Genomic DNA, 115,033 nt, shown 5'->3' on the forward strand with positions numbered 1-115,033 from the left:
GGTTGCTACCAAGCTGACGAAACAATTCCATCAGCCGAGGATCATCCACTTTGGATTCCGGCCGAACCAGTTTGTACTCGACGCGAGCGCTAGGAACCGCCTTGCCGAATTCGAGACCCACGGTCGTTGCCGTCAGTCTGCGAGTTTTCTTCGGAGCCAATCTGAGCAAAGCGGAATTACCATCGGCAGCCGATTTGAAATTGCGACCGTTCATCAGAAACGCACCACCGACCGCTTGGGTCTCCACCTTCAAGGACTCGCTGAGCCCTCGCTTTCCGTGCGTCGATTCGCCGTTGGCAATGACTGCCGGGACAGCGACGACCGCGTCGGGGAGACGAATGTCAAGCGGCTCATCGGTAAGATTGGTAATGATGACGTTCGACTTTCCGCCATTGACAGCGATGAAACGGACCAGCACTTTTTCGGCCTCCATCGCATCGTATAGACAAACGCCATCACCTTCTTCGGCAGATAATTGCCGTACCGGCATGGCTCCCATGGCAAGAACACCGACCAGAAAAGAAAAAGCAGTCCATCGAATCGACAGAAACATGGCAGCAGCTCCAAGTGTGGGAACAGCAAGTGACTTGCACATTACAAGCTAAAAGCGTTCCGTTGTCAACCACCGTCAAATTGCGGAGGCCTGAACTGGTGTGGAGTCTGTCGAATCACCTCGCTTTCCCGGCCCGCCCCTTTGTTCGCGTCAATTTTCGATTACGGTTCATTTCGTCTGATTCGCCAGACGCAACGCCAAAATGATCAAAGCTGCCCAAGCAAAACGCCACACATGGGCAATTTTGAGGCGGCCGAACCGATCGCTTTCGTTCGTTCCATTGGTCAAAGGCCGCGAGGCAGAGCTTCAGTCAACGAGTAAGGTTCACACGCTGCCAGCCAAGTCAGCCGGCACAAATAGCCTATCCTCGCGTTGCTTTGACGATCGTTCCCTTTGCCTGTTAACCGCCCGCCGACTTGCGAGAACCAACAGCTTCGGTTGACGCAAACCCGCAGTTGGGCTTTCGGAATCAGTCCCGTCTGTGGCTGTTCGAAAGAGACGGGAATCGCATCGCAGAATCGATTAAAAGTAGAAAAATGTCCTCAGGATTCTGGCGTTCTCTCCGGATTGGTTCTGTTCGGGGAGCTGAATTAAAAAAAGCGAAAACTCTCGCGAACCAGTTAACGCCCGTCGGTCCAGCATGACCCGCGGGCGTTTCTCATTTTCGCCCCCTTTTTCGCGGTCTTTCGCCACCACGGCGCCCAATCCCAATGTTCTCACTTTCGCGCCGAGAGTCCGGGCTGCCGAACTCAACCACCCTGGTTCTCCCCCGCACCCCAGAGACAACCCCGAGAACTCTCTGATTCTCTGTTTGACTCGGCAAAGCGGGTTAACACGAAAGAGAGCGCCGGCGCGAGACGTTGCGTTCCGTGCCTGGAGGTGCCTCGATGACCTGGCAAGACCATATCTCTGTCGACCCGCTCGTCTGCCACGGTCAGGCTTGCCTGATCGGCACCCGAGTGACGGTCTCTGTCGTGCTCGACAATTTGGCGGCGGGAGTCTCCAGAGAGGAAATCCTCAAGAGCTACCCCAGCCTGAAGCCCGAAGACATCGACGCCTGCGTCGCATACGCTGCCGATCTAGCCCGCGAACGCATCCCTCCGCTGACTCCGAAGGAAGGGTGAACGTCGTGCGAGATGTTGGCCAGCTGCAATTGGAGGCCTACCGCCGAATGACTGGCGAAGAACGACTCATGATTGGCCTTGGCTTGTACGAAGCGTCGCTCGCGATCGCTCGTGAGCGAATTCGAAATCGTTATCCTGGTGCAAGCGAAGCGGAGATCGCAGAAAAGCTGAAAGCACGTATCCGTGCTGGCTACGAAATTGACATTGTCTCAAGCAAGGCGTCGTGACGGAAACCGAACTACTCGTTGATTGCCTGTGTCGACTCGAAACGGCCGGCATCGACTACATGCTGGTCGGTTCGATGGCTGGCAACTACTGGGGCGTTCCACGCTCTACCCACAATATCGACTTCGTAATCGAGTATGACGAGACCCAAGTCGATGCAATTGTCGAGGCCTTCCAAGATGATTTCTTTATTCAACAAATCAGCGTCGCGCCTGGTCTGCGACCGCCCCGCCAATTCAACGCTCTCGACAATCGATCTGCTTTAAAAGTGGACTTCTTTCGAATTGCCGGTGATGAATACGAGTTCGAAAGATTCGGTCGTCGCAAACGAATCACCTTGTTCGACCAGCCCGCTTGGATTGCGACGGCGGAAGACGTGTTGCTGCAAAAGTTGCGATGGCACACGATTAGCCCAACCGATCGCCAGTAACGGACGCCCGAGGCATCCTGCTCGTATCGGGCGACGGCCTAGATCGAGATTATCTCAGGCATTGGGCAGAGCGAATTGGCGTCGCCGATTTGCTCCAGTTGGTGCTCAACGGATAAGCATCCACGGACGGATTCGCATCCGCTAATCAGAAGACACTGACGGGTCGGCAGTCAGACCTCGGACTTCAGCTTCGTCACACTCAATCTCAACGGTCCCCAAGTCCGGATTGAAAATAACCCTGGTCAACAGCTCTGGCAGCAGGCGGCGTTGCTGATCTTGATTGAGTTGTGTCCAAACCTCGCGCAACTCATCCATGAAATCTGGATCATCGCTTTGCGGTTCTCCCAAGGTATCAATGACAAACTGCTCAATGTCATAGCGTTTAACGCTCACGTTCGAGCATGGCGGTCGACCTCCTGCTTGCGACCGGCATCGGTAGTACAAATACCGAATGTTTCGGTGATGCGAATAGCTCGTTGTCATCGGGCGCTCGCACCATCCGCAAACCAAGATCCCGCGCAGAAGAAACTCTTGCGGGTTCTCTCGCCGGCCCGGTTTCCGAGTTCGACGCTCGACTATGTGCTGCTGAGCGCGGTCGAATACATCGGGTTTAACAATCGGCGCGTACTCCCCTGGCAGTGTTGATTCACCGTTCGGGATTTCACCGAGATACGTGCGATTGGAAATTAATTTCAGGACTCGCGTCGTCGTCCAGCGTCCCGTGTTGCCATAGCGGTCGGTCCAACGTTTCGCTCGATTCAACCTCATCTGCAAAGTGATCGTGCACCGGAAGTCCCAGCGACGTGGCCGTGTCTGCGCGGATTGCATACTGAGCGTCGCAAGAACTGAACGAACCGCCGCCATAGCGTGACTGCCGCGAATAGACCACGTTCAGCCGAAACGGTATCTCTTGCTCGTCATTCACTTCCGAGTATCGACCTCATCAAGGAAATGGCCTTGGCTGACACAAGTAGTCAGCCCACGACCACCATCTTAGCTTCGCGAAAGCAAATCGCATATTTCTCAAATCGCAGCAGACTTGAGGGAACAGGAACTACAGGGAACGGCTGTTTTGTTGTAAATTAACGGTTCCGCCGACTGTCGTATCAGCAGACTCACAAGGCACAACGGAGTGACCATCCATGAGCGAATACCAATACATCTACTTCGCAGCAGTCGATAAGCCGCTGAATGATAAGCAGCTCGAATACATGCGTCACCAGTCGACACGTGCGGAGGTGACGCGGTGGCAATTTACGAACGAGTACCACTACGGTGATTTTCACGGCAACTCGCTCGAGATGATGCGACGCGGATATGACGTGCATCTGCATTACGCGAATTATGGTGTTCGCAAGCTGCTGTTTCGGTTGCCATTGGGACTGCCCATCGATGCGAAACAGTTCAAGGCTTACGCGATGGAGTACAGCATCGAATGGAAGAAAGACAAACGCGGCAAAGGGGGCGTGCTGTCGATCCAACCCGAATGCGATGCAGGATTTTACAGCGAGGACTACTTCGACTTTGATCGAATGGTAACGCACCTTCCGAAAATCCGAGAAGGATTGATGGCTGGTGACACTCGGGTGCTCTATCTCGGCTGGCTGGCATGCAATTGGGGCGAAGAGTCGATCGAGCCGCCTGTACCGGCGGGGCTAGGAAAGCTTCCGCCCGAACTTGACGAACTGGTTGACTTCTATGAGCTGGATCGCGACTTGCTTGCCGCCGCCTACGAACAATCACCTAAACTGCACGGGCAATCTACCCGTGAGCCTGATGTTGACGACTGGTTGGCAAACCAGTCTTCCGAGACCCTGCGTGTGCTCATGCGTCGTGTTCTTCAAGATGACGCGGCGGCGGTGCGTGCTGAGTCGCTGGCTGCGATGCGAGACCAATCCGGCAAAGACACGTGGCCGGCGAACAATAGCTCTCGCACGCTCGAAGAGCTTCGAGTGTTGGCAAATGCAAAAGCAAATCAAAGAAAGAAACGAGAACAGGCCACCGAGGAACGCAAACTCGAGAAACGACTCGCCAGAATTCGCAAAGACCCCTCGGCAGCGATTGCAGATGCGGAGAAATTGATCCAATCGCGGTCGACCGACAACTACTTTAAAGCCGCGAGGCTACTTGCCGAACTCCGCGATGCGGTTGGCGGTGAAGAAGGATCACGAATCGCTGACCAAGCTGCAAAAAAGATTGCGAAGAAATACCCAACGCTCAGCTACGTCAAGCGAGCGTTCAAAGAAGAAGGATTAAACTACCGATGAAACGCGGTGCAAAGTCAACAAAGAAGGTCCCAAAGGCCAAAGTATCGCCGAGTGAGTTGATCCGTTCCGCACTAGGAAAATGCAAGAAGCCAGATTTAATTGATTTTCTCGTGGAGTTCTCGAACCAGCACGTCGAGGTCCAGCGTGAACTTGAATCTCACCTGAATGTCGAAAAACCATTTTCCCTGGTAGTCATTGACATCGAGTCCGCGATCGCTCTGGCAACCGATTTCGACGAACGACGAATGAATTACAACTTCAATTACGACCACGAATCCTACGAAGCGGTCGAAAAACGGCTCAAGAAGCTAATCGATCACGAAGAGCTGGAGGATGCTAAGCGGCTTTCCCTCGAATTGATGAAGCGGGGCAGCTACCAAGTCGCGTGCAGTGACGAAGGGTTGATGAGCTACGAGATTGAAGACTGCTTGAAACCCGTCATCAAAGCTGTCAAACGTGCCGGTGGTGAACCGGCAAAGCAGTGGGCGGCCGAAATGATCAGAGCCGATAAAGTTGGCTTTATTTGCGATAACGAACTACGAAAACTTGCGGAGTCAAAGTCATGAAAATTGTCTACCCGACATGGCTGACCAAGTGCGATGACGCTGATATCGAAGAGGCCTACGAGGAAGCGACCGTCGACTGCTACGGAGACGAGCAGGGAGCGGGATTGGTCGACATGGCCATTGAAGAGCTCGCCTTCCCCTTCGCTGCCGTTGTACTGGGGCAACCAGTTTCAGTTGTGGACGCTAGTCCTTCCAGGAACGTTGGTTTCGGCGTCGATTTGATCGTCGAATACGGCAAGAAGCAATTTGCGATCTCCGCCTCGTCAGTTGAGCTCTGTGATCCGTTTCCCGAAGGCCACCTCTATCTCGCCGCACTGCTGGTTTGGCATTCCAGAATGTGACCGTTGGCAAGCCGGAAAGGCAACCCAATCATGGTCTCAGATCAACTGTATCGAACGCCTCAGTTCGCTGACGGTCTGCGTCAGTCCCTGCTCGCTGAGGCAGCCAACCGTGAAGTGGCTCAATGCTCAATAACCCATGTCGAGCTCTTGGGCCTGGGCAGCCAGTTCGTCGAGTGCTTCGTGGCGTTTGCGGTCCATCGACTCTTTGTACTCCATCAGGTCTTTCAGCAGCACACGGCGGTGGGTACCGACTTTGCGAAACGGCAGTGCACCCTTCTCGAGCTGCTGGACCAAGAATGGCCGCGACACACCCAGCAAATCCGAAGCCTGCTGCGTCGTGAGTTCTGCGTGCACCGGGAACATGGGGACCGCGTTGCCTTTGGCGAATTCGGTCAGCAAGGCGCCGAGTAGCTGCACCGCTGACGGTGGAATCTCGATCTCGGTTTCCTTCCTTCCAAGCTTGGCGACCAATCGGATGAACAAGCATTTGTTCGAGGTCGTTCACTTTGACACTCACAGCAGGACACTGAGGCCGAGATGTCCAGTTCACCCGCGATAACTTCGGCGTTGACAAATCGCAGACCGCAGTCCGACAGATACGTGTGGAAGAACGTCGACTTTCCGGCGCCGTTCGAGCCAGCAACGGCGATGACGACCGGACGCTGGTCAAGAAACGAAAACGGCAGGCTCAAGTTTCGCTCTCGACTTCAACGAAGTCTCGTCCGACAAAACGGCCAACGACTTCAGTACCGTCAGCCTCGATTCGGCGGAGTAGGTCGGGTTGGCCTTCCACAGCTTTAAAACGAGGATAGGGGCCTTGCTCAAGGTAAGCTTCCAACTTTTTCTTTCCCTCGGCGGTACCAACCTCGGCAATCGCTTCGGAAAGTGGTCGCGTCGAACCAGATTTCTGTAGCAGGATCGATCGGTCTCCGCGTAGAAGCGGTTCGATCGACTTTCCAAGTCCGGCCCAGAACTCAATCTGTCCGGCGATGCTCCGCTGCGAGAACAGCACGACTGCTCGCGCGTCGTCGACAAGTTCGTCTGATAGTTTGACTGGCTGTCCCATAATTCACCTCTATCCAATGGTCGCATTTTGCTACCTGCCAGTCCAGTCAATTTTCGGAGTCCATTCTGACCGACCGGATCGCTGGTTGACGTCCCAAACGATCCGAATCGGAAAACTAGCTCGCGGTCTTAATGGACCTGGGGCTACCTTTTTTGACACCTCTCGCTGATCGCCACCACTGGTTCCCAGGCTCCTGCCCACAATCCTCTCCACAACTCAGCCAAGAGAGTCGCGAGAGACCCCGCGAGATTTCACTCGCACCGCTTTGAAGTGGGGGCCTCTCTGAGATAAACCATGGCAAGTGAGAGATCTTTGAGAGAGACGATTATGGCCTGCATCACGATTCCGCTCGGTCGAACCACCTGGTACGTCACGGTGTCTTGGCCGGCATGAGGATTACATCGATTCAACCTGAACTGATTCGGGAGATTCCCTTCCTGAATGCTGGCCGAGGGCCGGGCGGTTTCTACCGAGACTCGCTGCCGGTGCACCGGGGATTTGTGGATGCGCTACCGGACGGAATGTCAGCGATCATCGCCACTGCTGATCTGCAAGGACGCGAGACTTTCGAATCGGCTGGCGGCAAACCACTTCGTCTGCTGGGGGAAGTCCTCCCAGCGATCCTTGCCGATGAGATAATTCCAAATCTCGGTGTAGGCAATGGGCGGATTGGCGTGCTTCTGGCAGGCGACTTCTACACCGTTCCCGCACTCGACAAGCGCGGCGGATCCGGTGATGTAACCTCAGTTTGGCAAGCGTTTGCCGACGAGTTCGATTGGATCGTCGGCGTCGCCGGCAACCACGACCTGCTCGGCGACGCAGCAACTCGTCCGAGATTTACCGACCCAGTTCACTTCCTCGACAACGACACCGTCACTGTCGATGAACTGCCGATCGCAGGCCTGAGCGGCATCCCTGGCGACCCAAGACGCCCATGGCGCCGGACAGAAGATGACTTCGTTGAAGCACTCGAACTGCTGCTAAGCGAATCTCCGGCACTCGTAGTCATGCACGATGGACCGGATGTACCTGAATTCGGTTTCCGCGGTTCGCCTAGAATGCGAGAAGCGATTGAAAGTTCAGAGCCAACATTGATCGTTCGCGGGCACGCGCATTGGAAGGAACCTCTCGCAACGCTTTCGAACGGCACACAATCGCTCAACGTCGACGCAAGAGTCGTGATTCTAACGAGCCAAACGTCATGAGTGTCCACCTCTATAGCCGCACACACGAGAAACAAGCGGACAGCGTCTGATGGCCAGTCGAATCAACGTTTTGTTCGTTTGCAGCAAGAATCAGTGGCGAAGTCCGACGGCCGAAGCGGTCTATCGTGACGATCCGCGAGTGTCGGTTCGATCTCGAGGTACAGCGACGTCCGCAAAGCAGACGATTCACGCTGCCGATCTTGCTTGGGCGGATTTAGTTTTGGTGATGGAGGACAAACATCGCCATCGTTTGCTCGCAGACTTCCCGGGCGAAGCCAAGTATCTGCCCATCCAAGTCCTGCATATTCCTGACGACTACCAGTTTATGGACCCGGAGTTGATTGAACTGATCTGTTCCTCTGCCGAGCCATTCATTGGAGCGGCAGCTACGAAGGCTTGAACACAATCAGCGTGTGGTCTTCTCCCTCAAGCTCATCATTGATGATCGAACTGATTGTATCCCAATCACCACCAGCCAAACCCGCACCGAGCATCGGGTATCCGATTCGTTTACCCTTGAAGTCGGATCTGATCTTGCAAAACACCTCTCGAATCGCGTCGTAGTCAGCTTTTACTCCTGCGCCCCGGTAGTTGAACTGAGTGTACGCGTTTACGACGGTGAGTTGATGATCGTCGACCGATACATCGGCTGATGAATAGGAGCCCAACTTCTCGCGGCTTCCTTTCTCGGTTGCCAAATCTGCTTCATATGCGGCTGGGAATTGGTCGCGGATTGCCTTTGCGATGCCTGCCCCCATCGTGCAAAAACAATTGCATCCGTGAATGATCACGTCGAAACGGCCCTGGCCAGCAAGTTTCAGTAGGTCACCTTCGATCTTGTTCACGATTTCACACTCCGTATGGCATGATCAGACACAGCTTTCACGATGGCTTGAGGGTCGCAATCGTACAAGTCGGCACCTCCAAACGGATTCAGCTCGAGTAGAAGGCACTGATCGTCCACCTCGCAAATGTCCAGGACGTAGACCGGCGATGGCGGTTCCATGGAGCATACGATCTCCGCGGCCAATTCGCGAGCCCTTGAGTTCTCGCTTGCTGCCGATGCACTTCGTGTTTCCGCGTTGTAGCCGCTGCCAGCAATCACTTGTCTATCAACGACAACAAAACGCCACTCGCGTCCAACGTTGGCGACCGGTGCGACAATGACGGGAAGCGTTTCGTCTTCAAAGTAGAACCCATGGTCGAGTGCCTTGAGGGAAATCGAATCTACATCGAGCACGCGACCGCTAAATGGTTTCAGTGGGCTGTCTGGTCGAACGAAAACACGATCATGGCAGCCAATCGAGCTTGCGACGTCGGCAGCATTGGCGACTAAGTCATTCGCCGGCACACACCGCCAGTCGCGATGCAGCAACCACTTGCGTGCTCTCGGATACCAAGCTGTGCAGTAAAAGTCGTTCATTGGACAAAATGAGCCGGGAGACCAATTCGCCTTCATCTCAATGACAGCCGCATTGCCGAGTGACCCATGGAAAACAACCGGTGTCTGCGCATCGAACTTGGATGGTTCGTCCAGCCACCAATCATCCCGTGACTCAACGATGCGATGCCCAGCATCATTGATCGCACGCCGCAGCCTTGTGTGGGAAATTGGAAACACATCAGATTCAAGAATCCAGACCATCGATGTCACAGCTTGTCTCGCCACGGAACGAACACTTTAGAAGAATCTAATACGCTCGCGGCGGAACTCTCCGCCGCGAGCGTTGTACAATGCTACCTGATTGTCGCCGATCTAGCCGACCACGCGTGTCACCACGCCCGATCCGACGGTCCTGCCGCCTTCTCGGATGGCAAAGCGGTCACCGTCAGCGACCGCAATCGGTTGCTTCAGCGTGACTTTCAACTGCACGCCGTCGCCGGGCATCGCCATGTCGATTCCGCCCAGCACGTTTGCGCTGCCGGTCACATTTGTGGTTCGGAAGAAGAACTGAGGAGCATAGCCGTCGAAAAACGGCGTGTGCCGGCCTCCTTCCTCTTTCGTCAACACGTACACTTCGGCCTCGAACTCGCGATGCGGGGTCAAGGTTCCCGCCTTCGCCAACACTTGGCCTTTGGTGATCTCGTTGTGAGCGGTCTTGCGAAGCAGCACACCGACGTTATCGCCAGCCTTACCGACCTCCAAGACCTCACCGAACGATTCCACTTGCGTGATCACGTCCGTTGCGGTCGCGGATTTCAGTCCGAGAATCTCGACACTGTCTCCAGCGCGGACCATCCCTTGTTCAATCTTCCCAGTCACGACGGTGCCGCGGCCGGCGATCGAGTAGACGTTCTCAATCGGCATCAAGAACGGCTTGTCGATCAAGCGAACAGGATCAGGAATCCATCGGTCCAGAGCATCCAGCAACTGCTCGATGCACTCGATTGCGATCGGATTCGTGGGGTCGTCATGCGCCTGCTTGGCCGAACCACGAATGACCGGAGTCTTTTCGCCGTCGTAACCGTACTCGCTGAGCAACTCGCGCAAATCCAGTTCGACGAGCTCGAGCAATTCGGCGTCGTCAACCAAGTCGCACTTATTCATGAACACGATTAAGTGCGGCACGCCAACCTGTCGGGCGAGCAACAAGTGTTCGCGAGTCTGCGGCATCGGCCCGTCAGCCGCAGACACCAACAACACCGCGCCATCCATTTGAGCCGCACCGGTGATCATGTTCTTGATGTAGTCGGCGTGACCGGGACAGTCGATGTGGGCATAGCTGCGACCTGCGGTCTCGTACTTCACATGCGAAGCGATCACGGTCACGGTCTTGTTCTTGTCACGAACAATACCGCCTTTGGCGATCGATTCGTACGACTTGTACTTGGCCAGTCCCTTTTCGGATTGCACGCGCAACAGGGCGGAAGTCAGTGTCGTTTTGCCGTGGTCGATGTGACCGATCGTGCCGACGTTGACCGACACCTTGCCATTTCGCGTCATTTCGTTTTGAACCATAGCTCGCAAACTCCTTGGTAAAGGAAACGTTTCGCACCGATCGCCAGCGGCCGAGGTGAGCAGCCTCGGCAACCTTTTTGCCCTGCGTGAGCTCCAGATGAACGGAAACGAAGAAACAGGAAAACGCCGTCATTCAAGAACCGACGATTCAAAAAAAGCCCGCCAAGTGAATCACCAGGCGGGCTTTGCGAATCGTTTAGAACTTAAACTTCAACCACGACGCAACATCCCCGCCTCGCCGTCGAATGACGAGTCGGACGTTGATGATGTTGTGGTGAAAGTATTCATTGGGTTTCCAGAATTGACGGACTGAAGCAGAGACACTGGATTGAATACAAGGTTCGCCAAGGTTCCGTAGTGGATCTTGTTAAAGATCCTTTTTCGGTGTCTAAAGATTAGGCGAGGGATCTTTAACAAGATCCACTACGCCTAAGCCGCAATCGTACGAGAAGATCGTTCAATTCGCCACGAGCCGACGGCATCTCTGGAAGCTTGCTGACTTCGTAGGCCGCCTCAAGTTCGGCGGTCAGCCGCTCGTATTCTCGGGTGTGGAACTCCAGGTCGGCAGCTTCAAACGGTTCTTTCTCGGGTCCGCAGCGCTTGCGGTCCACGAGCTCGTCGATGTACGAGAGCTTGGCGGCCTCGTTCAGCGTGATCAGGTTGGCTTCGACTTCGCCGGTGCGCATCAGGTTGATCCCCGTTAGCAGAACGCGATACACGTACAGCAGCGGCTTGACGCGTGGAGGTGACTCCTTTGCAAAGAGTCTCCACTGGGTCGCGGCAAATCCAAGATAATGATGCGCGTGGTGGCGCGTGATGCAATTCTTGGCGATCGACTTGAGTTCCTCGTGCTCGGGAGTGCTGTACACCACCAGCGGCGAGAAGATTTGCTCAAGCACGTACCCGTTCCGCTTCAGCAACAACCGAAAGAACTTCTCTGCGTCGTGGGTGACGAGATCGATCTCAAGGCCGTCGTAGATACCCTCTTTCTCAACGGTTTGATCGCCTTCGTCGAGTCCGACGACGGTCTCCAGTGGCAACATGTGAACGCCACGGAGATCGAAGTCGGAATCGGGTGAAGGGAATCCGTAGAGGTGTGCACCGCTGACGGTGGCAAACAGCAGCGGGTACGGATGCGACTCGACGTGTTGCATCATTTTCGCGTGGTCGATCATTCCTTATGTAGTGGATCTTGTTAAAGATCCCCTCCTATTATTTCCCAACAACACGACTCAAACCGTTCTTCCTCAGATAGCAAATCACGCGATCAAGCTCGTCCCAAAACCCATCTTCAAACGGCCGAAGTTGCGGGTAGCCTGGGACAAGACAACCAGTGAATTTGTAGGTTTTGTAGCCATCCGGTTTGACCAACCCGGCCCGTTCCGGATTTCTAGCCACGTACTCACATACCTCGCGAAAAGCCAAGTCGCGTTTTTCATCAGCACGTAGCACATGGTCGTACGCTTGGTCCTGCAGTTCAAAACCGATGCGGCGTAACGACTCATTCATTGACTTGCGGAAGTGCTTCATCGCGAGTAACTGATCCGATTGCACGAACAAGCCCATCCACACCATGTGGACATGATCCGGCATGAGACAAAACATGGGGCATGCGATCGCATACCGGAATGCAGTATGTGTGAGCAACTCGCGGAATCGATAGTAGGCGACACCACTTAGCCAACCCATTTCGCGGCCCATCGTGGTCATCGACCAGTGCACGATCGTTTCGCCCCGGTAGTATTCTCGTGGCAGTCGCTTGAGGTGGTCGCGATGGGGCATGGCAATTCGCTCTTCGGATTCGTGTAGAGGAACTTGCTGAAGTTCCACTCGAGTCGCGTGTAGTGGAACTTGTTCCTTTCGAGTACGCTAGCTTGTTGTATGCGGGATCTTTAACAAGATCCACTACCTTATCATGGCAATGACTTCTCCATCGCTCGCCGGCGCGCGTCGACGAGGAATGCGTTGGCACGCTCGTAGTCGGGACGGTCCGGGAGCTTGGTTGTTTGGAACGCAGACTCAAAATCGCTTTGAAGTTCCTTCCGCCAAGAGTCTGCTTCGGCAAATGGCATCTCACCTCGTTTGATCGTCAACAATTGGTCGCGATGCTGGCCGACGTCCACCATCATCTCATCTGAACGCAACACATGGGTTCCCGATAGCAGCAACCGAATCAAATGCATCACGTGCTTCCCCTTCACTCGTCCCTGATTTCGGATGTCGGTTTGCATCTTTTTGAACTGTGATGCAACGTATCCGGAGAACGTCTGGAAGATGAGCTTCGAGAGAAACGCTGATCGCATCTCGAGCAGTTCTTCGCCCAGCGGAGTCGCCGATTCAACGATTGGGGAATAGAGGCACTCGAGCACATTCGGGTTCGCCTTCAAAGCGAGCACGATGAACTTCTGCAGCTCCCAGTAAACCTCTTGAGTCTCATCGTTCTCCAATTGCTCCGGAACCCCGAAGAGCGACCAGTGCAGATCGGCCGCTGGCAGGTAGATTCCACGGCGATCGGTGTCCGACGCCTCGTCTTCCAGGCCGTAAGCCCGCGATCCAATCACGCATCGATAGATCACGCGATCGTACAATCCCGAGCTCATCAACGGCGCAGCATTATCGCGAATGCTGTTGGATTTGAACTCCGCCAGCCGAATAAGTTGGTCGTGGTGGATCGGGGCCTCGAACCCGTCGCTGAACTTCACGCGATACGCGTGGGTGCGATCCACTGGCGATCGGACGATCACACCGACAGCGCCGGCCGGGTGCGCAATGCGGCCGCCCGTCGCCATGACTTCTTTTTGAGCGACTACCTGCGTTCCGACACTGTAGATTAGCGAATGTTCCGTCACCGAAGTGTTTCCGTTGAAATCGATTTCGATAAAGTCTCTGCCAACAAACATTCCCAAGCGTTCAGTACCGTCTGCCTCCGCCAGACTCCTCGGCTTGGAGGATTCGGTCACCGAAAGGTTCCTTTTAGAACGTGACACCCCGGAATTGATTGGACGACACTATGGAGACAGATTTTAGCTGGATTGGTTCTGTCGGAGCGAACCGAAACACAAAAGCACGTGTCCTGTCATGATTTAAAGGAGAATCCCGTAGGGAGGAATTCAACATGACACTGAAAGAACTCGCACAAGAAACACTCGACCTGGTCGAGGCGGGCGAATACCAGGCGGACGGTCTGACCGTGAATTTTGCCGAGCAGCAAGAGTCGGCCGTCCGTGGCACACGTCTGTACCGCCCCGATGAAATCGTTGCGTTATCCGCGTCGCCAGCCGATGAAAACCCGACGATTCACGTGGTGGACGGGACGACTCAAGTCGTCGCCCAGGCCATGTCCAAACATGGCGAAGTTGCGCTGTTGAACTTCGCATCGGCCCGAAACCCCGGCGGCGGATTTCTGAATGGTGCAAAGGCGCAGGAAGAGGATCTGTGTCGCTGCAGCGGCTTGTATCCGTGTTTGATCCAGTGCATGGAATACTACGAGACCAATCGTGCTCAATCATCGCTGCTGTACACCGACCACATGATCTTCAGTCCGTCGGTTCCCTTCTTCAAGACACGTGGCACCGGCGTCTTGCTTGCCGAGCCGTTCTTTGCCTCGGTGATCACCGCCCCTGCGCCGAACAGTGGACCGTTCCTGCGAGGAAACCCCGGCGCAACGGAAGAGCTCGAGCAAACGTTCGAGCGACGCTGGCGGAATGTGCTACGCATCTCACGAGACCAAAGTGTAAAGCGTTTGCTCTTGGGGGCATGGGGATGCGGCGCGTTCGGAGGTGATCCGGTGATGGCTTCACGGACGGCGAAATCGGCGATCGAGAAGGACGGAGGCGGAATCGACGAAATCGTCTTCGCGATCCCCGGTAAAGGGCGGCAAAGCAAAGCTAACCTGGATGCGTTCCGCCAATTCGTTCCCGCCAACCCGTAGTGGATCTTGTCAAAGATCCCACGCACGCTGGAAGTTTAACAACTTCCACTACGACCGAAACAAAGCGAAATGGCAAGAAAGCTAGATCAGATGTTGGTGGTCGACGTTGAGTCGACGTGTTGGGATGGCCCGCCGCCCGAAGGCGAAGAGAGCGAGATCATTGAGATCGGCTTGTGCGTGGTCGATGTTGGCAAACTCGAGCGACTGAGCAAGTACAGCCTCCTCGTCTGTCCCGAGCGATCGACGATCAGTTCATTCTGCACGGAGCTCACAACACTGTCGCCGGACATGTTCGAAGCAGCGGGATCACTCCGCGACGCGGTCAAACGATTGAAGCAGGAGTTCGATTCAAAAGACCGATTGTGGGCCAGTTGGGGAGACTACGATCGTCGTCAGTTCGAGCGAGTTTGTTCGACCGCAGGCGTTGGCTATCCCTTTGGAATCACCCATCTCAACGTCAAATCGCTTTTCGCGGTTTCGCTCGGCTTAAAACACGAGGTCGGACTCGACGGCGCTTACGAGATGCTGAACCTTCCGATGGAAGGCACCCACCACCGGGGAGACGACGACGCTTGGAACATCGCTGGAATCTTGTGCCGGTTGCTTGAAGCCGCGAGAGTTACGAAGCCATAGTGACAAGTTCGACGAATCCCGTTCATCGGCCCGGGCGTGAACCGGGTAGGTAAGTCTCGTTGGCTGTTAACTTCTTCTCCGTTGGCTTTGGCTGGGCGAGCCTCGCAGGACCAACTGCCGAAACTATTCGAATACTTTATCTTAGGTCGATCCCAACTCTGCGCGAGCCGCTTGTTGTTTTTCTCCGAGATGCTCTCGGGGCGTGGCTTGAGGCCGCCTTAGTACTCGTTTGATTCACCGTGATCGCGTGCTTTGACATTTTGCGGATCTGAGAGTCAGCGGTATACTGCCAGCCAAAGTAGGAGAAAAAACAACACTTCTCACTCATCGCCACCAATAGGAGACTCCTCCGAGCTTGTCTCGGTGGTGAATTGACTGACCAGCTAGTCGACTCGATTCGTACGTATCGCGACTTGCTGGAAACCTTGCAGTCGGCCAGCGACAAACAACTCGACATGCCGGTTCAGTGTGCTGACGGTCACCCGGTTGACGAGCAGGTTCATGCACTCAAGAAAGCGATCTGTCTTGGGATGGTTGACGAATTGAATCTTCGCTACGCGCGGTCGGTGGTCGACAATCGTCGCGGGCGGGGAAGAATTGGTTATTCTGTGATGGAAACCCTTTTGGGAAGACGGCGCGATCGCGTACACGATGAAAGCTCAGTCGGATGCGGCCGAAGGGGATGCGCAGACAAACTTTCGCGGGCGGATGGAACCTATCTACCCCGACGACCATGACGAAAGCCGTGATTGGACCGGACCGGCTCAAAAGATCGCGGACCGAGTTACTCGAAAGAGCGGACGTGGAACGCTGGTGGAAATTTTGTCCAGCCGAACCGAAAAGCTAACCTCTCAATGACATTAAAACGATGAACCAGCAGTACATCGATGATTTTGGACGACCACCTATTGTCGTCGCTGTGTTGGATCACGATGAGTGTCGCGTGGGGAGATCGGTGCAGTACGACGATGCGTTGACGTTGTGGGCCGTGATGTCCGAAGACCCGGCCAATTGGGATGAGGTCGCTGCCTACTGGGCGAGGTATCGCTGTCCGGTCGTTTGCGAATTTGTGGATGCGCTGCCGATCCGAGTTAGCGATCGGACCGAGGCGCTTGCTGCCATCAATGGACACGGCAATTGGATCGCGATCGACTTGGTTCAAAAACGGATTTTCTGTGGCAAAGATGTTCAACCGTTGGGACGGGTTGCGACTCTGGCGATGGTCACCGACGAAAAGGGCAATCAGCATTGTCCGCTTCCGTTTCGGTTGCCTCCGTGGTGGGAACTGAACGAGTCTGCCGCGACGGAAACTGTCGCGATGCCGCGAGAACGCGAGATTCAAATCCCGCAGACGGATCGGTTATTTTTGTTCGGCTTACCGATGATCGAAGATTTAGCGGAGCGGATTTTGCAGGTCGCTCGCGAGGGAAGGTTGCCTGATGAGATCAGGGGCGAGCACGGAGGCCCATCAAGCGAGCTGCACGAGTTGACGGTCGAGGTACATCGCGATTCGTTGATGACACCGCACGTTACACTCGCAGGCCGTTGTCCGCGTGACCTGCTGCATGGTGCTCATGAGTGGAGTGACGCGATCATCTGGGGGCAACGGATGCGCTTCGAAGATGGAGCGCCGATGACGGCTGCTCCCGACGACGTGATCGGTTTCGATAACGCACCGATGGGCCGCGAAGAAATGATCGTCTACTTCGACTTGTGTCGTGAAGTCATTCAAGCGGGCTGGCTTTGGTGTGCGAAGGGCATCGGGCACACAAAGCAAGAACTCGTTGCTTTTCTTTCCGATGTGCGTGATGCGTGGATGGAAGAGCCCTTTGAAGGCGGCTCGCCACCGAGCTTCATCATCGAGTGCAGTCGTCGTCGCATTCCGCGTGGCAGCCAGGTTCCGATCGTCGGAATGGACGGTGTAGAAAGCGAACAACACATGAACGATTGCGATTGCCCGATTTGCGACATGATGGCGTCGGGAATGTTTGGCGTCGGGTTCACATCGCTGGACGGTCACCATTTGGAACTCGATGGTGAGTTCGCGTTTTCAACCCACCAGTTCGTCGAAGACTGGCAACGCGAACAGGATGAGTACCGAGCTTTTGGCGAGGAGATGGATCGAATGCAGGCCGAGCGAGAAGCGCGAATTGCAGCCGGCGAAGGCGAGGAGGACGTTTACGCTTCCGCGTGGAGCAATACAATGACCGAAGGCAAGTTGCCCGGCGATCCGCTAGGTCACATGAAGCTGTCGTTCCGCCTTGCCGAAATCATCAGCGATTTGGAAACCGCCGACGCACCCAACGATATCATCAGAGCCTTGAATATCTCCTTTCGCGAGTACCGTGAAAGCGATGATGAAGAACGCGAAGCATCGAAGGCTGCGTTGAAAAACAATCTTGAAGAAGCCGCCAAGTTGTTTCCTGACCTGGTATCCAAAGTGGCGGATTTTCAATCCCAAGTCGATGAATTGGGACGTCTGCCATCCGCTACACCTGGTCCGCACGACGAGGACAACGACCTCCCGTTTTGAAAGTACTCACGTGGGCTTGACGATTCACTATCGAGGAACGATGGACGATGTCGGAGACGTCGAGGAGATGGAAGACCCGAACATCATCGCCAAGCGAATTGAGCGTGTTGCAATGTTGGTTCAGGAAAAGATGTCCGGCAACTTGATCGGCGATTCCCAACGATCGTCCACCGATTCCGACGATGAAGCATTGAGCGAGCTATCACTTGAAGAAGAAGTCAACTGGATGGACGCGCAACGACTCCCAGTAATCGCTCGCATCACTGCTTTCGCTATTGCCAGCAATCTCGCTTGCCGGCCGCATATCGTTTCCCGCTTCCAGGATGGAGTGACAGATGACGCCGCAAACGTTTGGTGCCAAATCCGCATTCGTCGATTTGAAAAGCACCTTGAGTTGGCCCAACTCACCGAGCAATTTTGGATTTCGCCGCAGTACCCGGCCTCGTTGGAACACGGCGAGTTCGAGGAAGGCGATGACGCCCTGATTGAGAAACTGGACGACATTCTCGATTCACCGCCGCGGGACCGCCTGGCCTTCGAAGGGTTCCGACAACTTTTCCCCAGGCGATCAACGTCGGCGGAGTCCGTGTTCGCTCTCGCATTCCGAATTCCACTGGAGAATTCGCCGGTTTTCTTTTGACGGATTAGGTACTTCCCGGCGATCGGTTCTCTGGTCAGGGCTCCGGGAACAGCCTCGCTATTAGGCATAGTTTGTTTTGTTTGTCTGAATGAAAAATCCAAGTTGGTAAAGCTTCATTCACGCCGTAAAATGCTGCCAAAAGGAACCCAATCAGTTTGAGTGAGCCCGCCAATCCAATCGTTTACGTCATCGCCGGCCCCAATGGTGCCGGCAAGACAACGTTCGCCAGTCGGTACCTACCGCAGTTTGCTGGTTGCCAGGAATTCGTGAACGCTGATTTGATTGCTGCCGGCCTGTCACCATTCAACCCAGAATCCCAATCGGCTGCTGCGGGACGCTTAATGCTCGATCGGATCGATGAGTTGACTTCGGCCCAAGCAACATTCGGGTTTGAGACGACACTGGCTGGCCGCGCTCATGCGAAAAGGTTGCGGGCGATGAAAAGCATTGGATACCGAGTGTCTATGTTTTTCATTTGGCTTCCGTCCGTCGACCAAGCCATTGCGCGTGTTGCGACTCGCGTCAGAGAGAGTGGTCACAATATCCCCGAACCAACGATCCGGCGTCGCTACGATCTGGGAATCAAAAACTTTGCGTCGTTGTATATGCCAGTCCTCGACGAGTGGTTTGTCTACAATGGGTCCAGCCGACCAGCTAGAATTATCGTAGGCCAGCAAGATGGCAACCGACGGGTGTATGACGATGTCGGTTTTGCTGAACTCAAACAATTTTCCCCGGAATTATTGCCATGATCCGTGACGATACGCCTGAAACCGTGAAGCAAGCGAACGCCGCCATGGAACAAGCCGCTAACGACGTGTTATTGCGTGCCCGGCGTCACAACACGCCAATCGTAGTTTGGCGCGACGGCAAGGTTGTCGAACTCGATCCATTCTCGCCTGAGTTCGATGAACCCAAGCAGCAACCACCAACTGCCGATGACGAGTAGACCAGCAGCGTCGCGAAGCACACCCAACTAGCTCCCCAGCTATTTGAACCTCTAACCCCCCATCGACCGAACCCTTCCGTTTCTCTCCTCGCCTTGGAAGGGCTCTTACACATGCTGGTCACTGTGTTGATGCGAGCGCCTCCGTCGCGGGGTGGTCGCTTGATCGGCCGCGTGCGAAGCACTTGCCAGAGGCCAAGCGCCTTACGAAAAGAATCCTCGAATCAACGACGACGCGGTAGCTCCGGTCGTCCAGTCCATCAACGAGTTTGGCTTCCGGCAGCCGATCGTTGTCGATCCCGACGGCGTCATCATCGTCGGTCATACACGCTGGAAGGCTGCCAAGCAGTAGAACCTCGGCGAGGGTCCAGTTCACGTTGCAACGGAACTTGAGCCGGAGGCCTAGTTCGGTAATATCAACTAACGGCTGACGATTTACGCGACCTCAGGAATTGAATGAACTCTTTTTCTGTCATCACTGGAAAAGGAGGGGCTGTGAGGTGGCGGGAAAGCAGGTCGGAGTCTAGAACGAGAAGCGGCTCAATCTTCCAACGGCTACCTTCTGCTGGATCAACTCCAAACTCGGCGAGTACATCGGCAATATTACTTTGCATCCAAGCAACGCGTTCGAGGTGGTGGCTCACCGCGCACATCTCGTCCTCGGTGTCAGTAAACAGCGCGTCGAATTCGTTCTTAACCTCGCTTGGCGTTTTGGCCAAAGCAAAGGCTTTGGCCTCGACCGGGAGGATCGTACGGGTGTTGGCGTCAAGAACAAACACGTCAACATCGCCAATCGGATCTCCGTCGGCACGCTTCATGAGGTTTCCGTTGAACTCGGTCATTGATGGCCGAGCGATATAGCCGCTGAGAGATGACACTCTCCCTACCAGTTTTCGGTCGTACTGCTTTCCGCGTCGATTCGCGAGTGTCCCAATGAGTATTCGCATTGCCTCACTCTTCGGCGATTTGATGCGGCCCGACGTGACGAGATCGCACAAGTAACGAACTGATTGAATCAATGACCGTCGTCCCCACGTCAATGTGTTCTCCCGCCGTATCAAAGGTTTTCGCAGATACGACAGGCCACGATTGAATCTCCAGGGCCATAGTTCGCCTCTCGTGTATGGTTTCGGCGGCTCCAGAAATATTCTTCGCGGAGACGCAGCGAATTGTTCGACAACTTGCGAAATCAAATCTCGAGTGATGCCGGACGCACCTTCGAGGTAGTCGATGAGTTCGACTTCTCTGGCCGACCCAATACCGTTTGCCTCGGTGAACTGTGAACGGCCGATTCCACCGATTAGTGCTCCAATCTCTTCAAGAAGCATGCCAAACTCCGCGACGGACGCATCGTTGATCAGCTTGTCAATTTTTTGTTCATCTTCGGGCAGTCGATGCGTTTCACTTTCGTTGTTCTTTGTTTCTCGGTTTAGAGACGCATCCGCATTTGATTCGTAGAAGTCATTGCGGATTCTCTCTGCAGCGTCAGCGTACGCGCAATTGCCGAACTTCAGTCGTTGCGATGCGGTCATGTTGACTTCGATCTCAGACAGGTTGTTATTCAATCCATCGCTTAAAAAGCCGCACTCAATAATTTCGGATGCAATTGCGAGCACGCGGTCATACGCTGACGTCGAGAACACAGCGGAACCCGATGGCGGGACTGCTGAAACGTACTCGAGCAAAAATCGACTCGCCATGCTTGCCCTATTAAGTTCTTCCAAGTCGCTTTGCAATAACTGTCGATTTTCTGGGGTGTCACCCATCGTAGAAAGATGGGTACCGACAATGCTCTCAGTTCGTCGGAGTTCCGCTATAAGCGATTCGTGTCGCGAGATCAAATTGGGAAGCAAGTCCGAATCATCAAATCTCGCGATTTCGGCTTCTAGCTTGTTGAACATCTCGCCCACGATGTCGTTGTGAATCTTGTGCGAATCACTCGTGCTAAGTTGTTGGTCGACAACTGCCCGCTTCGTTGCTACCTCACCTGACTCATCGCGAATTCGCTCCATCTCGAAGGATTGAATGCGACGAACCGGAGGAAGCCCACTATTGTCAAGGATCAACGCATCAGATTCACTGAGCGTTTTCATTCGACGTTTCAATCCAAGTGGAGCTTGCGTCGCTAAGGCCGCGTCAATTTCTTCTGGTTCCACCGGATAAGCGAGGCATGACGAAACGTCAACTAAGAGCTTTCTCGCCAACTCTCGTTCCACGCGATTGTTCAATTCGGAAGCACCAAGGGCGAACGCTGAATCGAATCGAATCGATATACGATTCTCGTCGACGGTGGACTCAAAACCAGTTCTACCAACGGCTGATTCGATGTCAAAGAATTCCTCTGGACTCTCAATATGAACACCAATCACAATTTCATAAGGCAGGGCGTCGGTTGCTTCACACCACTGATTGATCGTTGGCGTAAGCTGCCAAATCCAGAATGCAATCACGTCCGCCAAGTGGAAGCACAAGCTCGAGTTCTCTTTTGTGACGTCGGCCCCATCACCCGGCGATATCACCCAGACGGGAATCGGAAGCTCCTCAATCAGCAAACGAACTGGACCAGCTTGAAGAGGATCGGTCATGTAAATCGGGTAGTCTGCAATGTTTTGTGCTCGATAGACTCGGCCATATGCATTCCGATCCGGTATCCGAACCAAGTGCGGGTCGAGAGTTTTTTGAGCTTCAAGACGCACATTTACACCTGGTCCAGAAAAAATGACCATGTCTGGGATGCCATCGTCACCAAAGTAGAAGGAATCGCGTTGTCGGTACTGTGCATACTGATCGAGGAATCCGGCTCCTAGCATCCTAGCCATGCCGTGTTTTGACCGTTTGCTCATCCCAAACTGCCACAGCGCCAGCGGGTCGCCAGAATTCAGTTGCGAAACGATTCGCAACTCATCCAGAGTCAAACATACGGTTGGGCAACCGGAAGGCGCCAATTCTGGCGGTGAGTAGCTGTGAAACCGCCCCGTGCCCTGTATCACAACAACGTGCATGACCTCGTTGATGCTATCCGCTCGCGCATGCAAGTCCTCGTCTACGGCTGCTGCGGACGCCTGGACTCGATCAAGTTGACTTGATAGGTCCCAGTGGCTTTCATCAGTCCCACGACTTCGTCCGGTGAGATCGTCGACAACGAGATGCACGACGGCAAGTTTATCGTCATCGAACTGAAAAATTCCAACGTCAAGTCCGTTGTTTGCCTGTGCGTTGAGTCGTCCAACCATCGCCCAACTTTGAATTTCAAAAAAACGCATGGCTCGCACCCAAGCTTGCGCCTCGACGGATTTTGATAATTCGGCAAGTACGCTTTTCTCCTTGGCCAACTTTAGAACCGCATCTCGAATGGCGGGTAGAAAGTTCGTGGGTGCGACAACGATCAGCTCCTCATCCGTCACCGCGATCGGTCGGGTGAGGGTCGGGTTTGCAAGTGGATTGGGATACGTCGCTGAAATAGAACCGAGTTCAAAGGTCAAACGATCGAGTCCACTCGAACCGATATTCCGTCGTTCCATCTCGGCGATAATTTCTGCCTTATTGAACGTGACTGCCTCTTGCAGTTGCATCGCCATCTCCGCAGCCGGCCATCGAATGTCGTCGTTTTCCGATTCTCCTGGAGTCGAGGTTCGCGTGAGTCCCGCCCGTATCATGCACTGATGGCTCAGATAAAGACCGAATTGAACGATTTCGACAGCCTCTTTCCGAAAAGTCGTGTCGCGAATTAGCGATGAGTCAACAGACGCTTGCGCCAATACTTCCAACACGAACGGGTCTTCTGGATTTGCACTTGGAATCGTGTAGTACCCTCCACCGTAGAAAGGCACTTCACTAACAAACAGTCCCTCGTGTGGATCACCTGGCATCTCGGGACCACCAAACATTGCCTCACCAGAATTGATCCATGATCGCCATGTGTTCCCATCCATTTTGTATAAAGACGAGTCGTGGGCCAAAGAGCCAACGACTGCGGCGGCACGCGTTAGCTCAATGTAGTAGTCGGCATTTTCAGGTAGTAACTGCGATCCACCAACCTTTTGGGCAAGATCGCGAACGTCAAATTCAGTCAAATCAGTTGCGATCTTGGTAACCCTCATGCGTTGTGTCGTTTCTTGAGATGGCGTAGCGATCCGCCAGCGACGAAAAAGTCGCGATTTCGTTCTGCTTCATTCGGCCTTTCCAGGCGAAGAGCATCGGCACTGGATTCTCAAAGACCAGGAGTGGCTCAATCACGATGTCGGATTTCGATCGCACGAATTTTGCGATCTTGTCGGTGTTTTTGCGCAGCAGCTCAATTCGGTTCAGGTGTTTCAGCAGATCGTCCGGCTTGTCTTTGCTGTTCAATTCTCCACGGTAGTCGCTAAGTTGCTCTGCAACCTCACCATGAGTCTTGTGAAAATGAAGTGCCTTGCATTCGATGCAGAGGACGCGTCCTGAGTTTGGGTCAAACGCAACTACGTCAACGTCCCCAAACGCCTTCCCTGATTTGTCAGCAAGGATTTCCGTCATTTGAACCTCGATCCAGGGCCTTTTCCCCATCGCAGTTACCCATCCCAATTCGGTTAGCTTTTTGGCAACACGTTCTGCGAATTTGGTTCCACGCCGATTGTTGGTCCTAGATTTCCAATCACGCATCTCCTTGCTTTCAAGGTCTCGTTCCCGATACGTCCCTTCGTAAAATGCGCCAAGCACATAAAACACAGACGTTCTCACCATATCTGGTGACACCAGCAGGTTGTCAGGAGTCACTTCAATGATCGGTCGACGCAATACTGACAACGTTCGGCGGAGTCTCCAAAGTTGAATATTGCGAACATCCTGATCTCCGCCGATGTTCCGGTATCCGTCGCGCATTGGAAACGTAAACGCTTCGACCAATCTCTTTGCGATTTCCGGGGATCGTCCCTCTGCTAGCTTCTCTTGGAAATCAGATCTAGAGATCTCAAACATCAGTTCGTTGCGATGGAACCCTAGTTCATATACTTTGTCAGTCAGAAAGACCGCATCTTCAATCTCCAACTGAAGCTCAGCCTGGATTGCCGATCGGAACAGTGGGTCAAATTCAGGTGCATCTGGTGTGACGTTGGGACGTGAAGATGCGTAGATCTTCTCTCGTGTTTCAATCGCATTATCTACTCGGTCCTCCGTTGCGATGCTATGAAAAGGTGAAAGCACCTCTCGCTCAAATTTCGTGTCTGCCAAAATATCTCCCAGGGGCGTTATTTCTAATTCGGGAGGCATAGCATTCCTGTGGATTGCATCCGACCAACCACCAAGGGTGCAAATAGCGTTCACGATGGTGAGTAGGCGTGACAGGTCGCTCGTTCCCAAACGCATCCCACCGGATTTGGGGCACTCACACACCGCAACCTCCACAAGCAACCGCGAAGGTTGAATTACACCATCGAGCTGGCCAACTTGCTGGACAATCGTGTTCAGTGCCGCCGGCTTGTCATCGTGGATCGCAACGTTTGCGTGCGCCGTTCGTTCCCATCGCTCACGCTGAAAGAGAGCGGCTTCGTAATTTGTGAGTGTCTTTCGGATTACTTCTAACCGATCGAACCGACGCAATTGCCGACACAGCTCATCCTCGAGATAGGTGACCGCGTTGTTCAGCAGCTCTGTACACGTGCGTTTCGCTCTCAGCTTTGCGCGGCCTTTCCCTTTGCTCTCAACATTGAACGCGAGTCCCAGCCGAAGATTGCAATTGTCAATCGTCGTGGGCGTGGTGACCTTCCCGCGAATCGAGAATCCAAATCGATCCCGGTAGGTTCGCTCTAACAAACCATGCAGATGGCGACCGTCTGGCCCCCCAGTGATCGTGTCCGCCAATTCGGTGACCTGATCCTCCGAAAACGGCATTCCAGGAAGTCTTGAGACGCCCCTGAGGATCTGACGAACCAATGCAAGCTCCGAAACATTGGTGGGTGCTGCGGTACCAACCTCGAATTTCTCACCAACCTCCAACGTAACAACACGAGACGCAATGTCACACGAAACAGAGATCTCACTTTCGATCTCTTCAGTCGTCGGCAGAGCTTCAGGCGGGAGAAATCCGTTTTGCTCCATACGGTCGTGAAAACGAAATCGAACTTCTGTCGCTCGAATTCCTGTAATGGTCGCCAGTCTCGCGATTGCTTGGCCCATTCTGCCTAACCACGTTCGTAGCATTTCGATACGCTCGTAGGTCATTGCAGTCGGCTGGGCAGACTCCAATGTGAACCACCAACTGTGTGAGCCGGAGATATAGATGACGCTCGGATTTGATCGGTCGAAATCAACAGGTGCGTAGGTTTCTCGAAATCCATCTTCTTCAAAATGGTGTTTGGCAAAGACACGCACCAGCTGCGTAGACCCGTCAACGCGGTAAGCTCCACGAATGTCGCATGAACGCGCAGATTCCGCACGCAACTCCTGGACAAAACTAGGGGCGATGAACACAGAGAACTCTTTGTTCCTAAACTCTTTCGGCAAATCCTGTGAGCGAACGACATGGCCGTCGTTTGCTCGTACCCATGCGACCAGGTTTGCAATCCCCTGAGGATTGTGAAAACGAACGCCGAGTTCTTCTGCTTTGCGTTTGCCCTGGAGTATCTTGATAAGATCGACCGAATCAAATTCACTGATCCGGTCCAAATGGATCAGGTCTTCTATCGAGCAATACTCGACAGCCCATTCAGAATGGTCGAAGTCGATATCTGGAAATTCGATCGTGCGACCAACACCGCAGTCGACGATTAGCGTCAGTCCAAAATCAAATCTCTCTGAGTCGCTAAACTGTGACGAGCAGTTCTGAATACGGCTAGCAATTTCTTGCGAGGCTGTTGCGCCGAGCGGACGACGGCCAACTGATGATGTCATTTCGATGTCAGCGAGATCATCCGCCAAGAATAGAAATTGGATTACTTCTCCCGAATCTAACACCGACGCACACTCCGACATTGGCCCCGCGCCAGTGCTAACGAATGGAAACGGGTGATCCGGTGGAATTCCGAAGACACGCTCCTTGCTAACTAGCTCCACAGTGCTGCGAGCGAGCCGACCAGCCAACTCATCAACAAAACCATTGCCAACTGCCGTGTCGATCAGGAATTCTCGGATCGCAATGGGAGCTGAGGCAGGCATGGCGAGCACGAATCGATCTTGGTCTTGAATTATGGGGTAGCGGTGCAAGACGCTTTTCGAGGTCAGCGTGTTCGCCTGAGCCGGAACCCACTCCTTCCGAACAATAAACGGGCGAAGAAACGCTGGATCGACCCCCAATGCGTCGAGATCATCTCGCGTGAACGCGGCGTCCTGGCGATGCCGTAGCTCGTCTGGCTCAATGAAGTCGACCGGCGTCGTCTTACCAATCGCATATCGCTCAATGCCGCTGCGTCGGCAGGACTCGTCAACGAGAGTAAGAAGTGAGCGGATACAGTGCTTTAAGGTTTCAAATCCGTCATCATCCTGCATTGTTTCAACAACGGTGAGAAAGCGCTGAAGTGTTGAAATGTTGCTTTCCCAAATCCCGTTGAGCAGCAGGAATGACCGATCCTGAAAAATCACGGGAGCAGTCATCACATTTTCAGCGGGATCCTCTAGCTGACTCAGCCGAGTGTTCTGAAGCATATTGAACATCTCACCGACGATGTCACCTGGTCCGCTTTCGCCTTCAGCCACAGCCAAAGCAGTATGAGCCATTGCCTCGATGCGGAGCGTGTTCGATTGCAGGTGTGGCAGAAAGAAAAGTTCGGCGACCCTCGTGACTAGTTCAGTTCGGTTGCAAGAACGAATGCGATGACCGATTTCGTCAGAATCAGACAACAACTCTATTGGTGTTGGTTCCGCAAGATTGACTAATTCGGTGATGTCCAAGATTCCGTCCATTTTCGGTCATACCCTCAAACGTTTGTTCTCGCATTCAAACCTGTCTGAAAAATAGCGACACAGCTTTTGGATTGATGTTCACGGGCGCAGATCGATGATTAAGGGTGCTGCAGCGAAACTGGGTGAAACGCCGGGCGCTTGCTGTATCTACTTCGATAATTCCAGCAACCGGTCCAGTTTGCTGTCGATCTGTCGTAACATCGCAGCTTGGCATTCCTGATGAGAAAGCAATTGCCTTTCGCCATATGACAGGAATGACTTGATTGCCTCGCCGGGATGATGCGAATTGCCTTTTCGCTGGAACCAAGACGCTTCGGCTAGTTCGATGGGTGGCAGTGTTAGCAACTGAAAGTAGTCAGCCGTGATCGGCAGACCGTGCTTGATACGGATATTGCATACTTGTGACAATCGTTGGGCGGCCTCTTGCCGTGACTGTTTCGTAAGCTCTTTGATCTTGCTCTCCTCGCAACCAATCGAAATCAGCAATTCCGGTTCTACATTGTCAATTGCGATTCCAGACGCGCTCCAACGTAACTCTTCAATGACATCGAACAGCTCATATTCCGCGCCGTCCATCAGATCATCGAACTCAAGGGAAGAGTCTATCCAGTCGTAAAGCTGCCCCCATGTTTCGTAGACGGAAAACAAGCAATTAGCCAGAGGCGTCATCTTGCAAGATTCTTCATCCTCCCATTTGGAAGCGGGCGCCTTTACCGAGATTTTTGCGTCTAACCCAAGCAAGGCTTCGATGAGATGCCCATAAAAGATATCCGGCATGTTACGGCTGAGGTCGCGCAGAGAGCCACCCCATTCCAAGTCCTCGAGTAGTTCCTCAAAGAAATCACACCAAGCTTTCGAGTTATCCTCTGTTTCGGCGAACATCGCCCACCGGTCGCTGACAGTGTCAAACAGCCCAGCGATTTTCAAAAGGCGGTCTCGGCGCTCGCTCGGAATGTGTTCGCCCGACTTCCATTTGCTAATCTGGGCCCGACTCACCCCTAATTCACGGGCCAAATCAGCTTGGTTATATGCCCCTTTATGTGTGATGTATTCGACCAAATTCGCGTGCTGTCGTCCGCTCATTGCTTAAAGCCTAAACTGTGTAACCCTAGATCGAGCAAATGTTAAGTTAACAGCCCTCGTGCCGAAGTCAACTCAGAACCTGAAGAGATTTGGGTCGTTTTCGGATGGCAATGATCGTGAGTCCCCCTTGAACTTGGGCAACAGGATCGAAAGCCAAAAGACCATAAGCCGATCAATATTCGGCCAGAATACTTGGTGGTCCCGGTCGAATTGGAGACCGAAGCGGAGCTATTGATGGGGTCGGCACAGTTGATGATCGACGCTCAAGGATCGCCCACCAAGATCCCCGTCGCCAACCCGCACCGCGATAAGTATCGCGTCATCTCCACGCCACAATTGTCGGATTCGTATTACCAAGGAGCGTCCGGCACAGCTTGGTATCTGTTCGCCAACCCGCGAGTCCTGCCCGCGTTTGAGATCATGTTCCTTGGGCGGCGTCGAACGCCGGTCATCGAACGCGTGGAAATGCCGCCGTACACGCTCGGCATGGGCTTTCGGTCTTACATCGACTTCGGTGTGAACTCTCAAGACCACCGCGCCGCCGTGAAGGTCGTCGGCGCGTAATCCTCGCTGCGATCCCGCTTGATTTTCGATCTCCTAGTTTTCATTTGGACTCCCATGCAAGCTCAATTCGTTCACGAAGGCAAGCACGTTGACTTCACGCCCGATGTCGACGTCCCGGTTGGATCAATCATCATTCAAGGCGACTTGGTCGGCATTACCAAACGCGATCTCAAAGCAAAAGTGCACGGCTCGATTGTGGTGGAGGGGGGCTTCGATTTTCCGAAAGTCGGGGTCAGCTCGGACGAGTACTTGGCCAGTAAGAATCGGCGAGCAACTCAGGGAAGCTGATCTTGGAGATAGTCGACCGCGTGTTTTTCGGCTTCGTCGTGATTTGTAACCATTCCGTCGCGGTCGATCAGTAGCCGCTGGATGAAGATTTCAGTGGTTCGGGCAACCACATAGGGGTCCCTGAGGAAAACAGCACTTCTTCCATCTCGACTGTCGTCTGGCCCGAAGTCACCCGCAATCAACGAGTGTAGAAAAAAACTGACGGCTTGGGAGACCTCATAACGAATGGATTCGACTTCGGATGGAAGTGATTCGATCCACTTCTGATGAAGTGCGCTAGCCAGTCGCATTGCGTCGGCATCATGGCATGCTAGCGACAGAATGGAGTCCAGTTCTCCCGCCGAGCCGTCACCGCCCAGACTTTCAAGATACTGCTTCTGCTCACTCCTCTTCTGTGTCTTCGATTTGTAGAGAAGCTCCGCTTTCTGCTGCGTGGACAGTTCAAGTTTTGGCATCGTGTGTCGCACTTAAGTCCAAGAAAGGTGCTACTGCAATGTGCTGAGCAGTTTCAAATCGCTGTGGTATTGTTTGACAGCAGCGTCATGTGACGCCAACGTTTTTGTCAAACCCAGCGAATACGGGCTACCGCTTCGGATCGTCTTCGTCTGAACATCGAGCCTTTGAGAATTGATCACATGTTCCATGTGACTCCGGTTGTGTTCCGACGCGGGAATCTGGGTTTGATGCATTGTCGGGTCAGCCAGGAATTGACTCAGTTGCAAACAGTATTTGCATTCACATCCAACTTTCGAGTCGCGTCGGAAATCACTCGGTGGTTGAGGCTCACCGGATGTCGCATCGACCAGCCGTACTTTCAGTCGCTCTATCCAATCCGCTAAAGCACCCGGCATCTCATCGTGCTGTTTTAACGCAAATTGACGAAGCTTGACGGCGGCGGGAACTTGGAAAGAACGAAACTCAAAGACGCTTGGGCAACTATCCTGCAGCCCGATCATGTCATCGAAGCAATCGGCCTGGGCAGCGATGATTGCTTGGGTTAGTACACGCCAACAATCCGTAGGCGGATCACCACGCCTGTGTCGTGCCTCGACCAGCTTTTTTGAGTGAGCTGACAACTTTGCGGCGGCGCTGGAAAGGAGTCCGTGAAGCTGGTCGCGCGAAAGTCCGCCGTGTTTTTTGTCCTTGGCGACTTTCAGTAACCATTTTGCGTCGCGTCTTGCCAAGCCTTCCAGGAAACGGATTCCATATTGGTTTGGAGGCGGCTCGCATTCAACCAGTCGATGAAGCAGGGGCAGTATGGAATCAGCGCCAAAGCAACGCAGCGAATTCATGACAAATTGATCCAAGTCGACTCGCCAGTCCCGCATTGAAATGACTTCGAGAAAGCGGTCGATCAAAGACAGTTCTTCCAATCTTGGCAACTCCGCCGCAAACTGCTTTAGCCAAGTTTGTGAATCGGGGCCGGGCGCGTTCTGCTCGTACTTGCGATCGGGCCAACGTTCGATAGTGCATTCGGCCAGTTTCTGGCAGTTGTCACAGGCCTGCTCAAGTTCATCATCGTCACACTGGTGCAGGCTAGCACGTCGCTCAAGCAATTCCGCCACCGCGAAATTCAACCCCATCTGCGTCACGATTTCAAAGTGTTCAGACTCCGGCCAGATCACGATCACGGACTTGTGATACCAGCGGTCAAGGGTGTTGCCAGCGTTTCCGGTGTAGCCCTCGTAATACTGTCTGGTCGGGACCCAATCTTCCGCGGGTATCAGGCTAATCAATTGAGAGCTGTCGCAGCCCAGTGGGGCCAAGGCGGCGAGTTCTCCGTCGGCATCTCGCCATCCATCGATCACAATTTCATCTTCGTAGGATTCCCCGATCGTTAGGTCGTCATAGTCTCCTGACCAACGCCGATTGCCGCGCCGACTATACCCAAAACTTCCATCATCGGCGAACTGGCAAAGGTGACGTTCGACCTGCCCGAAATACAACCGGCTGCCGAGCGATTCTGCGACGGTCGCGACGCTTCGATGCAGTTCTTTGTCCGCCCCCTTGAGATACCCCGGCTTCAGACCCGCTTCGGTGTATTGATGTTCTAACGCGAAAACCAGCGGATCCGACGCGCGATGTTGAAACCAATTTCTGACTTGACTGAGCAGCGCCGCATCAACTGCCGGGTCAGAACCACGCTTCGATCCTTTGCGTTTGGGTTTTAGGATCAGGTTAAAGGCCAAGCAGACGCGAACGCCCGATGTGACCTTTGCCACCTCATGTTCGCAGTCCGCGAAGAATGCCACGTATTGCGACTGTTTCTGAGCACGTGCTTTTGGGAACGAGAATGCTTCTTGGCGACCGCCGTGGCGAATCAGCAAGTCGCCACCACCGAACTTGGAGGGCAGGACTACGATCATGGTTGCCACCATGCCTATGCGTTTTTCGCTGTCTCGGTGAGGCAGAAAGAAACCACCCTTGGGATAGATCAAGAGCTTGTACAGATCAAACTGTAGCCGGTCCGCGTCCAACTGCAATTCATCGGCGATGTTTCGACCCGCAATATGAATTGCTTCCAAAAACTCCGGTGAAAGCTCAACCTGTCCTCCATCAATCTCCAGCGTATCACGAACGCCGGTATCAACAATCGTCTGCGTTCCTTTGCCGTAAGGGGCCTGAGCGGCTACCTCAGCCAGCTTGCGAACGTCTGCAGGGCGCATCGGTAGTCTAATCGGGCAAGCGTCGCTGATCGCGAGTCCTGATTCGCCTTCCTCAATCACGCCTTCACACCATGGATGGCCAGGTTTCCCGGCCGCCCCGATCGCATTGGCGATCTCCTTCGCAATCTGGGTTTTCTTCCTTTTCGCCATAGCGATATCCCGAAAGGAGTCATGTAGAGGCAATCAGAACCGCGAACGCCATCTGAGGTAGGCTGCAAGATAGACGTGGCCATCTGGCAGTGGCTTCTGTAACTCGACACAGTGCGCCGCGATCGCGTAGCGGTTTTTCTGATGCAAGACGACAAGATCGAGCCCAAAGTATTCGGAATTGATCGAGTCAACTACGTCGACCTTCTCGCCCATCACTCTTGCGGTAAACGGAAACGCCAACGAGTCTGCTGCCATCGTCGTCAGTTCATTCGGTCGCGAACGTCCACAAATTCGACACGTCCGTCCCATCATTTCTCCAGGCAAAGTCGGTCTGCCGAGAAGTCTATTGCGCTCGCGTCAATCGCTCCAGCCGTCAAAAAGTAGATCGAATCAGTAAGGTTGTGTTTGTCACGTCACTTCCGAGCAAGCGCGTTGCCAATCCTGGAAAACGCCGGAATACAAGCGACTTTCCCATAAACGAGGGTTGCAGCCGTCAATGGCGGCATGGGCGTTGCTAGCCGTGTGCCTACAGTAGGACAGTCGAAAAAGTTCAACACGATGGAGTTGGGACGGATGAAACGTACAGAAATCTATCGAACGGGGATCTATATCACGGGATTTCTCGGAGTCGCTTTGGTTGGCACAGTCGCCCTGGCGATGGCCACTCGAGCGGGCTACGAGTCGGCCGAATACAAAGTGATCGAGTCCGACGGCAGTTTCGAAGTTCGCGAATACCCGGACCTGATGCTGGTCGCGACCGATTCCAAGATGGACTCACAAGGCCGCGACGGCAGCTTCATGCGACTGTTCCAGTACATCAGCGGCGCGAACGAGGCTGATCAGAAGATTGCGATGACGACGCCGGTTTTCATGGAAGGCGAAATCGGCAAGTCGGATGTCTCGATGGGGTTTGTGATGCCCAAGGACGTCGCGGCAAAGGGCGCACCTGATCCGAAGGGTGAGGGCGTGAAGCTGCGTGAGCGAAAGGGCGGTCGGTTCGCCGTGGTTCGGTTTCCAGGCAAGCTCGATTCTAAGCTGGCCAAGGAGAAGGAAACCGAACTGCGAGAATGGATGAAGAACCAAGGCCTGAAAGGTGAGGAGTCGGCTGAGGCAGCTGGCTACGATCCGCCGTTCACGCCAGCAGCACTTCGCCGCAACGAAATCTTGATCCGATTGAAATCGCCGGCTGCGGAAACAGAGACCGGCGAGTCGGAAACTGACAGCGAAACGGCGAAGGACTCATGAACGGCGAGGTGAGCAACGACTGGCAGGTGGAAGTTTTCTACGACGGCAAGTGCCCGCTTTGCCTGCGCGAGATCAAATTGCTCCGTCGATTTGATCGGAAGGAGCGAATTCGTTTCACGGACATCGCCGATCCTTTGTTTAGCCCCGCAAACTACGCGATGACCATGAAGGACTTTATGGACGAGATCCAAGGTCGGTTGCCCGGTGGTGAGTGGATCACAGGCGTCGAGGTCTTTCGTCGACTTTATGCCGCCATCGGTCTAAAGCCGATTGTCTCGCTCACTCGCTTGCCCGGCATCTCTCACGGACTTGAGTTCGGCTATCGCGTCTTCGCCAAGAACCGTTTGCGATTGACGGGACGTTGCGACGATGGAACTTGCAAGGTCGACTAGCTTTGGCCTGTGTTCCTTGACGCATTCATTCAACCGGTTCCCATTCTGCGTGGACGTCAAATCGGTTTCCGTGCAGCTTTTCTAGCCGAACCGGTTTCGGCCAATCAATTTCGACAATCCACGGCCGAAGTTTTTCGATCAGAACTTCGACATCGGGACAAGTAACATAGAGTAGCAGTTCGCTCTTACGCTCGCTCGTCTCATCAACCGATCCAATAAATCCGTGATCCATGCTTTTTATGTGGTCAGCCAAGACGCTTTCAAGCGAGTGGAGAACTCGTCTTGCAGCGACCTTCTCAGCCTCTGTCGCTTTGCGTTTAGCGGTTGGCAACACAATCGTCAGGCATTGGCCTCTCAGTGGTTCGACCGACTTCCTTCTCGCTCGCCATCGAGCCGTTTCCCTGTCCTCCCAATTCTGCCCTGCAGGTATCGGGGACACCAGAACGAAGTTCAATCCGTTTAATTGCGCTTGGTCCGCCTTGCGTTTGAATTCTTCAGTGACCAATACGACCTGGGGATACTCGCGAATTCGAAAGATTGCATGTTCCGCTAGTCTGGTCTCGTCAAACTCAAAGCGATCAACCATAAAGGCGGTTTCTTTGCTGCTGTTCGGAGGCCCGAAGGTGATCTCCGACTTGTCTACATCCAACGCCAACGATTTCGTTAGAACGTTATAGACGAAGTACTCACCCACCTTCGATTGAATCGGCAAGATCTCGCCGTTCGCCTCAAGCTCGACTCGCAACGCTTCGACTGCGCGACGACTGAATGCAGGTAACATGCCAACGCGCGGGTAGTCGTTGTACGGCTGAACTCCACCAACCACTGGCTGCGGAACCCAAACCTTCGCTAGCGAAACGGGCTTCCAATCGAGTTTGCCATGGAGTTCAGGATCGAAGTCGCGCGTAATCGATTCGCGACTGATCAATGACGGAGCGTCCTCGGGGAATTCAAAGCCACTGAATCGCGGATCGTCCGCAAAATAAGACAATTCGTATACGTTCATAGTAAACCCGTGGCGAAATAGTCTCGCTTTAGTGATGCAGTACCGCCCATCACTCGACCCAGTATTTCTGATGGTCCAATGATTGGCAGCACCTTATTGTGCCTTCGACAGACTTGACCGCTTCAGCTTCCAGTTCAAGAACCATCCAAGCATCGGCGTTCTTCTCGGGAATGGGATAGGGAGCCTGGAACCCGCGCACACCGGCGGGTACAAAACCAAAGCGGGAATAGTACTTCGGATAACCAAGCACGAAGACGAGTTGAACGCCGGATGCGGCAAGTTGTTTCAGCGTCTCTTTGACGAGATGGGTGCCGATACCTTGGCCATGCAGCTTGCTGGGCACAGCCAAGGGCGCCAGGAGTTGGGCAGTCGGCCCCTCATTTGATTCGCTGGCCGACTCGATCGTGACAGACGAGAAAAGCACGTGACCGACAATCTCGTCATTTGACTCGGCAACGAATGAATGGATCGGCTCTGCCGACGGATCGTCGAGCATCTCTTCTAGCAAGCTCACAATCACAGGACCTTCGTCGTCGCCAAATGCATCGAGGTGCACTGCGAGGATGCGGTCACGATCATCGCTGTGAGCCGGTCGGACTTGAATCGCGTTGGTATTCATCGCTGGTGTCAATCTTCGGGCGAGTTGCCCATACTGTGCTTCGAAAGATTCAAATTCTACCGAGTTGCCGAAGACATATGAGTGACCTCCGTCAATTGCAGTTCAACAATCTCGAAGCGGCCGTTGATGACGCTCGGCAATTGCTGGCCAGCGGCTATGTCCGGCACGGAAATTGGTCGCTTGGGCAGATCTGTCGGCACCTGGTTTTGGTTCAAGACCCCAGTGTCGATGGCTATCCCGTTTGGATGTCGCTATTTGCGCCAATGCGGCCTCTGGTGCGACGACTATTGTTGCCCAAGGTGCTCAGCGGAGATTCGCCTCGTGGGATAAGAACGGCTCCGATGTTCGTTCCGCCGGGTAACTTGGAAGATGCAACCGAAGTGAAAGCATTCGCGGCAAGTGTTGGACGACTGCTGAATCACTCCGGCAGCTTCGCTCCCCATCCGGGATTCGGCCGATTGCCACGCGAGAAGATTCTGGAAATCCACACAGCGCATGCTGCTCACCATCTCCGACATCTTCGAGCCCAAGATGTGTCTGTTTGATTGGCGACAGATAAAATCTCGCAAACTGCGAGTACAAAAGCATGGGCGAATCGTTTGACTTTCGTGCGAGAGATGGCAAAGTTTTTCTTGCGAGCAGGAAATAACTTCGCCGCGCAGCGCATCTAGTTTTGTGAAAGCGAGTTTTTTCGCGAACCATTCAGATCCGATAGCGTCTATTACCCCAGACCCGGCCAAGCCGGAACACAAAAGTCACCCCCAGAGAAGCGAGTAGAGCTTTCTGATGTTTACCAAACAGCAATCAAATCAACTCGAACGGATATATGAAGGGAATGCCTTCGGCGGTAGCGATTTGGCCAGTGTGAATGAACAGAGTGCCAATACGTTCCAGCCCGGCAATTCCCCGTATCGATTGCTCACGTGACACTCGCTTCAAGCGAACTGCTTTCTCCATGAAGGCTCGGTGTCACACAGGCATCGAGCCTTTTTTCGTGTCCATACCGGACGAACCCAACAAGCCAATATGGGCTGGTAGCTGAGACGGTCTAGCGGCGGTCTGAAGAACCGCAGACGAGGATTCGAGCGCCTCCCAGCCCACTGACAAGGAAGATATGCGCCGACGGAATCGGCAACACACATCGGATACAGGTGCAGATGGAAGCACGCCTGCTTTGGGAGCAGGAGACGGCGTTCATCGGTGGGTCGCTCCACGACGGCGGTTCGACTCCGAGGTGTCCGACTTGAATGGGAACAAAACGGTAGTCGAGGGCTGGTTGCCCAGACACGGCTGATAACCGAGTTGCGCTGAGTTCAATTCCCAGGGCTACCACTTACGTCAACAACACGAAGGAGAACCAAACATGCTTCAGCGATTGAAACGCATACCCCAGATCATTCTTGGGGTTGTGGTGTAACTGGCAGCATGACGGACTTTTAATCCTTTCGGTGAGAGTTCGATCCTCTCCGGCCCCACTTACGGCGCGTGGCTCAGTGGTAAGAGCGGCGTCCTTATAAGACGAGGGTTGAAGGTTCGATTCCTTCCGCGCCGACTGGCAACAATACAACAAAACCATTTGGGATTGTGGCAGACAAGGTAATGCATCGGTCTCTTAAACCGAACGATGTGAGTTCGATTCTCACCGGTCCCATTGAAATACAACAAGCACTGATCGTCTAGCGGGAAGCGACCACCACTGCGTGGCGGTGCCCGTCCGTCGTAACGAGGAGACGTCGGTTCGATTCCGACTCGGTGCTCTTTGGATGCCTCGTGCATCCGTGATCTTTGACAATTTGGTTGTGATGCAATTTTGCGCCCATGATGTAGCGGTAGCCTGCTGCCTTGCCATGGCGGAAGTGTGGGTTCGACTCCCACTGGGCGCTTTTTGTTATCAGGGTGTGGGAAAGTCTGGCAATCCGCGCGCTTCGGGTGCATGAGACCGCTGGTTCAAATCCAGCCATCCTGACTGTTGAGTTAAGAATCCGGTGTGGCCCAATCGGTAGGGCGGCTCCCTGTTAAGGAGACGATTGATGGTTCGAGCCCATCCACCGGAGCTTGTTCTTTCAATCTTAATTCTCTCCGGCGCGTAGACGCGACGTGGGCCTTTGAAGCCCGCTGATCGGGTGCAATTCCCGGACGGAGTGCTGAAGTTCGTTTTACACCGAGGCGGCAACTGTTGGTCGTTGCACCTGGCTCTGAACCAGGCAAACACAGGTTCGATTCCTGTCCTCGGCGCTGTGGCCAGATCTGGTGCCGGTTTCCAGAGACTCACTGTGAATGAGTTTGTCACCGGTTCAATTCCGGTTGGTCACCCCTTTTTAAATGCCGCATTCGACTACTGGCTAGGTCGGTTGCTTCTCAGGCAACAGGAAGGAGATCGATACTCCTATGCGGTACTCGCTTCGAATGAAGCAATTAAACGGCGTGGTAGATTCTGTTGGCAGAATCGTCTGGTTTTCATCCAGGAGTTCGCGGGTTCGATTCCCGCTCACGTCGCTTGTTGGAGTGTAGCCTTTAGGCGATTCGGTATGGCAACGAAAAGCGGCCGAAGCTTGGACTCCAACACTCGGAAGTCACCCGGCCGGATGAGGACACTGTCTTGAAAACAGCTGCGGGTCAAACCGTTGTGGGTTCGAGTCCCACGGCTTCCGCTTTCACTTGGGAGCGTTTCCACACGGGAGGTTGTAACCCTTCTGCCTTTAATTGTGTGGTAGTCGGCGAGAGGTGCGATTCCTTGCGTTCCCATTTCATCCACGTCCTTGGTGTAACGGTAGCACTGCTGATTCCAAACCAGTAAGTCAGGGTTCAAATCCTTGGGGACGTGCTCTTTGGATCGACAGACACAGTCATGTGGTCCAACGGCTACGACGCCTGTTTTACATACAGGAAACGATGGTTCGATTCCATCCGGGACTACTTGCATGCCCAGGTACGCCAATCGGCAGAGCGACTCGGCTTAAACCCGAGTGTTTGCAGGTTCGATCCCTGCTCTGGGTACTCGAACCCGACAACCGTTACTTCCGCTATTCGTAAGGATGTGGATAGCCGAGGCAAATGTTGCCGCCCACCCAAGCGTGGCCATCGGACCAGACCGAGATTTGAGAGGACTTAAGTGGATGACCCAGCCAGGCTACGAGCCGGTCAAGCACCGCTCGTAGCCGTTGTGGACGCGGGAAAGGGAGTCCGCCAATCGTGGTGATCTTGTAGGATCTCGATGTCAAATGCACGATCATATCAACGCTTGAATGAAATTCATCATCTGCGGCCAGCTTGCGACCTAAAAGCTTTTCGGATCTGCGAATCGATTCCTTCATGTCTTCGGCAAGCACCTTGTGCAACTCTTGGCGAATCGCTTCCGATTCGTCGTCGGCGGGCAACTCTTCCGACTGATTGGAGTCGAGCCACGCGTTCAACTCTTTCCGTTTTTGCGCCAGTGGTGCGACACGTTTGGGAAGACGCTTGAACCCAGACGATTCATCCACTTCGCGTTCATCGAGATCTGGAATGGACGATTTTCGGCGCGTCCACCTTAGTAGGAAATCAGCAAAGTTAACCCCAGCGATGGAGGTTCCTCCTTCGCTTTCGCAGTGAATGATGGCAGGCGAATTGCGAGTTTGAAACCAGAAGGCGACAAAGCCCCCGTCACCCAGTCTCAAAAAAGGGACGACGCGGTCCGCTGGGTCAAATCCCAGCAAGTCCTTCGGGGCAGTGTACTTCACTGCGAACCAACCTAGCTCTCCCAGCTGTGATTGGCGACAAACGTCAACAAACACCTTGAATGAGGATGGAAGGCGATACTTTGCGGCAACTTTCAGCTCGATTCCCCGAACGTTGATTTCATATTTCATGACGTTCCATCGCTTTGTCGATGCTAAGGAGTTTTGACTTGGAATTGTCTGTCGAAGAAACCGACAGCGATGAACAATCAGCAGAGTGACTCGTCGCTTCGAGAGTGAAATGTAAGAGTTTGGATCATTCAACGCGAACCAATTCTTCGATCATTCATCCTTATTTTACGTCATTCATGGGGCGCTCGTCCAACGGGAAGACGTCTGTTTTGCAAGCAGAAAATCGGGGTTCGATTCCCCGGTGCTCCACTTGGTTGATTCAAACGGCTCGGTAGGCAACCGGAAGACCACTTTGGCTTAGAACCAGAGATGCTGTGGGTTCGAATCCCACTCGAGCTACTGCAAACATCATACGGGTGTAGTGTCCAACGGCCAGCACGATTGGTTTCCAACCAATTAGTCTCGGTTCGAATCCGAGTGCCCGTACTTTCAATAAATCGTCCTCGTGGAGCAGCGGAGTGCTCGCTTGCCTGTCACGCAAGAGGTCGTCGGTTCAAATCCGATCGGGGACGCTTTTTCAATCCAAACGGCGCGGTACGCAAACCGGTAAAGCGGCGGAGCTCAAACCTCCGTGAAATGTCTGTGGGTTCGATTCCCTCCCGCGCTACTTTCAGAACAGCCAAGTGGTGGAACTGGTAAATACGCGATTCTCAGACGATCGTGCACCGCATCCCAGAAGACGGTGCGGCGTGCGAGTTCGACTCTCGCCTTGGCTACTTTTCAAAACATCATTGCAGGTGCGACAGGTGTCCAACTGACCGTCATAAGGTCGGTGTGCTCGGCTCGATACCGAGACCTGCAACTTCAGTGCAAACAACACCGCGGATGGGCCAGTGCTCAGCCAGGCCTCATAAGCCAGGACCGCCGGGTGCGACCCCCGGATCCGCTACTTAAATAATGGCTAACGCCAGCAGACGCGACCATCAAAGATTGAAAGCTGAGTGCAGTCGAATGAACAGAGTGTGTCTTCTAGTGCTTCAAATCGAATACCAGGTGCAACGATTTCATCCATGATCTTTTCCGCTTCGCTCATCAACTTATCGAAACGATCGGGTTCTTTGTCTTCGTTCACCTCTCCAGCCTGTGCACTTGCTTCATACTCGCGATTGAACAGGGTTTCCGTCTCAGCGAAGGCTTCAGCCGGCTCAAAGGGTTCACACGGGGCTTGGTCGTCAAATCCAACATATCCTAGAAGTTTACTACCACGGTAGATCTCGTAACGTCGTTTCAACTTGATCTCCAATTAGTCACGCGATGGTCTTAGTGTAACGAAATTCAAAAGGTCGAGTACGCAAATCGGAAAAGCGACTTGGTCGAGAGCCAAGTGATTTTGCAGGTTCGACTCCTGTCTCGACTACTTGGCAAAACGATCGCGTGGTCCAGCGGCGAAGACGTCTGCGTGACATGCAGAAGATCGATGGTTCGATTCCATCCGCGATCACTGTTTCACAAGGTCTGTAAGTGTTGCGGCAGCACGCGTCTGTGGTATGGACGAAGACCGGGTTCAATTCCCGGACGGACCTCTGATATGGGCTGGCATGTTCGCCGAGAAAAAACTCTGCGGGCGACTGGTCCTTGCAAGATCGGTGGGAGGGTTCGATTCTCTTCCGGTCCACTCATTGACGGAAGGGCAATCCGATCGGCGACGGTATCCGGTTGCTAGCCGGGCGAGCATCTTGATGGTGCCTTGAGGGTTCGACTCCCTCTCCTTCCGCTTGTTTGTAACGGCTCGATGGTGAAACGGACATCATCTCTGGCTTCTAACCAGAAGTTCCGGGTTCGATTCCTGGTCGGGCTACTGCCGAATTTCGCGGTCACGTTGGCTGCCGGCATCATTCCGCTTGTTTGACACTTTTGAAAGGCATTGTCATGAGCATGCAGAGTATCGAGCGTCAATTCACGCGGATTGGTGCTCGAGCAAAAGTCCACCCTCCGATCGTCAGACGCTGGGGAACGCCTCCTGAAGTCTCGATCGACATCGGCAACGACGCCGAGGGCGAGTTCTTCGATCTTTCGATTCAGCCCAAGCTGGTCGCTGAAACGCAAGTCATCGACGTTCAGCCTTCAATGCGGCACTTGCTGTTGATGTCGCGTCAAAACGACGGAAAGCACAAGTTCCTGTGCGGACACGATGAGCGTCACTGGTTCGTCGCGGCCGTTCCTGAGCGAGTTTCGGTTTCATCGGTGAAGACAGCGTTCGACGCGCTCAAGCCAACTGCGGTGCGAGCACTCGAAAACCGTCTCAGCGTGAAGCCGCGAAAGCGAAATCGTCGACGAAACGCAGCGTTCATTCGTCAAGGTGAATGGTTCTTCGTTCCTGTCGAGAACCCGAGCTTTGTCGATGAACGACTGGTGCTGCGAAACGAGCCGATTGCACGTGGCGGTGGAAAGCCGCATATGTGCGAAGAGGTCGTTCGGCAGGGAGGACAACTGGTTTACGTCAGCAACCAATACCCAAACGGTGTGACCGAGATGCAGCGTCGACAAATGATAAGTCGTCGACCTGAACTTCGTCATCTCCACTGGGTGGCTCAACGACGAAACCCAAGTGTGTTCGTTCGCGGACGAGTGCGTCATCCGGATCACAAGACGATCATCTTAAACGGATGGCACCAAGTCATGATGAACACAGAAAACGAATCGCTTGCAATGCGACACGTCGCATTCATCGATTAAGGAAAGGCTTTGGGCTTTAGACTTTGGACATTAGGGGTGAATCCTCCAAGAGGATCGACCTATAGCCCAATGACAAAAGCCTATAGCCTCATTTCACGTCCTTGGAGTGTGCCGGATTCGCACGCGACTTTGCGGAGGTCGTAGACCAGGTTCGATTCCTGGCGAGGACGCTTAGTTACATGACTCGCGGGTGTGCTGGATAGCATGACAGTCTTCGAAACTGTCGGACCAGGTTCGATTCCTGGGCGGGTTACTTGCCTCGGCGGCGTTAGGAGCGAGCGAACAAATGGATCCTGCGTTCACCATTCGAAATGATCGCTCAGATTGTCCAGATCTGACAGCTCGTACTTCACATCAACTCCGCTCCGAGGCTCCATTCACTTAACCATTTCAAATCATCAATCACGCAAACCGACAGGAGGTGCATCATGATGATTAGCGGTGCTCGACGAGAGTTCATCATTAAGGACACCCACCGCGGTTTGTACTACGAAGACGGTAAGCTGACGAAGATCCTCGAGGCGGGACACTACAAGATCCCGCCACGCAAGCGATTCTTCAAGAAGCTACCGACCGTCGAGTGCATGCTGGTCGATGTTCGTGAGCGAGAGCTGACGATCAAGGGCCAGGAAATCTTGACGGCTGACAAGGTGGCTATCCGAGTCAGCATTCTGGTGCAGTTTCGCGTGACCGATCCGAAGGCTGCGCTCCACACGGTCGATAGCTTTGAGGACCGACTTTACAGCGACGTTCAGCTTGCGGCGCGACGTTCTCTTGCGTCGATGACGCTGGAGGAAATTCTCACCAACCGAAACCGGCTGAGTGAGGATATCCTGTCTGACGTCACCGAATCGGCCGGCAGCTACGGCGTGACGATAAGGCGCGCTGACGTGAAGGACTTGATCTTCCCGGGAAACTTGCAGGAGATCATGAACCGCGTTCTGGCAGCCGAGCGGCACAGCGAGGCTCAACTGGTCGAAGCGCGCACGCGTGCGGAAGTCGAGCAGATTGAGGCGGAGTCTCGAGCGGAAATTACGCGCCGTGATGCCCAGGCGGATGCAGAAGCACGACGACTGCGTGAACAGGCCGAAGCGGAAGCGACGCGTTCGAAGGCGGAAGCCGAAACGCAAGCGTACGCTCTGCGCGTCAAGGCAGCCGAGGCACTGGAAGGCCACCCGGTACTGCTGCGACTGGCCGAACTCGAAACGCTGCGTGAACTGGCCAAGAACGGCAACGCTCGACTGTACTTCGGTATTGACCGAGTCAGCCTGAACGGAACGGATTCAGGAAAGCACGATTCGTAAAGGAAGCGGATCGTGAGTCCAAACTAAGCAGGACCGGTGACCCGTTCATCGGTTCTGCGATTTTCGTCCTTGGAGTGTGCCGGACAGCACGCGACGTCGATGCTGAGGTTCGCTCCGCGATGGCGCGAAGGTCGTAGATCAGGTTCGATTCCTGGCGAGGGCGCTTAGCAGGTACAATTGCCACTAATAAACTATGGAGACCGATACGCACACAGAAACGATTGCTTGCCTCGACGTGGGGTACACGGAAGCTGCGGCGAGAGCTGCATGCGTTGTCATTGACGACTGGCGCGCTTCGATCCCAGTCGCCGAGCATGTGGCGATGATCCATGAGGTGAAGGAATACCAGCCCGGCGAGTTCTACCGTCGAGAGCTGCCGTGCATCCAAGCGGTGCTCGCGAAACTCGATCAACCACCGACTTGCATCGTGGTCGACGGCTACGTTTGGCTGGATGGAAATGGCCGTCCCGGACTTGGAGCTCATCTCTATGAGACGCTCGATCGCAAGATTCCCGTCATCGGTGTGGCGAAGAACCCGTTCAAAGATACGGACCACGCCACTGAGCTTCGCAGAGGCACGAGCGATCGCCCGCTATTCATCACGGCGGTCGGACTCCCGATCGCCCAAGCAGTCTTGAATATAGACGCCATGCATGGCCCATATCGACTGCCAACGATTTTGAAACGAGTCGATCAATTAAGCCGTGGTGAAAATTAGCGAACCCAATCGCTCGCCATGAGTCTTAATCGTCAACTTGTTTCCATCCGGAGCCAACCGCAGATTTAGGAGAGGACCAATGCGATACGAACACGAGCACAACGAAGACCACAGCTTTCGAGCCGATGAGTAAACGACGTCGCGGTTTCCCTTCGGAAACTCACGTCAAAAGTGGAGTGCGAGTCATCCAAGGCGATAAGCAGCTCGAAGAAAAGCTTGGACGCAATGATCCCTGCCCATGCGGCAGCGGACAACGTTTCAAACGGTGTTGTCTCAAATCGGGCAACTTTTGATGGCTCCAATCGAGACGACTACTTTTAGGGACAAAAATTGAAACAAGTTCGCTGTCGCGGCGGACAACAAAACGCTGGAGCCAGATGGCCAGGCAACCGGCTGCAACCCGGTCGAAGTGGGTTCGACTCCCACCAGCGTTTCTGACGAATCGACTGCAGGCTTGGATTACATATTGCTAATGTGAACCATCTGAGCTGTTACCTCGTCGATCCGTCGCAAACCAAAAATGCTTGAACTGCCGTTTGGGTCTACATATGAGGAGCCTAAGGTAGCGATGTCGGGCGACCGGCTAGTGAACGTCACCGGAGTCTCTCGCAGACAAAGGTGCCAGTCAACGATCGGCGAAAGCCGAAAACGGACGCTCCTAAACGACTCAACAACCACTTCGTTCAAGCACAACACACGGCGACTGCCAGTTTGGAATACATGGATTAAGACACGTGCCTGCACGAGAAACGGGTTCGAGTCCCGTCCAGCATCGCTGGTCGTCTATCTGATGCTTCTGAACGACGACCTCGTCGCCAACCATACACGATTGACTGCCAGGTTGGACTACATCACGCGACGGTCGCGGGTTCGAATCCCGTCAAAGCGAACCTTTGGCTCGCTTTGTAGCTCAGTGGGTAGAGCATCGAACTGTCTGATCGATAACTTCGTTGATCGTTTTTACAAATCCATGAGCGAAGGCCCAACGTGGCCCGCTCAAACAAGACACGACTGACTGCCGAGTTGGAGTACATCGACTGTTAATCGAAGGATGCGGGTTCGAGTCCCGTCGGTTTGGCCAAGCCGAGCCGTAGCTCAATTGGGAGAGCTTATCTCTGACACATCACTTCGTCAGCCGTTTTCATTTTCATTCGCTCGTGAGAGTGCCCATGTGTGTGCAATTTAAATTCTTCGCCATTACGAAATCCGGCGCCGAGTAATCGGACGTTGAGCGAAGACTGTCTGCACATTCAAAACTACTTTCATCAAGCGATATGAATCATGGAAACCACAACCGAAACCAACTTCGCGACGAACGTGGCTACACGCATCGCCGGAGAAGACATCAAACGAGGAGACTACGTCACAGCGTTGACGGAGATCTACGAACTGCCATCGTTCCTGTGGTGCTGCACCAGCAGCACGCTTTCGGCGGACGAACCGGTTCGATCGGTCTACAAAGCCGGTGAAGCTGGCCGGCCCAGCAAAATCATCGCCGTCTGCTTGCCGTTCGTTTACACCAAGCAAGCGAAAGGCGGTACCGCGATCTTCGACATCCGCAAACACCAGCTTGTCCGGCTCGACCGAGACACTGGCCGCAAGGTGTGGAAGCGATTGCGGAAGAACTTGAAGAAGAAACGGAAATAACAAACGCACACGATCGACTGCCGATTCGGAGTACATGCTTCAGGAGCCGGGTGTCGTGGGTTCGAGTCCCACCGGCCCAACTGTTTATCAAAGCAGGGCCGTAGCTCAGTGGTAGAGCACCGTAAACCCTCTGATCACAACTTCGTCGATCGCGTTTTGTTTTTCCAAAGCTGCATCACAACCAAGAACCGGACACATTCGACTGCCGGAGTGGAGTACATGGCTACCCAGGTTCGACTCCCGGTCGGCCCGCTGACTTGATTTCAATCGGGCCGGATCTCTGCCCACACCTTCATCGAATGTTTTTACTTCGCCGTAGTGGATCTTGTTAAAGGTTCCCGGCTGCTAGGATGTTTAACAACATCCACTACATGTTTAGGAGGCTGTAATGGCAAATAAGTCTTTGTTCTCAAGCATCACGAGCGTTCTACCACGAGCAACCACCGTCAACGAAGCCGGAGGTCCAGCGTACAAGTTCCCGGCGAAGCATGCGCTCGCGCAGCTTGCGGCTACCGGCACGTTCGGAAACGTGTACTACGCAACGGCCTCGGATCAGCTTGACCAACTGCGAAAGCTGATCGACGAAGTCGACGACAACGAGTACCTGGCGAAGCTGGCGGTTTACTCACGTGAGCGTGCTTACATGAAGGACATGCCGGCAGCATTGTTGGTCACCCTGTCGACTCGCGACACGGCGCTAATGCACAAGGTCTTTGACCGAGTCGCCGACAACGGCCGCGTTCTGCGCACGGTGTTCCAGATGGTTCGCTCGGGCCAGTTTGGTCGCAAGGGCCTGTCGTCTTCGCTTCAGCGTGCGTTCCAGCGTTGGCTGAACGAGGCTTCGGTGGGCAAGCTGCTGTCGGCTTCGATCGGTAACGATCCAAGCCTGCGTGACGTGTTGCGAATGGCTCGACCGACGCCGAAGGACAACGTGCGACGCGCGCTGTTCGGTTGGTTGACTGACAAGGAAGTCGACAAGTGGGCTCCGGCGACGGAAGCAGACTTGCCGACCGAGGTTCAGTCGCTCTGCGCGTTCCGTGCTGCGGAGACCGAAGAGGCTCAAGCGTTGATCGCTGGCGAGTTGGTCGTTCGTTGGGACTTGCTGGCCGACGCGGCCAAGGGTCCGGTCGTGTGGAAGGCAATCGCCCGCCAGATGGGACCGCAGGCACTGCGCATGAACCTGAACACGCTGTTGCGTCACGACGTTTTCCAGAATGGCAACAAGCCTGACAACGAGATGATCGACTACGTTGCCGGCCGCATCGCGGATCCGGAGGCGATCCGACGTTCACGTCAGTTCCCGTACCAGTTCTTGGCGGCGTACCTGAACGCTGCGGATGAAGTTCCACACAAGATCAAGTCGGCGTTGCATGACGCGGCGGAGATCGCATGTGGAAACATCCCGCAGCTACCGGCGCCGGTCATCATCGGTCTGGACACGTCTGGATCGATGGGATGCTCGGTAACTGGTTTGCACGGCCGAGGCCGCGCGTCGAAGATGCGTTGTGTCGACGTCGCCGCGTTGTTCGCCGCAGCGATCCTGCGTCGCAACCCGAACAGCGTCGTCATTCCGTTCGATACGCAAGCCTACGACCTGTATGGAAAGGGCGCGAAGATCGATTCAAGCGATTCGATCCTGAGCCTGTCGGCACGACTGTCGAAGTACGGTGGCGGTGGAACGGATGTGTCGTTGCCGTTGCGTGTTGCAAATGGCGAATGCGAGGCCAACAAGCGTTACGCAAAGCGTACGTTTGCTGGAATCGTCCTGGTCAGCGACAACGAAAGTTGGATCAACTCGGGACGTGTCTACGGATACGGCCGAGGCGGTTCAACTGGCGTCATGACCGAATGGGAGAAGTTCAAGAAGATTCAGCGCGGACACGGCATCGCCGATCCCAAGTTGGTCTGCATCGACATCGCCCCGTACGGTAACACGCAAGCACCAGAGCCTGATGGTAAGGGTGGGCGCCAGGACATCCTGAACATCGGAGGCTTCAGTGACGCGGTCTTCAACGTCGTTAGCAACTTCCTTGAGTCCGACACCGACCGCTTCGTCCGCGAGGTCGAAGCCGTTGAGCTGTAGGACGAAAGGTTAAATACTGAAACGCCCGTAACAGAAATCTCTGTCGCGGGCGTTTTTTCGTAGTGGATCTTGTTAAAGATCTCTGGATACTGAAACGCCCGTGACGGAAATCTCTGTCGCGGGCGTTTTTTTGTAGTGGATCTTGTTAAAGATCCCTGGATACCAGGATGTTTAACAACATCCACTACGTCGGCATGCGTGAACTTTCTAGAATATTGAGCATGGCTAGCAACAACAAACTCGTCTCCACCAGCAAGTTCCTCAGCTTGGTCCTTCGGCATCGGCCTGAAGTGATTGGCGCAAAGCTGGACGCTGAAGGTTGGCTCTGCATCGACGAGTTGATTAGCCAGGCAAACGCTCATGGACAAACACTCACGCTGGAGTTGCTCCACGAACTGATCGCCACGAACGACAAGAAGCGTTTCGCCTTGAGTGAGGATGGCTTGCGAATCCGTGCCAGCCAGGGGCACTCGGTCTCCGGTGTCGAACTCAACCTCGAACAGAAGACGCCTCCCGAGATTCTCTATCACGGAACGGTCGCTGCCTTCCTCGACAGCATTCGAGCCACCGGCCTGCAAAAGCGATCACGCCACCATGTCCATCTTTCACCCGATGAAGAAACCGCGACAAAAGTCGGCTCGCGAAGAGGCATGCCCATCATCCTGCGAGTCGCAGCCGAAACCATGCATCGTGACGGCCACCAATTCTGTCTTTCCGCCAACGGAGTCTGGCTCGTCGACGCCGTGCCACCGTCCTACCTGACTTTTCCGGAATGATTGGCTGATGGCAAACTTTGAGGTTTCCTGGGTGATAAAGATGAACGTTCTGCTATCTGCTTTGCTCGGAAACGATCGTGTCTACGTCTTTACCTGCATGCTAGTCGGTGGTCCATCATGATGGCCTGGATTGAACTTGCTGCGACGGCGTTCGGATTCCTTTGTGTCGTCTTCACGATCGCTCGGAGCGTCTGGTGTTGGCCAACAGGCTTGGTTCAGGTCTTCCTTTTCATCTTTGTTTTCTACGACGCAAAGCTCTACTCTGATTTGCTTCTTCACGTGGTGTACGTGTTCCTGCAGTTCTACGGTTGGTACTACTGGACGCGTCCCAAGGCAAATCCTGAATCATTGATCATCCAAACCTTGACGCTCCGCGAGTTCGTCTCTTGGTGCATCATCGCGGGGGTAGGTACGATCGGATTGGGGTGGTCGATGGCACAGTGGACCGACGCCTCTTTGCCATATCCCGACGCCTTCACGACAGTGACAAGTCTGGTTGCACAGTTCCTGCTTGCTCGACGCCAACTGCAGAACTGGATCTTATGGATCTGCGTCGATATCGTAGCGATCTGGGTATACTTCACGAAAGAATTGAACGCCACGGCGATGCTTTATGTCGCGTTTCTCGTTCTTGCCTGCATCGGTTTGGTGGTTTGGAACCGAAGGCTGTCGCAACAGCGAACCGGAAGGATAGCGACGTGATCAATACGGGATTAACGCTGGGCAAGTTTGCTCCACTACACCGCGGTCATCAATTCGTTATCGAACGTGCGATCGCCGAAAACGACAACGTGGTTGTTATCATCTACAACGCGCCGGAAGTCACCCGCATCGATCTTGAAACGCGAGCTGGTTGGATTCGTTCGCTATATCCAGATGTTGAAGTACTGCTCGCGCGTGACGGCCCGACCGTTGTTGGTAAAGCGCCTGAAATCACGCAGCTCCACGACAGCTATTTACAGCGACTTTTGACGGGGCGGCGGATCACTCGTTTTTACAGTAGCGAGTTCTACGGCGAACACGTCAGCCGAGCATTGGGCGCGATTGATTGCCGGGTCGACGAAGTCCGGAAGCGAGTTCCGATTTCTGGAACTGCAATTCGGTCAGATCCTTTCCGATATAGGGACTACATGAATCCACTTGTCTACCGAGATCTTGTCACCAAGGTCGTCTTTCTGGGCGCTCCATCAACCGGCAAGACAACGCTGGCCCGTCACATGGCCGACCAGCTATCGACCGCCTGGGTGCCTGAGTATGGGCGTGAATTCTGGGAGAAGAATCATATCGATCGCCGTCTTTCGCTAACTCAGCTAGCTGAAATCGCCATGGGTCACTGCGAAAAGGAAGATCAGCTTGTGCAGGACGCTAATAGATTCTTGTTTGTTGATACGGACGCTACCACGACTTACCAGTTCTCGTTGCATTACCACGGCCGGGTCCACCCAATCGTGGCTGAGATGGCCGCACAGTGCCATGAGCGGTACCAGGTCTGTTTTCTTTGCGAAACAGACATTCCCTACGAAGACAGTTGGGATCGCAGCGGCGAAGTTCATCGAGCGTTCTTCCAACAGCAGATTGAAGCGGATCTGGTTGCTCGCGGAATCGAGTTCACGAGGCTGAGTGGCGATTTAAAGACCCGGACCGAGCTTGTTGTGAAGACGCTCAAAGCGATTGAACATGAGCCCTTCTATGCTGACTGAACCAATCGTTGGATGCATTCTGGGGACTGCGGTCGGAGACGCGTTAGGGCTGCCCTATGAAGGCGTTTCGCCAAAACGGGCTGCCAAGCTGCTTGGTCCGCCGGATCGGTACCGATTCTTCTTTCGTCGCGGAATGATCTCCGACGACACCGAACACACTTGCATGGTCGCTCAATCGTTGATTGACGCGGGTGGCGACGTTCCAAAATTCACACGTAGTTTTGCGAGACGACTGCGTTGGTGGATACTGGCGTTACCGGCGGGGGTTGGCAAAGCGACGGCGAGATCCGGAATCAAATTGTGGCTCGGGGCAAGTCCCGAGAAGGCTGGCGTGTTCTCAGCCGGGAACGGTCCCGCCATGCGTGCAGCGATCTTCGGCGCTGCGCTGGATGATGTTCCGTCAATACTGAGCTTCGTTCGGGCCTCCTCGCGGCTGACCCACAGTGACCCGAAAGCCGAGTGCGGTGCAATCGCCGTGGCATTGGCAGCCAAACACTCACGCGACAATGAAACCGTCGATGCGAACCTTTGGCTCGACGAGGTTGTCGATGCGGTGGGTGAAGCTGAATCGGAATTGATTGATTTGCTCCGCAAAGCTATTCAAAGCGTAAACGTCGGCGAAATAACCAAGACGTTCGCAAAATCGCTTGGCCTGGATCGGGGCGTGACCGGATACACGTACCACACCGTCCCGGTCGCAATCCACGCATGGCTGTCCAATCCGAAAGACTTTCGCAAGGCGGTCTTGAGCATTATCGTGTGCGGAGGCGACGCGGACACGACGGCCGCGATCGTCGGTGGCATCGTGGGCGCGGGGGTCGGGCAAGCAGGCATCCCGGGCGAATGGCTCGACGGCATCTGGGAATGGCCGCGTAGCGTCGCTTGGATGCAGCGCCTCGGTGAAGCTCTGGCCGATTCGCTCGATGGTGATAAATCGGTGAAGTCGCCCACCGCCAATCCAATCGCCGTACTTCTCCGCAATCTTCTGTTCCTGTTCATCGTTCTCTTCCACGGCTTCCGCCGACTTGCTCCACCTTACTGATGCCAATCGACCCCGACACGATCGAAGAGAACTTGCGACTGCACGTCGATCGGCTTGCGGGATTGATCGGTCCGCGCACCTTGAGCAAGCCAAAAACGATTCTGGCCACGATCGGCTATATTGAAGGTCAGTGGTCCGAGATGGGATACAGTCATTCGCGGGAATGCTACGACGCCATGGGCGATGAGGCGACCAATCTGATCGTCGAGTGTCCTGGCACGAAACGAGCCGATGAGATCGTTTTGCTTGGCGCCCACTACGACACGGTCTTCAGCACACCCGGAGCCGATGACAATGCTTCCGCCGTTGCCGTGTTGGTCGAAGTCAGCCGCTTGCTGCGCGAGCACACCGGAAAACGAACCGCCCGATTCGTCGCATTCGCTTGCGAGGAGCCGCCGTATTTCAACATGGACTCGATGGGCAGCCAGCACCACGCCCGCCTTTCACGACAGCGCGGCGACAACATTGTTGGAATGCTGTGCCTGGAGATGGTCGGTTACTACAGTTTGACGAAAGGCTCACAGACGGTTCCGCCGGGCATTCCGAAATGGATGCACCGATTCTTTCCGCAGCGTGGCAACTTTCTGGCAGCCGTCGGCAACATGCCATCCTGGAAGTTGTGCTGGAAATTCCGGCGAGGATTTAAACGCGGCACGCGCCGCTTGCCCCTGTTCTCGATCTGCCTCCCCGAAAAGATCCACGAGATCCGTCTCAGTGACAACAGCTCATTCTGGGATCAAGGCTATCCCGCCCTGATGCTCACCGACACCAGCTTCTTGCGCAATCCGAACTACCACCAAGCCACCGACACACCAGATACGCTCGACTATCCAAGAATGACCGAAGTCACCCTCGGCGTCGCATCCGCGATGCGCAAACTGCTCGGCTAGGCTTATTCGTGTGCCGAGGGGCATTCCTTTGCCTTCGTCGCGTTTAATTCTATGAACCGATGCCACTGCTCGGGAACGTCGTCTTCATAGAAAATCGCTTCGGTTGGGCATTCGGGAACGCAGGCACCACAATCGATGCATTCATCGGGGTCGATGTAGACCATTGGCTCGTCTTCGTTCGTGTAAAAACATTCGACCGGGCAAACCACCAAGCAAGCTTTGTCTTTGCAACCGATGCAGGGTTGAGTAACCACCATTGTCATGGAATCGTCCTTTGTCTTTAGGCTATAGTCCGTAGGCCGTAGGCCGTAGTGGATCTTGTTAAAGATCCGGTGCGAAAGGGATCTTTGACAAGATCCACTACCCAGGAAGTGAGAAACCACGTTTGGAACCGGACACCGACGGCAAAAAAGAACTCAAAGAATCCGAATCGATCACGGATCGGCCGGACGGTTGGCTGCTGCGCCAGTGGAAAAGCGGAAACGAGCAGGCGGCCGAAGTTCTTTTCGATCGGTACGCATTCCGGCTCGTGGCCCTTGTCGCTAGCCGCCTGAACCGCCGGTATCGATCCCAAATTGATCCCGACGCGGTCATGCAGTCGGCAATGGGAAGCTTTTTCAACGCCGCCCGTCACAGTCGCATCCAGGTCAGCAATAGTGTTTCGCTTTGGCGATTGCTGGCAACGTTTGCCCGTCGAAAGCTAGCGAGATCGATCGAGCGTCACTCAGCGTCAAAGCGTGGTGGCAATCAGACTCGAGTCCCTCTCGATCAGGTAGTGAGCCAATCTGAGATCATTCCAGCGGACGACTCCGACGCGGACGAGTTATTGGAACAACTCAAAGCAGAACTTCCGGCCGATCATTTCTCCGTCGTCGAAGCCTTGCTCGCCGGCCTGACGCAACAAGAAATTGCCAAATCGCTGGGGATAGACGAACGAACCGTTCGAAGACGAATCGCACGGGTCCGCAAGTTGCTTTCACCCGCACTCGATGTAGTGGATCTTGTTAAAGATCCCCACGATCAATGTCTGCAGGAAGGATCTTTAACAAGATCCACTACGTTGCCGCGGGTCAACTACAACCAATTCGTGCTTGGAAAACTGATCGGGAGTGGTGGCTTCGGCAAAGTTTATCGTGCGAGCATGCAATCTGATGGTAGCACTGTCGCTGTAAAATTCCTCCGCAAAGCATTCTGGCAAAACGAGGAGGCTCGCGAGTCGTTCATTCGGGAAATCAACGCGGCGTCCCGCATCGATCACCCCGGTGTCATCCGATATCTCGGATACGGCGAGTCACCACATGGAGGCCCATACGTTCTGAGCGAATGGATTGATGGCCGCCCAATGCACGCGATCGACCGTCCCAGCGAGCAACGCTTCATACAGTGGCTACGACAAATCTGCGAAACCATGAAGGCGGTCCACGATGTCGAACTGATTCACGGCGACCTAACCCCAGCAAACATCCTGATTGACGATAGCGACCGAGTGACGATCACCGACTTCGGTTTCTCCCAAGCATCCGCCGGCGCGACATCTCCGATTCTCGCCGGAACATGGATACTCGGCGGTACTTTGGGCTTCGCCGCCCCCGAGCAGATCGATCCCGCCTTCGGCAACATCAGTCCCAAAACCGACATCTACGCCATCGGCGGCCTCATCCACTGGTATTTCACTGGGGCACCACCCAACGCTGGCGACGGCGTTGCCGAAATCCTGATGGAAACAGTGAAAAGCCAGCGATCCAACGACAACACCAGCTCTCAAACCAATGCGATCCTCCAAACGATCATGCGTCGATCGTTGGCGTCCTCACCGGTGAACAGAGCAATCTCGTTAAGCGAAACAATTAGTCTCATAGTAGCGCACTTTCCATCGAGATCTTGAGTGAGTACGAATGAGAAGAGAAGCTCTTCAATAATTCTTGGGAGCAAGAGCTATTGATCCCCTAACTACATCAGGTAAGTCTTGGACGATCATTTTCAAATGTGAGTCGTTTTGCGTCAGGATAACCAGGGCAGTCAGGGTGAATTTCAATTCTGGGTAGAGTAGTGTCTTGGACGACCACGCTTACAATTATGGCCGTCGCTCTCCGCGTCACGTCCAACCACCTCTTCACGGCATTTTCAGGGGACCTTGAGTAATCCAAATCGCGTCCCGAAAGCAGGCGATTTACAAAATGATGTCCAAAAGTTAAGCCGTGCGTATGAAGGGCGGCGTTTGGGTTCCGACATCTACGCAGGTAATTCGCATCAACCGTACGCACTTTAAATCGTGGAAAGTCGTGGGCAGTAACAGCCGTTGGCCAATCACAGCTTTCCGCATTTCCACCGTCTTTGCTGTAGAACAAGTAGGAAAGCCTCGGCGTCTTCGTACACAGCCTTTGTAATTGGCGGAAATCAAATGTCGGGTATCGATGACCATCAATGGATGCCTTTGCCTCATAGAAACCGACACCGGTCATAGGACCGTGCAATGTCTGGCGAGTAACAACAAAGGCGATGTCACCGTGCTTGCTTTCCGCTTCTCCTGTTATCTTATACGCCTGCAGGTCGAACGAGTGGCGCGCCGCATCCGGTTCGGTTTCCCCACCTGCGGTACCAAGCACCTCGCGCACTTTCATGACCAATGATAAGCTCAGGAAATCTTCGCTCCAGTCAGCTTCGTGAGTCTCTTGTACAATGGCATCAACCGCAGACTGAATCTCAGATCGCAGTTCATCTGGTGACATTGCATGTCGACTCATCGCATTCTCGCTGAGGGGTCATCTTGGGAGCACACCTTGGTTCTCGGTTTCACTTTGCACGCGATCGGCAATGTTCTTCAGAGTTGCAGTATCACAGTTCGCGAGCGCGCGAAAAAGTTCTGGCTGATCGAGAATTCGGCGGGAGATTGAGTCAGGGATTCGGCCGGCCATGAGCAACAGCTCGTCTTCGTCGCCATCAAGCGTGTCCGCGAGCCGGTGAATCAGTGCTTCGGAGGGCGAGTCGCCGAAGTCCAACTTGCCGTTTTCGACTTTACTCAAGTAGCTGTAACCAACACCCACCAACGGCGCGAGCGTTCGAAGCGAAAAGCCCTTGGCTTTGCGAAGCTCACGGATTTTCTCGCCGAAGGCGTTCATGGGTGCCTGCCTGCTTGTTTGCGGTGCTCTGACACCATACGATTGTTGCAGGTAAAAGGCAACAGTACGAAAGGGGCATGACGAAACGCTTCTTTCGCGATTTCTTTCTCGCGAAGTATGAGCTATGTCAGAGGCGGACAGCCAGAAGTTCCTCAAGGATCTCGATAAGAAACTTTGGACAGCGGCGGACCGATTGCGAGCCAACTTGGACGCAGCGGTCTACAAGCATGCTGTTCTCGGCCTGATCTTCCTGAAATACGTCTCCGACGCATTTGAGCTTCGTCAGCGAGCATTGGAAGTTCAGTTGCGTGACCCGAATCACGACTACTTCGTGGACTCGAAAGGATACTCAGACGACGAGTACAACGAAGTGGTCCGGCAGGAACTGGAAGTCCGCGACTACTACCTGGAAGAGAACGTTTTCTGGGTGCCGGCGCTCGCTCGCTGGAAGACGATTCAGGAGAATGCCGCACTTCCGGCCGGAACGGAGATCGAAATCGTCAACGGCAAAAAGACGACCTACAAGATCACGTCCATCGGCAAACTGATCGACGACGCGCTGGCCGCCGTTGAGCAGGACAACCCCAAACTCAAAGGCGTGCTGAACAAGAACTACACTCAACTGCAGTTGCCCGCCGAGAGTCTCACGGGCCTGATCAATCTGATCGCCGAGATCCCGTTTCAGCACGAAGACCTCGACGCCAAAGACATCCTGGGCCACGTCTACGAATATTTTCTGGGTCAATTCGCACTCGCCGAAGGCAAAAAGGGCGGTCAGTACTACACGCCCAAATCGATCGTTAATCTGATCGTCGAAATGCTCGAGCCGTTCAAAGGGAGAGTCTATGACCCGGCGATGGGCAGCGGCGGGTTCTTTGTCTCCAGCGAGAAATTCATCGAGCAGCACGGCGGCAAGATCGGCGACGTGTCGGTTTACGGCCAGGAGTCGAATCCGACCACGTGGCGACTGGCGGCGATGAACATGGCCATTCGCGGCATCGACTTCAATTTTGGCGGCCAACCCGCCAACACGTTTACCAACGACCTGCATCCGGATCTGCGAGCCGACTATGTGATGGCCAATCCGCCGTTCAACATGAAAGAATGGTGGGACGGCAAGCTGGAAGGCGATCCGCGTTGGGAACATGGCGATCCGCCCAAAGGCAACGCCAACTTTGGCTGGCTGCAGCACATGCTGTATCACCTCTCCCCGAAAGGCTCGATGGCACTGCTGTTGGCCAATGGTTCGATGAGCAGTAATACCGGAGGCGAAGGTGAGATTCGCGAGACGATCGTCAAGAAGGACCTTGTCGAATGCATGGTCGCCTTGCCTGGCCAGCTCTTTACCAATACGCAAATTCCGGCCTGCATATGGTTCCTGACCAAAACGAAAGAGAAACGAGGCCGAGGAGCCGCCGCCTTCCGCGACCGAGCGGGTGAAGTGCTCTTCATCGACGCCCGCAAGCTGGGCTACATGGTGGACCGGGTCCTCCGGGCCTTCACTGACGAAGACACGGCAAAGATCGTCAACACTTTTCATGCGTGGAAGCGAGACAAAGACGCGTACGAGGATGTCCCCGGCTTCTGCAAGAGCGCCACGTTGGACGAGATCGCCGAACACGGCTTCGTCCTCACGCCCGGTCGCTACGTCGGAGCCGAAGACGTGGTACACGACGGCGTCCCCTTCGCCGAGAAAATGGCCACGCTCACCCGTGAACTCGCGGATCAATTCGCCGAGTCTGCCAAACTCGAAAAAGCCATCCGCAAGAACATGAAGACACTTGGGTTCGAGTTACCAGCAGGGGGCAAAGAATGACGGACAATTTACCGGGCCCATCTAACCGAAACTTTCTGTTTTACGACACCGAAGACGGCACGACCCGCGTACAACTTCTGGTCGATGGGCAAACGGTCTGGATGCCACAAAATGCCATCGCTGAGCTTTTTGAGACATCGAAGCAGAACGTGGGCCAGCACATCAAAAACGTTCTCGAAGACAGCGAATTGAGCGAAGATTCAGTTGTAAAGAATTACTTTACAACTGCCGCAGATGGCAAGAATTACCGCACAAAACACTACAACCTCGACATGATCCTCGCGATCGGCTATCGAGTTCGAAGTGCTCGCGGAACCCAGTTTCGCCGCTGGGCGACCCAGACGTTGCGCGAGTACCTCGTCAAAGGTTTTGTGCTCAATGACGACCGTCTCAAAGCCGCCGAGACTACTTTCGGCGAGGACTACTTCGACGAATTGCTCGAACGCATTCGCGACATTCGAGCATCTGAGCGACGGTTCTATCAGAAGATCACCGACATCTACGCGACCGCTTCGGACTACAACAGTGACGCTGAAGTTTCTCGCGAGTTCTTCGCGACGGTACAAAACAAACTCGAATGGGCAATCACCGGAATGACTGCCGCGGAGATCATCAAAGATCGAGCCGATGCAAACCAGCCGAACATGGGATTGCAAACTTGGAAGAACTCGCCGTCAGGGAAGATTCGCAAGACCGATGTCACGGTTGCCAAAAACTATTTGTCACAGCAAGAACTGAGTGATTTGAATCGCATGGTGACAATGTATCTGGACTACGCAGAGGATCAAGCAAAGCGTCAGCAGCCAATGACGATGGCACAGTGGGCATCCAAGCTTGATGCTTTTCTCACCTTCAACGATCGAGCCGTGTTGAGGAACGCTGGAAAAGTTGAGAAGAACGTAGCCGATGCGTTGGCGATCGAACAATACGAACAATTCCAGTCGGCGCAACGACGCATTGAAGCGACTGAGCCAACGAGTGATTTCGACAAATTCGTAGACGAGGTCGGCAAATTGAATCCTCCCGATGATTCGGAGGATGACAATGCGTAGCCGAAAAGATGGAGAGCTTGACCCGCGAGTTAGCTGCACAATTTCACGAGTCCGAAAGACTGCAAGCGGCGATCCGAGACAACATGCAAAAGCTTGGCTTTGCCTTGCCGGAGGTGGGCGAATGAACTGCAACAATAGCGAGGCGTTTTCGGCAACGGCCAAAGGGAGTCACAAAAGCAATGGTTGACTCACAAAACGAATGGACCCAAATGCCATTGGAAGATTGTATGGAGGCAATCATTGACTACAGAGGTAAAACGCCGAAAAAAACGTCAGCAGGTATTCCGCTTGTCACAGCAAAGATAATCAAGCGCGGTCGAATCGAAGAACCTGCAGAATTCATCGCGCCATCCGACTACGACGACTGGATGCGCCGAGGAATCCCGGAACCAGGCGACGTTGTGTTAACGACTGAAGCGCCCCTTGGCGAGGTCGCCCAGCTTGATGAAAGGAAAATAGCGCTCGCACAACGTGTCATCACTTTGCGTGGCAAAGAGCACCTGCTGGACAACACATTCCTGAAGTACCTGCTGATTTCCGAGCCTATTCAAGACAAACTTAAAGCAAGAGCCAGCGGAACGACGGTACTTGGTATCAAGCAAAGTGAATTACGAAAAGTCACACTCTCATTTCCCCCGCTCCCCGAACAGCGAGCGATTGCGTCGATCCTTGGAGCGTTGGACGACAAGATTGAGTTGAACCGTCGGATGAATGCGACGCTGGAGTCCCTTGCGCGGGCGATCTTCAAGAGTTGGTTCGTCGATTTCGACCCCGTCAAGATCAACGCCGGCCAGATGCCTGCCGATTCCTACGACCCAACCCTTCTCAGCCTCTTTCCCTCCACCTTCCAAGACTCCGAACTCGGACCAATACCGGAAGGGTGGAACGTTGAACCAGTCGGCAAGCATGTTGTGATCAAACATGGTTATGCGTTCAAAGGAGAATTTTTCAGCAAAGAGCCAAGACGCGACGTTTTGCTGACGCCGGGCAACTTCGCTATTGGCGGCGGATTCAAAGGTGACAAATTGAAATACTATGAAGGGCCAGTGGAAGAAGAGTACATCCTTCTCCCCGGTGATCTACTCGTGACGATGACTGACCTGAGCAAGGCGGGCGATACGCTCGGCTATCCGGCATTTGTCCCAGAGTCATTGAAATACCGATACCTTCACAACCAACGTCTAGGTCGTGTTTTTATAAACGATGATTCGCCCGTTGGTGCGGCGTTTATTCATGAGTCGTTTCGCACGTCTCGTTACCGCAGCCATGTTCTTGGGACTGCCTCAGGAAGCACGGTCAAACATTCCTCACCAACGCGAATACGCGACCACGAGATAGCTGTTGGCACACCCGAAGTCCATGCACTCTTTGAGGAACGGGTTTCGCCGTTGGTGGAGGCGATCACACGCAACGATCGTGTGTCAATGAGACTCGGTGCAATTCGTGATCGGCTACTGCCAGAACTGCTAAGTGGCCGTCTTGTGGTCATGAATTCAAAAGGAACGCCCGAACAACTTATCGCATGACCTACCGTATCACATAGGAACAGACAATGAACCTCACACAATTGATAAAAGCTGTTTTAGATAAAGCGTATTCGTACATTGACCTCCCCGATGAAACCGCAAAAAACGCAGCAATTAAAACACGGCTTGGTGAGCTTTCTCACGCATACCGACAACTGACAAAAGAGGATGGAATCGCAATCGACTATTCCGATCCTGTCAGCCGGTTTGCGTACATTTACAAATACACAATTGGTCACGCGGACTACATCATGCAAATCATCCGCCGCCATGAAGAGCTTACGACCTTGTTCGACGAGGACGAACTCGATGTTGCATGCATCGGCGGCGGGCCGGGAAGTGACTTCCTCGGCGTGTTGAAATACATGCTGAAACGAGACAAGAAACTTGCGCTCACCTGCTATTTGTTTGATCGAGAGCGATCTTGGGGTGACTCGTGGAGTGGTGTCGCCAAGGTGCTGAAGCCTGACTTTCCAATTTATCCAGTGTTCCAACAACTTGATGTAACGGACAGGTCTACGTGGTCGGCCTACAACGATTACCTGAATTCGAGACTTTTTACTCTGAGCTACTTCATGTCCGAAGTTTACAAGTTCCGAGATACGGCGGAGCCGTATTTTGCAGAGACATTCGACCGTCTGACCCCCGGCACTAAAGTCCTCTTTGTTGATAACAGAGACCAAGCCGGACGTTTCGTTGGATGGTTTGACGAACTTGCCGCCGCGCACAACCTCGAAATACTGGTAGGTAGAAACGAAAACATGTCATTCTCAAACGATGAGGAGAAAACGGACCTCGGAGAATTTTTCAAGAAGTTTGATTGGCCGAAGCGCACAAGCGACCTTGTCTACAGGATTGCACAAAAACAATGATCATCTCAGCCAGCTACAAAACTGACATCCCAACCTTTTATGGTGAATGGTTCATGAATCGGTTGCGCGCTGGCTTCTGCAAAATGGTGAATCCGTACAACCGAAAGGCGATACGGGTTTCGCTAAATCGAAACGACGTAGATGGAATTGTGTTTTGGACGAAGAACGTTGCACCGTTTGTCAAACATCTTAACGAGGTTCGTGAACGTGAGTTCCCTTTCGTGCTTCAACACACGATTAACGCCTACCCCCGAACGTTGGAACAGTCAGTCGTTGATTCAGCGCGGTCGGTCGATGCGTTTAAGCGAGTTTCGGAAACACACGGACCTCGCACCTGCGTTTGGCGTTACGACACGGTTGTGATGTCCTCAGAGACTCCGCGCGAATGGCATTTGGATTCTTTTGCACGAATCGCGTCCGAACTGCGCGGGTTCACTGACGAAGTAGTCATTTCCTTCGTCCACTTCTACCAAAAGACTCTGCGCAACATGAACGCCGCAGCTGAAGAGTTCGGCTTTGAATGGTACGAACCGGAACTGACGGAGAAGCGGACGTTGCTTTCTCAATTCGTTGACATCGCAACCGAAAACGGAATGAAGCTCTCGATTTGCGCTCAACGAGAACTGATTGTTGAAGGCGCGTACGATGCAAAGTGCGTTGACGCGGATCGGCTAATTGAAATCGCAGGTGAAGACTTCCGTTCAAAACAGAAAGGCAACCGCAAGGAATGCGGCTGTTTTGCATCTCGTGACATCGGCGAATATGACACGTGTCCACACGGGTGCGTTTATTGCTATGCGGTGCGAAACAAGAAACTCGCTTTGGAGCGGTTTCGCGAACATGATCCAGAAGGCGAGTTTCTGTTCAAGCAGTCGGGAGTGAAGGACACAACCGCCGATTCGAGGCAAGGAAGGCTCTTTGAATAAATGATCTCTGAAGACCAACTCGAACAGCTGTCCCTCGACTGGCTCCGCCAGACCGGTTGGGAATACGCCAACGGCTTGAACATCTCGCCCGACAGTGACGATCCGGAGCGGGATGACTATCGAGTTGTCGTCTTGAAAGATCGTTTGGCCGAGGCGGTGGCTCGGCTGAATCCGGGGTTGCCGTCATCGGCCGTCGAAGAAGTGGTGCATGTCGTTACGCACGTGGATCATCCCAGTCTGCGGCAACGCAATCGAGAACTTCATCGGCTCTACACGAACGGGGTTAAGGTCGAATACAGCACCCCTGATGCAGACGGACAGGATGGCAAGGAAACGATCTACGCTCAAATCATCGACTTTCAGCATCCCGACAACAATGACTTGCTGGTGGTCAATCAATTCAGCGTAAAGGGTACCAAGCAGGCTCGCCGGCCGGACCTGGTGATCTTTGTCAATGGCTTGCCCCTGGCGGTTATCGAACTGAAGAACCCGGCGGATCAATCGGCCGATGTTTGGAAGGCTTACTCGCAACTGCAAACGTACAAGGACGAAATCTCGGACCTGATGGCCTACAACGTGGCGCTCGTCATCAGCGATGGATTCAATGCGCGAGTCGGTTCGCTGACGGCGAATCAGGAACGGTTCATGCCATGGAACGTGATTAAGAACGAGGACGATCGGCCGTTGCTGGAATACCAGTTGGAGAAAATCGTTCGTGGGTTCTTTGATCCGAAATTGTTTCTGGATTACATGCGGTACTTTGTGCTGTTTGAAGACGATGGCGATCAGCTAATCAAAAAGATCGCTGGTTACCATCAGTTCCATGGTGTTCGTGAAGCTGTTCGAGTGACCACGATCGCGGCTGCGGATACTGACGATGGCGTGGTGCGGGAACGCCGAGCCACGTACGGAGCGGAAGTTCAGCCGGGATCACGGAAAGCGGGGGTGTTCTGGCATACGCAGGGAAGCGGCAAGAGCATTTCTATGGCGTGTTACGCCGGCAAACTGCTGCAGCAGCCGGAAATGAAGAATCCGACGCTGGTGGTGGTGACCGATCGCAACGAGCTGGATGGTCAACTGTATCAACAGTTTTGCATGGCCAAAGATTTGCTGAAGCAAACGCCTGAGCAAGCCAATAGTCGAGATGAACTTCGCGAGATGCTGGCCTCACGCGAATCAGGCGGCATCATTTTTACGACCGTGCAAAAGTTCTCGCTGCTGGACAACGAAGACGAACACCCGCTGCTTTGCAATCGCAGAAATGTCGTGGTGATCTCCGATGAAGCCCACCGCAGCCAATACGGCTTGAAGGCTCGACTGAAGCAGATCAAGGACAAAGAGACCGGCGTAGTCGTCGACGCAAAGTACGTGTTCGGTTTTGCCAAACACATGCGAGACGCGTTGCCGAACGCATCATTCATCGGATTCACCGGCACGCCAATCGACAAGGAAGACAAGGACACTCGCGGAGTCTTTGGCGACTACGTCAGCATCTACGACATTCAGGACGCCGTCGATGACGGAGCCACGGTTCCGATCTACTACGAAAGCCGACTGGTCAAGATCGACATCAATCGTGCGGCAATCGACGAGCTGAACAAGAACGTCGAAGAGGTCATCGAAGACGAAGAAGACGTCGCCGCCAGAGAAAAGACGAAAGGCCGCTGGGCAGAGTTGGCCAAATTGGTTGGATCAGGACCGAGATTGGCCGAAGTGGCTGCAGACGTGGTGGCTCATTTTGAAAAGCGTACCGCGTCGGTCGAAGGCAAGGCGATGTTCGTGGGAATGAGCCGTCAGATCTGCGTGGACCTGTTCGCCGAAATCATCAAGTTGCGACCCGAATGGGAAGGCACGAAGATCACGAATGAAGAAGGCAAAGAGGTTGGATACAACCATGAAGACGGTGCCATTCGAATCATCATGACCGGTTCCGCAACGGACAAATGGGACATCCAGCAACACGTTTACACGGGTCGTGCCAAGAAACGACTCGAAAAGCGATTCAAAGACCCGTACGACCCGGTGAAGATCGTCATTGTACGCGACATGTGGCTGACCGGTTTCGACGCGCCCTGTTGCCACACGATGTATGTCGACAAGCCGATGTCGGGGCACAACCTGATGCAGGCGATCGCGCGAGTGAATCGCGTCTTCAAAGACAAACCGGGTGGTGTGGTCGTCGATTATATCGGCATCGGTTCTGAATTGAAAGCGGCACTCAAAACTTACACTGATGCCAAGGGCAAGGGGCAACCAACGCTTAAAGCCGAGGAAGCGTTACGTGTACTCCACGAGAAAATGGATGCTGTTCGAGGATTGTTTCATGACTTCGATTACTCGGGTTACCGCGACAACGCTCTAGCGCTGTTGCCGCCTGCCGCCAATCACATCCTTGGACTCGAAAAACAAAACGATAAGACCGGCATGCAACGATTTCTTGACATTATGGCGTCGATCAGCAAAGCCTACTCGCTGTGCAGCACGCTCGACGAAGCCCAACCATATCATCTTGAGATCGCATTCCTATCCGCAGTTCGCGCGGCCATCGTCAAGAACACGACCGTTGATCAAAAGCTGGTTCAGGATCAGAAGAACTCAGCGATGAAGCAGATCCTCGACAACGCCGTTGTTTCCGAGGGTGTCGTCGACGTCTTTTCGCTAGCCAACCTCGACAAGCCCAACATTGGCTTGCTCTCGGATGAGTTTCTCGAAGATGTCCGCAACATGCCGCTGAAAAACCTTGCCGTCGAACTGCTCGAGAAGCTGTTGCGAGACGAAATCCGCAGTCGCAGCGCCCGCAATGTCGTTCAAGAGAAAGCTTACACGGATCGGCTGATCGCGACACTTCGCAAGTATCACAACCGTAGTATCGAGACTGCCCAGGTGATCGAAGAGTTGATCGCCATGGCGAAAGACTTTCAGGCAAGACTCAAACGCGATGAGGAGCTGGGGCTCAGCGGTGATGAGGTCGCCTTCTATGACGCGTTGGCGAACAACGAGAGCGCGGTTCGTGAACTTGGCGATGAGATTCTCAAGAAGATCGCTGTGGAGATCACCGAGAAACTAAAAGCCAGCACCACGATTGACTGGCGAGAACGCGATAGCGTCCGCGCCAGGCTTCGCAACCTCGTGCGAGTATTGCTCCGTCGATATAAGTACCCACCCGACGATGCGCCAGCGGCGATTGAACTGGTCATGAAGCAAGCCGAAGCATTGGCCGAGGGCTGGTCGAACGAAGAACTCTGAACGAAGAGATTAAGAGATGAACAATAGCTTGATTTGGATGGTGCGTGCGGGACGCGGAGCAGCCTACATCGACGACTTCGTGGAAGGCGACTACGTTGCGATCGGCTGGGACATTCCTGATGACTTTGGGCAGTCGCCCGATAAAGCGGACATTGAAGGCCGGCTGAAGGAAATCTATGCCGGCGAGTCTGATGGCACGGTGGCGATGTGGGCATCTCAAATTGTTCGCTATTTCAATGAGCTGCAAGTGGGTGATCGCGTTGCGACCTACGACCCCAACAACCGCTTGTATTACATCGGCGAGATCCTATCCGAAGTAACAGCCCAAGAACATCACCTGAAATGGAGACGTGATGTCAAGTGGAAGGACCAAGTTTCTCGCGACGCATTGAAATCATCCACTCGGAATTCGCTCGGCGCTATCTCGACACTGTTTGCGATTCGCGATGAAGCGGTATCAGATCTTGACGCCAATAAGGTTCCGTTGGGATCCGATCCTGCCGCAACGGAGGTGACCGAGAAAACGGCGGACGCTCTCAAACCCGAACGGAACTCCAGGGAGCTCTTTGAAGAAGGGGTGACTAAATCCGCTGAGTACATTGAAGATCGCATTTCGGCTCTCAACTGGGAAGAATTGCAGGATTTGGTCGCTGAGATTTTGCGTGCGATGGGTTACCGCACGCGTACGTCTCCACGCGGTGCCGATCGGGGAATTGATATCTTTGCGTCGCCGGACGGGTTGGGTTTGGAAGAGCCGAGGATTTTTGTCGAGGTCAAGCATCGACGGGGAACTCAGATGGGCTCCCAGGACATCCGCTCATTCTTGGGTGGACGTCAGCAAGGCGATCGCTGTTTGTACGTTAGCACTGGCGGATTTACCAAAGACGCGAAGTACGAGGCTGAGCGGTCGACGATTCCAATCACGCTCATTACGCTTCCGCAGTTGCGTGAGTTACTGGTTGAGCATTACGACAAGATGGGGCCGACTGGTACGGCACTGGTCCCGCTAGAAAGAATTTACTGGCCTGCTTGAGAGACAAGTGAATGAAGCTGCAATCGAACATCCCGCTGGCAAATATCTACAAGAGAGAAGAAGAGTTCAGTGCCGACTTGGCGAGTAATCTTTCTGCCTTGAAAGTGGGGGCATTTGAGGATGCCGAGGTGGAAGCTCGTGTTGGAACGCGTCGAGCTGATATTGTGGCAACCGGAGATAGCGGTGCGTTGGTCGTTGAAAACCAATTCGGACGTGCAGATTGGGACCATTGGGGGAGACTTGAAGCGTATGCCCGACTGCGTGAAGCACGAATTGCCGTACTCGTTGCAGAGTCGTTTGAAGAGTTGATGATCGTAACGTGTGATTTGCGAAACGAAGACAGTGAAATTGATTGGTATCTGATCCAGGCAATGGCAAATACCCACCAAGAGTTGTCGTTTCACCACGTCGCGTTTCCTGCAATTGACATTCAGACAGAAAGGGCGGGAAATGAGTTCAGTGAATTCTGGCAACCCATTCGTTCTGCTGGCTTGTTTGCAGGAAAGCCTGTGCCGATTCGCGATGAGGGCTGGATCAACAAGAGCATTCGTGGAATTGACATGAATTTGCGACTGAACAATCGTTCTTGTACTGTCGTTCTCTATATTAAGGGGCCTGACCGCACCGATCGGCAGAGAGCTGTTGCAGCACTTTTTGAATCGTTTCCGATCAATTTTGTGGTCCAAGAATCCTCGAAGTCGATCAGCATGGCGTTCCCGGTGTTGGAAAAAGGAAAGCTAGACCATGATGATTGGCCTGAAATCCGAGAACGGTTGGTTGTGGTCGGTACCGAAGTGTACCGAATCCTTGAACGATCAGGGGTGTAGTGAGTTCCGATTCGACTCTTAACGCGGGATTCGTTTAATCTTTGCCTCTGTCAAAGCACGGCATTTTTTCTACTTAGTCCACTGGAGAAAACAACGTCACCGCTTCATGCCTCGCGGTGCTTCATTCGCGTTCGATTGGTCGGATGGAGAGATTGTTCGGTGCGTTGCGGGAACAGTCGGAGATAGAGTTGATTCGCTTTGAAAACCAGCCATCCAAAGGCGCGGCTGGAGTTCCGGATGCGATCATTCAGAGCAGTTTAAGATTGCTAATCGAAACGAAGACTCAGCGCAACACGGTTCGCGGCGACCAGCTTGTCCGGCATCTAAAGAGGCTGGATCAATCTACTGAATCCAACCTTTTGCTTCTCGTGCTAACGCTTGACGATGTTCGCCCACGGGCATTGGACTCCGTGGAGGACGATCGGGTCGCCTGGGCTTCATTCACAATGCTGGATCAAGCAATCAACGAGCTTCTCGAGGACCCGAAGGAAGTTGTCTCGGAACGTGAAGTGTTTCTTTTGCGTGAGCTGCAGTCCATGCTTGAGGCCGAAGGGCTGACCGCGAGTTTGAATGACACAGTCATCGTTGCTGCGTAAGCGCCCAACGGCACCATGTGCTGTCGGGGCGGGCGGAGGGTTTATTCTGACTCGGATTGGCTGAGGCGCCGATTGAGCCGGGCTCGGTCACGCCGGGCGTTGCGTTGCCGACGCTCTTCGGCGCGGTAGTGACGAACCGATTCTGGGTGTGACTTAGCCCACGCATCTGGACGCAAGCTCGCGTAGTCAGCGCTGCCGGATAACAGCGTATCGAGCACGTCTTTGATGTAGGCATAGACATCCAAGTCATTGCGGATCGCGCTGCTGCACAACGTCATTAAGTCCGCCGTGCGATAACCAGCAGCTACGCTGCCAATGAACAGCCAGTTCTTGCGACCCAGCGCAACCTGTTTCATCAACTGTTCGCACTCGTTGTTGTCGATCGGGATCCGACCATCCCCAAGGTACTTCACTAAGCCATCCCATTGATTTAGCAAGTAGCCCTTCGCTTCGCCGATCTTCTCTTTCGTTGACACCTTCGACATCTCGTTTTCCAAGTAGCTACGAAGCAGCGCCCACACCGGCGCAGCGTGCTCTTGGCGAAACGCAAATCGCGCGTCCCAGTCCATGTGGCGACATTGATCTTCCAAATCGTAAAGCCGATTGAAACACTTCAACAACGCGGTCGCATGCTCACGATGATTACCTAACGCATACTCCGCCTTGCGTCGCGCATGGGCAACGCATGCGGCATGGACAACCAAGCCGTTGGAACGCATGTGAATCCCAGTGTTCGCGCCGTAGCAATCGCCAAGTAACGTGCCTTCGTAATCGCGATCAATCAAGAACACGTCTGGCCCGTCCCGATGTCGACTTACCGTGAAGTCAAACACGTTGATCGGAACACTCACCCCGCGATAGGCCCACATCTTGGCTCGAACACTCTTGGCGTTCTCCTCTTTGGCTTTCGCAATCACCTCCGCAGCCCTGCGGCTCTTGGGGTCGTCTTCGTCAATCTTGGGGATGTCTTTGGGAAGCAGTAACAACACGCCCGTGTCATCACTGCCGATGCAATGATCGGTGCGAACCAAATCGGCCAGATAGGCAGCAAACGGACGAATCAACTTCGCCGCTGCTTCTTGGATGTTCAATAATGAACTGCGAGAAATCGTGATCCCGCAACCAGCAAACAGATCCTCTTGGCGATAAATCGGCAAGTGATAACTGAACTTCGCGGCTATGATTTCTGCGGCGAAGGAGGTGTCGTAGCGATCGCCAGCGATCAACGATTCGGGACGTGGCATCTGCATCACGCCTGCATCAGGTTCACCGCTGCGGACGTACTTGGGATAGATCTTCTGCAAGATGTAAACGATTGGGCGACGATAGTGAGCCGTCTCGACGATGTCTTCGCCGATTCGCGTCAGGCCTTCCTTCTCTTCGTCGGACAAGTCGATCAGGACTTGCTTTCGCTCTAAGCTCTCGGGGAATCGCTCGTTACGTTTCCGCCGGCGTGGCTTGGGTTTTGATTTGCCAGTGTTGTTGTTTTCATCGCATGCTTGCTCGATACCTTCTCGCGCGTCAGCAGCTTGTTCGGGTGTGGCAAACTCAAACTTGAGCTGGTCGACATCGTCGAAGCGTTCGCTTTGGCGACCAAACAGACGGCGGATCAGGGCTTCGAGCTGGTCGCGAGATTTACGAAGTTCATCACTGATCGCTTCGTTCTTTTTGATCAGCTTTTGCTTCTCGTCGCCCAGCTTGGCAACTTCTTCAAGTAACAGCTTGGCGTCACTTGCGAACTTCTCGTTCTGCTCGCGAAGGATGGCGTTTTGTCGCTCAAGTTGCTCGATTCGGTTCATGCAACCGAAGGTAACGATGTGGCGCAAAAGCGCAAGAGCAAACCGGCCAAAGCAACAAAAAAAGAGCAAGTTTTCTTGGCCCCAATCAGACCGTTTGAAAACTTGCTCTTGTGAGTGATGACGTCGGCTTTCGCGTCGGTGCGAATTACGCGGCCTTGAATCGCTTGCGTCGCTTGGCGTTCTCGATGGAGATTCCACCGAGCAACATGGCTAGTTCCGCCGCGTCGATCTGAACGGTCGACTTGCCTTGGTCAGTGATCCGCTCAAACGTTCCTGACTCCAGTCGCTTGTACCACAGTGCCAAGCCGTCGCGATCCCAGTAGAGTGCTTTGAGCTTGTCTTTGCTTCGGTTGATGAACAGGAAGAGGCTGCCGTCGTTGGGTTCCCGTTGCAACGAATCTCGAACGATACCGGCCAGTCCGCAAAAGCTTTTTCGCATATCGGTGGGCTGAGAGAAGAGGAAGATGTCGGTGTTGGTTGGCAAAGCGATCATGACGTGTGCTCCTGCTGGGCAAGCGAGAGCGATCCGCTCATCTGAATTTTCTCGATAACGGCCAGCAGGACATCGATACGCTGTGCTGGGATTTCGATGACGGCACCGACGGCCAATCGAACTCGCAGGGGCACGTCGTCGTCGATTGATTCGCCGGGGAGAACTTCAACAGGCAGGAAAGTCTGCCGCTGTTGGTCGGCCGTTTGCGAGAGTTCTCGCCGCCATTTGTAAAACGATGCGGTCGAGATTTGCTGTGTGTCACAAAACCGAGCAATGCTCAATCCCGAGTGTGACTGGCGAGAGATCAATTCTCGCCAAGCCTGCCGCAGGGCAGGATCCGGTTTTCGCGTCATGGTGGACTCCGTGTAGGCGGGGCAAAACCCGCCAAACTAAACCGGCAGTCAAGATGAAACCTACGTGCGCTTACGTTGCTGCCCGAAATAAGTGGCCAGAGTACGAGAAACTGCACGCATACGTTTGCCAACCCAACCGTTCATTTCAGCTGGTGAGTCGGATGGTTTTTTATTCCAAAGGTGTCATCTATCCGTTGGTCCCGAAGGTCATCGCTTCTTACGACGACGTGGTCATGACAAAAGGCTCTGCTCAAACGCCGTTGGGTGAGTTGGTCAATCGGTTGATTGATGAAGAATACCGACCTGAAGGTGAACGATTGAAGGTCTTGCTACTTTCAGCGTCAGACTCACCCGACACTCTCGTTTTGGATAATCCGATACCGAACGACAAAAGATCGAAAACGGGCAAGCCGACCGCGTTTACGATGGGCCTGGAGATGGCAGTCTAAAATGGAGCCACCGTGGCAGCCGAAAACGGAGCCAGGTGGTTTGATGGGGGGAGTGACTTGGGGGTGCCGGTGCGGTGAGCTATTCCGCCGGGGAAAACAGCTCAACTCGCACCGGAGGATCCAAGGGTGCTCAGCATGGAACAGCATGAACTCATTCGACGAATGGTCTTGGTCGATGGCCTCTCGCAGCGGGACGTCGCCCGCCGACTGGGCCACTCGCGAAACTCAGTCGCCAAGGCACTTCAGTCCGCCGCCCCGGAAGGCTACTCCCGAGATGCGGCTCGCAAACGACCGAAACTCGATCCCTTCGTGCCTCAGGGGCGAGGGGAGCCAGTATGAAATTGAGGGGCGTCACGTTTGTGCCGTTTTTAGTCGGAACGGCCTCTGATTCTGTAAGCCGTTTTGGGGTCAGGGGTTGGGAAAGAGAGGTCTCTTTCACACATCACGATCGGCGTCACGTTCGCGGAGGTCCTTGAATTGAGGTCGCCACAATGCGGCTGCTGCCGAAAATGAATCGATCCCGCTTGATAGATTCGCCAGTCACGCGTAGCTTTCTTGGCTTCGCCGTCTCCGAACCCATTTGTCTAAGATCCCCCGATTGAATGGCTTTATGTTTGTATGAGTCATGCTAAGCAACGTTTTCTGCTGCGTCTTTTTGCAGTGACGCTCCTCTTTTGGGTGGTGATTGCCTATCTGATCCTGCCCTTGGTTTGGGATGTGGCAGAACGTGATTTCGACGTCCTACAAGAAAGCCCTCGAGTCACTCAGACGGAGGACCATCATCCTGGTGATCCCCTGAACGTCGCCATTGAAGGTTCCATGGACCAGCTGAAGGGAATCATGACGGCTGCCGGCTGGAATGTAGCGGTTCCCTTGGGTTTGAAAAGTGATGTCGAGATTGTCGTCGACAGCGTTCTAGATCGTCCTGACGCCGACGCGCCGGTGAGTCGATTGTTTTTATTTGAACGGCAAGAAGACATTGCGTTCGAGCAAACTGTCGCAAACAGTCCGCGACACCGACATCATGTTCGGTTTTGGAAGATGCCTCAAACAAGCGACACGAATCGCGACATTTGGATCGGGTCAGCAGCCTATGACGAACGAGTCGGCTTCAGTCACACGACGGGAGAAATAACTCACGTGACTGCGCCAGCGATTGACGATGAACGTGATTACCTCTTCGACTGCCTTGCAAAAACTGAATTGCTCAACGAGCGAATTGAGATCCCCAATTTTCATACGCAACGATCTGGAAAAAACGGAGGCGGTGATCCTTGGCACACCGACGGGACGCTGTATATCGGAACAATCGATTCTGAGAAAATCGGTGAAAGATAGCGTCGTGCCGAATTCAAACGCAGTCGAACCAGCAAAACGTTGCGCTCGTCATGCCTGTCAGAGAGCGAAATTGTCCCGCAGTGACATTCTCTCTCTCCCTGTTAATGCTCTTTAGAAATTTGAAAAAAACTAGCTTCGGTTAACAGCGAATCGATCAATCGCTTTCGTTTCTGGTTCGTATCAGTCCGCTTTGAACGAGACGAAAATCGCATCAGATCATGATTTCAGATCGTAAAACGGCTGTGAAATCCCGGGACTCTCTCCGAATCCGTTTTGTACGGGGAGGTGGCGTAGATCGCCTATTTACTTCTTGTGAAGTCAGCTTGCTCTGTACGGCATTTGTCCGTACATCAGATCTGTAAGACAATCCGAATTCTGAAGCTGGCGATGGAAACCAAATCCGCCCGCATTGAGACACACCTCTCGGCAGAGCAGGGCCGTTCAGTCCAGCAGTTCAAAGTATCGATCAAGTGAGGACCACAGGAATCCCTTGTCGCTGCAGCGTTTGCCGGATCGACTTGGTGCGGGACCGGTCTCGCCGTCCGCTTCGTCGTTTTCCACATGTGACCGTCTCCGAACAAAAAGCACTTTCTGACGGCGCGAGCGATCACGTGTGCGAAGGCAGCTTCGTTGGATCGAAGACCTCCGTGCGAGCGAGCCGTATCATGGAGTGTGCCCCCAAAGCGATGAGCCCCAGGTGAGACTTTTTTTGTCACTTGAGGTGGCACCGTCAACGCTCTCGGTAGAGTGCTGTGTCTCCACCTGTCCAAGAGTCCCACCACCAATGGAGAGGTCGTGCAGTTTTCAGTTTGTTGCTTGACAGCCACAAACGTCACCGTCCCGACGCAGTTGGGAGGGTTGGAAATCGAGTTTTAGCGAGATTTCCGGGGAGGGCTGTCTGCGCGTATCCAGTCGTACTCGCCCCTTCCCTCACATTGCTTTGCTTGTTCGACCCTTCCCAAAGTTTCTTTGGAGAGGGTGAAGTCTCCGTAAAGGTGTCATTTTTCAACAACTTGAAAAACTGCACGACCTCTGGAGAAATGGGGAGCAAATGGCATTTCATTGTTTCCGCCAAGGACGCAGTGTCACTGAGGCTTGAATTCAACGTCATTGCAAGGTCAACGAATTGCCGGGTCTGCTCCAAGAACGTCTCCGATTCCGAATGTGGCGGCGGGGCCGAACGCGGATTGGCGGGCTGCTTCGTATTCTTCGCGGGTCTTGAAGGTCATTACTTTGCCGTTGATGTTGATCGAACCGCTGAAACTTGACTCGCCCGCGTTGTTGCCGGCCTTCCGCAGGTCCTCAAACATCCTGTTTTGCATTTGCATCACATCCTGCAAGCTGCCGAACTGCATCTCCTGTCCATTCAGCTTCATGGTCCCCTGCATGTTGTGCTGCATGGAATCGACGAAGTCTTTCCATTGCACCAATGCGTTCTCGTGAGACCGGACCAGTTCCACGACGGCGCGGCGTCGAACATTGTCGAAAGCTTCCGGGGAAGTGAATTCGGCTGTCTTTCCGTTGAGGCTAACGAACCCCTGAAACTGACCACCCGGTCCGTGGAGCGACGCCGAGACGGGGACTGGTCCCTGTATTTGCGGAAGCGCAAAAAAGGATGCGCGATTGAAGTTGTCGGGCAATAGTCGCCATTTTTGACCGTTGTTTCCGTTCGTGGCGATCGGTGCAACTTCAACTTCTCCTTTGAGCACCTGGACGTTCGACTCGCCAGCATCATTGACGGCGACTTCGAATTCTGTCCCCAGGTCAACGATTTTTGACGTGGGTGTCGAGACCGTAAAGCCGATCGCCTTTTGCGGGACACTGGCGAGCAGTCGACCTCGTCTGAGTTCGAGTTGGCCTGTTGACAAGGGACGGAATTCAATAGGGCCGTCGACAACGACAACCGCACCTTCGTCAAAAGTCAGCTCAACCGAGCCTGCGAACAATCGAACAATCTCATCTCCAAGTCGATCGCCGACCATGCTTTTGCGTTCCCAGACAGGATCGTCAACCTTGGTCAGTGTCACGAATCGCACCGGGGATATCGCATTGGGACTTTGCGCAATCATCTCGTCCTGTTTCGGTCGGTTCAACCGCGGGATTTCTCCATGCGGTGGTTCATTCGATTGATCGATCGCCTTGTTTTGTGGGTCGGGGGGATTGTCGCCTGATGCGATAGAATGCGAAGTGTCCGTTGGTTTGTTTTCTGGGACGCTCGCCGCTGCGATGTCTGCCCCCTGGACGACTTGATCTTTCGGATCGGTCTGCGCGGTCGGTATCGGCGTATTCAGTTGGTGCCAAGCGACCAGACTGACGCAAGCCAAGATGGCGGCGGCTAACGTGAAAGCGGTCCATGTGGATCGTCGGCGTCGTCTCGAATAAGCCTTCTCGTGTTTTCTATGGCGGTTGGATGCGACGGTGATCTGCGCGCCCATAAAAGGTGCCGGTTCGAGAACGCCATTGAGAGGATCGGACTTGTCCGAAAGGACACCGGGTTGACCCCCGATGGGGCTGACATCGGCGTTAGGCAATGCGTGGGGCGGCATCGTACTGCACCGATCGAGTGCCTGCTGGACGAATTGATCTTCAGTCTGCTGCATGTCGGTCGTGAACCGTAGCAGGGCATTCATGGTCGCGTCTGCATTAATCTCATCGTGCAACGAGGGCTCTTGTTGCAACAGATCGGCCAGTCGTTGCTGCTCAACCACGTCGAGAGATTCACCTGAGATCAGGCGATTCCAAAGAGTGAACGCGGCAGTGCGAGGCTCATTCATGGCTTCCCCCGTTTTCAAGGTTGAGCTTCGCGCGAATGCACTTGCCCAATTGTTTTCTGATCCGCATCAACATCATCCGGATGCCCCCCGCGTTCTTTCCATTCTCTGCAGCAAGGGACTCAGCAGACGTTCCCTGAAAATAGAATGCTTCAACCAAGGCACGCGGCTTGTCGCCCAGGCGGTGCAAACAGTCCTGAAGTGCATTGAGTTCAGAGTCCGCTGTTTCGTGCTCAAACGGATCGGCATCGGTCGTTGTGGCGTCGATTTCAAGTATTTCGGGTGGAATGATCACGCCCGTCAGGCGTCGGCGTCGCGTCTCATTTCGGAAGTACAGCAGGATTTGATTTCGGGCAATCGACATCACCCAGGCACGAAGGCTGCCCTCCTGTCGAAACTTCGCCATGCTCTGATAGACCTGCACAAAGACCTCCTGGGCCACTTCATCTGCCTCGGCGGAATTGCCGAAATACCTTCGCATCAAGACACGAACATCGGATTGGTAAAGGCGCAGTACTGCCTCGAAGGCCTCGCGTGGGTTTTCACGTGCCTTTTCTATGAGTTCTGTTTCAATCGCATTGCTGTCCGCTGTCAATTCCCTGGCATTCCCATTCCTGCTTTTGACGGGGTGGACGTGACAGTGTATCCGTTACTCCGCGACAGAGCGTGTCACTCACTTTCTCGGAGATTTGTAAATCTTTTTCTTTTTGCGAAATGTGCGTGACGTTTCGCGTCGGGAGGAAACAACACACCACGGAAGCAACAGACGCATTCGAAAGATCCAACCCATTACGAGTGATTTCCCGTGAATAGTTCTGTGATGTCTCTTGATACTGGAGTGCAGTGCATCGCCTGTGGGCGTGTCAAACGGGTTAGCCAAGAGCACCTCGGTCGCCGCCTGAAATGCAACTGCGGCAATATCGCTGTTATTGAGCAGCAGGCGTTGATTTCTCTGCCGCCCAAGACATCTCGACCGTCAGTCGCGACGCCGCCACCGCCTCGAGTTGGGGGTGAACACGCTCCGCTTCCGGATGATCAACTGGCCGTCATCGAATCGCTTCGCGATTCCTTTCGCAACATCACGACGCAATTGTCGACGGTCATCGTGGGTCAGCAAGCCGTCATTGAAGAGGTGCTGATTTCGATCTTTTGTCGAGGTCACGTGTTGCTCACAGGAGTTCCCGGCCTAGCAAAGACACTGTTGATTGACAGTATCTCGAAAGTCCTGGATCTTGATTTTCGACGAATTCAATTTACCCCTGACCTCATGCCCGCTGACATCACGGGAACGGAGGTGCTGCAGGAGGATCGAACGACGGGAACGAGGAACTTTCAGTTCGTGGAAGGTCCCGTCTTCAGCAACATGGTTCTGGCCGACGAAATCAACCGGGCACCGCCGAAGACGCAAGCCGCACTACTGGAGGCGATGCAGGAGCGGCATGTCACGATCGCTGGGCAGACGATGAAGTTGCCGTCCCCGTTCTTTGTAATGGCCACGCAAAATCCGATCGAGCAGGAAGGGACGTATCCGCTGCCTGAAGCCCAGCTTGACCGTTTCCTCTTCAATTGTGTCGTCGATTACCCCGAGTCTGCGGACGAATTTCGAATCATCAAACAAGCGACATCCGGTCATCAGCCGACCTTGGACAAGCTCCTCGACGCCGAGCAAATTCAAAAGCTCCAGGAGGCCGTGAGGAACATTCCAGCGGCCGACCATGTCATCGCATACGCCCGGGATCTCGTTCAGGCAACTCGACCTAACGGAGGAGACGCGCCTGGATTCATTAAAGAGATGATCGGTTGGGGAGCCGGTCCTCGCGCAGGAATTGCGTTGATCATCGCCGCCAAGGCACGTGCTGTTCTGCACGGGCGGCTGCATGCGACCACGGGGGATGTTGCCTCCGTGGCCCTGCCTGTGCTGCGACATCGGATCGTGACCACATTCCATGCGGAAGCGGCCGGGGTGCAGCGCGATGACGTGATTCGAAAACTGATCGAAGTGATTCGTCCGAAACCGCCCAAGGCATAACGAATGTCATCCCTGCAAATACCTGCGTACATGAAATTGCTGCCCGCCGATGCACAAGCTCAGCTTGCGCGTTGTACGGTGTCTGCGCGCGGTCGAGTCGCGGGATTCAAGGCAGGGAATCATCGTAGCCCATTTCTCGGATCGTCCACGGAGTTTGCTGAGCATCGCGAGTACAGTCCGGGGGATGATCCGCGCGATCTGGACTGGCGCGTGTTTGCCAAACAGGACCGGTACTGTGTGAAGCAGTACGTGGAAGAGACGAATCTGCGTGCCACCATTCTGCTCGATTCTTCGGCCTCGATGCGATTTCAAGGGAATGCGGCAAGCTCCGTCGACGGGGCCAAGCATTCGAAGTTCGACTACGCAAAGCACATCGCGGCCATGCTGTCGTTCCTTTTCGTTCGGCAGGGTGACGCGGTGGGTTTCATTCAGTTTGATTCCGAAGTTCGGACTCAGTTGCCGGCTCGAGGAAGCAATAGCCATTTCCGAAGAGTGCTGCAGTTGTTGGATGCGGCTACTCCAGAAAACGCGTCGGATGCACCGTCGGCGCTGCATGAAGCTGCCGAGCGAATTCCGCGTCGGGGCATTGTGATTCTGCTCAGCGACCTGCTGTGTGATTCGCAGACGCTGATGCAGGCATTGCATCACCTGCGTTACCGGAAACATGAAGTCATCGTTTTTCAGATTTTGTCAGAAGAGGAACTGACGTTTCCCTACAAAGATGCCGTTCAATTTCGCGATCTGGAAGGGACTGTCGATGACATCGACCTGGACCCGTCGGCGATTCGCGCGGAGTATCTGCGTCAATTCACGGGCTTTCTGAATGACCTGGAACAGAGCTGTCGGGGCATCCCGGTGGATTATGTTCGGCTGAATACCAAGGACTCCTATGTCAGTGCGTTGAGCAACTATCTCGGACAACGCAATGGAGGTCGGAGATGACGCTCTTGAACGGCGTGGCGATGTTCGCTGTTCTGACGGTGATCGTCCCAATCCTGATCCACCTACGGAAGCGGCGCAAGTCGAAAGTCGTCGACTGGCCCGCGATGCATTTCTTGACGCGGACAGTGACCAGCCGACGTCGTGGTGTAACGTTGGAGAATCTGCTGCTGTTGCTGCTACGTTGTTTATTGGTGTTGTTGTTTGTGCTCGCTATGGCGCGACCGGCGATCGAATCGGGTCGAACCTTTTCATGGCTGATTTTCTTTCTACTTGCCGGATGCGGACTGCTGTTGTTGACGATGGCAATTGTCAGTGGATGGCAACTCCGCAATCGGATCATCGGAGTGATAGCGGCTGCTCTTCTGTTTGCAGTTGCAACGGCGACGCTTTCGGTCGGCCCCGCGTCACTTGTTGATTCCGAGATGGATCGCGACATCGCCCTCGTGATCGACAGTTCAATGACGATGACGGTAGGCGATGGTGAAGCGTCTCATTTTGAGAAAGCGATTGCGCAGACGCGATCCCTTGTCGAAACGCTCACGGGGAATTCGACGGTCTCGATCGTGTTGGCTGGCCCAATCACTGAAACGGTCGAGGGTTCGCCCTTCCGAAATCTTCGCAGGGCCGACGAGGTACTCGGCACGCTTGCGCCAGTCGCTGGTGATTCAGATTTGGGGTCCGCTATCCAACAGGCAACGTCCCTGCTCAAGAGGACTCCCAATACCCGTAAGCAAGTCTTGCTGTTGACCGACGATCAACTCTGTGCGTGGGAGTCTCTTGAAAACACCCTCCCGCTTGCTGGAGGGTCGAACGCGGTAGCGGCCGGGGAGCGAAGATCGCTCCCGAAAAGTTTGTCAAACGGCAACGCCTCTCTCCCCGCTCCTTCCTCGCGACCCTCCCAGAGGGAGGATGAAGTGGGTTTTGAAACAGTCTCTAGCGCTGAGATTGCCTGCGCCGCGATTGTGGCGCACATGCCGAAGAAGACAACGAATGTTTCCGTCGATCGTCTGGAAATCAAATCGTCGCTCGTGACTGCTGGCCGACCGGTCTCGATCGAGGTTGAAGTTCGAAATGGTGGATCAACGACGGTTCAAAACGTTGCAGTGAAGCTGCTGGTTGATGGCAGGGAAGCAGCAGCCGACTCGCTGATCCAAGTCGAGCCCGGAGTGAGTTCGACTGTTCGATTCCTGCAAGCGTTTCCCAAGTCGGGACAACATGTTGTTTCCGGCTCCATCGAGATCGCTGATCAATTGTCGGAGGATAACCGGATCGATTCAGTGATTGACGTGATCCCGCACTTGTCGATTCTGGTCGTCAATGGAAGCACTGATCCCGATCCCGCGCAGCAGTCCGCGACATTTGTCCAACTCGCACTTGATCCGACGAGTCTTCGTGAGCCACCAAACGGTGACGATATCGGCAACGCCAACCGCGCTATCATCGCGACGAGCATCGAAGCCAGCCGCTTGGAAGAGATCGACTCGCTGGAGAGCTTTCAGTTGGTCATGTTGTGCGACGTTCCGCGTCTGCCCATCGATGCGGCAGAACGGCTTGCCCGCTTTGTGCAAGAAGGCGGTGGACTGTGGGTTATCCCCGGCGAGCAGGCTGACACTTCGTTCTACAACCATTGGCGAGTTCCACAGTCTGACGAATCGATCATGCCGGCTCAGTTGGGTCAGCGAACCCAATGGATTGGCGAACCCACGCCGGATGGTCGCATACCAAGGCTGGGCGTGGCTCTTGACGTTGCGGGCAGGCCATTTATCAGTGACTTGTTCGAGCGAGGTGGCCACGATCTTGCGGACATCTCCCTGTTTCAGTTCTGGAGCATGACTCCCTCCGAACAGGCAATCGTCGGCATGCGACTGACCAACGGCGAATCGCTCTTTGCAGAACAGTCTCTTGGGCGAGGACGCGTGTTGGTACAGAGTGTTTCACTTGCGCGGCGAGACAGCACGTTTCCGGCAACCCTCGGTTTTCCGGTGTTGATGCATCTTTGGACTCATCATCTTGCCGCATCGCACACGGTGACATCCAACATCGAGCCGACCTCCGATTTCTTGACCGACATGTCTGAGAGAATGGATCCCACGCAGAGAATCGGAACGCTACAGTTAAGCGAGCCGAGCGGCTCAAAGCGAGAGATTACCGTTTCATGGGAGCAGGACTCTCCGGTCGCTCAAGTCGGCCGTGTGGCTGTTCCTGGTATCTACGAGCTGAAACACGCAAAGACGGGGGCACCCGTCACCAGCTTCGCCGTTCACCGCAACAAGGACGAGTCCGATCTTTCTGCTGTCTCGGAAGACCGGCTGAGCGAGGTCAGTCGTGAACTTGGCATTGAGTTCATTGACGATGTATGTCAACTGGCTGCGCCGGTTGTCTCGGAGACTGTTGGAGCAGAGATCTGGGACACTTTGCTGTTCACCGTGCTGTGGCTGCTGGCCGGAGAGAGCCTGGTGACGAAGTGGATACGAAGTCGTCGGAAAGTCGCTCCAACTAAGGCTTCCGAGTCCAACGGTTTGCAAGTCAATCCGTTTCCCGTTGCTCCATTTGCGACCGCGATGAAAAGTTCAGGCCTTTGGGAGGATGTCTCCAAAGGCGAATCCGTGGGCGCATCAGTGGGGGCACCATGACAGACAAGCCGGAAGTATTTGACATCACGCCACTGCTGTGGTGCACTCTCGCAGTCATCGGCTGGGTTGGTATGGCCTGTTGCCAACGATTCGTTCTGCCCTATTCGATTCGTCGACTCGCGTATGGACCGCGGCTCTGTATCGCGTTTGCGTTTTGGTTCTTCGCGCTGGAAGCATTCAGTCAATGGACTGAGACGGCCAGCCATTGGCCCCACTGGCTGATTGCACTGTCGGCCGCGATTGCCTCGGAGGCCGTATTGTTCTGCTATCAGTCGGAAGTGCCCGGCGGAACGTCATCGCGGAGAGTGAGTCCTATTCCGACACTACTTCCACTGCTGCGGGTGGCCATGATCGGGTTGTTGGCCGGTCTGTTGTTGGAGCCTGTCCTGACTCACGAAGAAGAACACGAGGAAGAACACTCCGTGGCCATCATGGTCGATGTGTCCGACTCGATGAACCTTTCCTCAAAGTCAAAGGCTGAACCGGGGGATTCACGCAGTCAGGCAGCCCATCGGTTACTCGTCGGGGATTCAACGAAAGCCAACGGACTGCTTGAACGCCTCGCACGCGATTACGACGTCAGGCTGTACGAGATGGGGGCTTCTGCCAGGGAAGTCGATAGAGCTCAGTTTCTTACTAAAACAAGCGCTGAGCTGCTCCACCAATCCGGCGATTCACGCTGGACGGAAACGACCGACTTCGCGGACGCGTTGCGACAGGTACGCGGCGACATTCCGGCGGCGAAGCTTTCCGGGGTCCTGATGATCAGTGACGGTAGGGACCACTCAAGCACGGACCTGCAGCGCCAGTGTCGGCCGCTGGGTGGCCGTGGGATTCCAGTGAACTCGATTGTGATTGGAAGCCAAGAGCCCCCGCGAGACGCCCAGATTACAAGCGTTCAAGCGCCATCGCAGATTTATCACGGCGACAGTGTTTCGCTGACTGCGTCGCTGAAGGCAGACCGATTCCAGGGGGAAACTGCAACCGTTCGATTGTTCGATGGCGACGCAATGATTGAGGAAAAGTTGATTCCAATCTCGAGCGAGCATCATCGTGATTCGGTGACGTTTCAACATCAGCCGAAGGAGCCAGGAATTCACGAGTACCGTGTCGAACTCGCTGAGCTTCCCAATGAAGAATCCGCTGCGAACAACCAATTCCTGAAGCCGGTCTGGGTATCGCAGGATCGAATCCGTGTGTTGTTGATTGATGAACGTCCGCGTTGGGAGTTCCGATACCTGCGGAATCTCTTCGCCGGGCGCGATCAGACCGTCTTTCTGCAGGCCGTGTTGTTGCAGGCAGATCGTCTTGCCGGAGTGCCTGCTCCGCCCACCATGCGGGCGTCGGCCCAACGAGCATTCGACGATTGCGAAGCCAATGCACTTCCGATCGATGAATCAGAATGGTTCAAGTTTGACGTCATCATTCTGGGCGATGTTTCTCCGCGGGGACTTGGCGACAAGGGCATCCAAGCGTTGGAACGTTTCGTAAAAGATCGCGGCGGGGCGTTGGTCGTCGTCGCCGGGCCCAATCAAATGCCTCACGCCTATCGAAACACACCATTGGCAGACGTACTGCCTGTGTTGATGAATCGTCCCGCCGTCGCAACCGCTCGCAGCCCCGACCCGAGTTTTCATTTTTCGCCGACTCAGGAAGGAGTCGCCCACGCGGCGCTGCAGCGATGGGCGACAGCGGCCGAGCCATCGTTTCCGGAATTGACCTGGAGACATCCGGACTGTGAAGCGAAAGCAGGAGCCCGAGTCTTGGCCTATGCGTCACGTAATCGTGAAACCCCAAATGACGCCCAATTGGATGTGAATGAGCAACGGCGGCGGGCGCTGATGTTATGGCATCGGTTTGGAACAGGCAAAGTCATGCAACTGAATTTCGACGAGACCTGGCGGTTGCGTTATGGCATTGGTGATCGACTTCACCATGAATTCTGGGGGCAAATCATTCGCTGGTCCGTTACGGATCGGCTGTCTGCAGGGACCGATCTGGTGCGGCTGGGGACCGATCGAACGCTGTACAAGAGCGGCGAAGTGATTTCGGTCCAAGCCCGACTTCTCAACGCAGATCGCAGCCCGGTGCTAGATGCACCTGTGCAGACAAAGATTGTTTTTGAAAACGAAGTCACTCGGACCATTGATCTGATTCCCGATCCGAAAAACCTAGGGATGTTGCACGGTGAAATTCGCGATCTTACGGAGCCAGGGAAGTACAAAATCGAATTGTCCGGAGATGTCGTCGACAAGCTGTTGGCGCTTGAAGCGACGGGAACGCAAACGGTGGGGTTGGCGATTGGAGTCGAAGCCACGGCTGAAAATCTTGAGCGACTTGACGTCGTGGCCGATGACACCGTCCCGAAGCAAATCGCGGATTGGACAGGGGGGACGGTGGCCGACTTGGCCAACGTCGACACCGTGCTCTCAAATTTGGGACCGAAGTCGACATTCGCACGAGAACGCTGGACGGTGACACTCTGGAATCGGTGGCCGGTCATCGGTTTGTTTCTTGGCGGACTTAGTTTGGAGTGGATACTCCGCAAACGGACGGGGCGAATCTGATGGTTGTTTTAGCGTAGTGGACGAGGTCACGAGTCCTGATGCGAGGGCGAAAAAGGGACTCGTGACCTCGTCCACTACAACTGCAGTTTAGAGATAGTTCAAAACCGCTAGATGCCTCACGATCGATAATCATCCAAAATCAGGTAACTCACATGTCCACGACGATTAACCCAACAGAGAACGCGAAAGCTTCCTCGCCTCCCAGAGCGACTGCAATCGATCGGATTCGCGTCGAACTCGACGAGATGCTCGCGCGGCTGCGGCGCGAAATCTGGCTCGGAGGGATCCTCGCGATCGGGACGGCAACGATTGCGTCATTCCTTGTTCTGCTGGTGATTGATGCCGTCTTTCAGCCCGAGTCGGCATGGATGAGAGTCGCCTTGTGGATTCCGGTGATTGCAGTCGTTTGGATGATCACTCGATACTTTCTGATGATGCCACTTCAGAAAAAATGTGACCGCCTTGCGGTGGCTTGGACTCTGGAGCAAAAGCAGCCGGCGATCGAGGAACGACTGACAACTTCGCTGCAGTTGTCCGAGAATCCAACTGATAGACGAAGCTCGATCATTGAGGCTGTCGCTCAGCAGGCTCACGGCAGTCTTGCCGGATGCCAGGAAGAAGACCTTCGAGGACAAGCGGTTTTCGTTAGAACCATCGTCGCTGGAGCCTGCCTTGCCATCTTCGTTTTGTCAATGTGGACTTGGGCTCCCTATCTGATTCCTTCCCTCCAGAACGTGCTGAATCCATTTAGTTCGCGAGTGCTTCCGCACTTAAATGCGACGATCGTTCCTGGCAACACGCACGTGGCAGAAGGTGGCGATTTAGAAGTGACTGCGACGGCAAGTCGTCTCACCGATGCTGTGCTGGAAATCATCGAGAACGATGCTGTGATAGCCTCACATCAGATGGCCACGCAGGAGAATGGTGGGAACGCTGAATTCACTTTGACGGGATTGAAAAGCGATCGTCAGTATCGAATTCGTGCCGGCAGTCTCTACTCCGATCGTTACCAAATCTACGTTGATCCCAAGCCGGTCATTAAAAGCAGTCAAGCCAAGCTGACGTTTCCCGAATACACGCAACTGCCTCCGCAAGTTACGAATGACCTTGCTGAACCGATCGAAGTACTTCAAGGCACGCGAATCCAGATCGATATTGATTCTACTTTGCCTGCCAACGAATCGGCCCTGAGCCTCAACGGAACATCGACTCCTTGCGGGGAAGTGGTTTTGATCGAGGAGTCCGGGCTGTGGCGGCATACCTGGGATTTTACGGCAAAGACAGGCGGATCGCAGCGTGGGACGATCACACTGGTCAGTGAAGCTGGAGTCCTTAGTGAGCCGTTGCATTTTGATGTACGTACATTGCCCGATGTGCCCCCGTCGATCGTGATTGATCAGCCCGCTTTGTCCGAAGTGATCGCCAAGCCAGATCAAATCATTCACGTTAGTTACCATGCCGTTGACGACTTTGGCTGTGGTGCTTTGCGACTGTCGTCACAGAAGAATAGCGAGCCGCCTTCGGCCAAAGAGCTTCCGCACGATTTGCAAACAGACTTTGGCGGTGAACTGACCATCGACCTGGACGAGATGGAACTCGTTGTTGGAGACCAACTGACTTTCTGGCTGTCGATCTCCGACAATCGCCCCGGTGAGTATGGTGGACTGCAATCTGCTGAATCTCGAAAGATTCATGTACAGGTCGCAGACGAATCGATCCCTGTCGGCCAGCAAGTTGTGCGAAACGAAGAACAGGCCGTGATGGACGCTCTGACGGAAGCTTTGGATCAGCTTCAGGCAGCCGCAAAGATCACCGACGAACTTGAGGCACATCTGAGCGAGGCGGACGAAACGGCGCCGCAACAGAATGATGCCGTGGAGAAATCAAAACAACTGCAGGATCGGATCAAGGACGCAGAGCAAGTGCTGCGTCGGATCTCGGATCGGGACGAACTTGCCCCGCAACGCCTCTTTCAAGAAGAGGTGGAGCGAATGAAGGATGTCGCTGAAAACGAGGTCGCCGAAGCGAGGAAACAGGCTGGGCTCGTACCGCTCTCCGATGAACTTCCTCAACAACAGGAAGCGATCGCAGCGACAAAAGAGTCGCTCAGCGATGCCATCGACAAGCTCGAACAGGTACGTGCCGACGTTGAAGATCGTGGCAAGCAACTGGAACTGGCTGCTCGGTTGGACGAGCTTGCCAGGCAACAGGAACGGCTTGTAGAAGATCAGCAAGAGGGCCGAGGTGACGCCCCCGAAGTCCAAGAGCGACAGCAGCAGGTGGCCGATGAGATGCAGAAGGTCGTTGAGCAGGACCTGGACGCCAAGAGCGAACAGTTTGCGCAACGAGCAGAAGAGGCAGCCAAGCTGACTGAGGAAGCGGCGGAGCTAAAACAGCAGCAGGAGACATTGGCGAAGCTCGATCAGGTTCGCAGCAAGAAGGAGCTAGACGACAAGTTGCTGGAAATGATTGCCCGAGAACAGGAATCGATCGCGGGCGAAGCCAGAATGCTGGATGAGCAGCAGCGGGAGCTTCAACGGCCAGCGGCTGATCCACAGAAACAGGCCGTAGGGGAAGCAAACGAAGCAGTCAAGGCGGAACGCAAGGAGAAACCAACTGCACTCGATGAGGCTCGAAAGCAGATGGAAGCCGTTCCTGAAAATCTCAGACAGAAAGATTTGGAGCAGGCCGAAGACGAAGCTCGGAAGGCTGGCGAACGTCTGCAGGAAGCAGCCAAGTCCGTGCCAGCGAATGCTGCGGAGAAGCCCAACGCAAATGTGGCGGATAATGCTCAGCAGAAGAAAGATGATCTGGAACGGCTTGGAAAGCAGCAGGAGCGAGTCGGCGACGCCATAAGAGCTGTTCGCGAAAACCGCCCTGAAGAAGCGGTTGCGAAGTTGCAGGAACAGATTGCAAACCGAACTGATCGGCTTCGAGAAAAGGCGGACGAATTGCTGCAACTGCCGACGGAGGATCCCGAGAATCAACAGGCAGTTCGCGAAGCCCGCGAGAAACTTGAGCAGGCCAAACGTGAAACCAAGGCGGCCGAGGAACTGGCAAAGCAACAACGGAAACAGGCCGCCGATCCTAAGCAGGCTGCTGATCCTAAACAGGCTGCTGATCCCAAGCAGGCAGCTGATCCCAAGCAGGCAACTGATCCTAAGCAGAATGCTGATCCTAAGCAGAATGCTGATCCTAAGCAGAATGCTGATCCTAAGCAGAATGCTGATCCTAAGCAGAATGCTGATCCTAAGCAGAATGCTGATCCTAAGCAGAATGCTGATCCTAAGCAGAATGCTGATCCTAAGCAGGCTGCTGATCCCAAACAGGCTGCCGATCCCAAGCAGGCTGCTGATCCTAAACAGGCTGCTGATCCTAAGCAGGCTGCTGATCCCAAACAGGCTGCTGAGCAGCAAAAGCAAGCTGCGAAGTCCTTGGAAGAGGCAACGCAGTCACTGGACAAAGTCTGCAAGTCCTGCAAGAAATGTTCGAATTGCAATAAGCCGGGAGGATCAAGTGGCTCTAGCGGCAGTTCACCCAAGAGCGGAGGCGCTTCATCCAAACCGGGTGACTCCAAACAGCGAGATTCCAAACAGGGAGATACCAAGCAGGGAGATTCCAAACCGGGAGACTCCAAACCGGGAGATTCCAAACAGGGAGATTCCAAACAGGGAGACTCCAAGCAGGGAGACTCCAAGCAGGGAGACTCCAAGCAGGGAGATTCCAAGCAGGGAGATTCCAAGCAGGGAGATTCCAAGCAGGGAGATTCCAAGCAGGGAGATTCCAAGCAGGGAGATTCCAAGCAGGGAGATTCCAAGCAGGGAGATTCCAAGCAGGGAGATTCCAAGCAGGGAGATTCCAAAGCGGGCGGAGACTCCGGTGGGGCTGGTAGTCCGTCGTCGATACAACAGCAGGCGGATTCTCAAAAACTTGCCGCGACTGCGGACAAGGCCCATCAAGCAGCCCAAAACCCGTCACCCGATCGAACAAAGGAGCTCGCTCAAGAACTCAATCAACTTGCCGATGAGGCGGCCGAGCGGGCAGGGCATCCCAATCGGAGGAATTCGAAGCAGCAAGGTGGGCAGTCGAAGTCAACCAACTCATCGGACTCAACGCAACAGGCTGGATCCCCACAACCGGGCAGCCCAGCAAAGCCCCAAGGGGTCCAGGGAAACTCGGGAGCAGGTGCAAGCGAGGTTGTTCCGACTCAACTGCGTGGTCGGTCGACCTCGAACTGGACGCAGTCCCGACGCAAGCTAAAAAACAATGTGCTCGATGATCAGGACAGCAAGATTCCAGAAGAGTTCCGAAGTGTTGTGAAAGACTACTTCGAGGAACTGTCTCGCTTGGAATCACGCCAGGACCCTACGGAGAAAAATGAATGATGTCACATCCATCCTCTTGGTTATCTGCCATTGCATTGTCGCTCGTGTGTCACATCGTCAGTGCGCAAGACGCCGATGCGCTTCGCATTCGTTACCAGCCTCGTTTGGATGCGGCCGTTGATCGCGGACTGGAGTACCTTGCGGGCAAACAGATCAGCCGCGATGCCGCCGCAGCGATGGGACGCCCGGAACTGGCCGGATCGTTCGAGGAACCCGCCACTGTGGGAAACACCGGAATCACATCTCTGGCGGTGATGGCATTTCTTGCCCGGGGGCATCTTCCTGGCCGTGGGCGATATGGAGAGGTGATCAACCGAGGAGTCGACTACATTCTCACTCAACAGCTTGAAAACGGATTGCTTATCAGCCGCAACGTCCAAGGTCGGACGACCGGATTGATGTACGAACACAGCATTTCCACGCTGCTGCTTGGCGAAGTCTCGGGAATGGTTGATCCAGTCCGTCAGCAGAAAGTTGACGACGTGTTGTCACGAGCTTTGTTGGTCCTGTTGCAGGCACAGAAAGTTCCCAAGTCGGAAGCCAACACAGGGGGCTGGCGTTACACGCCTGGCACCACGGACAGCGATCTCTCCCTGACGGGCTGGTCGATCATGGCGCTCCGCGCCGCAAAACTAAACGGCGCAGCGATTCCTGATGAACATGTTGAGATGGCGGTTTCGTACATTCTCAATTGCCAAACACGCAAAGGAGGCTTCTCCTACATGCCTGGTGGAGGCACGGGGACCACATCGATGACGGGAGTTGCCGTGTTATGCTTGGAACTGTGTGGCGAACATGGCAATGAAGACCTACTGGCCGCGGGCGACTTCATCTTAAGTCGGCCTCCCCAAATGACCGACCCGAATGGAAACCCCGTGCGATTCCGCTACTACGCCTGGTACTACTGCGGACAAGCCATGTTTCAATTAGGGGGCAAATACTGGAGTGAGTTTGCCCCGATCATGTACGACAGTCTGCTGGCGGACCAGAATCCCGACGGCAGTTGGCAATACCCCAATCAGACGCTCGTTTACAATACAACCTATCCAACATCGCTGGCGATTCTCACGTTGACCGTCTCGGCGCGTCAACTGCCGATTTATCAGCGTGAAGAGTAGACCACAAATCCTACACCAACTCGAAATTCATAACGGGAATCATCATGAAACTTGCACAACTCTCACTCATCTTCGCAACAGTATTCACGTTTTGTCTTGGCAGCATGGTTCACGCCGAAGACAAGCGGGCAGAAGCAAAGCAGTCACAACAAATTGACAAGTGGGTTGAACAACTCGGTCACGAGCGTCTCACCGAACGAATCAAGGCTGAGAAACAGCTCATCGCTGCGGGCAAAGAAGCCATCCCTGCACTGGCCAAGGCGGCCTTGGCGGGGAATCGCGCGACGATCGAGAAGTCCATCGATGTGCTCGGCAAGTTGGCGCAATCCAAAGACGACAAGACCCGGGAGGCTGCAAGGATTACCCTGCAGATGCTCAGCGAGAGTGATCAACCTTCGACCGCTGACAGGGCAAAGCTCGCACTCAACACGAAGGAAGCTGATGGGATCAAGCCATTCGAGGGTTGGGATAAACCAGGCAACCAGTTCGCTGGCGGCGGCAATATGAATCGAAGTGTGTCGATGTCCAATATCAACGGCATGCGAACGATCAGCGTAAAGGAAGGGCCACTCGAGACAACCATCCAAGAACTGCGGGGAGGCAAAATTCTGGCTCAGGTCACGGGTGGCGAGAAGCCTGTTGAGCTGATTGCAAATAACGCCGAAGACCTCAAGAAACAACTGCCTGAGGCGGCTGCTCTTTACGAACAGTACGCGAGCGGCAATCAGGGACTAGGCACGCAGTTTCCGGGGTTTGGATTTGGCAATATCGCGGGAGGTCAGCAGGCAGCGCAAACGAACATTAACATGCAGGGAGGAGGGATCAATGGGAACGGAGCCAGCACAGAAATACTGAAACAGCAGCTTACTGAACTGAAACAACGGATGGGCGGGAACCCGCTGATGCAGCAAATGTTGGATCAACAGATCCGGGCTCTCAATGCAAACTAATGTTGTTTCTTTTTGGGGTTTGCGCAAGTTTATGTCCCTACTGCCGGCGCAGCTGGTGGCCCCCAGTCAGCCTCAGACGCTAGCCGTGGGCCCGAGGCGGATTGTGGTGCCGGCCCACGGCTAGGCGCGGATGATTCATCAGCCGGCACGCGATAGCGTCTGTTTCCCGATTAAAGGCGTGAGAACCGGACGCTATCGCGTAGCGGGTGATATGCGCAGACTGTTTTCGTGCCAATCCGCGTTAACCGTTTGGTGCAAACGCATTGCTGTCGGCGCAGCTGGTGGCCCCCAGTGAGCCTCAGGCGCTAGCCGTGGGCCCGAGGCGGATTGTGGTGCCGGCCCACGTCTAGGCGCGGATGATTCATCAGCCGGCACGCGATAGCGTCCGGTTCCCGATTGCAGGCGTGAGAACCGGACGCTATCGCGTGGCGGCTGATATGCGCAGACTGTTTTCGTGCCAATCCGCGTTAACCGTTTGGTGCAAACGCATTGCGAAGACTGTAGTCAGTCGCGTGAATAATCCGGCCTAGGGATTATGGGGATTATGGGGACAGGGGGATTATGGGGACAGAGCACTATGCTGGGGCGGTTGGGTTAGTCCCATTTGGTGATTTGAGATAGCGAGCGGTAGCGGCTGGAGCTTCGCTGGCCTTGATCGGCGTGATGGGACGCTTTCGCTAGAGGTTTTGGGCGAATGGGGCAACTGATGTCCAGAACGCTAGCGGCGTCGCTGTAGAGAGCGACTTAGAAAAGGGGCTGATCGCGGGAAGGTTCTTGGCCCGTCGGGATCAGATCGCGGATGCGGTGGGGCAGGCGGAAGCGATGTTGGGTTTTACAACTGCGATACTCGTCCACCGCACAAGGGTTGCTTGTGACCGTTTTGAAGAGTTTGCCAAAGTCCGCTACCAACTCGCACCAGACAGTCCGCTTCGTCGATCTCCACAGGTGAGAGAAACGAATCGTCATGCCGCAGTCCGTCGCTGAGGTCTGCTGGGGAAAGAACGCCTTGCTGGGGAGGTCTGCGTCAGCTCTATCAGCCTTCGTTGAGCAAATTTGAAGTGGTCTGTCCCCGGTTGTGACAAAGTGGTCTGTCCCCGGTTGTGAGTGCCGGTTGTGGTTTCGGCACCGCAGGCACCAGCACAATCTAGCTGTCAGCGCTCCCTAGTCCTAAGCCGTGGAGGCGGCGGAAGCGTAAAGCCTGGGACGTCAGTCCCAGGTCTCGCGTCCCACCTTTCCCCACCAAGCCCCGAAGGTGGCGACAGATCACTCTGTCACTGCAATGCTGTACGTCAACCGCCGCCAAAGTGCTCCGTCCCCGTCGTCCCCCAAAGGTGTTTTGGTGACGGCCGCTCTCCGACGCTACACAACACCAGTTCAAACCAGTGACGCGTGATGGGAGATAGGTCAATCCCAAGACGCGACACGGTCGCTTGCAAGCTCGGAGGGACCTTTCGTCCCGATCCTGCTTCGCTTTACTTGGCCGTCCAACGGAGCAACCGCAAATAGTCCGATCAATCTTGAGTATAACTGGGGTGATCTCTCGCCATCGGTTACACAAGATATTGGCTTAGCGGCGGGGCTTGCGAACAATATTGGGACCTGAAAATGCTGACGCGGATTAAATCAAAATGGTGGTGGTTGCTATGGAGCACCGCTGGAGTCATCGTCATCACATGGGCTGTCAGCTCGCGTCCTCTGCAGGCACAGGACATTGCCGGTCCAAAGTTCAGTTATCCGATCCAGCGAATCCTTGAATTCGAGTCCGAAGAACGCAAGTTGCTGCGAGAGCAGGCGACGACCCACTCGGATCTCGCAGATCTATACGTCGGTTTCGGAAAATACGATCAAGCCGTCGTTCGCTATCGAAATGCCCTTGGATACTTCAAACCTACCGACGACTCCTACATTGAAAACGCCAATCGCCTAGCACGCGTGTATTTGGAGCTTGGTCGTTTTGCAGAATGTCGCCAGCTTCTCGATCAAAATGTCAATGTTTTGACGGTCAACTCATCCTACCAAACGAAACGCCAATTGGCGGATACTTTGGCGCTGTTGGCGGAATTCCATCGTGAGACGGGTGACTTTGTTCTGGCCAACGACGAATACCACCGAGTTCTAGAACTGCGGAAAGAAACCACGGGCGTGTCGGACCGCACCTACGGCGTCGCATTGCACAACTTGGGTATTTTCGAATGGGAGCAAGGAAACATCGACCAAGCCGAAGATCTGTTGCGGGAGGAATTAAAAATCACGGAGAGCCGCGATGTGGCTGGAGAAGACCTTGCCCACAGTCGAGAATCGTTGGCTCTCGTCCTGACTTATGCGGGCAAGTATCCCGAGGCGGAATCACAATTCAAACAAGCCATTGAGATTTACGATCAATTACAAGGCGTAGACAGAAATCGAAATCGGACGGTCAGCAACTTGGGTTACTTGCATATTTTCACAGGACAGTACGACGACGCAAAAAAATACTTGAACGAGGCGGCAAAGGGTAGAAAAGAACAGCTCGGAGAAAATCACCTCGACTGTGCGGACAGTTTGAATGATCTCGCTCGCCTTTTCTACGTGCAAGGCGAATTCGATTTGGCCATGGCAGAGGCACGCAAGTCGCTGGCCATCACTCGCGAGAATGTGGAGTTGGCGGCAACGGTTCAGTCGGAACGACAGCAAATGGCGATGGCCGCGCTCTTTCGCGAACGGTTGGACCTGCTCTTGTCCGCCGCTTCCCACCGTCCAGAAGCTGCTCAAGAGGCGTTCAATGAAATTGTCGCTTGGAAGGGTGCCACACTCATGCGTCAGCGCGGACTGCGAAAGCTAACCCAGGACGCTGCTGTTGCAAAAGAGTTTGAAAACTTGCAGCAGCTCGTGATGCGAATCGCATCGCTTTCCCGAACGGTTCCGATAGATCCCCAAAACTATTCACTCTGGAAGCAAGAACTGAATGATTTGAAGTCGGCCAGGGATGCTCTGGAGGCAAAGCTAAGCTCGCACTGTGTCGAGCTTCACAATGCGGTCGATAAAATTTCGTCCCAAGAACTGGCAGAATGTCTTCCAGAGGGAACCGTTTTTGTCGACGTCTTTGAGTACAACCATCAACAAGTTGCCGAGGATCGCGGGCGATTTGAGGCGATACCGTCGCTGATGGCAAACGTTTTGACGCGAAACGGTATCGTTTCGTCGATTCACTACGGACCCTCAGCAGACATTGCGATCGATGTTGACGTTTGGCGAGAATCATTCGGGGGGACGCAGCAGGGGGCGGCTGCTGGACAGCGACTCAGGAGGAAGATTTGGGAGCCGTTGCTGCCAAGGATCGGCGATGCCCAGACCGTGTTGGTCACTCTGGATGGAGTGCTGGGGCGACTCGCGCTGGGTGCATTACCGGGGCGAGAGCCGGGAACCTACCTGATTGAAGATCACCGCGTGGCACTGGTTCCCGTTCCGAGGTTGTTGCCCACGATCATTGCCCGTGATTCTCGTCGAAAACTATCCAACCATTTACTGCTGATGGGTGCCGTCGACTACGACGGCATGGGCGATGAGAATCCCACCGAAGTCGAGGAGCTACCTCCTTGGGAACGCCGAAATGCGCCTGCCGTGAGGGATGCCAATCATCGCTTCGCGCGGCTTCAAAATACTCCCGGTGAAATCGCGTTCATCCAACGCCTCTATCAAAAACAGCCTTGGTCTCGCCAGGACGGCCTTGTCCTGCTGGAGGAAGCGGGAGCCACTGAGATCCGGTTTCGAGAAAATGCCCCACAGTGCTATCAGATTCATCTTGCCACCCACGGATTTTTTGCGGACCCCGACAAGGTCTCCGCCACGAGCACGCGGAGCCGAAGTCAAGCGGGTGCATGGTCGAGCTACTCCGACGCGGTTCGCGGCTTCAGTCCGGGATTACTTTCTGGATTGGCTTTTGCCGGCGCCAACCGACCGCCTCAACCGGACCACGATGATGGAATCATGACCGCCGACGAAATCGCTTTTCTACCGCTCGACGGGGTCGAACTGGTCGTCCTGAGCGCCTGCGAAACTGGGCTCGGTGAGGTTGCCGGAGGCGAAGGGCTGATCGGAATTCAGCGGTCGTTCCAAGTTTCTGGTGCTCGCACCACTGTCGCGAGCCTGTGGCAGGTTCCCGACAAAGCGACACGCGTGCTGATGGAAAAGTTCTACGAGAACTATTGGGTTGGGAAGATGCCCCGTTTGGATGCCCTTCGAGAGGCGCAGTTGTATGTCCTGAACCATCCTGACGTCGCTCGCGGGGTTCGACGAGTGAGTCAGCAAGCTGAGTCCGCGGATAACAGTCGGTTACCGCCTGAATACTGGGCCGCGTTTGTTTTATCAGGTGACTGGAGATGATCTCCCGTTTGGGCAACTCCGCGCGACAAAAGCCAGCACGTTTCTTCCCGCACCCAATGCAAATCGGCTTACTGCGTCCGTGAGGCTCAAGGTAGTGATGGGGGACAGAGCACTTTTCTGGATGAGTTGAACGCTCCACTTTGGATAACATCGGCGTTTGAGACACCTATAAGGTTGCTTTCGCTAGGCTTGATCGACGTGCTGGGACGCTTTCGCCAGTGGTTTTGAACGATTGAGGCAACTGATGCCCAGAACGCTAGCGGCGTCGCTGTAGAGAACGACTTAGAAAAGGTGCTGATCGCGGGAAGCTTTTAGCCCGTTGGGATCAGATCGCGGATCCGGCGGGGCAGACGGAAGCGACGTTGGGTTTGGCAACTGCGATACTCGTCCACCGCACACGGATTGCCGGCGACCGTTTTGAAGAGTTTGCCAAAGTCCGCTACCAGCTCACACCAGACCGAGGACTCCAATCCAAGTCGCTGAAGGATGGGGGCGAGATGCTGCGGTGTCTGGTCGCGTTTGCCATCTGCGATTTCGCGAGCCGTCCAGTCCAGCAGTTCAAGGTATCGCTCTAGCGAGAACCACAGGAATCCCTTGTCGCTGCAGCGTTTGCCGGACTGACTTGGCACCGGACCGGTCTCGCCGTCCGCTTCGTCGTTCTCCACAGGTGAGAGAAACGAATCGTCATGCCGCAGTCCGTCGCTGTGGCTTTCGGCAGGTTGTTGCGTGTGTGTTTCGATGCGACGTTGTGCCGATGTGTGGTCGCTTTGCTCGATCGTCTCGGCCATCGCGGCGCGGATCGGGTTGAGGTCCACGTAAGCCGCGCAGGCCAGCACCGCGGATTCATCGATCAGTCGAACGGCTTTGTATCGATCCTGGAAGAACCGCCCCATTTCCTCGTCTTCGGCATTGGCCCGTTGAGCGACCCGTTGGTTCAGCAATCGCATCCACCACGAGATATTGCTCAATCGTGAGCGGATATCAGCCAGTTTGACCGGGCAGTTGCGAATGGCGTCGAGCTCGGGCTTGGAGGGCTGACAAGGATTGCCGTCGGCGTCTTTGCGATGAGGGCAAAGCATCAACCATCGCCGGGCGACTTCCGTGTCATCCCAGTTCTTAACCACGTCCGGGCGTGATCTGAGGATGAGGTGGTAATGATTTGAAAGAATCGCGAAGCAGATCAGGTCGATCCCAAAGCATGCAGCGAAATGCTGGAGGTATTGTTCGATCCAGATCTTGCGATGGTCGAAGTTTTTCCCCGAGGCGGGATCGTCTCCGAACAAAAAGCACCGTCTGACGGTGCGAGCGATCACGTGTGCGAAGGCGACTTCGTTGGGATCGAAGACCTCCGCGCGAGCGAGCCTTGCCATGGTGTGAGCCCCCAAAGCGATGAGTATCAGATGAGGCTTATCTTTCTATCACCTGAGCTGGAACCGTCAACCCTCAATAAAGTGCTGTGTCCCCGGAAGTTTGTTGGAAGTTAATAAAGTGCTGTGTCCCCGGAAGTTTGTTCAATAAAGTGCTGTGACCCCGGAAGTTTGTTGGAAGTTAATAAAGTGCTGTGTCCCCGGAAGTTTGTTAGAAGCTCCTTCCGTCGAGCTTGTCTCGGCGGAGGAAACAACTGACGGCTACTTGCTCAAGCCAACAAAACCTCCCCACCGCCCGCGAATCGCCTTTGGCGATTCGCGGGCGGTGGGGAGGTGAATGCGCTTGTGTTACCGGGTAGCTGCCATTTGTTGTTCCGAACCGGGGCAAGCCCGGCGGAAACAAAGAATCCATCCTACGTAGACCGTGAACAATGAGTCACTTCTGGTCAATGAAACCATCCGATCTCAATTCGGCCAAGGCCATCCCAAGAGAATCTGGAGACGAAGAGTCGTCGAGAGGTCTCTCCAATCTTCGCAACAATTCGGCCACGCACCCCTCAAGAGAACCAAAAATCCACCCAGTCTCAATTCGGCCAAGAATGCGACATCAAAAAGGCCGGTAACAGCTATCACCGTCGAAAACCCAATGCAAGGCCTGACCCTAGCGAAGCTTACACTAGCGAAGCTTATGTGCCGCAAGGCCTGACCCTAGCGAAGCTTATGTGCTAGCCAAGCTTATGTGACCCTAGCGAAGCTTATGCCGTGAGCTGGAACCGTCAACCCTCGATAAAGTGCTGTGTCCCCAAGAGTTTTCATTGACGGTTTAAGGCAACTGCGGTGGTGAAAGTATGTACGTTTGATTTGCTACGGTAGCGGCACGTCCTGGAACACCAATTCGCGACGATCTGCCTCTTTGCCAAACCAAAATCGGAATGTGCCAGTCTCAGATTGCTGAATCTTGCCCGAAAAGGTAAAGACGTAGACCTTAGACCTAGGAGATGAGCCTTTGGGCGCTTCCGATGGGAAGATGGCAGCAGGAAGAGGTGGAGAATCAAGATCCATTTCGGCAAGAGCGCGGCTCCGGGTTGTGTGCACATGACCGTGCGATGCAATTTTGATTTTGCCAACTAAGTCCGTACCGTCGGCCCCTTCGGCATTGAATTCCCAAGGTTCTTCTTTGTCGGTGAGTTTCTCGATAGCAGTAGCCACGCGCATCCATGGAACTACGTTGTTGCCGGGAGTACGACCGCCATCGGAAACCAGTTCTTGAGCATCAAGAAAAGCGACCCCTTTCGTGACGCTAAGGAGCGAAACGCGATAGTCGCTGTTTTGTAGCACCGAATCAAATGTGTTGATTTCCGATTCCCGTGTCTCTTCCGCAAATGTCGTACTCCCGAGCAGCAAGAAACCCACGAGTAGGATGGTTGGGCGAATCTGCATGTTGGACTCCTGTTCGGGCTCTCTGGTTACAAGTTCTCGTATTTGAACTATGTTAACAAATGATCTGCGAGAATGGCACTTTTGCTAAGCGAACGGGTGCAATCGCATCAATGTCAGACGGAATGCATCCGTGAAGGGACCGCCGAAAATGGCGCTGACGCTGCGTGTTCATAGCCTGACAGAGGAAAAATGAGTTATCGGTGGCAATGATTCAGTTCGTCACAACGCTGGAATTCGAACTCGAGCGTTGAGTGGCCAATGTCAAAGCGCTCGACCAGTACCGACTTGATCAAGACCTTGGTTTCTCCAAGGTCTGCATCCTCTGTCAGGACGATGTGAGCCTCCAATGCTCGATGCTGTTCGTCCAATTCCCAGACGTGTAGATGATGCATGTTGTCTACGCCGTCTATTTCCTCGATCGTTGCAACAACTTTGTCGAGATCAAGTTCCGGCGGTGTACCTTCCATCAGAACGCGGGTCGCTTGCGGGAACATTTTGAAGACTTGCCACAGAACGTATGCGGCGATCCCGAGAGTGATCGCCGGGTCGACCCACAGCCAGTGAAGCCAGATGACAGCGCCAGCCCCAATCAAGACTGCGACACTTCCCAACGCGTCAACGATGTTGTGAATGAATGCAGCTCGGACGTTGAGCGAGCCTTTACTCATTGCCCACAAGAGAACCGCAGTGGCAACATCAATGGCGATGGCCAGAACGGCCGTCGCCGCCATCAACCAACCGACAATTTCTTTGGGCTCGATAAGCCGACTAATGCCCTCGTAGACGAGGTATAAACCGATGATCGCCAGTAGCGTCAAATTGATCAATGCCCCGATCATCTCCGCACGTCGATATCCGAACGTGAATCTCTCGTTGGCATCTTTCCGCGAGATGCGGCGGGCGACGTAGGCGATCAGTAGAGCGTTGGCGTCGTTGAAGTTATGAGCCGCGTCCGACAACAGAGCCGCGCTGCCAGAAAAGATTCCCGCGATGAGCTGTCCCACGGTCAGCAGTTGATTCAATCCGACCGCCCAAAGCAGTCGCGCATCGCTGACGTCCGAGAGCTCGCCGCTGCGGCTCGCTCCGTGCGAGTGTCCCTGATGCGAGTCTTGGGCATGTTTTGTCAAGTCGGCGCTCATCGTATTCTTTCACGTTACAACGTCATTCGGCGTTTGCAGTCTAGTTCGATGGCGATTGCGAGCGTCTCGTGGGGACCGACATGGGGGAAATGGTTGCTGACCCCTTTGACTCGAGTGCTCCCTTTGACTCGAGGCAAGCCGAGTTCGCCCATGGCAGTGCTTTGAATTGTTCCGTCTGCTTCACCTCATCATTTTCGGCGCGGCCATGTACTTCGACGGATCACCAAATCGGCGAACAATCTCTGCAAATACCGCTCCTTTTTCAACGTCCTGATCGCTATTCATCACCACGTCGTAGAGGTCATCGGGCAAAACACGCATCACCGTCATCAAACCATTCACGCTCATTGGGTAGTTCGCTCGCATTCCGCGAACTTCCTTTCGGCTCCAGATCACCTTCATGAAGTCGCTGGACATCTCCATGCCCTGCATCTTCTGTGGGTAGCCTGGCGTCGAGAATTTGTCGTCTCGTAAAGCGTCGACTTCCGGGCGGCTGCTGAGATTCGCAAGATACTGATCGACCGAAGCGTCATGGCGAAATCGCGGTCCGACTTGTTTGACCATATGGTTCATCATGTGATGGACCATGTGGCAGTGGAAAATCCAATCGCCGGGATTGTTGGCGATGAACTCGAAACTTGATGCTTGAGCGACACCGACCAGTTCGTTGTTGCGGGGAACCCAAGCACTCTTGGGAATGCGAGCACCTTCGTGACCGGTCACCCAAAACGTGTGCCCATGCAAGTGGACCGGATGATGTTGCATTGGGGAGAAATTCAACAAACGCACACGAACACGTTCCCCATGCTTGCAGACCAACGGAGTCGTGTAGGGGCCACTTTTTCCATTGATTGTGTGCCAATTCCAATCCATCGCCATTGAATCGCTGATCGTGTGCGTTGGAGGAATATGAAAGTTCTGAAATAGCAATCCGAAATCCCGATCCACCGGTGGGTCGAAAGATTTCTTGGGATGGACGATGAACCATCCGACCTGTCCAAACGCTTCCTGCATCGGCAAATGCGAGTGATAAAAGAAGGTTCCTTCTTCGTGAACGTCGAACTCGAATACCTTGGTCTTACCAGGCTTGATGGGATTTTGTGTCAACGTGGCGGCTCCGTCATACTGGATGGGCAGCTCGAAACCGTGCCAATGCACAAAAGTATCTTCCGGCAACTCATTGGTCACGATGATGCGAACACGCTCGCCTTGCGTGACCTCGATTGTCGGCCCTGGCATGCTGCCGTTGTAGCCGTAAACGTTCATCTTCACGCCGGGATGGAATTCTTGTTGAACCGCCATGGACACGAGTTCAAAGACCTTCACGCCGTTGTCCATCTTGTAGGACAGCTTTGGAATGTCCGGAGCCTCGAAAGGAGCGGGGCCATCGGAAGCATTGCGAAATCCGGGAACCAACTTGCCGATGTAATAGTCCGAGTCTGGATCGAGTCCGCGACTGGGTTTGAATCGCGAGAAACCGTCGTACTCGGCAGCGACATCGGATGTGGCTGGGATTTCTGGACGCGCCGACGCGTTACCGATGGGCTGTGGCATGTTGTCGTGTTTCATCGTATCGCTGCGCTGCATGGGCTCTTGCGCGTTGGTATTGCGGCCCAGCAAATTGCTAATGAAACCGGTTGCTGCGGCGATCGAGCCCACTTTCAAAAACTTGCGACGATCTTCTGGACTGGTCATGGGATTGAGACTGATTGTTGTAGATGAACTTTTGTAGAGACGCATCGTCGGTTAGCGAGGTTTTGCGACGGCGTCGATGTGACCAGGTGGCGTGGGGCCAGGGGCTGCCATCAAGCCGCCATGCAGCAGGTAGCCTCTCACGAGTACTTCGTTCGTGCGGACTTGTTCAAGATATTGAACTCTTGTCAAACGAGAGTCGAAGTATTCCATTTGAGCATCGAGCACCGTCGGCCAGTCCACGCGGTTCGCTTTATAGCTTTCTAGCAATTCCTGATAGGCCAGTTCGGCTTCAGGGATGATGACACGATCGTATTCAGTCGCGATTTGCAGTGCCGTTAGATACTGCTGATAGACATTGGCCATCTGCTGATGCAGCATCAACTCCGTGCGACGAATCTCCTCCTGTTGACGACGGTAATCCAACTGAGCCTGGCGAATGGTGCCTTGATTGCGATCGAACACAGGCAACTCGACCAACACGCCTGCGGCAGCGACTGTTTCCTTAGCCTCGAAGTTGTATCCGGCTCCACCTTCAGCAACAATGTCGGGCACCCACTCGACTTGTTCTCGTCGAATCGTAACTTGGTCAGCCGCTAGCTTGGCCCGAGCAGCGGCAAGCTCTGGGCTCTCAGCGAGCACCAAAGACATCGCTTCCTGATAGGAAATTGGATCACCCTGCGGCATCAAGTCGCCTGAAACAACACCGTCGGTCAAATCCACACCAACAATCGCCAGCAACCGTCGGAACGATTCGCGATAGTGGTTCTCGGCCGCAAGCACATCCAACCGAGCTCGCTGAAGCGTGATACTTGATTTGCGAACTTGTGGCCGTGTTGCTTGACCTTGGTTGTAAAGCTCGCGAGTGGTGACAGCACCGTCTTCGGCCGTCTTCAACAATTCCTTTCGCAGTTCGACAATTTCGCGACCCGCTAGCGCACGGAAGAAATGAATGCGAACGTCATTGCACACGCGGAACTGTTGAGTTATTGCGAGGTGTTCGGAGACGTGAGCACGCCGCATGTACTTTTCGCGACTCAGTTTCAACTTGCCGGCGGTCACGAAGCGTTGAGTCATCGTCATGCCTTGAAACTCGCCTGGCGAATCTTTGTCGCCTTCGGCATCAACCCCGATCTGCTCGCCGATGTAGTTTAGGATCGGGTTCGGATACAAGCCAGCCTGCAAGGCCTTGGCGGTCTGTGCTGATATCTGTAGTCGAGCTTGGCGGATCGTGGGATTGTTCTGAGCCGCCAGCGTCAGGAAATCATCTAGTCGGTACCCTTGGACCTCTATTTCCATTGGGAACACTTCCGAAACCATTTCGCCGTCGACGTAAACAGGAGTTGGCCTGGCATCGTGGTCGCTTGCGTCGATGCGAACACCGGGAAACAGTGGCCCGCTTTGATCGAGTTGCTCTAAACCATGGGGTGCTATCGGAATTGGTGGTGGAGGCGTGAATGTGCGACCGACCGGCGACGCCTTGCTGCCCATCAAAGGCATTTGGGCAGTGGCGGCGGTACAAAATATTCCGGCAGTCGCAACGATTGATAGTGCGGAATTGAACATGAACGCTTGCACTGAAATCACTCCTTTGATCTGAGCAACGGCATGTCGGCTTGTCTTTCAGATCGACAAAGTGCCTGCGAGGGGTTTCTTTTCAGTGGACACTCTCCAACTCATTTGCGGAAAGGGGGACTTGTTTTACGGTCTACCAAGCTTATACGCCGGTCGCAAATCGACCAATCGGAACCGTGATAGCTTGGTTGCCCGCAATCTCAGCGCATTCGCAATCAGCGTCACGCTGCTAATACTCATCACTACCGCTGCAATCATGAGGCTGAGCAAAACGCCGAAGATCAGATACAGCAACCCAGTTGCGACCGGAATTCAAGAGCGTTGTAGCTGAAGGCGAAGAGCAGATTCTAACGGATGTTGCTCTTCATTTTGCGCTCAAGTTCGCTACCGCATCCACACTCGCCGAGCATGAGCGGAGCCTGTGATAAAGCAGCCTCGCGAATGTAGCGATCGGGCGTTTTGTTCATCATTGCCAGATCCATCGAGTAAAGATGCGGTGCAAAAGTGACGCGTTGGCGACACTGTCGTCAGAGCACCTGCCGATCGATTTTGGCTCAATGCGAAGAATTTCAGGGGGTTTCCGAGGATGGGGTCCCCAAGTACTCTCAGCCATTCCCGACCCCTGCGTTTCACGTTTCCGAATGGCAAAGATCACACTCGACTTCAATTCACGTTGAACCAAGACGGACGATGAATCAATCCCAACCCAACAATCCGCTGCACGGCGTCACACTCAAAGCGATGCTCGAATACTTGGTCGCCGAGTACGGTTGGGAGCGACTGGGGCAGCGGATCAACATCAACTGCTTCAACGACGATCCGAGTATCAACAGCAGCCTGAAGTTCCTTCGCAAGACGGAATGGGCCAGAGCCAAAGTCGAGCGGCTGTACGTATATTCGATAAGCTACGACGAGCGACGTCGCAAGAACCAGCCGAACGACGATGAAATGTGTGGTTAGCTGAGTAGTGTTTGGAGACAATTGGGCACACAAGCCAAAGCGACGATTATCAGGTACCGTCGATTCGCCGAGTGATTCCATCGTCATGGAGAAGTAGACATCCGCTAAGGGACGCCTCATCAAAAGGTGGCGTAATGGATTACGACAGAAATCCTGTCCGAAAGGAATTCTGGCGAATCCCACTACCCGGTGCGCCAGTCGTGTCGGCACGTGTTGGGGTATTGTCAAATTGGTTACAGGAATGGCGTGAAACCAGATCAGGTCGTCTTTGTTGATGTGGAGTTCCCATGCATCCCAAGCAAATCGTGACGAGCTACTTCCTGATCCAAGCCATCGGCACTGCCGCTTGGTGGGGGCTGCTGATTGCGTACCCGCCGAGCGTCAAGTGGTTTCAGCCAGCGGATTGGCCGGTTGAGTCCCTCTTGTCTTTTTGGCTCGCCGATTTCGTTTTGATCATCGCTGGTTCGATCATCGCAGCGATCGGAGTCTTGCAGCAACGCGACTGGGCTGGCCATGTGGTAGGGGTTGTTGCCGTGACGGTTTGGTACCCGACGTTGGTTTGCATCGCGGCGAGCATACAAACAGGCGAGGCTTGGATCGCGTCGTCGATGATGGTCAGCATGGCGGGGTTGTCGCTTGCGATGGCGACGATTCATGGAAAGGCCGATCAATCGCCAGCAACAATTCGTGTGACAGCGATGAAGCATTCGCAGGCGGTACTTTGGACACTTGGGCAGACCGCGATCTTTTGGTGCGTTTTTCGTTGGGTGCTGCCGATGGGGATTGTTGAACTGGATCGCTATAGCGGCATCAACGGGTTCGAGCACGCTTTTCAAACGCCCGTGTCGATCGGGTTGTTTGTCGCGGCGTCGTGTCTAGGCCTGTGGAGCGGCGTGACGATGGCGGCAAGCGGCGACGGAACGCCTCTGCCGACCGCCACGGCACCTCGATTGGTGATCGCAGGACCGTATCGATTCGTGCGGAACCCGATGGCGGTCGCGGGTATCGTGCAAGCAATCGCGGTGGGTTGGTGCTTGGGCAGCTACGCGGTGATCGTCTATTCGCTTGCCGGTGCAGTGCTGTGGCACATCGCGGTGCGTCCGGTTGAAGAGTCGGACCTAAGATTGCGTTTCGGTGAGGCGTACAACGACTATCAGCGACGGGTCCGCCTATGGATACCTCGGTTCCATGAATGCGTACGATGATTCGTGGGCGGTGGGGAATTTCCGTTGATGTTAATGGTGTTGCGGCACGACAGTGCTCCGCAGGATTCTGTCACCTCCCTCACGCAGGAGACTGCTGATTTAGTCGTGTTGCGTTGTGTCTGTGAGCCGATGGCGCTAGCCACGGGCCTCGAAGGGTTTCGTCAACACCATTAGGCCCGCGGCTAGCGCCTTGCGGCTCACTAAATCAGCAGTCTCCGCAGCTGGAGGAGGTCGGATCAAGCGACGCAAGATCCGGGAGGGTGCCTGCGCTGGGCAAGCCGCGTTCAAATGATCAACCGGTGCGAGTTACCCCCTCTCGCATTCGCCTAGCCCGGATTATTCATCAGCCGGCACGTGATAGAGAGCGTTCTGCTTAGAACGCATGGTTTCACGTTGAATTTCAAGCAAAATACCAGCACGACGCGCAAGCGAGTGAATAGAAGCACAAAAAGACGATTCACTCGCTTGCGCGTCGTGCTAGTAAAGACGAGAAAAGTGGCTGGTGCGATCAACTTTCTAAGCGGGACGCTCTCGATAGCGTCCGGTTCCCGATTACAGGCGTGAGAACTGGACGCTTTCGCGTGGCGGCTGATAGGCGCAACCTGTTTTCGCGCCAATCCGCGTAAGCCGTTTCGTGCAAACGTATTGCGAAGACTATAGAGAGTCGCGTGAATAATCCGGACTAGTGGTCTGGGACTGCTAGAAGTTAGGGTTTGCCGTAGTGGATCTTGTTAAAGATCCCGCCGCTACAGGATCTTTAACAAGATCCACTACCCTCAAGATAAGTTGCCCCAGACCACTAGGCTCTGCTCGACCTCTTCCTTGGGGGAGATGACTCTTGATGCCGACTCAAGCTCCATCCGTCTTACTTGGAGCTCGAATCGGGCACTTTGACTTCGTAGCGTTGCTGAGCCGAGTTGTAGCTTTGGGCTGCTCGCATCGACTTGCGGTTCTTCACCCACTCGCCATCGTTTTCGATTCCTTGAGCTTGCTGAGAGTTGAACAATCGATTGATTTTCAGTTGCGGGATGACGCTTTCAGCGACCCCCAAATCCTTGCACTCCATTTCCACTTCCGCGAGTACACGGCCGTTCAAATTCAACAGTTGCTTGGCTTCGTCGATTTGCCCAGCATCTCTCAACGCGGTGGCTCGAACATTGCGTTCGTTTGCAATTTGGATCGTGCAATAGGCGTAGGTTTCATGATTGCGGTTCTTTTTGACCAGTGACTCATCGTCGGTGAACCGAACATTGACCGCACTGGACAACTTGTCCCTCGTGTTGGTGACCAGATTCTGATACTCGACGCTCACGTCGCCCAATTCCAGTGACTCGTTCGGCTCCCCTGGAGTGACTTCCACCTCAACGACAAAATATCGCTGTTGCTTGGAGTAGAGCTGCACCAATGGAATGTGGATGTCCTGGCCAATGATATTTGCTTTGGTTCCTAGGACTCGAACCGGACGAACACTCTTGCTCAACCGCGCGTGAATCTCAAACTCGGTCGCGACCACGCTCATCAAATCATTGAACTCGTTGTTAAACACCGCGATCAGATCATCGGCTTCTTCGATGAAAAAGTGGTTGCCACTGCCAGCCGAGGCTAGGCGGCTCATCAGGTCTTCGTTGTAACCCAGCCCAAGCCCGAGTGTGCTGACACTGATGCCTTCTTTGACCAGCGACGCACCCAATTGCTCCAGTTCTCTCGGACTGCTGGGACCAATGTTCGCTTTACCATCCGACAACAGGATCACACGGTTGACCGACTCGTCGCTGAGGAACTTTCTCACCTCGGCAGCTCCCTTGCTGACACCTGCAAACAAAGCCGTGCTGCCCTGTGCTTTGACCGAGCGAATTTTTTCAATGATCGATTCTCGGTCTGTGGCTTTGGTTGCCGGAACCAATACCGTGGCCGACGAGTTGTACAAGACGATGGAGACGATGTCGTTGTCATCCAGACGCTCGACGGCTTGGATTGCCGCTTTACGCGCTTGCTCGATCTTGCTGCCGGACATCGACGAGCTGTTGTCGATGACGATGGCGGTATTGACCGGCGCACGCTCTCCTTTGGCCGTCTGCTCAAATCCCGTCAGTGAGATTCGCAAGTAGTTGATTTCTTTTTCGCCCGAGAGCATCATTGGGTTGGCGAGCGAGACATCCAAGTCGATCTGCTCAGCAGATGCGGTTCCTTGCGTCAATGCAACCGACAACGCGCCGATCATCAACACGACACGCAGCACGGGGCGTAGAAACAGGGGCAGCGTCGTGCCCGTCCAGAGAAGTGATGCGGCTGGCTCGGATGGCTGCTGAGCAGGCACACCTTGTCTCGCAGAAATAGGTTTCGCAGAAGTGGGTTTCGCAGAAGAGAGGTTCATCGTACCGTTCCTTTTTCGCAACGATCTGCAGCGGTCCGGGGGCGAGTGGTTCTCGCCCGAGTGCCGGTCAGGCCCGCGAAATCCGACGCGGGCTACCGCCGTCTATGTGATTAAACGATTCACCGCCATTTCATTGGTCGAATTCAGTTCAGAACAATGTAAAAGGAATCTCACGCTGCGTGAGAATCAATGCTTGCTATTTCGCCAGCAACCACATCAGGCAGACAGGCAGCGGCCGATTGTCAACAAAACGATAGTCCGGGTTCATGGCGGCACATGGCGATATAATGTGAACAAACCGGATTTTTCTGCCGATTTGCGGCTCTCAAACGCCGCCTCGCGGTGGTGCCCGACGATTCATTGAATCACAATCTGATTTCTTCCCAAACCTCCCCGATCCCGCTTCCCGAATCCTCCACTGCCAAGCCCATGAATCCGAAAATTTCATTCGCTGTCCTGCTGGTGCTGTCCTGCCTGACCGCGGTCGCCGATGCCGAACCATTGCAGCTTGAAAAAGGTGACCACATTTGTCTTGTTGGCAACGGTTTGGGGGAACGCATGCAGGTGCAGAACCAGTGGGAGTCGCTGCTGCATCAGCGTTTCTCAGACCTGAACCTCGTGGTCCGCAATCTCTGCTTCCCAGGGGACGAACCCTACCTCCGCATTCGCTCCAAGAATTTCGGTGAGCCGGATAGCCACCTGACGCACAGCCAGGCGTCCGTCGTCATGTACTTCTTTGGCTACAACGAATCGTTTGCGGGCAAGAAAGGACTTTCGAAGTTCAAGTCCGATCTCACCAAACTGGTCAACGACACCAAGTCGAATGATTACGGCAAAGGAAACCCCGACGTCGTCCTCGTCTCACCGATCGCGTTTGAGAATATCGGTGACCCGAATTTGTCCGACGGCGTCGAGCAGAACGCGAACTTGGCACTTTATACCCAAGCCATGGCAGAAGTCGCCGCAGACACCGGGGCTGTGTTTGCCGATGTCTTCGCGCCCACCAAGGCGCTGTTCGAGAAGTCGGACGATCGATTGACGATCAATGGGTTTCAACTGAACGAAGCCGGATACGCTGCATTTGCCCGGATCTTGGACGAGTCATTGTTCGGCGCGGGGACTCCCGACGCAGTCAACGAGAGTGTCAAAGCGGAAGTGGACGGCAAAAATTTTCATTGGTTTCACCGATATCGTGCCGTCAACGGGTTTTCAATCTACGGCGATCGAGGACTCGCGGGGAATGATGGGACGTACAACAATCGCGACGTCATGGAGCGTGAGCGAGCCATCTTGGACGAAATGACGGCCAATCGAGATGCCCGCATCTGGACTGTCGCGCGAGGCGAATCTGTCCCCAATTTGGTCGACGATTCCAATACCCTGGCGTTCATCGAACCGAAGACCAACGTCGGTGGACAAGACGACAAGAATGCCAAGGCCGGAAAGCTCGGGTCGCTCAATTATTTGCCAGCCGCCGAACAACAAAAACTGTTCCGACTCGCCGATGGTTACGAAATCCAACTCGTTGCCTCGGAGGAACAGTTCCCGGAGTTATCCAACCCGGTCGCTTTGCAGTTTGACTCCAAGGGACGTCTGTGGGTCGCGACGATGAAGTCGTACCCGCACTGGAAACCCAAGTCACCGATGAACGACAAACTGCTGATCTTTGAAGACACCGATGGCGACCACGATGCGGATGTTTGCAAAGTCTTTGCCGACAATCTTCACCAACCCACCGGTTTTGAACTCGGTCACGGTGGCGCTTACGTCTCTCGTCAACCCGACATTTGGTTCATGAAGGATACCGACGGCGACGACAAAGCCGATGTCACGGTGCGGCAGTTGATCGGTTTTGACTCCGCGGACTCCCACCACGGCATCGCAGCGTTTGAATGGGGCCCGGGCGGAAATCTGTATTTCCAAGAAGGCACGTTCAAGTTCTCCGCTGTGGAATCTCCCTACGGGGTTCGCCGGATGGCCGAAGCCGGAATATGGAAATACAACCCGCGCACCGAGCGGATGGGCTCTCATGTTTCGTTCGCATTTTCGAATCCATGGGGGTACTGTTATGACAAATGGGGCCAAGATTTCATCGGCGACGCGTCACCGGGTTTTGCTTACTGGGCCGCGCCGATTTCCGGTCACATCGAGTATCCACTCAAGCACCCCGGCGGTAGCCAACACCGACGTATGGCGGACGTAACCGGTGGTGATCCGAAGTATCAACACCTGACGTTCTACAAGAAACGCATTCGACCGTTGGCTGGTTGTGCGATCGTTTCCAGCCGCCACTTCCCCGACGACATGCAAGGCAACTTCTTGGTCACCAACGTGATCGGCGAGCGAGCGATCTTGAACCACCGTATCGAGGAGCAAGACAGCGGATTTGTGGGCACGGAAGTCGAACCGTTGCTGAGTTGCGACGACGGAAATTTTCGCCCTGTCGATGTGCAGTTCGCGCCAGACGGTTCGCTGTACATCGTCGATTGGCACAACGCACTGATCGGACACTTGCAGCACAATCTGCGTGACCCCAGCCGCGATCACTCCCACGGTCGTATCTGGCGAGTGACTCACAAAGATCGTCCCCTGGTCGAGCCGGCCAAGATCGATGGTCAGCCCAATGCTGCTTTGCTGGAGTTGCTGAAAACACCTGAGGATCGCACGCGTTACCGTGCCCGCCGAGAATTGGCTCAACGTCACAGCGACGATGTGATTCCAGCCATCGGCTCTTGGGTCGCCGGTTTGGACGACAGCGATGAGAATCACACCCACCATTTGTTGGAAGCTGCTTGGATGTACCAAACCCACAATCACGTCGACATGGACTTGCTGGGCAAGCTGCTATCGGCCGATGACCACCGAGCACGAGCGGCGGCGGTCCGACTGATTTCTCACATGCTGCATGCGATCCCCAATCACAAGGAATTGATCGCCACGAGCATCTCGGACAAACACCCACGAGTTCGACTGGAGGCCGTCCGCGCGGTCAGTTTCCTCAGCGGCGATGAAGCCGTTGAGATGGCCCTCGGTGTGCTCGAGTTTGAGATGGATGATTATCTGCAATATACCCTCGATGAAACCATGCGTGCTTTGGAGCAAGAGCAGTGAGCAAGTTTGCCGTTCTCTGGATTCCGGTTTACTTTGTCGCAGTCGTTTGCGCCGTTCCGACCACCGGCCGCTCAGATGATACTCATTCCGCGCACCAGCATGGCGATGCCAAGTCGGCACCGGTCGAAGCACCAACGGTGTTTTTGGACAAGAGCCCGCGGATCGTCGAGTATCAATTGAAACGGTTGGACGACACGCGACTGTTGATGGTCCCGCGTCAGACCGACGATCCCAAGTACAAGCCGGTTTACCAAGCCATCTTGGGCCGCAGTGGCATGTCGCCTCAATATCGAATCGAATCGGTCGAGGCGTTGGCGAAGATCGATGGGACAAGTCAGGCGGCTGTTCTTTTGGACGCGATCAAGAGTATCAAGCTAGACGGTCGCGAATCGCAAAGGACACTAGACGCGTTGACGAGGATGCTGCTGACGCAGGAACCCGCGTCCCTGCAATCCATCGCCGACGATCTAGAATCAGTTGCTGCGGATGACTCGCCCGAACATGCCAGCGTGGCTTTCGCTGCACTCACGGTCGCCGGACTGTCTGATCAAGCGATGACGATCGCCGACGCCAGCGACGAATCCAACATCGCTTGGGCGAATTCCATCAAACTGTTGCCAAAAGCTGATCAGCGGAACGCAAGCCGAGATCGTTTGATCCGGTTGATTGATTCCTCAGAAAGTCAAAGTGTGTCGTCGGCTGCGATCGCTGCACTCGGTGAATTGAACGACGACCCAGCGGCAAACTTTGCCAAGCTGGCACCGTTGGTCGCAAGCGACACACTTCGCAATTCCGCTGTCAGATCGTTATTGCGACTGCCACGTGGCACGGCCGACGGAGCACTTTGTCAGAGCACCGCCGAGTTCTTGGTCGGGCTCGCAGAAAAAACGCCGCCCGCTGATCGGACGACGGACGAATTCGTCGATGCGATGCAATTGGTGGATCGGCTGCTCGCAAAGGTACCCGCAGACGTTGCGAAAACGTACCGAGGCAGACTCAACGAAGTCACCGTGCGTGTGATCAAGATTCGAACGGTCGAAGAAGAGATGCGGTACGACGTGCCGTATTTTGCGGTCGAGGCCGGGCGTCCTGTTCAGATCGTTTTGGAGAATCACGATCTGATGCCGCACAATCTGGTGATCACCCAACCTGGAAAGCTGAAGGAAGTTGCCAACGCCGGGCTGAATGTTGGACCCGAGGGCACGAACGGTTTGGCTTACGTCCCCGATTCGGACGATGTGATCGCCGCGACACCGATGATTCAACCAGATGAAGTCACGCGATTGACGATCGACGCACCGACTGAGCCGGGCGAATACCCGTATGTTTGCACTTTTCCACAGCATTGGTATCGCATGTACGGCGTGATGGTCGTTGTCTCAGACCTGGAGCAATGGAACAAAGCCCCCGTCGAACCCAAGAATCCGATCGGCAGCAACCGAGCATTCGTGCAAGCGTGGACGGTGGACGACCTGGAGGATGATATCGAAGCCGGCTTGCGGGGCAGCACTCCAGCGATCGGCCAAAAACTGTTCGTGGAAGCCTCCTGTGCGGGATGCCATAAGATCGCCGGAAAGGGAGGCGTGGTCGGTCCCGAGCTGACGGATCTTTGGCCGCGTTGGAAAGGAGACAGCGTCGGAATCCTGCGTGAAATCCTTGATCCCTCACACAAGATCGACCCGAAATACGCAATGCACTTGGTTTTGACGGTTGACGGAAAAACGGTGTCCGGGATCTTGGTCAAGGAAGACGATGAGGCAGTCAGCCTGCTGACCAATCCCGAGTCCAAAGAGCCCACCGTGATCGCCCAAGATGACATCGACGACATGGTGAAGTCTTCGACTTCGATGATGCCCAAAGCGTTGCTGGACCAATATTCCAAAGGTGAAATCCTTGAACTGATGGGCTATCTCAAGAGCGTCGCGAAATAACCGCATGTCGTCGACCGCTCCAGCAGCCTCACCGGATCGCAAGGTCTCCACGCGTCGCTTGATTTTTCTCGCGTGCCTATCGCTGGCATGCGTTGTGGGTGCCCTGGTGGTGCCCATTCCATTTCACGGCCGCGTCGCCGTGGCCGTGGGCGATTTGGTTCACGGACCACTTTTCTTTTGCGTCACCCTCGGTGTGCTGTACTTCCTACAACGTGTTCGGCCGATCGATCATTCCGATCGACGGCAAATGATCATTCGTTGCTTGTCAGTGTTTGTTCTCTGCTCCGGATTTGGTTTGGGCATGGAGGGCGTCCAGAAGGTGATCGGACGCAGTGCCGCGGTACATGACGCCATCGCCAACACGTTGGGCGCGGCGGCCGCGGTGTGTTTCTACGTCGGATGGAATCGTCGCAGAGTCAGCAAACGGTGGTTTGTCTGGGCGGGAATGGGCGTCGCGCTGATCGCGGTGGCTTGGTATCGCCCCCTGAATGTTTTGCTGGATGTCAGACGGGCTCAAACGAATTTCCCCGACCTCTGTGATTTCCGTTCAGAACTTGCTTTGACACGATGGTACCTCCACGAATGCTCTTCAGCGCTGTCCACCGAACATGTCACCGACGGACCCTACAGCATGCGATTGGATTTTCGCCCGGCCGAGTTTCCATCAGCGACGTTGATTGATTTCCCAAAGAATTGGCGTCGCGCGGAGCAACTGGCGTTGGATGTCACTTTGGACCCGCGGCATTCTGGTTCCGACGTGGAGATGATGATCAAAGTCATCGACCGCGACAGAGCGACCGAACACTCCGACACCTTCCGCGCAACGTACACATTGTCACCTGGGGAAACACAGTCGATCCGTCTCACACGAGCCGAATTGCTGGCGGGTCCTGATTTGCACGAACTGAATCTCGGCGACATCGAGTTCGTCAGCATCGCGTTGATCGCACCGACGCGACCGGCAACGCTCTACGTCGACGGCCTCAAGCTCCAACTCCTACCCAGCGACAACACCGTAGACGTAAGAAAGTGAGACGACAACGCCATCGGGGAGACGCAAAACGATGTACCACCCTGCCCCCGTTTGACCCGCAGCCGAAGGCGTAGGCGGAAGCCGCGCGGGGACCTGCGGGGCAAACCGGTTGGTAGCGGCGATTGCGCCTTCGGCTAGTCGTTAAACGAGGTACCACGCTAACTCCGTTTGACCCGCAGTCAGCTACGACTTCTTGAGGACTGCGTTGACGATGGGGGGACTCAATCGATCTGCGTACACGAGTGCTTTGCCACCGAGGCTGCAAATCACCTCACTGCGACGAGCACGGATTGCCGACATTGTCGCTTTCGCGACCCGGTCCGCTGGCCAACTGCCAATGCTTTTGGATGTTTGTCCCGCGTCGGTATCGATCAATGAATCAAAGAACTCGCTTTCTGTCGTACTGGGACTGACCAAAGTCACCTGGATTCCGGTGGGTGCCAGTTCTGCACGCAGTGAATCACTGAAACCGTGCATCGCGAACTTGCTGGCACAGTACTCCGATTTGTCCGGCACCGCGCGGTGTCCCAAAACGCTGCACAGATTGCAAATCACCGGCGCGCGTCCACGACGCAAGAGATCCAGCGCGAGCCGCGTCAATTCGACCGGTGCAAAAAAGTTGACTTCCATGATCCGTCTGAGTCGCGACGGCTCGGCGTCGGCAAATGGCCCCAGTGCTCCGATTCCCGCATTGTTGACCAACAGGTCCAGCTCACCGCTGCGGATCGATCCGGCGACGCGAATGATTTCCTGACGAACGGTCGGGTCGGTGACATCGCCAACGACGGGAAAGAAACGTTGCTCGGCATTGTCCGCAGAAGCATTGTCCGCAGAATCCTGAAGTTCCAGCAGCCGTTCTTCGCGTCGAGCGTTCGCCACCACGCTCGCACCACTGCGCAACAATCGACGACACAAACAGCGACCGATCCCGCTGCTTGCCCCGGTCACAATCGCGACACTCTCCTTGGGTTCCCAACGCATCACGGCAATCTCATGCGACGTCCGGTGATGAATCCGTCATGTTGGCAGCGGCAGAATGATCCGGCAATTCGGCTGGCAATTCGTCTCGCGGAACTTCGCCCGACGATTTCATTGACTCGTCATCGTCACTCGTACGCAAATCGGACGGAACAAAGGGCTGCATCTTTGCCGGGCGTATCGTGACGGCGTTGCGACGAACCAAACCCATCGCAGCGGTCGGCATGCGAACTCGAACCCGCATGATTGAATCCACGAACTGCTTGGCGACGACTTCTCCTTTGGCGGCCAAGTACGCCAAGAGCTGTCCGTCGGCGGGATCAACATCGACGTCCAAGTCCATGAACTCACGTCCCAGCGCTTCACCCACCGCTTCGGTCAGCATCTCCAGTCCCTTAGCGGATTTGGCGCTCACCGGGATCGCGTTGGGGTACCGGTCCAGCACACGATTCAACACCGCCGGCGACTTGATCGCATCGATCTTGTTCAGCACCAGCAGCGTATCCTTTTCTTCGATTTGCAACTCGGACAGAACCGCGTAGACCGCGCTGATTTGCGCAAAAACATCGGGGCTGCTGGCGTCGGCGACATGCAACAGCAGGTCTGCTTGCCGCGTTTCTTCCAGCGTTGATTTGAAACTCGCGACCAGCGAGTGAGGCAAATCGCGGATGAAACCGACCGTATCGCTGAGCAGCACGATGCCCCACTTGGCCAAATGCCAACGTCGAGTTCGAGTGTCCAGGGTCGCGAACAGTTTGTCCTGCGCATGAACGCCTGCTTGCGTCAACGCGTTCATCAACGTGCTCTTGCCAGCGTTGGTGTATCCGACGAGCGAGACGGTGGGCGATTCTTTCCGCGCGGAGACCTCTCTTTCGCGTCGGCGCTCGACCTTTGACAGTTCTTCCTTCAGATCATGGATCCGCTTTTGAGCCAGCCGTCGGTCGACCTCCAACTGCTTTTCCCCCGGTCCACGCATACCGACACCCATCGCTTGACGCGACAGGTGGGTCCACATGCGTTTCAAGCGAGGCAGCGAGTATTGCAGTTGTGCCAGTTCGACTGCCAAGCGAGCTTCGTGGGTCCGTGCACCGGCGGCGAAGATATCGAGGATCAGTTCGGTGCGATCGAGCACTTTGGCGCCAACCGCTTTCTCAAGATTTCGAATTTGCCCCGGGGTCAATTCATTGTCAAAGATCACCACGTCGGCGCTGTGTCGTTCGACGAGCAGCCTCATCTCCTCGACCTTTCCTTTGCCGAGATAGGTGCCATGTTCCGCGGAACTTCGACGCTGGATCAATTCTCCCACGACTTGCGTTCCCGCCGTGGTTGCCAGCCCGTGCAGTTCCTCCAAAGGATCATCCGGGACTTCCTGGCCACTGAGAATCAATCGCGCGAGAATGCTACGTTCGGGTGTGTCGTCAACGACAGTGTGAGTCTGCTTACGCACGTGTTGTGTTTTGGCTCCGCTGAGGGTGAGTGTTTGACCAGACTTCATTCTAGTTGACCCAAGTGTTTTCTGCATGCACCGTTGCGTCCTTCTTCAACGAGCTTTCTGGACCAAAATAGGTTCGCCCCCACTGTAGAGTCCGCTTTCTCGCAGCATATCCGGCACGATCGCCACACAGAACGATGCAAATACCAGCACAAAGCTCAACTCGCGATTTTGGCACTAGTGCATCATCCGGTCTTGATTTTGGGGTTAGCCGTTTTGGCGTTAGCCACGGTTGTGTCACGAAAACCGTGGCTAACGCCAAAACGGCTCATCTACCGAACCCACGTTCTAAGACTGGACGATGCACTAGGTCGGGGGGGAGTTGGGGTCAAAACCGCTCCCAGACCAATTGTCTCCGTTGTAGCCGGACTCTTGCAGCCGTGTTTGCTAAACTGGAGGCGGTCCGTGAGGTCTGTTTGTTTGGCCAATGCCCGACGCGTAGCCTAGACGGAAATGTCTGATGTCCTCAGGAACCACACCCCTCCCTTTGCCCGCCAACACGATCCTCTCCCAAAATGACCAAAAAACACTTCAAAATTCATGTGCTCGCAGCGCTTGCTGCGAGCGTGATTCTGCATCACTCAAACGTCCAATCAGCCGATCCGATCCAGTTCGTACCGCAACTGCTGACGGTCGATGCCAATGAAGGAATCGCTGCGGGCGACGTCGACGGAGACGGAAAACTCGATTTGGTCGCTGGTCGCCAATGGTACAAAGGCGGGCAGTGGGCCGCGCGCCCGCTGAGAAACATCGAAGACTGGAACGGGTACGTACAGAGCAACGGTGATTATTTGTTCGACGTCAACGGTGACGGACGCTTGGATGTCATCGCGGGATCGTTCTTACCAACCGAGATTCACTGGTACGAGAACCCCGGTGAGGAAGCATTACGGTTGGGCAAGCAGTGGAGCCAGCATTTGCTCGTGGACACGGGTAATCAAGCCAACGAGGGTCAGATCATGGAGGACCTGGATGGCGACGGACGTCCTGAATGGATCGTCAATAGTTGGAAAAAAGACGTTCCGATGTTCATCTGGCGATTGGTCGACAAGGCGCCGAGTGATTCGGCGAAACCGGCCAAAGATTCCAAGCCCGCCGTGGTCGAAATGGTTGGTCATGAGCTTGGCAAGCGTGGTAACGGTCACGGTCTCGCCATCGGCGACCTCAATGGCGATGGCCGCAAAGACGTATTGGTCGGACAGGGATGGTACGAGCAACCGGCGTCTGATCCTTGGGGGCAACCGTGGGCCTTTCACGCGGATTGGGATCTGCACAGCAGTTTGCCGATGATCGTTGTGGATTTGGACCACGACGGGGACAGTGATGTGATCATCGGGAACGGACACGCCTACGGTCTGTACTGGTGGGAAAATACCGGTGCCGACGATGATGGCAAGATTCAATTCAGCGAACATGAGATTGATACCAGCTACAGCCAGCCGCACACGCTGTGTTGGGCCGATTTGAATAAGGACGGCCAAAACGAGTTGATCGCAGGCAAGCGGTACTACGCTCACAACGGCAAAGACCCTGGCGGCAATGAGAT

The 115,033-nt window shown here is 54.5% G+C and carries 95 protein-coding genes, 26 tRNA genes and 3 pseudogenes (2 of these 124 cut by a window edge); 86 read left to right on the top strand and 38 right to left on the bottom strand.

Annotated features, from left to right (window positions below):
* On the bottom strand, positions 1-553 hold the 5' portion of the coding sequence (locus Pla52nx_RS13320) for a hypothetical protein (protein ID WP_146521161.1). Its footprint begins 224 nt before the window's first position; only the first 553 of its 777 coding nucleotides appear in the window; the start codon lies at positions 551-553; its stop codon lies beyond the left edge, outside the window.
* A gap of 887 nt (positions 554-1,440) precedes the next feature.
* Here Pla52nx_RS13320 and Pla52nx_RS13325 point away from each other — a divergent pair.
* From Pla52nx_RS13325 to Pla52nx_RS13335, 3 genes are read left to right on the top strand one after another with little or no spacing between them, the layout of a single operon-like run.
* Complete coding sequence (locus Pla52nx_RS13325; protein ID WP_146521160.1) at positions 1,441-1,677, top strand: DUF433 domain-containing protein; 237 nt, start codon at positions 1,441-1,443, stop codon at positions 1,675-1,677.
* 5 nt (positions 1,678-1,682) lie between these two features.
* Entirely contained in the window at positions 1,683-1,904 is a 222-nt protein-coding gene (locus tag Pla52nx_RS13330; RefSeq protein WP_146521159.1) for a hypothetical protein, read from the top strand.
* Positions 1,901-2,332 carry a hypothetical protein gene (locus Pla52nx_RS13335; RefSeq protein WP_146521158.1) on the top strand — a complete coding sequence of 144 codons (432 nt, stop codon included), beginning with the start codon at positions 1,901-1,903 and terminating at the stop codon, positions 2,330-2,332. Before Pla52nx_RS13330 ends, Pla52nx_RS13335 begins: the two co-directional genes overlap by 4 nt.
* A 141-nt stretch (positions 2,333-2,473) precedes the next feature.
* Here Pla52nx_RS13335 and Pla52nx_RS13340 read toward each other — a convergent pair whose 3' ends face one another.
* Entirely contained in the window at positions 2,474-3,100 is a 627-nt protein-coding gene (locus tag Pla52nx_RS13340; protein WP_197454739.1) for a recombinase zinc beta ribbon domain-containing protein, read from the bottom strand.
* Positions 2,994-3,257 carry a hypothetical protein gene (locus Pla52nx_RS13345; protein ID WP_197454770.1) on the bottom strand — a complete coding sequence of 88 codons (264 nt, stop codon included), beginning with the start codon at positions 3,255-3,257 and terminating at the stop codon, positions 2,994-2,996. The genes Pla52nx_RS13340 and Pla52nx_RS13345 overlap by 107 nt, the downstream gene beginning before the upstream one ends.
* 217 nt (positions 3,258-3,474) lie before the next feature.
* On the opposite strand from Pla52nx_RS13345, the gene Pla52nx_RS13350 reads away from it, so the two are divergent.
* Genes Pla52nx_RS13350 through Pla52nx_RS13360 form a run of 3 tightly spaced genes read left to right on the top strand, consistent with a single transcriptional unit; the run spans position 3,475 to position 5,506 of the window.
* The gene (locus tag Pla52nx_RS13350; protein WP_146521156.1) at positions 3,475-4,599 is read left to right on the top strand and encodes a hypothetical protein; all 1,125 of its coding nucleotides are present in this window, start codon (positions 3,475-3,477) and stop codon (positions 4,597-4,599) included.
* Positions 4,596-5,165: a hypothetical protein gene (locus tag Pla52nx_RS13355; RefSeq protein WP_146521155.1), complete on the top strand. Its 570-nt coding sequence runs from the start codon at positions 4,596-4,598 to the stop codon at positions 5,163-5,165. Before Pla52nx_RS13350 ends, Pla52nx_RS13355 begins: the two co-directional genes overlap by 4 nt.
* Positions 5,162-5,506 (top strand): hypothetical protein, encoded by a 345-nt coding sequence (locus tag Pla52nx_RS13360; RefSeq protein WP_146521154.1) that lies wholly within the window; start codon positions 5,162-5,164, stop codon positions 5,504-5,506. The genes Pla52nx_RS13355 and Pla52nx_RS13360 overlap by 4 nt, the downstream gene beginning before the upstream one ends.
* Before the next feature lie 126 nt (positions 5,507-5,632).
* Here the strand turns inward: Pla52nx_RS13360 and Pla52nx_RS13365 are convergent, their stop codons facing one another.
* Positions 5,633-5,989: a helix-turn-helix domain-containing protein gene (locus Pla52nx_RS13365; protein ID WP_231742110.1), complete on the bottom strand. Its 357-nt coding sequence runs from the start codon at positions 5,987-5,989 to the stop codon at positions 5,633-5,635.
* Between the two features lie 205 nt (positions 5,990-6,194).
* A complete protein-coding gene (locus Pla52nx_RS13370; protein WP_146521153.1) occupies positions 6,195-6,572 on the bottom strand; it encodes a TA system antitoxin ParD family protein in 378 nt (125 codons plus the stop codon).
* 389 nt (positions 6,573-6,961) lie between these two features.
* Here Pla52nx_RS13370 and Pla52nx_RS13375 point away from each other — a divergent pair, with 389 nt between their 5' ends.
* Both Pla52nx_RS13375 and Pla52nx_RS13380 read left to right on the top strand, forming a co-directional pair.
* Entirely contained in the window at positions 6,962-7,777 is an 816-nt protein-coding gene (locus Pla52nx_RS13375; protein ID WP_146521152.1) for a metallophosphoesterase family protein, read from the top strand.
* 49 nt (positions 7,778-7,826) lie between these two features.
* A complete protein-coding gene (locus tag Pla52nx_RS13380; RefSeq protein WP_146521151.1) occupies positions 7,827-8,177 on the top strand; it encodes a low molecular weight protein tyrosine phosphatase family protein in 351 nt (116 codons plus the stop codon).
* Here the strand turns inward: Pla52nx_RS13380 and Pla52nx_RS13385 are convergent.
* The 3 genes from Pla52nx_RS13385 to tuf form a co-directional block, all read right to left on the bottom strand.
* Positions 8,164-8,622 carry a macro domain-containing protein gene (locus tag Pla52nx_RS13385; RefSeq protein WP_146521150.1) on the bottom strand — a complete coding sequence of 153 codons (459 nt, stop codon included), beginning with the start codon at positions 8,620-8,622 and terminating at the stop codon, positions 8,164-8,166. The genes Pla52nx_RS13380 and Pla52nx_RS13385 overlap by 14 nt on opposite strands.
* The gene (locus Pla52nx_RS13390; RefSeq protein ID WP_342190399.1) at positions 8,619-9,200 is read right to left on the bottom strand and encodes an ATP-grasp domain-containing protein; all 582 of its coding nucleotides are present in this window, start codon (positions 9,198-9,200) and stop codon (positions 8,619-8,621) included. The genes Pla52nx_RS13385 and Pla52nx_RS13390 overlap by 4 nt, the downstream gene beginning before the upstream one ends.
* Positions 9,201-9,533: 333 nt before the next feature.
* Positions 9,534-10,736, bottom strand: a complete 1,203-nt coding sequence (gene tuf / locus Pla52nx_RS13395; protein WP_146521149.1) for an elongation factor Tu — start codon at positions 10,734-10,736, stop codon at positions 9,534-9,536.
* A gap of 55 nt (positions 10,737-10,791) precedes the next feature.
* Here tuf and Pla52nx_RS13400 point away from each other — a divergent pair, with 55 nt between their 5' ends.
* Positions 10,792-11,049 carry a hypothetical protein gene (locus tag Pla52nx_RS13400; protein ID WP_146521148.1) on the top strand — a complete coding sequence of 86 codons (258 nt, stop codon included), beginning with the start codon at positions 10,792-10,794 and terminating at the stop codon, positions 11,047-11,049.
* A gap of 97 nt (positions 11,050-11,146) precedes the next feature.
* Here the strand turns inward: Pla52nx_RS13400 and Pla52nx_RS13405 are convergent, their stop codons facing one another.
* The 3 genes from Pla52nx_RS13405 to Pla52nx_RS13415 all read right to left on the bottom strand — a co-directional run bounded on the left by Pla52nx_RS13405 (position 11,147) and on the right by Pla52nx_RS13415 (position 13,696).
* On the bottom strand, positions 11,147-11,911 hold the full coding sequence (locus Pla52nx_RS13405; RefSeq protein WP_146521147.1) for a nucleotidyltransferase domain-containing protein: 765 nt from the start codon (positions 11,909-11,911) through the stop codon (positions 11,147-11,149).
* 37 nt (positions 11,912-11,948) lie between these two features.
* The gene (locus Pla52nx_RS13410; RefSeq protein WP_146521146.1) at positions 11,949-12,518 is read right to left on the bottom strand and encodes a hypothetical protein; all 570 of its coding nucleotides are present in this window, start codon (positions 12,516-12,518) and stop codon (positions 11,949-11,951) included.
* A gap of 131 nt (positions 12,519-12,649) precedes the next feature.
* The gene (locus Pla52nx_RS13415) at positions 12,650-13,696 is read right to left on the bottom strand and encodes a nucleotidyltransferase domain-containing protein (protein WP_390620390.1); all 1,047 of its coding nucleotides are present in this window, start codon (positions 13,694-13,696) and stop codon (positions 12,650-12,652) included.
* A 155-nt stretch (positions 13,697-13,851) separates the two neighbouring features.
* On the opposite strand from Pla52nx_RS13415, the gene Pla52nx_RS13420 reads away from it, so the two are divergent.
* The 7 genes and pseudogenes from Pla52nx_RS13420 to Pla52nx_RS32930 form a co-directional block, all read left to right on the top strand.
* Positions 13,852-14,667, top strand: coding sequence for a TIGR02452 family protein (locus Pla52nx_RS13420; protein WP_146521145.1), 816 nt, complete (start codon positions 13,852-13,854; stop codon positions 14,665-14,667).
* A 69-nt stretch (positions 14,668-14,736) separates the two neighbouring features.
* The gene (locus Pla52nx_RS13425; RefSeq protein ID WP_146521144.1) at positions 14,737-15,300 is read left to right on the top strand and encodes a 3'-5' exonuclease; all 564 of its coding nucleotides are present in this window, start codon (positions 14,737-14,739) and stop codon (positions 15,298-15,300) included.
* Positions 15,301-16,168: 868 nt separating this feature from the next.
* Positions 16,169-17,833: a hypothetical protein gene (locus Pla52nx_RS13430; RefSeq protein WP_146521143.1), complete on the top strand. Its 1,665-nt coding sequence runs from the start codon at positions 16,169-16,171 to the stop codon at positions 17,831-17,833.
* Positions 17,834-17,843: 10 nt separating this feature from the next.
* Complete coding sequence (locus tag Pla52nx_RS13435) at positions 17,844-18,473, top strand: hypothetical protein (RefSeq protein ID WP_342190400.1); 630 nt, start codon at positions 17,844-17,846, stop codon at positions 18,471-18,473.
* A 155-nt stretch (positions 18,474-18,628) separates the two neighbouring features.
* Positions 18,629-19,225, top strand: coding sequence for an AAA family ATPase (locus Pla52nx_RS13440; protein WP_231742108.1), 597 nt, complete (start codon positions 18,629-18,631; stop codon positions 19,223-19,225).
* Positions 19,222-19,422 carry a hypothetical protein gene (locus Pla52nx_RS13445; RefSeq protein WP_146521140.1) on the top strand — a complete coding sequence of 67 codons (201 nt, stop codon included), beginning with the start codon at positions 19,222-19,224 and terminating at the stop codon, positions 19,420-19,422. The genes Pla52nx_RS13440 and Pla52nx_RS13445 overlap by 4 nt, the downstream gene beginning before the upstream one ends.
* A 211-nt stretch (positions 19,423-19,633) precedes the next feature.
* Positions 19,634-19,771 (top strand): annotated as a pseudogene (locus tag Pla52nx_RS32930) (ParB N-terminal domain-containing protein); the annotation flags it as partial.
* Between the two features lie 64 nt (positions 19,772-19,835).
* Here the strand turns inward: Pla52nx_RS32930 and Pla52nx_RS13450 are convergent.
* The 3 genes from Pla52nx_RS13450 to Pla52nx_RS13460 form a co-directional block, all read right to left on the bottom strand.
* Entirely contained in the window at positions 19,836-23,519 is a 3,684-nt protein-coding gene (locus tag Pla52nx_RS13450; RefSeq protein ID WP_146521139.1) for a hypothetical protein, read from the bottom strand.
* The gene (locus Pla52nx_RS13455) at positions 23,494-27,105 is read right to left on the bottom strand and encodes a hypothetical protein (protein ID WP_146521138.1); all 3,612 of its coding nucleotides are present in this window, start codon (positions 27,103-27,105) and stop codon (positions 23,494-23,496) included. The genes Pla52nx_RS13450 and Pla52nx_RS13455 overlap by 26 nt, the downstream gene beginning before the upstream one ends.
* Before the next feature lie 333 nt (positions 27,106-27,438).
* Positions 27,439-28,374, bottom strand: coding sequence for a helix-turn-helix transcriptional regulator (locus tag Pla52nx_RS13460; RefSeq protein ID WP_146521137.1), 936 nt, complete (start codon positions 28,372-28,374; stop codon positions 27,439-27,441).
* Between the two features lie 195 nt (positions 28,375-28,569).
* Here Pla52nx_RS13460 and Pla52nx_RS13465 point away from each other — a divergent pair, with 195 nt between their 5' ends.
* Both Pla52nx_RS13465 and Pla52nx_RS13470 read left to right on the top strand, forming a co-directional pair.
* On the top strand, positions 28,570-28,938 hold the full coding sequence (locus Pla52nx_RS13465; protein ID WP_146521136.1) for a hypothetical protein: 369 nt from the start codon (positions 28,570-28,572) through the stop codon (positions 28,936-28,938).
* A gap of 54 nt (positions 28,939-28,992) precedes the next feature.
* The gene (locus tag Pla52nx_RS13470; protein WP_146521135.1) at positions 28,993-29,226 is read left to right on the top strand and encodes a DUF2190 family protein; all 234 of its coding nucleotides are present in this window, start codon (positions 28,993-28,995) and stop codon (positions 29,224-29,226) included.
* Here Pla52nx_RS13470 and Pla52nx_RS13475 read toward each other — a convergent pair.
* The 3 genes from Pla52nx_RS13475 to Pla52nx_RS13485 are packed head-to-tail and all read right to left on the bottom strand — an operon-like array spanning position 29,214 to position 32,297.
* Positions 29,214-29,681: a hypothetical protein gene (locus tag Pla52nx_RS13475; protein ID WP_146521134.1), complete on the bottom strand. Its 468-nt coding sequence runs from the start codon at positions 29,679-29,681 to the stop codon at positions 29,214-29,216. The genes Pla52nx_RS13470 and Pla52nx_RS13475 overlap by 13 nt on opposite strands.
* A gap of 30 nt (positions 29,682-29,711) precedes the next feature.
* Entirely contained in the window at positions 29,712-32,042 is a 2,331-nt protein-coding gene (locus tag Pla52nx_RS13480) for a 2OG-Fe(II) oxygenase (protein WP_146521133.1), read from the bottom strand.
* A gap of 33 nt (positions 32,043-32,075) precedes the next feature.
* The gene (locus tag Pla52nx_RS13485; RefSeq protein WP_146521132.1) at positions 32,076-32,297 is read right to left on the bottom strand and encodes a hypothetical protein; all 222 of its coding nucleotides are present in this window, start codon (positions 32,295-32,297) and stop codon (positions 32,076-32,078) included.
* Between the two features lie 318 nt (positions 32,298-32,615).
* On the opposite strand from Pla52nx_RS13485, the gene Pla52nx_RS13490 reads away from it, so the two are divergent.
* On the top strand, positions 32,616-33,287 hold the full coding sequence (locus Pla52nx_RS13490; protein WP_231742107.1) for an SOUL family heme-binding protein: 672 nt from the start codon (positions 32,616-32,618) through the stop codon (positions 33,285-33,287).
* Positions 33,284-33,679 carry a thiol-disulfide oxidoreductase DCC family protein gene (locus tag Pla52nx_RS13495; protein ID WP_146521131.1) on the top strand — a complete coding sequence of 132 codons (396 nt, stop codon included), beginning with the start codon at positions 33,284-33,286 and terminating at the stop codon, positions 33,677-33,679. The genes Pla52nx_RS13490 and Pla52nx_RS13495 overlap by 4 nt, the downstream gene beginning before the upstream one ends.
* Positions 33,680-33,704: 25 nt before the next feature.
* On the opposite strand, the gene Pla52nx_RS13500 is transcribed toward Pla52nx_RS13495, so the two are convergent.
* Complete coding sequence (locus Pla52nx_RS13500) at positions 33,705-34,685, bottom strand: hypothetical protein (protein WP_146521130.1); 981 nt, start codon at positions 34,683-34,685, stop codon at positions 33,705-33,707.
* Positions 34,686-34,734: 49 nt separating this feature from the next.
* Positions 34,735-35,304 carry a GNAT family N-acetyltransferase gene (locus Pla52nx_RS13505; RefSeq protein WP_146521129.1) on the bottom strand — a complete coding sequence of 190 codons (570 nt, stop codon included), beginning with the start codon at positions 35,302-35,304 and terminating at the stop codon, positions 34,735-34,737.
* Positions 35,305-35,381: 77 nt separating this feature from the next.
* Here Pla52nx_RS13505 and Pla52nx_RS13510 point away from each other — a divergent pair, with 77 nt between their 5' ends.
* The 15 genes and pseudogenes from Pla52nx_RS13510 to Pla52nx_RS13580 all read left to right on the top strand — a co-directional run bounded on the left by Pla52nx_RS13510 (position 35,382) and on the right by Pla52nx_RS13580 (position 38,301).
* Entirely contained in the window at positions 35,382-35,849 is a 468-nt protein-coding gene (locus Pla52nx_RS13510; RefSeq protein WP_146521128.1) for a DUF1569 domain-containing protein, read from the top strand.
* 483 nt (positions 35,850-36,332) lie between these two features.
* Positions 36,333-36,404, top strand: a tRNA-Phe gene (locus tag Pla52nx_RS13515).
* A 42-nt stretch (positions 36,405-36,446) separates the two neighbouring features.
* A tRNA-Pro gene (locus tag Pla52nx_RS13520) sits at positions 36,447-36,546 on the top strand.
* Positions 36,547-36,706: 160 nt separating this feature from the next.
* Positions 36,707-36,779 (top strand) — tRNA-Lys (locus tag Pla52nx_RS13525).
* 4 nt (positions 36,780-36,783) lie between these two features.
* Positions 36,784-36,856: transfer RNA gene (locus tag Pla52nx_RS13530), tRNA-Ile, on the top strand.
* Positions 36,857-36,882: 26 nt separating this feature from the next.
* Positions 36,883-36,955, top strand: a tRNA-Lys gene (locus Pla52nx_RS13535).
* Between the two features lie 14 nt (positions 36,956-36,969).
* Positions 36,970-37,061 (top strand): annotated as a pseudogene (locus tag Pla52nx_RS13540).
* A 55-nt stretch (positions 37,062-37,116) separates the two neighbouring features.
* Positions 37,117-37,187, top strand: a tRNA-Gly gene (locus Pla52nx_RS13545).
* Positions 37,188-37,196: 9 nt separating this feature from the next.
* A tRNA-Pro gene (locus Pla52nx_RS13550) sits at positions 37,197-37,270 on the top strand.
* Positions 37,271-37,285: 15 nt separating this feature from the next.
* Positions 37,286-37,358, top strand: a tRNA-Asn gene (locus Pla52nx_RS13555).
* Positions 37,359-37,725: 367 nt separating this feature from the next.
* A tRNA-Glu gene (locus tag Pla52nx_RS13560) sits at positions 37,726-37,800 on the top strand.
* A gap of 72 nt (positions 37,801-37,872) precedes the next feature.
* Positions 37,873-37,955, top strand: a tRNA-Ser gene (locus Pla52nx_RS13565).
* Positions 37,956-38,057: 102 nt separating this feature from the next.
* Positions 38,058-38,128: transfer RNA gene (locus Pla52nx_RS13570), tRNA-Trp, on the top strand.
* 20 nt (positions 38,129-38,148) lie between these two features.
* Positions 38,149-38,220 (top strand) — tRNA-Val (locus Pla52nx_RS13575).
* A gap of 7 nt (positions 38,221-38,227) precedes the next feature.
* A tRNA-Leu gene (locus tag Pla52nx_RS13580) sits at positions 38,228-38,301 on the top strand.
* Positions 38,302-38,327: 26 nt separating this feature from the next.
* Here Pla52nx_RS13580 and Pla52nx_RS13585 read toward each other — a convergent pair.
* Complete coding sequence (locus tag Pla52nx_RS13585) at positions 38,328-39,152, bottom strand: hypothetical protein (RefSeq protein WP_146521127.1); 825 nt, start codon at positions 39,150-39,152, stop codon at positions 38,328-38,330.
* Between the two features lie 178 nt (positions 39,153-39,330).
* Between Pla52nx_RS13585 and Pla52nx_RS13590 the strand changes: the two genes are divergently transcribed.
* The 6 genes from Pla52nx_RS13590 to Pla52nx_RS13615 all read left to right on the top strand — a co-directional run bounded on the left by Pla52nx_RS13590 (position 39,331) and on the right by Pla52nx_RS13615 (position 39,868).
* Positions 39,331-39,401, top strand: a tRNA-Ala gene (locus tag Pla52nx_RS13590).
* A 16-nt stretch (positions 39,402-39,417) separates the two neighbouring features.
* A tRNA-Leu gene (locus tag Pla52nx_RS13595) sits at positions 39,418-39,491 on the top strand.
* Positions 39,492-39,504: 13 nt separating this feature from the next.
* Positions 39,505-39,578, top strand: a tRNA-Gly gene (locus tag Pla52nx_RS13600).
* A gap of 13 nt (positions 39,579-39,591) precedes the next feature.
* Positions 39,592-39,664, top strand: a tRNA-Asp gene (locus Pla52nx_RS13605).
* A gap of 16 nt (positions 39,665-39,680) precedes the next feature.
* Positions 39,681-39,759: transfer RNA gene (locus tag Pla52nx_RS13610), tRNA-Leu, on the top strand.
* Positions 39,760-39,769: 10 nt separating this feature from the next.
* Positions 39,770-39,868 (top strand) — tRNA-Leu (locus tag Pla52nx_RS13615).
* Positions 39,869-40,053: 185 nt separating this feature from the next.
* Here Pla52nx_RS13615 and Pla52nx_RS13620 read toward each other — a convergent pair.
* Positions 40,054-40,383, bottom strand: a complete 330-nt coding sequence (locus Pla52nx_RS13620; RefSeq protein ID WP_146521126.1) for a hypothetical protein — start codon at positions 40,381-40,383, stop codon at positions 40,054-40,056.
* A 50-nt stretch (positions 40,384-40,433) separates the two neighbouring features.
* On the opposite strand from Pla52nx_RS13620, the gene Pla52nx_RS13625 reads away from it, so the two are divergent.
* From Pla52nx_RS13625 to Pla52nx_RS13710, 18 genes are all read left to right on the top strand, one after another.
* A tRNA-Leu gene (locus tag Pla52nx_RS13625) sits at positions 40,434-40,509 on the top strand.
* Positions 40,510-40,520: 11 nt separating this feature from the next.
* Positions 40,521-40,593: transfer RNA gene (locus Pla52nx_RS13630), tRNA-Val, on the top strand.
* A 183-nt stretch (positions 40,594-40,776) separates the two neighbouring features.
* Positions 40,777-40,866 (top strand) — tRNA-Ser (locus tag Pla52nx_RS13635).
* Positions 40,867-40,878: 12 nt separating this feature from the next.
* A tRNA-Arg gene (locus Pla52nx_RS13640) sits at positions 40,879-40,950 on the top strand.
* A gap of 71 nt (positions 40,951-41,021) precedes the next feature.
* Complete coding sequence (locus tag Pla52nx_RS13645) at positions 41,022-41,828, top strand: hypothetical protein (RefSeq protein WP_231742106.1); 807 nt, start codon at positions 41,022-41,024, stop codon at positions 41,826-41,828.
* Between the two features lie 181 nt (positions 41,829-42,009).
* Positions 42,010-42,081 (top strand) — tRNA-Arg (locus Pla52nx_RS13650).
* Positions 42,082-42,256: 175 nt separating this feature from the next.
* Complete coding sequence (locus Pla52nx_RS13655; RefSeq protein WP_197454738.1) at positions 42,257-43,132, top strand: slipin family protein; 876 nt, start codon at positions 42,257-42,259, stop codon at positions 43,130-43,132.
* Positions 43,133-43,325: 193 nt separating this feature from the next.
* A complete protein-coding gene (locus Pla52nx_RS13660; protein WP_146521125.1) occupies positions 43,326-43,850 on the top strand; it encodes an endonuclease V in 525 nt (174 codons plus the stop codon).
* A gap of 125 nt (positions 43,851-43,975) precedes the next feature.
* On the top strand, positions 43,976-44,143 hold the full coding sequence (locus Pla52nx_RS13665) for an SEC-C metal-binding domain-containing protein (RefSeq protein WP_146521124.1): 168 nt from the start codon (positions 43,976-43,978) through the stop codon (positions 44,141-44,143).
* Positions 44,144-44,213: 70 nt separating this feature from the next.
* Positions 44,214-44,284: transfer RNA gene (locus Pla52nx_RS13670), tRNA-Cys, on the top strand.
* 492 nt (positions 44,285-44,776) lie between these two features.
* Positions 44,777-44,931, top strand: a tRNA-Asn gene (locus Pla52nx_RS13675).
* Positions 44,932-45,131: 200 nt separating this feature from the next.
* Complete coding sequence (locus Pla52nx_RS13680) at positions 45,132-45,497, top strand: hypothetical protein (protein ID WP_146521123.1); 366 nt, start codon at positions 45,132-45,134, stop codon at positions 45,495-45,497.
* Between the two features lie 388 nt (positions 45,498-45,885).
* A complete protein-coding gene (locus Pla52nx_RS13685; protein WP_146521122.1) occupies positions 45,886-47,580 on the top strand; it encodes a TROVE domain-containing protein in 1,695 nt (564 codons plus the stop codon).
* Between the two features lie 167 nt (positions 47,581-47,747).
* Complete coding sequence (locus Pla52nx_RS13690) at positions 47,748-48,356, top strand: RNA 2'-phosphotransferase (RefSeq protein WP_231742105.1); 609 nt, start codon at positions 47,748-47,750, stop codon at positions 48,354-48,356.
* Positions 48,357-48,473: 117 nt separating this feature from the next.
* Positions 48,474-49,058 carry a nicotinamide riboside transporter PnuC gene (gene pnuC / locus Pla52nx_RS13695; protein ID WP_197454737.1) on the top strand — a complete coding sequence of 195 codons (585 nt, stop codon included), beginning with the start codon at positions 48,474-48,476 and terminating at the stop codon, positions 49,056-49,058.
* Positions 49,055-50,056, top strand: coding sequence for an AAA family ATPase (locus tag Pla52nx_RS13700; protein WP_146521121.1), 1,002 nt, complete (start codon positions 49,055-49,057; stop codon positions 50,054-50,056). The genes pnuC and Pla52nx_RS13700 overlap by 4 nt, the downstream gene beginning before the upstream one ends.
* On the top strand, positions 50,046-51,098 hold the full coding sequence (locus Pla52nx_RS13705) for an ADP-ribosylglycohydrolase family protein (RefSeq protein ID WP_146521120.1): 1,053 nt from the start codon (positions 50,046-50,048) through the stop codon (positions 51,096-51,098). The genes Pla52nx_RS13700 and Pla52nx_RS13705 overlap by 11 nt, the downstream gene beginning before the upstream one ends.
* Positions 51,098-51,988 (top strand): M28 family peptidase, encoded by an 891-nt coding sequence (locus Pla52nx_RS13710; RefSeq protein ID WP_146521119.1) that lies wholly within the window; start codon positions 51,098-51,100, stop codon positions 51,986-51,988. Before Pla52nx_RS13705 ends, Pla52nx_RS13710 begins: the two co-directional genes overlap by 1 nt.
* A 2-nt stretch (positions 51,989-51,990) precedes the next feature.
* Here the strand turns inward: Pla52nx_RS13710 and Pla52nx_RS13715 are convergent, their stop codons facing one another.
* The gene (locus Pla52nx_RS13715) at positions 51,991-52,251 is read right to left on the bottom strand and encodes a 4Fe-4S dicluster domain-containing protein (protein ID WP_146521118.1); all 261 of its coding nucleotides are present in this window, start codon (positions 52,249-52,251) and stop codon (positions 51,991-51,993) included.
* A 122-nt stretch (positions 52,252-52,373) separates the two neighbouring features.
* On the opposite strand from Pla52nx_RS13715, the gene Pla52nx_RS13720 reads away from it, so the two are divergent.
* Positions 52,374-53,873: a sigma-70 family RNA polymerase sigma factor gene (locus tag Pla52nx_RS13720; RefSeq protein WP_146521117.1), complete on the top strand. Its 1,500-nt coding sequence runs from the start codon at positions 52,374-52,376 to the stop codon at positions 53,871-53,873.
* Between the two features lie 70 nt (positions 53,874-53,943).
* Here the strand turns inward: Pla52nx_RS13720 and Pla52nx_RS13725 are convergent, their stop codons facing one another.
* Both Pla52nx_RS13725 and Pla52nx_RS13730 read right to left on the bottom strand, forming a co-directional pair.
* Complete coding sequence (locus Pla52nx_RS13725) at positions 53,944-54,732, bottom strand: hypothetical protein (RefSeq protein WP_146521116.1); 789 nt, start codon at positions 54,730-54,732, stop codon at positions 53,944-53,946.
* A gap of 18 nt (positions 54,733-54,750) precedes the next feature.
* Positions 54,751-55,107: a helix-turn-helix domain-containing protein gene (locus tag Pla52nx_RS13730; RefSeq protein WP_146521115.1), complete on the bottom strand. Its 357-nt coding sequence runs from the start codon at positions 55,105-55,107 to the stop codon at positions 54,751-54,753.
* 124 nt (positions 55,108-55,231) lie between these two features.
* On the opposite strand from Pla52nx_RS13730, the gene Pla52nx_RS13735 reads away from it, so the two are divergent.
* From Pla52nx_RS13735 to Pla52nx_RS13775, 9 genes are all read left to right on the top strand, one after another.
* A complete protein-coding gene (locus Pla52nx_RS13735; protein WP_146521114.1) occupies positions 55,232-56,923 on the top strand; it encodes a type I restriction-modification system subunit M in 1,692 nt (563 codons plus the stop codon).
* Positions 56,920-57,975: a virulence RhuM family protein gene (locus tag Pla52nx_RS13740; RefSeq protein WP_146521113.1), complete on the top strand. Its 1,056-nt coding sequence runs from the start codon at positions 56,920-56,922 to the stop codon at positions 57,973-57,975. The genes Pla52nx_RS13735 and Pla52nx_RS13740 overlap by 4 nt, the downstream gene beginning before the upstream one ends.
* 179 nt (positions 57,976-58,154) lie before the next feature.
* On the top strand, positions 58,155-59,501 hold the full coding sequence (locus tag Pla52nx_RS13745; RefSeq protein WP_146521112.1) for a restriction endonuclease subunit S: 1,347 nt from the start codon (positions 58,155-58,157) through the stop codon (positions 59,499-59,501).
* A 26-nt stretch (positions 59,502-59,527) separates the two neighbouring features.
* Positions 59,528-60,373, top strand: a complete 846-nt coding sequence (locus tag Pla52nx_RS13750; RefSeq protein ID WP_146521111.1) for a hypothetical protein — start codon at positions 59,528-59,530, stop codon at positions 60,371-60,373.
* A complete protein-coding gene (locus Pla52nx_RS13755) occupies positions 60,370-61,299 on the top strand; it encodes a DUF1848 domain-containing protein (protein ID WP_146521110.1) in 930 nt (309 codons plus the stop codon). Before Pla52nx_RS13750 ends, Pla52nx_RS13755 begins: the two co-directional genes overlap by 4 nt.
* On the top strand, positions 61,300-64,545 hold the full coding sequence (locus Pla52nx_RS13760) for a type I restriction endonuclease subunit R (protein ID WP_146521109.1): 3,246 nt from the start codon (positions 61,300-61,302) through the stop codon (positions 64,543-64,545).
* A 16-nt stretch (positions 64,546-64,561) separates the two neighbouring features.
* A complete protein-coding gene (locus tag Pla52nx_RS13765; RefSeq protein WP_146521108.1) occupies positions 64,562-65,578 on the top strand; it encodes a restriction endonuclease in 1,017 nt (338 codons plus the stop codon).
* 11 nt (positions 65,579-65,589) lie between these two features.
* Positions 65,590-66,405, top strand: coding sequence for a hypothetical protein (locus Pla52nx_RS13770; RefSeq protein WP_146521107.1), 816 nt, complete (start codon positions 65,590-65,592; stop codon positions 66,403-66,405).
* A 143-nt stretch (positions 66,406-66,548) separates the two neighbouring features.
* Entirely contained in the window at positions 66,549-67,001 is a 453-nt protein-coding gene (locus Pla52nx_RS13775) for a hypothetical protein (protein ID WP_197454735.1), read from the top strand.
* A 41-nt stretch (positions 67,002-67,042) separates the two neighbouring features.
* Here Pla52nx_RS13775 and Pla52nx_RS13780 read toward each other — a convergent pair whose 3' ends face one another.
* The 3 genes from Pla52nx_RS13780 to tnpA all read right to left on the bottom strand — a co-directional run bounded on the left by Pla52nx_RS13780 (position 67,043) and on the right by tnpA (position 69,646).
* Entirely contained in the window at positions 67,043-68,800 is a 1,758-nt protein-coding gene (locus Pla52nx_RS13780) for an IS66 family transposase (RefSeq protein WP_342190401.1), read from the bottom strand.
* A gap of 145 nt (positions 68,801-68,945) precedes the next feature.
* Positions 68,946-69,293 (bottom strand): IS66 family insertion sequence element accessory protein TnpB, encoded by a 348-nt coding sequence (gene tnpB, locus Pla52nx_RS13785; protein WP_146521105.1) that lies wholly within the window; start codon positions 69,291-69,293, stop codon positions 68,946-68,948.
* Complete coding sequence (gene tnpA / locus Pla52nx_RS13790; protein WP_146521104.1) at positions 69,290-69,646, bottom strand: IS66 family insertion sequence element accessory protein TnpA; 357 nt, start codon at positions 69,644-69,646, stop codon at positions 69,290-69,292. Before tnpA ends, tnpB begins: the two co-directional genes overlap by 4 nt.
* Positions 69,647-69,807: 161 nt before the next feature.
* On the opposite strand from tnpA, the gene Pla52nx_RS13795 reads away from it, so the two are divergent.
* From Pla52nx_RS13795 to Pla52nx_RS13805, 3 genes are all read left to right on the top strand, one after another.
* Positions 69,808-70,095, top strand: coding sequence for a hypothetical protein (locus Pla52nx_RS13795; RefSeq protein WP_231742103.1), 288 nt, complete (start codon positions 69,808-69,810; stop codon positions 70,093-70,095).
* Between the two features lie 135 nt (positions 70,096-70,230).
* The gene (locus Pla52nx_RS13800; RefSeq protein ID WP_146521103.1) at positions 70,231-70,434 is read left to right on the top strand and encodes a hypothetical protein; all 204 of its coding nucleotides are present in this window, start codon (positions 70,231-70,233) and stop codon (positions 70,432-70,434) included.
* A 279-nt stretch (positions 70,435-70,713) separates the two neighbouring features.
* Positions 70,714-71,433 carry an LssY C-terminal domain-containing protein gene (locus tag Pla52nx_RS13805; protein ID WP_146521102.1) on the top strand — a complete coding sequence of 240 codons (720 nt, stop codon included), beginning with the start codon at positions 70,714-70,716 and terminating at the stop codon, positions 71,431-71,433.
* 1,118 nt (positions 71,434-72,551) lie between these two features.
* Here the strand turns inward: Pla52nx_RS13805 and Pla52nx_RS13810 are convergent.
* Positions 72,552-74,207, bottom strand: a complete 1,656-nt coding sequence (locus tag Pla52nx_RS13810) for a FecR family protein (RefSeq protein WP_146521101.1) — start codon at positions 74,205-74,207, stop codon at positions 72,552-72,554.
* Positions 74,200-74,799, bottom strand: a complete 600-nt coding sequence (locus tag Pla52nx_RS13815) for an RNA polymerase sigma factor (RefSeq protein ID WP_197454734.1) — start codon at positions 74,797-74,799, stop codon at positions 74,200-74,202. The genes Pla52nx_RS13810 and Pla52nx_RS13815 overlap by 8 nt, the downstream gene beginning before the upstream one ends.
* A 225-nt stretch (positions 74,800-75,024) precedes the next feature.
* Between Pla52nx_RS13815 and Pla52nx_RS13820 the strand changes: the two genes are divergently transcribed.
* From Pla52nx_RS13820 to Pla52nx_RS13855, 8 genes are all read left to right on the top strand, one after another.
* Positions 75,025-76,233, top strand: coding sequence for an AAA family ATPase (locus Pla52nx_RS13820; RefSeq protein WP_146521099.1), 1,209 nt, complete (start codon positions 75,025-75,027; stop codon positions 76,231-76,233).
* A gap of 3 nt (positions 76,234-76,236) precedes the next feature.
* A complete protein-coding gene (locus Pla52nx_RS13825; RefSeq protein ID WP_146521098.1) occupies positions 76,237-77,175 on the top strand; it encodes a DUF58 domain-containing protein in 939 nt (312 codons plus the stop codon).
* Positions 77,172-79,808, top strand: coding sequence for a VWA domain-containing protein (locus Pla52nx_RS13830; RefSeq protein ID WP_146521097.1), 2,637 nt, complete (start codon positions 77,172-77,174; stop codon positions 79,806-79,808). The genes Pla52nx_RS13825 and Pla52nx_RS13830 overlap by 4 nt, the downstream gene beginning before the upstream one ends.
* Positions 79,805-82,375, top strand: a complete 2,571-nt coding sequence (locus tag Pla52nx_RS13835; protein ID WP_146521096.1) for a vWA domain-containing protein — start codon at positions 79,805-79,807, stop codon at positions 82,373-82,375. Before Pla52nx_RS13830 ends, Pla52nx_RS13835 begins: the two co-directional genes overlap by 4 nt.
* Before the next feature lie 152 nt (positions 82,376-82,527).
* Positions 82,528-86,760 (top strand): DUF4175 family protein, encoded by a 4,233-nt coding sequence (locus Pla52nx_RS13840; protein WP_342190402.1) that lies wholly within the window; start codon positions 82,528-82,530, stop codon positions 86,758-86,760.
* On the top strand, positions 86,760-87,878 hold the full coding sequence (locus Pla52nx_RS13845) for a prenyltransferase/squalene oxidase repeat-containing protein (protein WP_146521095.1): 1,119 nt from the start codon (positions 86,760-86,762) through the stop codon (positions 87,876-87,878). The genes Pla52nx_RS13840 and Pla52nx_RS13845 overlap by 1 nt, the downstream gene beginning before the upstream one ends.
* A 44-nt stretch (positions 87,879-87,922) precedes the next feature.
* Positions 87,923-88,828, top strand: a complete 906-nt coding sequence (locus tag Pla52nx_RS13850) for a hypothetical protein (RefSeq protein WP_146521094.1) — start codon at positions 87,923-87,925, stop codon at positions 88,826-88,828.
* Between the two features lie 1,605 nt (positions 88,829-90,433).
* Positions 90,434-93,190, top strand: coding sequence for a CHAT domain-containing tetratricopeptide repeat protein (locus Pla52nx_RS13855; protein WP_146521093.1), 2,757 nt, complete (start codon positions 90,434-90,436; stop codon positions 93,188-93,190).
* Between the two features lie 311 nt (positions 93,191-93,501).
* Here Pla52nx_RS13855 and Pla52nx_RS13860 read toward each other — a convergent pair whose 3' ends face one another.
* From Pla52nx_RS13860 to Pla52nx_RS13885, 6 genes and pseudogenes are all read right to left on the bottom strand, one after another.
* Complete coding sequence (locus Pla52nx_RS13860) at positions 93,502-94,560, bottom strand: hypothetical protein (RefSeq protein ID WP_146521092.1); 1,059 nt, start codon at positions 94,558-94,560, stop codon at positions 93,502-93,504.
* 861 nt (positions 94,561-95,421) lie between these two features.
* Positions 95,422-95,997, bottom strand: coding sequence for a hypothetical protein (locus Pla52nx_RS13865; RefSeq protein ID WP_146521091.1), 576 nt, complete (start codon positions 95,995-95,997; stop codon positions 95,422-95,424).
* 194 nt (positions 95,998-96,191) lie between these two features.
* A complete protein-coding gene (locus Pla52nx_RS13870; RefSeq protein WP_146521090.1) occupies positions 96,192-97,136 on the bottom strand; it encodes a cation diffusion facilitator family transporter in 945 nt (314 codons plus the stop codon).
* Positions 97,137-97,316: 180 nt separating this feature from the next.
* Positions 97,317-98,831: a copper oxidase gene (locus Pla52nx_RS13875; protein WP_146521089.1), complete on the bottom strand. Its 1,515-nt coding sequence runs from the start codon at positions 98,829-98,831 to the stop codon at positions 97,317-97,319.
* A gap of 51 nt (positions 98,832-98,882) precedes the next feature.
* Positions 98,883-100,394 (bottom strand): TolC family protein, encoded by a 1,512-nt coding sequence (locus Pla52nx_RS13880; RefSeq protein WP_231742101.1) that lies wholly within the window; start codon positions 100,392-100,394, stop codon positions 98,883-98,885.
* A 135-nt stretch (positions 100,395-100,529) separates the two neighbouring features.
* Positions 100,530-100,783 (bottom strand): annotated as a pseudogene (locus tag Pla52nx_RS13885) (hypothetical protein); the annotation flags it as partial.
* A gap of 310 nt (positions 100,784-101,093) precedes the next feature.
* Here Pla52nx_RS13885 and Pla52nx_RS13890 point away from each other — a divergent pair.
* Complete coding sequence (locus Pla52nx_RS13890; RefSeq protein ID WP_146521088.1) at positions 101,094-101,363, top strand: VF530 family DNA-binding protein; 270 nt, start codon at positions 101,094-101,096, stop codon at positions 101,361-101,363.
* Positions 101,364-101,650: 287 nt separating this feature from the next.
* Positions 101,651-102,568 carry a methyltransferase family protein gene (locus Pla52nx_RS13895; protein ID WP_146521087.1) on the top strand — a complete coding sequence of 306 codons (918 nt, stop codon included), beginning with the start codon at positions 101,651-101,653 and terminating at the stop codon, positions 102,566-102,568.
* A gap of 865 nt (positions 102,569-103,433) precedes the next feature.
* On the opposite strand, the gene Pla52nx_RS13900 is transcribed toward Pla52nx_RS13895, so the two are convergent.
* Positions 103,434-104,942, bottom strand: coding sequence for a vWA domain-containing protein (locus Pla52nx_RS13900; RefSeq protein ID WP_231742100.1), 1,509 nt, complete (start codon positions 104,940-104,942; stop codon positions 103,434-103,436).
* A gap of 429 nt (positions 104,943-105,371) precedes the next feature.
* On the opposite strand from Pla52nx_RS13900, the gene Pla52nx_RS13905 reads away from it, so the two are divergent.
* Genes Pla52nx_RS13905 through Pla52nx_RS13915 form a run of 3 tightly spaced genes read left to right on the top strand, consistent with a single transcriptional unit; the run spans position 105,372 to position 111,017 of the window.
* Positions 105,372-108,053 (top strand): PVC-type heme-binding CxxCH protein, encoded by a 2,682-nt coding sequence (locus Pla52nx_RS13905; protein WP_146521086.1) that lies wholly within the window; start codon positions 105,372-105,374, stop codon positions 108,051-108,053.
* A complete protein-coding gene (locus Pla52nx_RS13910) occupies positions 108,050-109,984 on the top strand; it encodes a c-type cytochrome (protein ID WP_146521085.1) in 1,935 nt (644 codons plus the stop codon). Before Pla52nx_RS13905 ends, Pla52nx_RS13910 begins: the two co-directional genes overlap by 4 nt.
* 4 nt (positions 109,985-109,988) lie before the next feature.
* Positions 109,989-111,017: a hypothetical protein gene (locus Pla52nx_RS13915; protein ID WP_146521084.1), complete on the top strand. Its 1,029-nt coding sequence runs from the start codon at positions 109,989-109,991 to the stop codon at positions 111,015-111,017.
* A 183-nt stretch (positions 111,018-111,200) separates the two neighbouring features.
* On the opposite strand, the gene Pla52nx_RS13920 is transcribed toward Pla52nx_RS13915, so the two are convergent.
* Positions 111,201-111,998: an SDR family NAD(P)-dependent oxidoreductase gene (locus tag Pla52nx_RS13920; protein WP_146521083.1), complete on the bottom strand. Its 798-nt coding sequence runs from the start codon at positions 111,996-111,998 to the stop codon at positions 111,201-111,203.
* A gap of 10 nt (positions 111,999-112,008) precedes the next feature.
* Entirely contained in the window at positions 112,009-113,490 is a 1,482-nt protein-coding gene (gene hflX, locus Pla52nx_RS13925; protein WP_146521082.1) for a GTPase HflX, read from the bottom strand.
* Positions 113,491-114,002: 512 nt separating this feature from the next.
* On the opposite strand from hflX, the gene Pla52nx_RS13930 reads away from it, so the two are divergent.
* Positions 114,003-115,033, top strand: partial view of an FG-GAP repeat domain-containing protein gene (locus Pla52nx_RS13930; protein ID WP_146521081.1) — the 5' portion only. Its footprint extends 178 nt past the window's final position; 1,031 of the gene's 1,209 nt are visible here — the first part of the coding sequence; the start codon lies at positions 114,003-114,005; its stop codon lies beyond the right edge, outside the window.

Source organism: Stieleria varia (genome assembly GCF_038443385.1).
Classification (GTDB): Bacteria; Planctomycetota; Planctomycetia; order Pirellulales; family Pirellulaceae; genus Stieleria; species Stieleria varia.

What these genes read in the sequence shown, in the direction of transcription:
- Pla52nx_RS13495 (WP_146521131.1), top strand. Translation starts at nt 33,284, where the DNA reads ATGAACGGCGAGGTGAGCAACGACTGGCAGGTGGAAGTTTTCTACGAC.
- Pla52nx_RS13835 (WP_146521096.1), top strand. Translation starts at nt 79,805, where the DNA reads ATGACAGACAAGCCGGAAGTATTTGACATCACGCCACTGCTGTGGTGC.
- Pla52nx_RS13480 (WP_146521133.1), bottom strand. Translation starts at nt 32,042, where the DNA reads ATGGCGAAAAGGAAGAAAACCCAGATTGCGAAGGAGATCGCCAATGCG.
- Pla52nx_RS13800 (WP_146521103.1), top strand. Translation starts at nt 70,231, where the DNA reads ATGGAACAGCATGAACTCATTCGACGAATGGTCTTGGTCGATGGCCTC.
- Pla52nx_RS13830 (WP_146521097.1), top strand. Translation starts at nt 77,172, where the DNA reads ATGACGCTCTTGAACGGCGTGGCGATGTTCGCTGTTCTGACGGTGATC.
- Pla52nx_RS13765 (WP_146521108.1), top strand. Translation starts at nt 64,562, where the DNA reads ATGAACAATAGCTTGATTTGGATGGTGCGTGCGGGACGCGGAGCAGCC.
- Pla52nx_RS13585 (WP_146521127.1), bottom strand. Translation starts at nt 39,152, where the DNA reads ATGAAATATGAAATCAACGTTCGGGGAATCGAGCTGAAAGTTGCCGCA.
- Pla52nx_RS13740 (WP_146521113.1), top strand. Translation starts at nt 56,920, where the DNA reads ATGACGGACAATTTACCGGGCCCATCTAACCGAAACTTTCTGTTTTAC.
- Pla52nx_RS13375 (WP_146521152.1), top strand. Translation starts at nt 6,962, where the DNA reads ATGAGGATTACATCGATTCAACCTGAACTGATTCGGGAGATTCCCTTC.
- Pla52nx_RS13405 (WP_146521147.1), bottom strand. Translation starts at nt 11,911, where the DNA reads ATGATCGACCACGCGAAAATGATGCAACACGTCGAGTCGCATCCGTAC.
- Pla52nx_RS13865 (WP_146521091.1), bottom strand. Translation starts at nt 95,997, where the DNA reads ATGCAGATTCGCCCAACCATCCTACTCGTGGGTTTCTTGCTGCTCGGG.
- Pla52nx_RS13410 (WP_146521146.1), bottom strand. Translation starts at nt 12,518, where the DNA reads ATGCCCCATCGCGACCACCTCAAGCGACTGCCACGAGAATACTACCGG.
- Pla52nx_RS13685 (WP_146521122.1), top strand. Translation starts at nt 45,886, where the DNA reads ATGGCAAATAAGTCTTTGTTCTCAAGCATCACGAGCGTTCTACCACGA.
- Pla52nx_RS13900 (WP_231742100.1), bottom strand. Translation starts at nt 104,942, where the DNA reads ATGAACCTCTCTTCTGCGAAACCCACTTCTGCGAAACCTATTTCTGCG.
- Pla52nx_RS13475 (WP_146521134.1), bottom strand. Translation starts at nt 29,681, where the DNA reads ATGCCAAAACTTGAACTGTCCACGCAGCAGAAAGCGGAGCTTCTCTAC.
- Pla52nx_RS13500 (WP_146521130.1), bottom strand. Translation starts at nt 34,685, where the DNA reads ATGAACGTATACGAATTGTCTTATTTTGCGGACGATCCGCGATTCAGT.
- Pla52nx_RS13850 (WP_146521094.1), top strand. Translation starts at nt 87,923, where the DNA reads ATGAAACTTGCACAACTCTCACTCATCTTCGCAACAGTATTCACGTTT.
- Pla52nx_RS13725 (WP_146521116.1), bottom strand. Translation starts at nt 54,732, where the DNA reads ATGAGTCGACATGCAATGTCACCAGATGAACTGCGATCTGAGATTCAG.
- Pla52nx_RS13380 (WP_146521151.1), top strand. Translation starts at nt 7,827, where the DNA reads ATGGCCAGTCGAATCAACGTTTTGTTCGTTTGCAGCAAGAATCAGTGG.
- Pla52nx_RS13660 (WP_146521125.1), top strand. Translation starts at nt 43,326, where the DNA reads ATGGAGACCGATACGCACACAGAAACGATTGCTTGCCTCGACGTGGGG.
- Pla52nx_RS13715 (WP_146521118.1), bottom strand. Translation starts at nt 52,251, where the DNA reads ATGACAATGGTGGTTACTCAACCCTGCATCGGTTGCAAAGACAAAGCT.
- Pla52nx_RS13655 (WP_197454738.1), top strand. Translation starts at nt 42,257, where the DNA reads ATGATGATTAGCGGTGCTCGACGAGAGTTCATCATTAAGGACACCCAC.
- Pla52nx_RS13880 (WP_231742101.1), bottom strand. Translation starts at nt 100,394, where the DNA reads ATGTTCAATTCCGCACTATCAATCGTTGCGACTGCCGGAATATTTTGT.
- Pla52nx_RS13730 (WP_146521115.1), bottom strand. Translation starts at nt 55,107, where the DNA reads ATGAACGCCTTCGGCGAGAAAATCCGTGAGCTTCGCAAAGCCAAGGGC.
- Pla52nx_RS13745 (WP_146521112.1), top strand. Translation starts at nt 58,155, where the DNA reads ATGGTTGACTCACAAAACGAATGGACCCAAATGCCATTGGAAGATTGT.
- Pla52nx_RS13895 (WP_146521087.1), top strand. Translation starts at nt 101,651, where the DNA reads ATGCATCCCAAGCAAATCGTGACGAGCTACTTCCTGATCCAAGCCATC.
- Pla52nx_RS13425 (WP_146521144.1), top strand. Translation starts at nt 14,737, where the DNA reads ATGGCAAGAAAGCTAGATCAGATGTTGGTGGTCGACGTTGAGTCGACG.
- Pla52nx_RS13490 (WP_231742107.1), top strand. Translation starts at nt 32,616, where the DNA reads ATGAAACGTACAGAAATCTATCGAACGGGGATCTATATCACGGGATTT.
- Pla52nx_RS13325 (WP_146521160.1), top strand. Translation starts at nt 1,441, where the DNA reads ATGACCTGGCAAGACCATATCTCTGTCGACCCGCTCGTCTGCCACGGT.
- Pla52nx_RS13370 (WP_146521153.1), bottom strand. Translation starts at nt 6,572, where the DNA reads ATGGGACAGCCAGTCAAACTATCAGACGAACTTGTCGACGACGCGCGA.
- Pla52nx_RS13870 (WP_146521090.1), bottom strand. Translation starts at nt 97,136, where the DNA reads ATGAGCGCCGACTTGACAAAACATGCCCAAGACTCGCATCAGGGACAC.
- tuf (WP_146521149.1), bottom strand. Translation starts at nt 10,736, where the DNA reads ATGGTTCAAAACGAAATGACGCGAAATGGCAAGGTGTCGGTCAACGTC.
- Pla52nx_RS13340 (WP_197454739.1), bottom strand. Translation starts at nt 3,100, where the DNA reads ATGAGGTTGAATCGAGCGAAACGTTGGACCGACCGCTATGGCAACACG.
- Pla52nx_RS13780 (WP_342190401.1), bottom strand. Translation starts at nt 68,800, where the DNA reads ATGAACCGAATCGAGCAACTTGAGCGACAAAACGCCATCCTTCGCGAG.
- Pla52nx_RS13810 (WP_146521101.1), bottom strand. Translation starts at nt 74,207, where the DNA reads ATGAATGAGCCTCGCACTGCCGCGTTCACTCTTTGGAATCGCCTGATC.
- Pla52nx_RS13485 (WP_146521132.1), bottom strand. Translation starts at nt 32,297, where the DNA reads ATGGCAGCAGACTCGTTGGCGTTTCCGTTTACCGCAAGAGTGATGGGC.
- Pla52nx_RS13705 (WP_146521120.1), top strand. Translation starts at nt 50,046, where the DNA reads ATGCTGACTGAACCAATCGTTGGATGCATTCTGGGGACTGCGGTCGGA.
- Pla52nx_RS13460 (WP_146521137.1), bottom strand. Translation starts at nt 28,374, where the DNA reads ATGAGCGGACGACAGCACGCGAATTTGGTCGAATACATCACACATAAA.
- pnuC (WP_197454737.1), top strand. Translation starts at nt 48,474, where the DNA reads ATGATGGCCTGGATTGAACTTGCTGCGACGGCGTTCGGATTCCTTTGT.
- Pla52nx_RS13905 (WP_146521086.1), top strand. Translation starts at nt 105,372, where the DNA reads ATGAATCCGAAAATTTCATTCGCTGTCCTGCTGGTGCTGTCCTGCCTG.
- Pla52nx_RS13825 (WP_146521098.1), top strand. Translation starts at nt 76,237, where the DNA reads ATGTCATCCCTGCAAATACCTGCGTACATGAAATTGCTGCCCGCCGAT.
- Pla52nx_RS13775 (WP_197454735.1), top strand. Translation starts at nt 66,549, where the DNA reads ATGGAGAGATTGTTCGGTGCGTTGCGGGAACAGTCGGAGATAGAGTTG.
- Pla52nx_RS13840 (WP_342190402.1), top strand. Translation starts at nt 82,528, where the DNA reads ATGTCCACGACGATTAACCCAACAGAGAACGCGAAAGCTTCCTCGCCT.
- Pla52nx_RS13760 (WP_146521109.1), top strand. Translation starts at nt 61,300, where the DNA reads ATGATCTCTGAAGACCAACTCGAACAGCTGTCCCTCGACTGGCTCCGC.
- Pla52nx_RS13845 (WP_146521095.1), top strand. Translation starts at nt 86,760, where the DNA reads ATGTCACATCCATCCTCTTGGTTATCTGCCATTGCATTGTCGCTCGTG.
- Pla52nx_RS13755 (WP_146521110.1), top strand. Translation starts at nt 60,370, where the DNA reads ATGATCATCTCAGCCAGCTACAAAACTGACATCCCAACCTTTTATGGT.
- tnpB (WP_146521105.1), bottom strand. Translation starts at nt 69,293, where the DNA reads ATGATCGCTTTGCCAACCAACACCGACATCTTCCTCTTCTCTCAGCCC.
- Pla52nx_RS13690 (WP_231742105.1), top strand. Translation starts at nt 47,748, where the DNA reads ATGTTTAACAACATCCACTACGTCGGCATGCGTGAACTTTCTAGAATA.
- Pla52nx_RS13735 (WP_146521114.1), top strand. Translation starts at nt 55,232, where the DNA reads ATGTCAGAGGCGGACAGCCAGAAGTTCCTCAAGGATCTCGATAAGAAA.
- Pla52nx_RS13510 (WP_146521128.1), top strand. Translation starts at nt 35,382, where the DNA reads ATGAGTGACCTCCGTCAATTGCAGTTCAACAATCTCGAAGCGGCCGTT.
- Pla52nx_RS13890 (WP_146521088.1), top strand. Translation starts at nt 101,094, where the DNA reads ATGAATCAATCCCAACCCAACAATCCGCTGCACGGCGTCACACTCAAA.
- Pla52nx_RS13860 (WP_146521092.1), bottom strand. Translation starts at nt 94,560, where the DNA reads ATGGCAAGGCTCGCTCGCGCGGAGGTCTTCGATCCCAACGAAGTCGCC.
- tnpA (WP_146521104.1), bottom strand. Translation starts at nt 69,646, where the DNA reads ATGACGCGAAAACCGGATCCTGCCCTGCGGCAGGCTTGGCGAGAATTG.
- Pla52nx_RS13795 (WP_231742103.1), top strand. Translation starts at nt 69,808, where the DNA reads ATGGTTTTTTATTCCAAAGGTGTCATCTATCCGTTGGTCCCGAAGGTC.
- Pla52nx_RS13665 (WP_146521124.1), top strand. Translation starts at nt 43,976, where the DNA reads ATGAGTAAACGACGTCGCGGTTTCCCTTCGGAAACTCACGTCAAAAGT.
- Pla52nx_RS13820 (WP_146521099.1), top strand. Translation starts at nt 75,025, where the DNA reads ATGTCTCTTGATACTGGAGTGCAGTGCATCGCCTGTGGGCGTGTCAAA.
- Pla52nx_RS13470 (WP_146521135.1), top strand. Translation starts at nt 28,993, where the DNA reads ATGCAAGCTCAATTCGTTCACGAAGGCAAGCACGTTGACTTCACGCCC.
- Pla52nx_RS13680 (WP_146521123.1), top strand. Translation starts at nt 45,132, where the DNA reads ATGGAAACCACAACCGAAACCAACTTCGCGACGAACGTGGCTACACGC.
- Pla52nx_RS13455 (WP_146521138.1), bottom strand. Translation starts at nt 27,105, where the DNA reads ATGGCTCATACTGCTTTGGCTGTGGCTGAAGGCGAAAGCGGACCAGGT.
- hflX (WP_146521082.1), bottom strand. Translation starts at nt 113,490, where the DNA reads ATGAAGTCTGGTCAAACACTCACCCTCAGCGGAGCCAAAACACAACAC.
- Pla52nx_RS13805 (WP_146521102.1), top strand. Translation starts at nt 70,714, where the DNA reads ATGAGTCATGCTAAGCAACGTTTTCTGCTGCGTCTTTTTGCAGTGACG.
- Pla52nx_RS13920 (WP_146521083.1), bottom strand. Translation starts at nt 111,998, where the DNA reads ATGCGTTGGGAACCCAAGGAGAGTGTCGCGATTGTGACCGGGGCAAGC.
- Pla52nx_RS13750 (WP_146521111.1), top strand. Translation starts at nt 59,528, where the DNA reads ATGAACCTCACACAATTGATAAAAGCTGTTTTAGATAAAGCGTATTCG.
- Pla52nx_RS13645 (WP_231742106.1), top strand. Translation starts at nt 41,022, where the DNA reads ATGAGCATGCAGAGTATCGAGCGTCAATTCACGCGGATTGGTGCTCGA.
- Pla52nx_RS13350 (WP_146521156.1), top strand. Translation starts at nt 3,475, where the DNA reads ATGAGCGAATACCAATACATCTACTTCGCAGCAGTCGATAAGCCGCTG.
- Pla52nx_RS13450 (WP_146521139.1), bottom strand. Translation starts at nt 23,519, where the DNA reads ATGAGGGTTACCAAGATCGCAACTGATTTGACTGAATTTGACGTTCGC.
- Pla52nx_RS13915 (WP_146521084.1), top strand. Translation starts at nt 109,989, where the DNA reads ATGTCGTCGACCGCTCCAGCAGCCTCACCGGATCGCAAGGTCTCCACG.
- Pla52nx_RS13710 (WP_146521119.1), top strand. Translation starts at nt 51,098, where the DNA reads ATGCCAATCGACCCCGACACGATCGAAGAGAACTTGCGACTGCACGTC.
- Pla52nx_RS13390 (WP_342190399.1), bottom strand. Translation starts at nt 9,200, where the DNA reads ATGAACGACTTTTACTGCACAGCTTGGTATCCGAGAGCACGCAAGTGG.
- Pla52nx_RS13445 (WP_146521140.1), top strand. Translation starts at nt 19,222, where the DNA reads ATGATCCGTGACGATACGCCTGAAACCGTGAAGCAAGCGAACGCCGCC.
- Pla52nx_RS13430 (WP_146521143.1), top strand. Translation starts at nt 16,169, where the DNA reads ATGAACCAGCAGTACATCGATGATTTTGGACGACCACCTATTGTCGTC.
- Pla52nx_RS13855 (WP_146521093.1), top strand. Translation starts at nt 90,434, where the DNA reads ATGCTGACGCGGATTAAATCAAAATGGTGGTGGTTGCTATGGAGCACC.
- Pla52nx_RS13355 (WP_146521155.1), top strand. Translation starts at nt 4,596, where the DNA reads ATGAAACGCGGTGCAAAGTCAACAAAGAAGGTCCCAAAGGCCAAAGTA.
- Pla52nx_RS13360 (WP_146521154.1), top strand. Translation starts at nt 5,162, where the DNA reads ATGAAAATTGTCTACCCGACATGGCTGACCAAGTGCGATGACGCTGAT.
- Pla52nx_RS13420 (WP_146521145.1), top strand. Translation starts at nt 13,852, where the DNA reads ATGACACTGAAAGAACTCGCACAAGAAACACTCGACCTGGTCGAGGCG.
- Pla52nx_RS13770 (WP_146521107.1), top strand. Translation starts at nt 65,590, where the DNA reads ATGAAGCTGCAATCGAACATCCCGCTGGCAAATATCTACAAGAGAGAA.
- Pla52nx_RS13505 (WP_146521129.1), bottom strand. Translation starts at nt 35,304, where the DNA reads ATGAATACCAACGCGATTCAAGTCCGACCGGCTCACAGCGATGATCGT.
- Pla52nx_RS13875 (WP_146521089.1), bottom strand. Translation starts at nt 98,831, where the DNA reads ATGACCAGTCCAGAAGATCGTCGCAAGTTTTTGAAAGTGGGCTCGATC.